Annotated in this window: 103 protein-coding genes and 1 tRNA gene (2 of these 104 only partly in view); 39 read left to right on the forward strand and 65 right to left on the reverse strand. The window is 68.9% G+C overall.

The genetic code is table 11. From position 1 onward, the window contains the following. Together KXS11_RS13800 and KXS11_RS13805 are read left to right on the forward strand one after the other, a co-directional pair. Positions 1-1326, forward strand: partial view of an ATP-binding protein gene (locus tag KXS11_RS13800; protein ID WP_437386180.1) — the 3' portion only. Its footprint begins 414 nt before the window's first position; the window shows 1326 of its 1740 coding nt (coding positions 415-1740); its start codon lies off the left edge, out of view; it ends in the stop codon at positions 1324-1326. Beyond that, complete coding sequence (locus tag KXS11_RS13805; protein ID WP_437386181.1) at positions 1323-2501, forward strand: hypothetical protein; 1179 nt, start codon at positions 1323-1325, stop codon at positions 2499-2501. The genes KXS11_RS13800 and KXS11_RS13805 overlap by 4 nt, the downstream gene beginning before the upstream one ends. Positions 2502-2513: 12 nt before the next feature. Here KXS11_RS13805 and KXS11_RS13810 read toward each other — a convergent pair whose 3' ends face one another. After that, a complete protein-coding gene (locus KXS11_RS13810; RefSeq protein WP_437386182.1) occupies positions 2514-3152 on the reverse strand; it encodes a hypothetical protein in 639 nt (212 codons plus the stop codon). 202 nt (positions 3153-3354) lie between these two features. Here KXS11_RS13810 and KXS11_RS13815 point away from each other — a divergent pair, with 202 nt between their 5' ends. Both KXS11_RS13815 and KXS11_RS13820 read left to right on the forward strand, forming a co-directional pair. Next, positions 3355-4851 carry a glycosyltransferase gene (locus tag KXS11_RS13815; RefSeq protein ID WP_437386183.1) on the forward strand — a complete coding sequence of 499 codons (1497 nt, stop codon included), beginning with the start codon at positions 3355-3357 and terminating at the stop codon, positions 4849-4851. Further along, positions 4851-5228 carry a hypothetical protein gene (locus tag KXS11_RS13820; RefSeq protein WP_437386184.1) on the forward strand — a complete coding sequence of 126 codons (378 nt, stop codon included), beginning with the start codon at positions 4851-4853 and terminating at the stop codon, positions 5226-5228. The genes KXS11_RS13815 and KXS11_RS13820 overlap by 1 nt, the downstream gene beginning before the upstream one ends. 49 nt (positions 5229-5277) lie before the next feature. On the opposite strand, the gene KXS11_RS13825 is transcribed toward KXS11_RS13820, so the two are convergent. Together KXS11_RS13825 and KXS11_RS13830 are read right to left on the reverse strand one after the other, a co-directional pair. Continuing rightward, positions 5278-6189, reverse strand: coding sequence for a response regulator transcription factor (locus tag KXS11_RS13825; protein ID WP_437386185.1), 912 nt, complete (start codon positions 6187-6189; stop codon positions 5278-5280). A 54-nt stretch (positions 6190-6243) separates the two neighbouring features. Continuing rightward, positions 6244-7320 carry a glycoside hydrolase family 6 protein gene (locus KXS11_RS13830; RefSeq protein WP_437386186.1) on the reverse strand — a complete coding sequence of 359 codons (1077 nt, stop codon included), beginning with the start codon at positions 7318-7320 and terminating at the stop codon, positions 6244-6246. 178 nt (positions 7321-7498) lie between these two features. Here KXS11_RS13830 and KXS11_RS13835 point away from each other — a divergent pair, with 178 nt between their 5' ends. Both KXS11_RS13835 and KXS11_RS13840 read left to right on the forward strand, forming a co-directional pair. Continuing rightward, positions 7499-8074: a TspO/MBR family protein gene (locus tag KXS11_RS13835; protein WP_437386187.1), complete on the forward strand. Its 576-nt coding sequence runs from the start codon at positions 7499-7501 to the stop codon at positions 8072-8074. Between the two features lie 118 nt (positions 8075-8192). Beyond that, a complete protein-coding gene (locus KXS11_RS13840) occupies positions 8193-9971 on the forward strand; it encodes a BCCT family transporter (protein WP_437386188.1) in 1779 nt (592 codons plus the stop codon). A 9-nt stretch (positions 9972-9980) separates the two neighbouring features. Here the strand turns inward: KXS11_RS13840 and KXS11_RS13845 are convergent, their stop codons facing one another. Further along, entirely contained in the window at positions 9981-10949 is a 969-nt protein-coding gene (locus tag KXS11_RS13845; protein WP_437386189.1) for an aldo/keto reductase, read from the reverse strand. A gap of 110 nt (positions 10950-11059) precedes the next feature. Here KXS11_RS13845 and KXS11_RS13850 point away from each other — a divergent pair, with 110 nt between their 5' ends. Both KXS11_RS13850 and KXS11_RS13855 read left to right on the forward strand, forming a co-directional pair. Further along, positions 11060-11635 (forward strand): methylated-DNA--[protein]-cysteine S-methyltransferase, encoded by a 576-nt coding sequence (locus KXS11_RS13850; RefSeq protein WP_437386190.1) that lies wholly within the window; start codon positions 11060-11062, stop codon positions 11633-11635. Next, the gene (locus tag KXS11_RS13855; RefSeq protein WP_437386191.1) at positions 11632-12219 is read left to right on the forward strand and encodes a DNA-3-methyladenine glycosylase I; all 588 of its coding nucleotides are present in this window, start codon (positions 11632-11634) and stop codon (positions 12217-12219) included. Before KXS11_RS13850 ends, KXS11_RS13855 begins: the two co-directional genes overlap by 4 nt. A 37-nt stretch (positions 12220-12256) precedes the next feature. On the opposite strand, the gene KXS11_RS13860 is transcribed toward KXS11_RS13855, so the two are convergent. The 16 genes from KXS11_RS13860 to KXS11_RS13935 form a co-directional block, all read right to left on the reverse strand. After that, positions 12257-13018, reverse strand: coding sequence for a YaaA family protein (locus tag KXS11_RS13860; protein ID WP_437386192.1), 762 nt, complete (start codon positions 13016-13018; stop codon positions 12257-12259). Positions 13019-13022: 4 nt separating this feature from the next. Next, positions 13023-13298, reverse strand: coding sequence for a F0F1 ATP synthase subunit epsilon (locus KXS11_RS13865; RefSeq protein WP_064295316.1), 276 nt, complete (start codon positions 13296-13298; stop codon positions 13023-13025). Positions 13299-13300: 2 nt separating this feature from the next. Continuing rightward, the gene (atpD, locus tag KXS11_RS13870) at positions 13301-14767 is read right to left on the reverse strand and encodes a F0F1 ATP synthase subunit beta (protein ID WP_437386193.1); all 1467 of its coding nucleotides are present in this window, start codon (positions 14765-14767) and stop codon (positions 13301-13303) included. Positions 14768-14814: 47 nt separating this feature from the next. Then, positions 14815-15708, reverse strand: a complete 894-nt coding sequence (locus KXS11_RS13875; RefSeq protein ID WP_437386194.1) for a F0F1 ATP synthase subunit gamma — start codon at positions 15706-15708, stop codon at positions 14815-14817. Positions 15709-15711: 3 nt separating this feature from the next. Next, positions 15712-17340, reverse strand: a complete 1629-nt coding sequence (gene atpA / locus KXS11_RS13880) for a F0F1 ATP synthase subunit alpha (RefSeq protein ID WP_437386195.1) — start codon at positions 17338-17340, stop codon at positions 15712-15714. Between the two features lie 110 nt (positions 17341-17450). Further along, positions 17451-18248, reverse strand: coding sequence for a F0F1 ATP synthase subunit delta (locus tag KXS11_RS13885; RefSeq protein WP_437386196.1), 798 nt, complete (start codon positions 18246-18248; stop codon positions 17451-17453). Continuing rightward, positions 18248-18799 carry a F0F1 ATP synthase subunit B gene (locus tag KXS11_RS13890; RefSeq protein ID WP_437386197.1) on the reverse strand — a complete coding sequence of 184 codons (552 nt, stop codon included), beginning with the start codon at positions 18797-18799 and terminating at the stop codon, positions 18248-18250. The genes KXS11_RS13885 and KXS11_RS13890 overlap by 1 nt, the downstream gene beginning before the upstream one ends. Before the next feature lie 30 nt (positions 18800-18829). Further along, positions 18830-19063, reverse strand: coding sequence for an ATP synthase F0 subunit C (gene atpE, locus KXS11_RS13895; RefSeq protein ID WP_347868346.1), 234 nt, complete (start codon positions 19061-19063; stop codon positions 18830-18832). A gap of 46 nt (positions 19064-19109) precedes the next feature. Next, on the reverse strand, positions 19110-19889 hold the full coding sequence (gene atpB, locus KXS11_RS13900) for a F0F1 ATP synthase subunit A (RefSeq protein WP_437386198.1): 780 nt from the start codon (positions 19887-19889) through the stop codon (positions 19110-19112). Between the two features lie 285 nt (positions 19890-20174). Continuing rightward, on the reverse strand, positions 20175-20660 hold the full coding sequence (locus KXS11_RS13905; RefSeq protein WP_437386199.1) for a hypothetical protein: 486 nt from the start codon (positions 20658-20660) through the stop codon (positions 20175-20177). Beyond that, complete coding sequence (locus KXS11_RS13910; RefSeq protein WP_437386200.1) at positions 20657-21922, reverse strand: MraY family glycosyltransferase; 1266 nt, start codon at positions 21920-21922, stop codon at positions 20657-20659. The genes KXS11_RS13905 and KXS11_RS13910 overlap by 4 nt, the downstream gene beginning before the upstream one ends. Further along, the gene (locus tag KXS11_RS13915) at positions 21922-22587 is read right to left on the reverse strand and encodes an L-threonylcarbamoyladenylate synthase (RefSeq protein ID WP_437386201.1); all 666 of its coding nucleotides are present in this window, start codon (positions 22585-22587) and stop codon (positions 21922-21924) included. Before KXS11_RS13915 ends, KXS11_RS13910 begins: the two co-directional genes overlap by 1 nt. Positions 22588-22659: 72 nt before the next feature. Next, entirely contained in the window at positions 22660-23646 is a 987-nt protein-coding gene (locus KXS11_RS13920) for an MraY family glycosyltransferase (protein ID WP_437386202.1), read from the reverse strand. After that, positions 23643-25463: a polysaccharide biosynthesis protein gene (locus KXS11_RS13925; RefSeq protein WP_437386203.1), complete on the reverse strand. Its 1821-nt coding sequence runs from the start codon at positions 25461-25463 to the stop codon at positions 23643-23645. Before KXS11_RS13925 ends, KXS11_RS13920 begins: the two co-directional genes overlap by 4 nt. A 12-nt stretch (positions 25464-25475) precedes the next feature. Further along, positions 25476-26453, reverse strand: coding sequence for an NAD-dependent epimerase/dehydratase family protein (locus KXS11_RS13930; RefSeq protein WP_437386204.1), 978 nt, complete (start codon positions 26451-26453; stop codon positions 25476-25478). Then, entirely contained in the window at positions 26450-27235 is a 786-nt protein-coding gene (locus KXS11_RS13935; protein WP_437386205.1) for a glycosyltransferase, read from the reverse strand. The genes KXS11_RS13930 and KXS11_RS13935 overlap by 4 nt, the downstream gene beginning before the upstream one ends. A 135-nt stretch (positions 27236-27370) precedes the next feature. Here KXS11_RS13935 and KXS11_RS13940 point away from each other — a divergent pair, with 135 nt between their 5' ends. Further along, complete coding sequence (locus tag KXS11_RS13940) at positions 27371-28009, forward strand: HAD-IA family hydrolase (RefSeq protein ID WP_437386206.1); 639 nt, start codon at positions 27371-27373, stop codon at positions 28007-28009. A 51-nt stretch (positions 28010-28060) separates the two neighbouring features. Here the strand turns inward: KXS11_RS13940 and prmC are convergent, their stop codons facing one another. Further along, positions 28061-29002, reverse strand: coding sequence for a peptide chain release factor N(5)-glutamine methyltransferase (gene prmC, locus KXS11_RS13945; protein ID WP_437386207.1), 942 nt, complete (start codon positions 29000-29002; stop codon positions 28061-28063). A 167-nt stretch (positions 29003-29169) separates the two neighbouring features. Here prmC and cysK point away from each other — a divergent pair, with 167 nt between their 5' ends. From cysK to KXS11_RS13960, 3 genes are all read left to right on the forward strand, one after another. Further along, positions 29170-30108, forward strand: coding sequence for a cysteine synthase A (gene cysK / locus KXS11_RS13950; RefSeq protein ID WP_437386208.1), 939 nt, complete (start codon positions 29170-29172; stop codon positions 30106-30108). 9 nt (positions 30109-30117) lie between these two features. Next, positions 30118-30684, forward strand: a complete 567-nt coding sequence (epsC, locus tag KXS11_RS13955; RefSeq protein ID WP_437386209.1) for a serine O-acetyltransferase EpsC — start codon at positions 30118-30120, stop codon at positions 30682-30684. Positions 30685-30771: 87 nt separating this feature from the next. Next, a complete protein-coding gene (locus KXS11_RS13960; RefSeq protein WP_437386210.1) occupies positions 30772-32328 on the forward strand; it encodes an ABC-F family ATP-binding cassette domain-containing protein in 1557 nt (518 codons plus the stop codon). 99 nt (positions 32329-32427) lie between these two features. Here KXS11_RS13960 and prfA read toward each other — a convergent pair whose 3' ends face one another. From prfA to KXS11_RS14005, 9 genes are all read right to left on the reverse strand, one after another. Beyond that, entirely contained in the window at positions 32428-33507 is a 1080-nt protein-coding gene (gene prfA / locus KXS11_RS13965; protein WP_437386211.1) for a peptide chain release factor 1, read from the reverse strand. 122 nt (positions 33508-33629) lie between these two features. Further along, on the reverse strand, positions 33630-35804 hold the full coding sequence (rho, locus tag KXS11_RS13970) for a transcription termination factor Rho (RefSeq protein ID WP_437386212.1): 2175 nt from the start codon (positions 35802-35804) through the stop codon (positions 33630-33632). A gap of 233 nt (positions 35805-36037) precedes the next feature. Beyond that, positions 36038-36976: a homoserine kinase gene (thrB, locus tag KXS11_RS13975; protein WP_437386213.1), complete on the reverse strand. Its 939-nt coding sequence runs from the start codon at positions 36974-36976 to the stop codon at positions 36038-36040. 95 nt (positions 36977-37071) lie between these two features. Beyond that, the gene (locus KXS11_RS13980; protein WP_437386214.1) at positions 37072-38391 is read right to left on the reverse strand and encodes a homoserine dehydrogenase; all 1320 of its coding nucleotides are present in this window, start codon (positions 38389-38391) and stop codon (positions 37072-37074) included. Further along, positions 38388-39794 (reverse strand): diaminopimelate decarboxylase, encoded by a 1407-nt coding sequence (gene lysA, locus KXS11_RS13985; RefSeq protein ID WP_437386215.1) that lies wholly within the window; start codon positions 39792-39794, stop codon positions 38388-38390. The genes KXS11_RS13980 and lysA overlap by 4 nt, the downstream gene beginning before the upstream one ends. A gap of 318 nt (positions 39795-40112) precedes the next feature. After that, the gene (locus KXS11_RS13990; RefSeq protein ID WP_437386216.1) at positions 40113-40889 is read right to left on the reverse strand and encodes an LmeA family phospholipid-binding protein; all 777 of its coding nucleotides are present in this window, start codon (positions 40887-40889) and stop codon (positions 40113-40115) included. A gap of 46 nt (positions 40890-40935) precedes the next feature. After that, complete coding sequence (locus tag KXS11_RS13995; protein ID WP_437386217.1) at positions 40936-41532, reverse strand: hypothetical protein; 597 nt, start codon at positions 41530-41532, stop codon at positions 40936-40938. Between the two features lie 149 nt (positions 41533-41681). After that, positions 41682-43352 (reverse strand): arginine--tRNA ligase, encoded by a 1671-nt coding sequence (argS, locus tag KXS11_RS14000; RefSeq protein WP_437386218.1) that lies wholly within the window; start codon positions 43350-43352, stop codon positions 41682-41684. A 52-nt stretch (positions 43353-43404) separates the two neighbouring features. Beyond that, positions 43405-44238 carry a transglutaminase-like domain-containing protein gene (locus KXS11_RS14005; protein WP_437386219.1) on the reverse strand — a complete coding sequence of 278 codons (834 nt, stop codon included), beginning with the start codon at positions 44236-44238 and terminating at the stop codon, positions 43405-43407. A gap of 91 nt (positions 44239-44329) precedes the next feature. On the opposite strand from KXS11_RS14005, the gene KXS11_RS14010 reads away from it, so the two are divergent. Both KXS11_RS14010 and KXS11_RS14015 read left to right on the forward strand, forming a co-directional pair. Next, a tRNA-Arg gene (locus KXS11_RS14010) sits at positions 44330-44404 on the forward strand. A 121-nt stretch (positions 44405-44525) separates the two neighbouring features. Then, positions 44526-45197: a 4'-phosphopantetheinyl transferase family protein gene (locus KXS11_RS14015; protein WP_437386220.1), complete on the forward strand. Its 672-nt coding sequence runs from the start codon at positions 44526-44528 to the stop codon at positions 45195-45197. A gap of 13 nt (positions 45198-45210) precedes the next feature. Here KXS11_RS14015 and KXS11_RS14020 read toward each other — a convergent pair whose 3' ends face one another. Continuing rightward, complete coding sequence (locus KXS11_RS14020; protein ID WP_437386221.1) at positions 45211-46542, reverse strand: M1 family metallopeptidase; 1332 nt, start codon at positions 46540-46542, stop codon at positions 45211-45213. After that, a complete protein-coding gene (locus KXS11_RS14025; protein ID WP_437386222.1) occupies positions 46542-50540 on the reverse strand; it encodes a Pls/PosA family non-ribosomal peptide synthetase in 3999 nt (1332 codons plus the stop codon). The genes KXS11_RS14020 and KXS11_RS14025 overlap by 1 nt, the downstream gene beginning before the upstream one ends. Positions 50541-50689: 149 nt before the next feature. On the opposite strand from KXS11_RS14025, the gene KXS11_RS14030 reads away from it, so the two are divergent. Next, positions 50690-52033: an aminotransferase class III-fold pyridoxal phosphate-dependent enzyme gene (locus KXS11_RS14030; protein WP_437386223.1), complete on the forward strand. Its 1344-nt coding sequence runs from the start codon at positions 50690-50692 to the stop codon at positions 52031-52033. Between the two features lie 22 nt (positions 52034-52055). Here the strand turns inward: KXS11_RS14030 and KXS11_RS14035 are convergent, their stop codons facing one another. Beyond that, positions 52056-52886 carry a DUF3097 domain-containing protein gene (locus KXS11_RS14035; RefSeq protein ID WP_437386224.1) on the reverse strand — a complete coding sequence of 277 codons (831 nt, stop codon included), beginning with the start codon at positions 52884-52886 and terminating at the stop codon, positions 52056-52058. A 138-nt stretch (positions 52887-53024) separates the two neighbouring features. Further along, on the reverse strand, positions 53025-53786 hold the full coding sequence (locus tag KXS11_RS14040) for a gamma-glutamyl-gamma-aminobutyrate hydrolase family protein (protein WP_437386225.1): 762 nt from the start codon (positions 53784-53786) through the stop codon (positions 53025-53027). A gap of 226 nt (positions 53787-54012) precedes the next feature. On the opposite strand from KXS11_RS14040, the gene KXS11_RS14045 reads away from it, so the two are divergent. From KXS11_RS14045 to KXS11_RS14065, 5 genes are all read left to right on the forward strand, one after another. Then, on the forward strand, positions 54013-56082 hold the full coding sequence (locus tag KXS11_RS14045) for a TPM domain-containing protein (protein ID WP_437386226.1): 2070 nt from the start codon (positions 54013-54015) through the stop codon (positions 56080-56082). An 83-nt stretch (positions 56083-56165) separates the two neighbouring features. Beyond that, complete coding sequence (locus tag KXS11_RS14050; protein WP_437386227.1) at positions 56166-56942, forward strand: PspA/IM30 family protein; 777 nt, start codon at positions 56166-56168, stop codon at positions 56940-56942. 96 nt (positions 56943-57038) lie between these two features. Then, complete coding sequence (locus tag KXS11_RS14055; protein ID WP_437386228.1) at positions 57039-57896, forward strand: arginase family protein; 858 nt, start codon at positions 57039-57041, stop codon at positions 57894-57896. Continuing rightward, a complete protein-coding gene (locus tag KXS11_RS14060; protein WP_437386229.1) occupies positions 57893-59308 on the forward strand; it encodes a dihydrolipoyl dehydrogenase family protein in 1416 nt (471 codons plus the stop codon). Before KXS11_RS14055 ends, KXS11_RS14060 begins: the two co-directional genes overlap by 4 nt. Further along, positions 59305-59715, forward strand: coding sequence for a Fe-S oxidoreductase (locus tag KXS11_RS14065; RefSeq protein ID WP_437386230.1), 411 nt, complete (start codon positions 59305-59307; stop codon positions 59713-59715). Before KXS11_RS14060 ends, KXS11_RS14065 begins: the two co-directional genes overlap by 4 nt. A gap of 19 nt (positions 59716-59734) precedes the next feature. Here KXS11_RS14065 and KXS11_RS14070 read toward each other — a convergent pair whose 3' ends face one another. Further along, on the reverse strand, positions 59735-60196 hold the full coding sequence (locus tag KXS11_RS14070; RefSeq protein ID WP_437386231.1) for an SIP domain-containing protein: 462 nt from the start codon (positions 60194-60196) through the stop codon (positions 59735-59737). A 248-nt stretch (positions 60197-60444) separates the two neighbouring features. Here KXS11_RS14070 and KXS11_RS14075 point away from each other — a divergent pair, with 248 nt between their 5' ends. The 5 genes from KXS11_RS14075 to KXS11_RS14095 are packed head-to-tail and all read left to right on the forward strand — an operon-like array spanning position 60445 to position 65377. Continuing rightward, entirely contained in the window at positions 60445-61953 is a 1509-nt protein-coding gene (locus KXS11_RS14075; RefSeq protein WP_437386232.1) for an ABC transporter substrate-binding protein, read from the forward strand. Continuing rightward, positions 61950-62909, forward strand: a complete 960-nt coding sequence (locus KXS11_RS14080; RefSeq protein ID WP_437386233.1) for an ABC transporter permease — start codon at positions 61950-61952, stop codon at positions 62907-62909. Before KXS11_RS14075 ends, KXS11_RS14080 begins: the two co-directional genes overlap by 4 nt. Next, positions 62906-63814: an ABC transporter permease gene (locus KXS11_RS14085; RefSeq protein WP_437386234.1), complete on the forward strand. Its 909-nt coding sequence runs from the start codon at positions 62906-62908 to the stop codon at positions 63812-63814. Before KXS11_RS14080 ends, KXS11_RS14085 begins: the two co-directional genes overlap by 4 nt. Next, on the forward strand, positions 63811-64599 hold the full coding sequence (locus tag KXS11_RS14090; RefSeq protein ID WP_437386235.1) for an ATP-binding cassette domain-containing protein: 789 nt from the start codon (positions 63811-63813) through the stop codon (positions 64597-64599). Before KXS11_RS14085 ends, KXS11_RS14090 begins: the two co-directional genes overlap by 4 nt. Then, on the forward strand, positions 64592-65377 hold the full coding sequence (locus KXS11_RS14095; RefSeq protein WP_437386236.1) for an ABC transporter ATP-binding protein: 786 nt from the start codon (positions 64592-64594) through the stop codon (positions 65375-65377). The genes KXS11_RS14090 and KXS11_RS14095 overlap by 8 nt, the downstream gene beginning before the upstream one ends. Before the next feature lie 45 nt (positions 65378-65422). On the opposite strand, the gene KXS11_RS14100 is transcribed toward KXS11_RS14095, so the two are convergent. The 12 genes from KXS11_RS14100 to KXS11_RS14155 all read right to left on the reverse strand — a co-directional run bounded on the left by KXS11_RS14100 (position 65423) and on the right by KXS11_RS14155 (position 78644). Next, positions 65423-66208: an SAM-dependent methyltransferase gene (locus KXS11_RS14100; RefSeq protein WP_437386237.1), complete on the reverse strand. Its 786-nt coding sequence runs from the start codon at positions 66206-66208 to the stop codon at positions 65423-65425. After that, the gene (locus KXS11_RS14105; protein ID WP_437386238.1) at positions 66205-67920 is read right to left on the reverse strand and encodes a dipeptide ABC transporter ATP-binding protein; all 1716 of its coding nucleotides are present in this window, start codon (positions 67918-67920) and stop codon (positions 66205-66207) included. Before KXS11_RS14105 ends, KXS11_RS14100 begins: the two co-directional genes overlap by 4 nt. Beyond that, positions 67917-68792: an ABC transporter permease gene (locus KXS11_RS14110; RefSeq protein ID WP_437386239.1), complete on the reverse strand. Its 876-nt coding sequence runs from the start codon at positions 68790-68792 to the stop codon at positions 67917-67919. Before KXS11_RS14110 ends, KXS11_RS14105 begins: the two co-directional genes overlap by 4 nt. Continuing rightward, on the reverse strand, positions 68789-69829 hold the full coding sequence (locus KXS11_RS14115; RefSeq protein ID WP_437386240.1) for an ABC transporter permease: 1041 nt from the start codon (positions 69827-69829) through the stop codon (positions 68789-68791). Before KXS11_RS14115 ends, KXS11_RS14110 begins: the two co-directional genes overlap by 4 nt. Before the next feature lie 70 nt (positions 69830-69899). After that, the gene (locus tag KXS11_RS14120) at positions 69900-71522 is read right to left on the reverse strand and encodes an ABC transporter substrate-binding protein (RefSeq protein ID WP_437386241.1); all 1623 of its coding nucleotides are present in this window, start codon (positions 71520-71522) and stop codon (positions 69900-69902) included. Positions 71523-71614: 92 nt separating this feature from the next. After that, positions 71615-72892, reverse strand: a complete 1278-nt coding sequence (locus KXS11_RS14125) for a monooxygenase (protein WP_437386242.1) — start codon at positions 72890-72892, stop codon at positions 71615-71617. Then, positions 72889-74259 (reverse strand): NtaA/DmoA family FMN-dependent monooxygenase, encoded by a 1371-nt coding sequence (locus tag KXS11_RS14130; protein ID WP_437386243.1) that lies wholly within the window; start codon positions 74257-74259, stop codon positions 72889-72891. Before KXS11_RS14130 ends, KXS11_RS14125 begins: the two co-directional genes overlap by 4 nt. A 186-nt stretch (positions 74260-74445) precedes the next feature. Beyond that, the gene (locus tag KXS11_RS14135; RefSeq protein ID WP_437386244.1) at positions 74446-75876 is read right to left on the reverse strand and encodes an amidase; all 1431 of its coding nucleotides are present in this window, start codon (positions 75874-75876) and stop codon (positions 74446-74448) included. Positions 75877-75959: 83 nt separating this feature from the next. Continuing rightward, entirely contained in the window at positions 75960-76541 is a 582-nt protein-coding gene (locus tag KXS11_RS14140; RefSeq protein WP_437386245.1) for an N-acetyltransferase family protein, read from the reverse strand. 59 nt (positions 76542-76600) lie between these two features. Next, positions 76601-77320 carry a uracil-DNA glycosylase gene (locus KXS11_RS14145; RefSeq protein ID WP_437386246.1) on the reverse strand — a complete coding sequence of 240 codons (720 nt, stop codon included), beginning with the start codon at positions 77318-77320 and terminating at the stop codon, positions 76601-76603. A 3-nt stretch (positions 77321-77323) separates the two neighbouring features. After that, complete coding sequence (locus KXS11_RS14150) at positions 77324-78052, reverse strand: Type 1 glutamine amidotransferase-like domain-containing protein (protein ID WP_437386247.1); 729 nt, start codon at positions 78050-78052, stop codon at positions 77324-77326. A gap of 61 nt (positions 78053-78113) precedes the next feature. After that, positions 78114-78644: a phosphoribosyltransferase gene (locus KXS11_RS14155; RefSeq protein ID WP_437386248.1), complete on the reverse strand. Its 531-nt coding sequence runs from the start codon at positions 78642-78644 to the stop codon at positions 78114-78116. Positions 78645-78690: 46 nt separating this feature from the next. Here KXS11_RS14155 and KXS11_RS14160 point away from each other — a divergent pair, with 46 nt between their 5' ends. Next, a complete protein-coding gene (locus KXS11_RS14160; protein ID WP_437386249.1) occupies positions 78691-80178 on the forward strand; it encodes an MFS transporter in 1488 nt (495 codons plus the stop codon). A 22-nt stretch (positions 80179-80200) separates the two neighbouring features. Here the strand turns inward: KXS11_RS14160 and KXS11_RS14165 are convergent, their stop codons facing one another. Then, positions 80201-80977, reverse strand: a complete 777-nt coding sequence (locus KXS11_RS14165; protein WP_437386250.1) for an SDR family oxidoreductase — start codon at positions 80975-80977, stop codon at positions 80201-80203. A 203-nt stretch (positions 80978-81180) separates the two neighbouring features. Here KXS11_RS14165 and KXS11_RS14170 point away from each other — a divergent pair, with 203 nt between their 5' ends. The 5 genes from KXS11_RS14170 to KXS11_RS14190 all read left to right on the forward strand — a co-directional run bounded on the left by KXS11_RS14170 (position 81181) and on the right by KXS11_RS14190 (position 87061). Further along, a complete protein-coding gene (locus tag KXS11_RS14170; RefSeq protein ID WP_437386251.1) occupies positions 81181-82506 on the forward strand; it encodes a bifunctional o-acetylhomoserine/o-acetylserine sulfhydrylase in 1326 nt (441 codons plus the stop codon). Positions 82507-82732: 226 nt separating this feature from the next. Further along, on the forward strand, positions 82733-83938 hold the full coding sequence (gene metX / locus KXS11_RS14175; protein ID WP_437386252.1) for a homoserine O-acetyltransferase MetX: 1206 nt from the start codon (positions 82733-82735) through the stop codon (positions 83936-83938). Between the two features lie 83 nt (positions 83939-84021). Next, entirely contained in the window at positions 84022-85185 is a 1164-nt protein-coding gene (locus tag KXS11_RS14180) for a sensor histidine kinase (RefSeq protein ID WP_437386253.1), read from the forward strand. Continuing rightward, the gene (locus KXS11_RS14185) at positions 85182-86414 is read left to right on the forward strand and encodes a hypothetical protein (protein ID WP_437386254.1); all 1233 of its coding nucleotides are present in this window, start codon (positions 85182-85184) and stop codon (positions 86412-86414) included. The genes KXS11_RS14180 and KXS11_RS14185 overlap by 4 nt, the downstream gene beginning before the upstream one ends. Then, positions 86411-87061: a LuxR C-terminal-related transcriptional regulator gene (locus KXS11_RS14190; protein ID WP_437386255.1), complete on the forward strand. Its 651-nt coding sequence runs from the start codon at positions 86411-86413 to the stop codon at positions 87059-87061. Before KXS11_RS14185 ends, KXS11_RS14190 begins: the two co-directional genes overlap by 4 nt. A 127-nt stretch (positions 87062-87188) precedes the next feature. On the opposite strand, the gene KXS11_RS14195 is transcribed toward KXS11_RS14190, so the two are convergent. The 7 genes from KXS11_RS14195 to KXS11_RS14225 form a co-directional block, all read right to left on the reverse strand. Continuing rightward, positions 87189-88490 carry an MFS transporter gene (locus tag KXS11_RS14195; protein WP_437386256.1) on the reverse strand — a complete coding sequence of 434 codons (1302 nt, stop codon included), beginning with the start codon at positions 88488-88490 and terminating at the stop codon, positions 87189-87191. A 102-nt stretch (positions 88491-88592) separates the two neighbouring features. Beyond that, positions 88593-88901: a thiamine-binding protein gene (locus tag KXS11_RS14200; RefSeq protein ID WP_437386257.1), complete on the reverse strand. Its 309-nt coding sequence runs from the start codon at positions 88899-88901 to the stop codon at positions 88593-88595. Between the two features lie 4 nt (positions 88902-88905). Next, complete coding sequence (locus tag KXS11_RS14205) at positions 88906-90150, reverse strand: glycosyltransferase 87 family protein (protein ID WP_437386510.1); 1245 nt, start codon at positions 90148-90150, stop codon at positions 88906-88908. Between the two features lie 100 nt (positions 90151-90250). Beyond that, a complete protein-coding gene (locus KXS11_RS14210) occupies positions 90251-91795 on the reverse strand; it encodes an FAD-dependent oxidoreductase (RefSeq protein ID WP_437386258.1) in 1545 nt (514 codons plus the stop codon). Between the two features lie 41 nt (positions 91796-91836). Further along, a complete protein-coding gene (locus tag KXS11_RS14215) occupies positions 91837-92721 on the reverse strand; it encodes an FAD:protein FMN transferase (protein WP_437386259.1) in 885 nt (294 codons plus the stop codon). Between the two features lie 19 nt (positions 92722-92740). Further along, on the reverse strand, positions 92741-93268 hold the full coding sequence (locus KXS11_RS14220; protein ID WP_437386260.1) for a hypothetical protein: 528 nt from the start codon (positions 93266-93268) through the stop codon (positions 92741-92743). 154 nt (positions 93269-93422) lie between these two features. Beyond that, positions 93423-94286, reverse strand: a complete 864-nt coding sequence (locus tag KXS11_RS14225) for an ADP-dependent NAD(P)H-hydrate dehydratase (protein WP_437386261.1) — start codon at positions 94284-94286, stop codon at positions 93423-93425. Positions 94287-94385: 99 nt separating this feature from the next. On the opposite strand from KXS11_RS14225, the gene KXS11_RS14230 reads away from it, so the two are divergent. Then, the gene (locus KXS11_RS14230) at positions 94386-95462 is read left to right on the forward strand and encodes an NADH:flavin oxidoreductase/NADH oxidase (RefSeq protein ID WP_437386262.1); all 1077 of its coding nucleotides are present in this window, start codon (positions 94386-94388) and stop codon (positions 95460-95462) included. A gap of 61 nt (positions 95463-95523) precedes the next feature. On the opposite strand, the gene KXS11_RS14235 is transcribed toward KXS11_RS14230, so the two are convergent. The 3 genes from KXS11_RS14235 to KXS11_RS14245 form a co-directional block, all read right to left on the reverse strand. After that, the gene (locus KXS11_RS14235; protein ID WP_437386263.1) at positions 95524-96573 is read right to left on the reverse strand and encodes a hemolysin family protein; all 1050 of its coding nucleotides are present in this window, start codon (positions 96571-96573) and stop codon (positions 95524-95526) included. After that, entirely contained in the window at positions 96570-97889 is a 1320-nt protein-coding gene (locus tag KXS11_RS14240) for a hemolysin family protein (RefSeq protein ID WP_437386264.1), read from the reverse strand. The genes KXS11_RS14235 and KXS11_RS14240 overlap by 4 nt, the downstream gene beginning before the upstream one ends. A gap of 149 nt (positions 97890-98038) precedes the next feature. Beyond that, positions 98039-99352 carry an MFS transporter gene (locus KXS11_RS14245; RefSeq protein ID WP_437386511.1) on the reverse strand — a complete coding sequence of 438 codons (1314 nt, stop codon included), beginning with the start codon at positions 99350-99352 and terminating at the stop codon, positions 98039-98041. A gap of 207 nt (positions 99353-99559) precedes the next feature. On the opposite strand from KXS11_RS14245, the gene KXS11_RS14250 reads away from it, so the two are divergent. Continuing rightward, positions 99560-100405: a LysR substrate-binding domain-containing protein gene (locus KXS11_RS14250; RefSeq protein WP_437386265.1), complete on the forward strand. Its 846-nt coding sequence runs from the start codon at positions 99560-99562 to the stop codon at positions 100403-100405. Positions 100406-100530: 125 nt separating this feature from the next. On the opposite strand, the gene KXS11_RS14255 is transcribed toward KXS11_RS14250, so the two are convergent. Next, a complete protein-coding gene (locus tag KXS11_RS14255) occupies positions 100531-100836 on the reverse strand; it encodes a hypothetical protein (RefSeq protein ID WP_437386266.1) in 306 nt (101 codons plus the stop codon). Positions 100837-100868: 32 nt separating this feature from the next. Further along, on the reverse strand, positions 100869-102308 hold the full coding sequence (locus tag KXS11_RS14260; RefSeq protein WP_437386267.1) for a GuaB1 family IMP dehydrogenase-related protein: 1440 nt from the start codon (positions 102306-102308) through the stop codon (positions 100869-100871). A 134-nt stretch (positions 102309-102442) separates the two neighbouring features. On the opposite strand from KXS11_RS14260, the gene KXS11_RS14265 reads away from it, so the two are divergent. Both KXS11_RS14265 and KXS11_RS14270 read left to right on the forward strand, forming a co-directional pair. Next, the gene (locus tag KXS11_RS14265) at positions 102443-106177 is read left to right on the forward strand and encodes a multifunctional oxoglutarate decarboxylase/oxoglutarate dehydrogenase thiamine pyrophosphate-binding subunit/dihydrolipoyllysine-residue succinyltransferase subunit (RefSeq protein WP_437386268.1); all 3735 of its coding nucleotides are present in this window, start codon (positions 102443-102445) and stop codon (positions 106175-106177) included. A 116-nt stretch (positions 106178-106293) separates the two neighbouring features. Next, positions 106294-107997, forward strand: coding sequence for a cation:proton antiporter (locus KXS11_RS14270; RefSeq protein ID WP_437386269.1), 1704 nt, complete (start codon positions 106294-106296; stop codon positions 107995-107997). A gap of 26 nt (positions 107998-108023) precedes the next feature. Here KXS11_RS14270 and KXS11_RS14275 read toward each other — a convergent pair whose 3' ends face one another. Next, positions 108024-108275: a zf-HC2 domain-containing protein gene (locus tag KXS11_RS14275; protein WP_437386270.1), complete on the reverse strand. Its 252-nt coding sequence runs from the start codon at positions 108273-108275 to the stop codon at positions 108024-108026. Further along, positions 108272-108961, reverse strand: coding sequence for a sigma-70 family RNA polymerase sigma factor (locus KXS11_RS14280; RefSeq protein WP_437386271.1), 690 nt, complete (start codon positions 108959-108961; stop codon positions 108272-108274). The genes KXS11_RS14275 and KXS11_RS14280 overlap by 4 nt, the downstream gene beginning before the upstream one ends. Before the next feature lie 43 nt (positions 108962-109004). Between KXS11_RS14280 and aroA the strand changes: the two genes are divergently transcribed. Genes aroA through bcp form a run of 3 tightly spaced genes read left to right on the forward strand, consistent with a single transcriptional unit; the run spans position 109005 to position 111962 of the window. Next, complete coding sequence (gene aroA, locus KXS11_RS14285; protein ID WP_437386272.1) at positions 109005-110357, forward strand: 3-phosphoshikimate 1-carboxyvinyltransferase; 1353 nt, start codon at positions 109005-109007, stop codon at positions 110355-110357. A gap of 4 nt (positions 110358-110361) precedes the next feature. Beyond that, entirely contained in the window at positions 110362-111426 is a 1065-nt protein-coding gene (gene rsgA / locus KXS11_RS14290; RefSeq protein WP_437386273.1) for a ribosome small subunit-dependent GTPase A, read from the forward strand. Positions 111427-111482: 56 nt separating this feature from the next. Continuing rightward, a complete protein-coding gene (gene bcp, locus KXS11_RS14295; protein ID WP_437386274.1) occupies positions 111483-111962 on the forward strand; it encodes a thioredoxin-dependent thiol peroxidase in 480 nt (159 codons plus the stop codon). Positions 111963-111978: 16 nt separating this feature from the next. On the opposite strand, the gene KXS11_RS14300 is transcribed toward bcp, so the two are convergent. Continuing rightward, positions 111979-112404 carry a hypothetical protein gene (locus KXS11_RS14300; RefSeq protein ID WP_437386275.1) on the reverse strand — a complete coding sequence of 142 codons (426 nt, stop codon included), beginning with the start codon at positions 112402-112404 and terminating at the stop codon, positions 111979-111981. Positions 112405-112597: 193 nt separating this feature from the next. Between KXS11_RS14300 and KXS11_RS14305 the strand changes: the two genes are divergently transcribed. Continuing rightward, positions 112598-112846, forward strand: coding sequence for a WhiB family transcriptional regulator (locus KXS11_RS14305; RefSeq protein WP_056012627.1), 249 nt, complete (start codon positions 112598-112600; stop codon positions 112844-112846). Between the two features lie 95 nt (positions 112847-112941). Here KXS11_RS14305 and KXS11_RS14310 read toward each other — a convergent pair whose 3' ends face one another. Continuing rightward, on the reverse strand, positions 112942-114441 hold the full coding sequence (locus KXS11_RS14310; RefSeq protein ID WP_437386276.1) for a sensor histidine kinase: 1500 nt from the start codon (positions 114439-114441) through the stop codon (positions 112942-112944). A gap of 122 nt (positions 114442-114563) precedes the next feature. Then, positions 114564-114602, reverse strand: the end of a protein-coding gene (locus tag KXS11_RS14315) for a histone-like nucleoid-structuring protein Lsr2 (RefSeq protein ID WP_437386277.1). The gene runs 297 nt beyond the window's last position; the window shows 39 of its 336 coding nt (coding positions 298-336); the start codon falls outside the window, past its right edge; its stop codon occupies positions 114564-114566.

Raw genomic sequence — 114602 nt, forward strand, 5'->3', positions numbered from 1 at the left:
GTGTTCCCCACCATCTGGATGGCTTCGGCGTTCGGGATCGCCGGAGCGATCACCGCCGTCTCCCTCGTCTGCACGGCGACCTGGACGACCCTCGCTGTCGAGCCGGGCGAGATCACGATCGCGAGCCTTCCGGCACTCGTCATCCTCCCCATGGTGCTCGCCTTCGTGGCGGTGTCCACGAGCCTGACGGCGAAGCGGACCGAGGCCCAGCGCGTGCTGCTGAACAAGCAGGCCGGTCAGCTGGAGACGGCACTGTGGCGAGCCCAGGATCAGGAGAGTCGGCTCGCCGAGATCCTGAACGCCGTCAACTTCGGCGTGGTGCGTTTCGACAAGATCGGTGCGCGCGCCATGGTCAACCGATTCCAGACGAGTCTGCAGGACGAGGTCGGCGAGCTCTCCGACGTCAACCCGGACCTCCCGGTGTGGGCCGAGGACGGTCTGACCCCGCTGGAGCCGGAGGACAAGCCGTACATCCGCTCGAGACGCGGTGAGGAGTTCGAGAACCTGACCGTGTGGCTGGGAGCGCCGGGCTCGGAGCGGATCGCCCTCGCCCTCACCTCACGCCGTCTCTACGACCATGAGGGCGGCTACGACGGCACGGTGCTCGTGTCGCGCAACGTGACGAGCGAGATCAACGCGATCCGAGCCCGAGACGACCTCGTCGCGTCGGTGTCCCACGAGCTGCGAACCCCACTCACCTCGATCCTCGGATACCTCGACCTGGCACTCGACGACCCGGGCCTCCCCGCGACCGTCGCGAAGCAGCTCACCATCGCGCAGACGAACGGCGACCGGCTGCTCGAACTCATCGCCGACATCCTGGCCGCGTCCCGCGACGTCAACCGCACGATGGCGCTCGATCGCACGGGGTGCGAACTCCGCGAGATCGTCGACCGGTCCGTCGAGTCGCTGGCGCACCTCGCGGCCGAGCGCAACATCACGATCATCCGGCACGACGAGGAGACGGTGCGGCTGTTCGCCGACCCCTTCCGACTCCGCCAGGTCGTCGACAACCTCCTGTCGAACGGCATCAAGTACAACCGCGACGACGGCGAGCTGAGCATCGGCGTCACCTCCGAGGGCGACACCGCCTGGATCATCGTCCGCGACACCGGCATCGGCATTTCGGAAGAGGACCAGCCGAAACTGTTCGAACGCTTCTTCCGCTCCGACCTCGTCCGAAACTCGACCGTGCACGGCAGCGGCCTCGGGCTCGCCATCAGCCGCGACATCGTCCGGCTGCACGGTGGCGACCTCACCCTGCACAGCGTGCTCGGCGAGGGCACCACCGCGGTCGTCCGTATCCCGAGAGGCCTCCCCGAATGATCTTCGATGTGCAGACCATCGCCGTCGTCAACGCCCTCGTGATCTTCGTCTGCGGCGCGACCTTCATCGTGAACACCTTCATGCGCAAGGACGACGCGAGCGGACGGGTGTGGTCGGTGTCCTACATGGCCGGCATGTTCACGAGCTTCTCCTACGTCGTCAGCACGCTGAGCGCCGACGCGTGGTGGGCGACCGCCGCAGGGAACGCCGGCTACGTGCTGAGCATGGCAGCACTGTGGTCAGGCTCCCGCCTGTTCAACGGCAAGTCGGGCCTGCTCTGGGTAGCACTCATCGGCTCGGCCGCGACAGCCGTCGCGGCGCTGTCGGCCGGCCCGGACGGCGGACCATGGGCCGGAGCCCCGGTCACGTTCGTCGGGATCTCGGTGTTCACCGGACTCGCCGCCGCTGAGACCCTCCGGGGTGGCATGCGCGAGAATCCGAGCACTCGCGGATTCACGGTCGTCCTCAGCATCGCCTCGGCCTTCTTCGCCGCGCGGTTCGTCACGATCCTCGTGGAGGGCACTGACGGCGCGCTCTTCACGACACTGTTCGGGACCGTCGCGTCGTCTCTGCTCCTCATCGCGCTCCTCATCATCGCGACCGTCGCGCTCTCCATCCTGCGGGCCGAGCGCGCGGCACCGGCGAGCCGACGGCACGGGAGCATCGTCGCGTACACGGGTGACGACGTCCTGCTGCACGAGTCGTTCATCCGCGTCTCCGAGGACTGGTTCGAACGCGCGAACTTCCACGATGAGCAGCTGGCGATCCTGCACGTCCGTCTCGACGACCTCGACGAGATGACGACCGCGTTCGGTGTCGGCTTCAGCAACCAGGTCGCCGAGGGCTTCATCGTCTCCGTCCGCCGCTACGGGCCGACGCTGTCGGACATCGGCGAGGACGGCGCCGGGTGCCTCCTCATCGCGACTCCCGCCGTCGACGCCGACGCAGCGCTGCAGATCGCGAAGAGCATCCAGGACGGCCTGCTCGACCATCCGGTCGAGACGACGCCCCGGCTGCGTCCGACGGCGAGCATCGGGGTCGCCCTGACCGACTACCTCGGCTACGACGTCGGTGTGCTCACGAACGCCGCCCGGGCCGCCAGCCTCCGAGCTTCGAACAGCGGCGGCAACCGCACGGTACTCTCCGCCTCCTCGGCGTCGTCGGGTGAGTACTGACGCGAGAAGCGCTCAGGGCTTCGGGGCGATCGCGATCGTGAGGGTGTCGACCGCAGTCTGCTTGGCGTACTCGGCCGAGGTCGGCGTGGTCTGCACGAGCAGCTCGTAGGTGATCGTGAGCGTGACCCCCGTGGCCGTGCTGTCGACCTCCGGCAGGACGAAGGTCTGACTGTAGCTGTACGGCGCCTTGATGAGGTAGCCGGGCGAGACCGTCGACTGGTCGGTGAAGGGTGCCGGCGAGTCGAGCTGGCCGTCAGGACCGTGCACCGTCGTCGTGAGCGTCACCCGCGACAGGTAGAGGGCCTGGAGGTCGTCGGGGTTCAGCACGCCGCTCAGAGAGAAGCTGACCGGCTTGTTCACGTCGGCCGTCCAGGCATCCATCGAGAGCGTCGACCAGTAGTCGACTGTGAGCGTCGCAGGACCCGCGACCAGCGAATGCTGCGCGCTCCCCGTCGCGAGTTCGTTCGTGATCGCGCTGACGGTCGGCTTCGGGGTCTTCGACGTGCTCGGCGAGCTGCTGGATCCCATACCGGGCTGCTCCCAGGGGGGTGTTCCGCACGCGCTCAGTCCGAGCACGAGCGCGACGGCGGTCGCGGCGTGCACCGCCCGGTGAGACGGACGGTTGCTGGCGGGGCTGAGCTGCTTCGACATGGGGCTCCTGGGCGACGGTCGGTGGCCTGATCTGACGGGATTGGACGTCCGCAGTACCCCACGAACTGGGGCCAGAGCGAATCTTGAGGAAATCCTGAGCCGACGCTATCGCATTCACGGGTCAAAGCCGGGCTCGGCGCGGCAGAGTGGTCATTGCAGCGCGAACACGTTGCGCTCAGCCCACTCAGAACAGGACCACGGTATGTCTGACCTTGAAGCACGACCTGACGACGCCCGTCCTGCCGCCAAGCTGCCCGACCCTCGATACATCCAGACGCAGCCGCTTCTCGCACCCGAACTTGAAGCGTATGCCAATGAATTCATCGACTCGGTCAACTCGCTCCCCGAGTACCGGGCGACGATCGGCTGCATCATCCCGGCCTACAACGAGGAGGAGTCGCTGGCGCAGGTCATCGAGTCCCTCCTCGAGCAGACGCGGATGCCGGACGTCATCCACGTCATCATCAACAACACGACCGATCATTCGGTCGACGTGGCAGCACCCTTCGCCGGCCCGCACTCCAAGGTCGACGAGAACGGATACGAGCAGTTCACCGAGGTCTTCATCCACGACATCGGGAAGAACCCCGACAAGAAGGTGGGTGCGCTCAACTACGGCTTCACCCTGGTCGAAGGCTACGACTACCTGCTGGGTGTGGATGGCGACACCGTCGCCGAGAAGACGGCGATCGAGTCGCTCGAGGCCGAGATCGTGTCGGACACGCGCATCGGCGGGATCTCTGCGATCTTCTCGATCGACGACGAACCGTTCAAGAAGCAGCTGATCCCGGCATTCCTCATCGCCGGACAGCGCACCCAGTTCGCGGCGTTCAACATGCAGAACATGCTGCGAGGCCGCAACATGGCGGTGCTCGGCGGTCAGTACTCGATCTTCTCGGTGCAGGCGCTGCGCGACGCGATGGAGCAGAACCACCAGTCCACCCCCTGGGTCAAGGACTCCGAGGTCGAGGACTCGCTCCTCTCGCTGCAGATCAAGAGCGCGGGCTATCTCACGAAGATCAGCGCTCGCGCGCGTGCCGATGTCGGTGGTATGACGACGGTCCGTTCCCTCGACGCACAACAGGTGAAGTGGAACTACGGCGCCATCGAACTCATGTGGCCGGGTCAGCGAGGCGACACCAAGGGACAGCCCTTCCACCCGAACCTCCGCCTGCGGTGGCTCGAGAACGCGGAGATGCTGCTCAACATCGTCACCCGCATCCTCTTCGTCGTACTGCTCGCCGGGTCGCTGTCGATCCACGCCTTCGTGTTCAGCCCCATCTGGCTGATCCCTCCGGTCGTGGCGATCCTGCTGAACCTGCGCATCGCCATGTCCATGAAGAACCGCAACGTCCGCGACATCCTGTTCGCCGTGCTCATCTTCCCGGCGGAGTTCTACATGTGGATCCGAATGGGCCACTTCATCCGTGCGTGGTCCAAGTTCGCCTCCAACAAGAAGGTCGACAACTGGGCCGAGCAGGCCAAGGCCGAGCGCGGCTCGGGCAACGCGCACCTCGCTCCCCTCCTGTTCGTCCTGGCCGCGATCATCGCGATCGTCGCCGTCTGGACGCAGCTCTCCCCGGTCGTGCAGTCCACGATCCTCTGGGCCGGATGGCCTGTCCTCGGCGTGATCACCGTCCTCCAGACCCTGAGCATGTTCGGCAAGCTCATCCGTCGCCAGCGCGGCTATCGAGTGTGATGGCCACAGACCCGGGTACCGTCGACGCCGGCGAACTGCGCAGGTTGCTCCGAGAACTCTCGGGCGACCTGCGCAGTCGTCGGCGTTTCGTCGAGACGTACGTCGAGATGTGGCCGACCCGGCTCGCTCGGCTCACTGCGGCGATCGAAGACGGCGACCTGGACGAGGCGAAGGTCGTGCTGTTGAGCATCCGATCGTCGAGTGTCATGCTCGGCGTGATCGGTGTCGCTGCGCTCGCGAGCACCGGCGTGCGCGCCCTCGACGATCACCATTTGGCGCGCGTGGTCGACACGAGGGACGCCCTCGAGGAGATCGGCGAACGCAGTTGCGAACGGCTGCTCGAGCTGGAGGCCGCCGAGGCGTTGCAGGGCCGCTAGCCCACCCGGGCAGTCGAGCGGTCTCCGCGATCGATCAGGCGGGGAGGGCCTAGTCGTCCGAGGTCATCCGGTAGCCGACGCCACGGACCGTCTCGATGAACCGCGGAGCGACGGTGCTGTCGGCGAGTTTGCGGCGAAGGTTGGCGAGGTGCACCTCGATGGCGCGCTTGTCGGCTTCGCTCACGTAGTACGCCGTGATGTAGCTTTCGCCGCGGAGCATGAGGGCGAGGTCGGCTTTGCTGCGCACGCGACGACGGGACTCCATGAGCGCCTGCAGGAGCTCGAACTCACTGCGCGTGAGGTCCACTTCGCTGCCGTCGACCTCGACGATACGGGTGGCCGGGCTGAGCTTCAGCCCGCGGTGGATGAGCCAGCCTTCGGTGGCGTCCCCGGAGCCGGAGACGGCCGGCGAGAGGATGATGGGTGCGACTGCCTGTCCGACGGGCCCCGCGTGACGAGCCACGGTCTCGTGCACGATGGTCGGGTCGGCCGGGCGGTGCTGTACCAGCTGTGGTTGCTGTGCGGCGGGCGCAGACTGAACTGGTACTGGAGCCGCCGGGACGCCGACCTCGCCGCCAGCGCGTGGGCGGCGAAGCATGGCTTCGATGCGTGCACGCAGTTCACGCGGACGGAACGGCTTGGTCATGTAGTCGTCGGCACCGGAGTCGAGGCCCTGCAGCGTGTCGATCTCGTCACCTCGGGCGGTGAGCATCACGATGTAGGTCGAGCTGATCGCTCGGATCCGCTTGGCGGCTTCGAAGCCGTCGATACCGGGCATGCTGACGTCGAGCGTGGTGACGAGCGGATTGTGCGTCCGGACCGCTTCGACGCCGTCGAGGCCGTTCGCAGCGGAGACCGTTTCGAAGCCGGCCTGCTCAAGGACGGTCTCGAGGAGTTGACGGATATCCGCGTCATCCTCGATGACGACGGCCGTTCGGCGTTCACCCAGCTGTTCGGTCACGTTGCCCTACCCGTTTCACCCGTCAGCGACATGTCGGATGTGATCATCGCTGGATCACCACGCACTGAATCCCTTGGCCAGTTGCACGGCCTGCTCCGGCCACCATACCCCAGCAAGGGGGCCACCGTTGCACGCCCCGTCGCTCTCTCCGGGAGCTTTTATCCAGAGGTTGGCATCGAGGTGCTCGGCACGGGCGGTGAGCGGCTGGTCGCCGATCGTCCGCCCACTCGGATTGCACCATTCGCCGTTCGATCCACTGCCGTTGCGTGAGGTGTCGACGACGTAGTGTGCGCCGTCCAAGAGTGCGCTCAGCTCCTCCGCGTAGGCGAGTTCGTCGGCGGTCGCGTTGTAGTTGGAGACGTTGGTCGCGAATCCCGTCGCGTCCGCGACGCCGGCCTCCCGGAGGAGGCCCGCCATCTCGGCTGCTGGACGCCAATTCGAGTGTCCACCATCGAGGTAGACCGGCACCGCAGCCTCGGCGAACTGCGCCGTCGCTGCGCGCAGCTGCTGCATCCGCGCGGTGCGGTCGCCGCAGTCGGGAGCAAGCGCGACGGCGTCCGGTTCGAGGACGACCGCGACCCGATGGTCGGCGACGGCCGTGACGATCGCCGTGATCCACGCCTGGTAGTCGGCACTCGACAGGCCGCCGGCCGACTGGTTGCCGCAGTCCCGCTCAGGGATCCCGTAGACGGTGAACACGGGCATCGTCCCTTGGAGCTCAGCGGCGCGGACGATGGCTGCGACCGTCTCCTCCACGCTGGCGAGCGGGTAGCGCTCCGGGACGAGCCAGATCGACGTCGGGACGGCCGACAGCTCCTTCGCCGCCGCCACCTGCTCTGCCCGGTCCGACGGGTCCGCGCTCGATCCACCGCTCGGTCCGCTCGTCGGCGTCGGCGTCGTCGGCGATCCGGTCGGCTCCGTCGTGTCCGAGGCGACCTCGCTCGCTGCGGCGCGGGCCGCGAGCGACGTCGGATCGACGTAGAGCTGCGCGCCGTCGAACGGCCCTGCGGAAGCGCTCGGCACGCGACTCACGATGGACACCGCGAGTGCTCCACCGGCCAGGAGGACTGCGACGAGGCCGAGCACGACGGCCGTGCGGGTGCGACGTCGGTCGCGTCGTGTTCTCGGCACCGGTCCTCCTGGATGGTCATCCGACATTGTGCCCGAGAAACGCGCCGGACGCTGCAGACGCGCTCGAAGTCGTGCCTCGTTCGAGGGTGGTGCGCAAGGGGTGGGGCGCATCAGAGGTGTTTCCTAGGCTGTGGGTACGGGTGGACGAGCCGCCCGTCCGACGAGGAGCACCACACCGATGTCCCAGACGACCGCACCGACGACCCCGGACCTCCGCACGATCGAGCCACGGTTGCACGACCCGGCCTGGCGCTCGACGCTCGCACTCGTGCTCTTCGTGCTGATCTCGTTCGCCGTCGCCGCCTTCGGCTCGCTGTCCACGTTCCAGAACGTCGACGGCTGGTACGCCGATGCCGACAAGGCCGCCTGGAATCCGCCGAACCAGGTGTTCGGGCCCGTCTGGAGCATCCTGTACCCGCTCATGGCCGTCGCAGCGTGGTTGGTCTGGCGCGGCCGGCGGGCAGGGACTCCGGAGGTCTCGGACGATGCCAACCGCGCACTCGTGTTGTATGTGGTCCAGCTCGTCTTGAACGCACTGTGGACCCCGTTCTTCTTCGGCCTGTACCCGTTCATCGGCGCTCCGGCACTCTGGATCGCCCTCGTGATCATCCTCTTGCTCGACGTGGCCGTGCTCGCGACCATGCTGGCCTTCTGGGAGGTGTCGAGACTCGCAGCGGTGCTGCTCATCCCGTACTGGGCATGGGTGCTGTTCGCGACCACGTTGAACTGGGCGTTGGCCGCACAGAACAGTTGACCCCGCCACCAGTGCACATCGGCGGCCTCGGCGCAACGTTGTCCGCCGCGCGAGCCGTCCCTACCCTGGAGGGGTGAGGCGACGTCCGGTCGTCCCGCACGGCCCGAGGAGCGCACCCGTGAGCACGAAGACCAACCCCACCGCCGACGCGGATGCGAGTGCCGCTCCGGCGAAGGTCATCCCCTGGGTCCTCGGACCGGCTCTCGTCGTCATCCTCGGGGTCGCGCTGTTCTCGATCCTGCTCCCCCAGCAGGCCGAAGCAGTGTTCGGCTCGATCCAGTCCGGGATCATCGGCGGCCTCGGCTGGTACTACGTGCTCCTCGTCGCCGGCTTCGTCATCGTCGCGATCGTCTTCGCCGTCTCGAAGTTCGGAGACATCAAGCTCGGCAAGGACGATGACGAGCCGGAGTTCTCCCTGCTCTCCTGGTTCTCGATGCTCTTCGCTGCAGGCATGGGCATCGGTCTGGTCTTCTACGGGGTCGGTGAGCCCCTGACGCACTTCCTCGACCCCAAGCCCGGCGTCGTCGGATCCCAGCAGTCGCTCGCACAGCAGGCGATGAGCCAGACCTACCTGCACTGGGGGCTGCACGCCTGGTCGATCTACGCCGTCGTCGGCGTCGCCCTCGCCTATGCAGTGCACCGCAAGGGCCGCCCGATGTCGATCCGCTGGGCGATCGAGCCGCTGCTCGGCAAGCGCGTTCAAGGCGGATGGGGCAACGCGATCGACGCCATCGCCGTCATCGGCACCGTCTTCGGCGTCGCGACCTCCCTCGGCCTCGGCGTGCTCCAGATCTCCGCAGGTCTCGGCTACACCGGCATCGCAGAACCGAACACGCTCACGCAGGTCGTCCTCATCCTCGTGATCACGGGTGTGACGATCTTCTCCCTGGTCTCGGGTGTCCACAAGGGCATGAAGTGGTTGTCGAACACGAACCTCATCCTCGCGGGTCTCCTGCTGTTCTTCGTGCTGTTCGCCGGGCCGACCCTGTTCCTCCTGCGCGAGTGGGTGCAGTCGATGGGCGCGTACCTCCAGAACGTCGTCGGTCTCACCTTCAACGTGTCGGCATACCAGGGCGAGGCCGGTGAGGCGTGGCAGTCCTCCTGGACCACCTTCTACTGGGGCTGGTGGATGTCCTGGGCGCCGTTCGTCGGCGTGTTCATCGCCCGCATCTCGAAGGGGCGGACCGTCCGTCAGTTCGTGCTGGGCGTCCTGCTCGTACCGACGCTCGTCACGTTCCTGTGGTTCGCGGTCCTCGGTGGGACGGCGATCATGCAATCGCTCGAAGGCCGGGACTTCAGTGGTGCGGACGGGCCGGTGGACCTCAACACCGCGCTGTTCAACATGCTCGCCGGCCTCCCTGGCGGGTCGATCGCGACCTTCGGGGCACTCCTCCTCATCCTCCTGTTCTTCGTGACCTCGGCCGACTCCGGGTCGCTCGTGATGGGCATGCTGACCACGGGCGGCACCGAGCCGCGCAACCGGGTTCGGATCGCCTGGGCACTCGTCACGAGCCTGCTCGCGATCGCGCTGCTCATCGCGGGCGGTCTGAGTTCGATGCAGACGGCTGCGATCATCACCGCCCTGCCGTTCAGCATCGTGATCATCCTGATGTGCATCTCGTCGTTCAAGGCCTTCGGGATCGAGGTCAGGCGCGAGCAGCGTGCGAAACGGCGCCTGTTCCAGGCGGAGTTGACCGAGAGCGTGTCCGCCGGTGTGAGCGAACAGATCTCTGAACAGGTCTCGGAACAGGTGAGCGAGCAGGTGACCGAGCAGGTCACCGAACACTTCGGGACGATGACCGCGCAGCTCGACCTGCAGCACCTCGCTGCATCCGACGCCGCCGAGGCACCATCGGCCGCCGCGGCGACGGACGACCGTCCGGATTCTGGCCGCTGACCGGACGCGTCAGCCTCGAGGGAAGCGCTCCGAGATCCAGGCGACGTCCTCTGGCGACGGCGCCCAGGCTGCACCGGCAGCCGCGTTCGCACGGATCTGTTCTGGCGTCGTGGCTCCCGCGATGACGCTCGTGAGGCCGTCCTGCGCCAGCAACCAGCCGAACGTCGCTTCGAGCATCGAGACGCCCCGCTCCGCGCAGAAGGCACGGTAGGCGTCGATCGCGTCCCAGGGGGCGTCGTCGAGCAGATGCCGTCGCTGTCGCATGATCCGGCTGTCCGCAGGGCCGCCCTCGCGTGAGAACTTCCCCGTGAACAGACCGTTGTAGAGCGGGAAGTACGGCAGGAAACCGACGCCGGCCGCGCGCAGTGCCGGGAACAGCTCCTGCTCCGCTCCGCGCACCAGCAGGCTGTACTCGTTCTGCGCCGAGATGAACGCCGAGTGCGCGTGGAGCCTCGCGGCCCAGTCGGCCTCGGTGAGTTGCCAACCGGCGAAGTTGGAGTGGCCGAAATAGCGGATCTTGCCCTCGGAGACGAGCTCGTCGAGTGCCGCGAGCGTCTCCTCGATCGGGGTGAAGGGATCAGGCGTGTGCAACTGGTACAGGTCGATCCAATCGGTGCCGAGTCGCCGCAGCGAGCCCTCCACCGCGAGCCGCACATAGCGCCGCGACCCGCGCGCACCCCAGTTCGGGATGGGGGTCTCGTAGTCGACGTGTCCGAACTTCGTAGCCAGGACGATCTCGTCGCGTCGACCCGCGAGCGCGGAACCGAGCAGGGACTCACTCAGTCCGAACTCCCGGCCGTAGATGTCGGCGGTGTCGAAGAGGTTCACGCCCGCGTCGATCGCGGCGTGGACCACTGCCGTCGTCCCCTCGAGGGTCTCGGTGACGGTTCCTGAGCGGCCGAAGTTGTTGCAACCGATGCCGACGGCGGACACCATGAGTCCGCTGCGGCCGAGGGCACGATACGACTGTTCAGACATGGCTCCAGGCTAGTCCGAACGTCCTCCACAGGTGCGCCGCTCCCCCGAGGAACGACGCAGATGCTCCCCACGTACGCTCCCGTCCGAACGGCTCGCCTAGCCTGCTGCACATGATCGATCACGACGCCCCGCTCCGCCCCAACCGCCCGTCGTTCCTGCAGCCGTCCCCTGCCGAGGGCCCTCGCGCGCAAGTCCCGCTCGAGACGGGGTTCCTGCGTGTGCCGACACCGATCGGACGGATCGAACTGCGCTCAGCGAGCGGTGCCGTCACAGGCATCACGATCGAGCAGGACGGACGACTCCCCCTCGACGGCCACGACGAGCAGCCCACGAGCGTGCTCCTCGATGCCGCAGAACAACTCGACGAGTACTTCCGCCACGAGCGTCGGGAGTTCGACGTCCCGCTCACGACGACCGGGACGCCGTTCCAGCAGTCGATCTGGGCCGCTCTCGGCGACGTCGCGTTCGGCGAGCACATCGGGTACGGCTCGCTGGCGGTGCAAGCGGGCTCGCCGGGCGGTGGCCGCGCAGCCGGCCAAGCAGTGCGGGCGAACGCGCTCCCGATCCTCATCCCCTGCCACCGCGTCCTTGGCTCCGGAGAACGGGTCACCGGCTATTCTGGCGGGGAGGGGCCGGCCACGAAGCGATGGCTCCTCGACCACGAAGGGATCCCCTACCGCCGATGACCGCACCGACCCCCCTCGTGATCGGCGATGACACCCTCCCTCGCTGTGCCTGGGTTGGCACCGACCCCGAGTATCAGCGGTATCACGACGAGGAATGGGGTGTCGCTCTGCACGGCACGTCGAAGGTCTTCGAGAAGATGAGCCTCGAGGGGTTCCAAGCAGGGCTGTCCTGGATCACCATCCTGCGGAAGCGCCCGGCGTTTCGCGAGCGGTTCCACGCGTTCGACCTCGCCCGAGTCGCCGCCATGACCGAGGACGACGTTCGGAGCCTGCTGCAGGACGCCCGGATCATTCGGCATCGCGGCAAGATCGAGGCGGTCATCGGGAACGCCCGCACGGCGTTGGAACACGGTGACGACCTCGACGAGATCCTGTGGAGCTTCCAGCCGGCGCCGCGAGCGACACGGTTCTCGACCTGGGCCGAGGTCCCAGCGGTCACCGAGGAGTCGACGGCGCTCAGCAAGCACCTGAAACGCCGTGGGTACCGGTTCGTCGGACCGACGACGATGTACGCGCTCATGCAGTCCGCAGGGCTCGTCGACGATCATTTCGTCGGCTGCTGGCGCGCGCAGTCGCAGCGCTGAACACGGCCTCGAGCCCGACCGTCGCCGGATACCGCCGTCAGATGATCAGTGCGAGTTCGGAGAGGCGCCCGGACGCGGTTCGGGCGTGCGGCTCGAGTCGCCAACCGGTGTCGCGTGCCCAGGAGAGCAGGGACTCGAGGTCGGGGTGATCGACACCCGCCTCCAGCACGGCGCGCGTGAACCGGCCTTTGCCCTGCTTGTTGAAGTGGTTCAACGCCCGACGCGTGCCGTCGTCCCCCTCGGTCAACACCCGCAGGTACACGGCACCGTCCCGGTCCGGAAGCGGTCCGAGCGCCGCGTAGCCCTCCGATCGCAGGTCGAGAAGGACACCGGGCACCTGTTCGAGTTCACGCGCGACGGCCTTCGCCCAGTGACGCTTCAACACGAAGCCGGGAACGCGCGAGTCGTGCGACAACCGGTACGCCGGGACAGCGTCGAGCCCGGCAACCGGTCCGAGCAACGCAGAGTGCACGACGAGGTGATCCCCCGCGAACCGGCAAGCTGACGACGACAGGGTGGCTGCGTCGAGTGCGTCGTAGAGTACACCCGTGTAGCGGTCGATGACGGGCATCGTCGGGGAGGTGGCCGCAGCGCGGTTCCGAGCGATCTCGCCGTGCTGTTTCGGGCCGAGCTTCAACGCCGTGATCGTCGCGGACGCATCGGCCGCCAGCGCGACGACGGCGGACAGGAGTTCGTTCCGGGACGACGAGAGCCCTGGAAACCGCAGGTCTGCGGTGTCCAGGGCTCGTCCGTCGCCGCCGTCCCGCTTCGTCTCAGAAGGGGGAAGGAGGATCAGCACTGCGTCAGGAGCTGGTCACGAGCGTGGCGTTGCCTGCCACGACGGTGACGGTGTTGTTCTCGACCGACAGGAAGCCGTCTTCTGCGTTCGCGACGATCTTCGAGCCGTCTTCGAGCGTGACACGGACCTCACCGGCGGCGAGGATGGCCAGCATCGGCTCGTGGCCGGGCAGGATTCCGATCTCGCCGTCGACGGTCTTCGCGATCAGCTGGCGCGCCGGGCCGGACCACACTTCGTGGTCGGCCGCGACGACGCTCACGGTCAGGGGAGCGGATGCCATGACTAGCCGTTGTCCTTCTGGATCTGAGCCCACTTCTCTTCGACGTCGGTGATCGAACCGACGTTGAAGAACGCCTGCTCAGCCACGTGGTCGAACTCGCCCTTCGCGATCGCGTCGAACGACTCGATCGTGTCCTTCAGCGGAACCGTGGAACCCTCGACACCGGTGAACTTCTTCGCCATGTAGGTGTTCTGGGAGAGGAACTGCTGGATGCGGCGTGCGCGCGACACCGTGATCTTGTCTTCCTCGGAGAGCTCGTCGACACCGAGGATCGCGATGATCTCCTGGAGCTCCTTGTTCTTCTGGAGGATCTGCTTGACCGTGGTCGCAACGCGGTAGTGGTCGGCACCCAGGTAGCGGGGGTCGAGGATACGGCTGGTGGAGGTCAGCGGGTCGACGGCCGGGTACAGACCCTTGGAGGCGATCTCACGAGAGAGCTCGGTGGTCGCGTCGAGGTGGGCGAAGGTGGTCGCCGGAGCCGGGTCGGTGTAGTCGTCGGCCGGCACGTAGATCGCCTGGAGCGAGGTGATCGAGTGACCACGGGTCGAGGTGATGCGCTCCTGGAGGAGGCCCATCTCATCGGCGAGGTTCGGCTGGTAACCCACGGCGGAAGGCATGCGACCGAGCAGGGTCGACACCTCGGAACCGGCCTGGGTGAAGCGGAAGATGTTGTCGATGAAGAGCAGCACGTCCTGCTTCTGGACATCGCGGAAGTACTCCGCCATGGTCAGCGCCGAGAGGGCCACGCGCAGACGCGTTCCCGGCGGCTCGTCCATCTGGCCGAACACCAGGGCGGTCTTCTCGAAGACGCCGGCCTCTTCCATCTCGTGGATGAGGTCGTTGCCCTCACGGGTACGCTCACCGACACCGGCGAACACCGACACACCACCGTGGTCCTGCGCGACGCGCTGGATCATCTCCTGGATGAGGACGGTCTTGCCGACACCTGCACCACCGAAGAGACCGATCTTGCCACCGAGGACGTACGGGGTGAGGAGGTCGATGACCTTGATACCGGTCTCGAACAGCTGCGTCTTGGACTCGAGCTGGTCGAAGGGCGGCGGCTGACGGTGGATCGGCCAACGCTCGGTGATCTCGATCTGCTCACCGGGCTCGGCGTTGAGCACCTCGCCGATGACGTTGAAGACCTTGCCCTTGGTGACGTCGCCGACGGGCACCGAGATGGGCGAACCCGTGTCGGTGACCTCCTGGCCGCGGACGAGACCGTCCGTCGGGTTCAGTGCGATCGCGCGGACCAGGTCGTCTCCGAGGTGCTGTGCGACCTCGAGCGTCAGGACCATGGTCTGCTCGCCGATGACGACGCTGGTCTTCAGGGCGTTGTAGATGCCCGGGATCGCGTCGTGCGGGAACTCGATGTCGACGACCGGGCCGGTCACGCGAGAGATGCGACCGACAGCGCCGGCCTTCACCTCTGCAGCGCCCTGCTCGGCAGTTGCGGTGGTAGTCATGTTCTTCTCTTCTCTGTCTCTACAGATACGTGTGCGTGGTGCGATGACTAGGACGAGAGCGCGTCTGCGCCGCCAACGATTTCAGAAATCTGCTGGGTGATCTCGGCCTGCCTCGCGTTGTTGCGGAGGCGGGTGTAGTCGGTGATGAGCTTGTCTGCGTTGTCGCTCGCCGACTTCATCGCCTTCTGCGTCGCGGCGTGCTTCGCAGCGGACGACTGCAGCAGCGCGTTGAAGATCCGGCTCTCGATGTAGTTCGGGAGCAGTGCGTCCAGCACACTCTCCGCATCCGGCTCGAACTCGTACAGCGGCAGGACCGCGGTGTCGGTCGGCTCCTCGACGCCTTCCACGACCTCGAGCGGCAGCAGACGGACGACCTCGGGGGTCTGCGTCATCATGCTCACGAGGCGGTTGTAGACGATGTGGATCTCATCCACGCCACCCTCGGATGCGTCCGTGAGGAACGCCTCCAGGATGGCCTGGCTGATCTCCTGCGCCGTGGCGAAATCGGGGTTCTCGGTGTTCCCGACCCACTCGCCCGCTGCCTGCATGCGACGGAAGGTGAAGTAGGCGACAGCCTTGCGACCCACGAGGTAGTGGGTGACTTCCTTGCCCTGGCTGCGCAGCAGCTCGGTCAGTTCGGCGGCCTCACGGAGCACCTGCGAGTTGAACGCGCCTGCGAGGCCGCGGTCCGATGCGAACACGACGACCGCAGCACGCTCAACCTTTTCCGGCTCGGTCGTGAGCACGTGGTCGACGTTGGAGTACGTCGCGACGGCGGACACGGCCCGAGTGATCGCACGAGAGTACGGTCCGGACGCTGCCACCCGCGCCTGCGCCTTCTGGATGCGCGACGCGGCGATGAGCTCCATCGCCTTCGTGATCTTCTTGGTCGTCTGCGCAGACTTGATCTTCTGCGTGTAGACCCGGAGTTGAGCGCCCATGGACTAGCGGCGACCCTTCACGATCTTCTCCTGGTTGACGTCTTCAACCGGGAGCTCCTCGACCTGCTCGGAGCCGAGGGCAGCGCCTTCGCCCGTCTGGAACTCCAGCTTGAACTGGTCGACGGCGGAGTCGAGCTTCGCGACGGTGTCGTCGTCGAGCACGTTCGTGTCGCGCAGCGTGGTGAGCACCTCGGTGTTGCGGCCCAGGTAGTCGAGGAGTTCGCGCTCGAAACGCAGCACGTCTTCGACCGGGACGTCGTCCAGCTTGCCCTTGGTTCCGGCCCAGATCGAGACGACCTGCTCCTCGACGGGGTACGGCGAGTACTGGGGCTGCTTGAGCAGCTCGGTGAGGCGAGCGCCACGAGCGAGCTGACGGCGGCTTGCGGCGTCGAGGTCGGACGCGAACATCGCGAAGGCCTCGAGCGAGCGGTACTGGGCCAGCTCGAGCTTCAGCGTTCCGGAGACCTTCTTGATGCTCTTGACCTGAGCGTCACCACCGACTCGCGAGACGGAGATACCGACGTCCACTGCGGGACGCTGGTTGGAGTTGAAGAGGTCGGACTGCAGGAAGATCTGGCCGTCGGTGATCGAGATCACGTTGGTCGGGATGTACGCCGAGACGTCGTTCGCCTTGGTCTCGATGATCGGGAGGCCCGTCATCGACCCGGCACCGAGCTCGTCGGACAGCTTCGCGCAACGCTCAAGCAGACGGGAGTGCAGGTAGAAGACGTCACCCGGGTAGGCCTCGCGTCCCGGCGGGCGGCGGAGGAGGAGGGAGACGGCGCGGTAGGCCTCAGCCTGCTTCGACAGGTCGTCGAAGATGATGAGGACGTGCTTGCCCTCGTACATCCAGTGCTGGCCGATCGCCGAACCGGTGTACGGAGCGAGGTACTTGAAGCCGGCCGGGTCGGATGCGGGCGAGGCGACGATCGTCGTGTACTCGAGTGCGCCAGCTTCTTCCAGCGCGCCCTTCACGGAGGCGATGGTCGAACCCTTCTGACCGATGGCGACGTAGATGCAGCGAACCTGCTTGTTGACGTCGCCGGACTCCCAGTTGGCCTTCTGGTTGATGATGGTGTCGATCGCGATCGCGGTCTTGCCGGTCTGGCGGTCGCCGATGATCAGCTGACGCTGTCCGCGGCCGACGGGGATCATGGCGTCGATGGCCTTGATACCGGTCTGGAGCGGCTCGTGCACCGACTTGCGCTGCATGACACCCGGAGCCTGGAGCTCGAGGGCGCGGCGGCCGGTGCTGGCGATCTCGCCGAGACCGTCGATCGGGTTGCCGAGGGTGTCGACGACGCGGCCGAGGTAGCCGTCGCCGACGGGGACCGAGAGGACCTCGCCGGTGCGGGTGACGTCCATGCCCTCGACGATCTCGTCGAACTCACCGAGGACGACGACGCCGATCTCGTGCTCGTCGAGGTTCAGAGCGAGGCCGAGCGTGCCGTTCGCGAAGCGGAGGAGCTCGTTCGCCATGGCGCCCGGGAGACCCTCGACGTGCGCAATGCCGTCAGCGGCATCGGTCACGCGTCCGACCTCGGTCGCCGCGGCCGAGCCGGGCTCGTAGGCCTTGACGAAGTCCTTGAGAGCATCCCGGATCTCGTCTGGGCTGATCGTGAGTTCTGCCATCATGTTCCTTTTGGTTGTGGAACCCGGGGGTTCCGAGAGGTGCGATCCGTCAGGATCAACGTCTTGAGTTGTGGAGACCGTCGGGTCGGTCCCCGCGCTGCGCGGGCCGGCTAACCGGCGAGTTGCAGTCGGAGGTCGTTCAGTCGGGCAGCGAGGCTGCCGTCGATGACGTCGTCCCCGAGCTGCACGCGCAGTCCGCCGACGACGGCGGGGTCGATCACCTGGTTGATCTTCACCTGACGGCCGTAAGCCGTCGCGAGGTACCGCTCGAGGCGCGCGAGCTGCGACGTCTCGATCGGAGCAGCTGCCGTGACCGTTGCGACCGCGAGGCCTTGCTGGTCAGCGACGATGCGTGAGGCGTAACGCAGCAGCTCACCGATGCGGCGGCCGCGAGGCTGCTGCACGAGCTGACCGACGATGCTGACGGTCTGCGCGCTCGCCTTGCCGGCGAGGAGCGAGCCCGCGAGCGCGCCCTTCGCCTGAGACGAACCGAGCTTGCTGCTGAGCGCGAGTTCGAGCTCGTGGTTGCTCGAGACGAGCTTGCCGAACTCGAACAGCTCCGCCTCGATGTCGCCCTGTGCGCCAGCAGAGATCGATGCTGCTCGGAGGCCGAGCTCTTCGATACCCGCGAGCAGGTCGTCTTCACTGGACCATCTGCCGGCCACGACGGCCTGCAGGACGCTGAGCGCCGAGGCGCTCAGCTGGCCGGCGAAGATGCGGTCGACGACAGCGCGCTTGGCGCTGGCGTCTGCAGCCGGGTCGCTGAGCGCGGCGCTCAGGTGGCTCGAGCCGCCGATGGCCCGGCCCGCAGCGAACAGACCGTCCGCGGTGGCCAGATCGGCCCCGGCGCCGAGGGCGGCGAGGGCCTCCTTCGACGAGGCGAGTGCTTCTCTGGTCGCGCTACCCATTACTTGGCTGCCTTCTCCGACGCTTCGAGGTCTGCGAGGAACCGGTCGACGACAGCCGTGGCCTTCGCGTCATCGTTCAGCGTCTCCCCGATCACACCGGACGCGAGGTCCAGAGCGAGCGTGCCGACCTCGGCGCGCAGCGACACCACGGCCGCCTGACGCTCTGCTTCGATCTGGGCCTGCGCGCTCGCGGTGACGCGTGCCGCCTCGACCGTCGCCTGCTCCTTGAGCTCGGCGAGGATGGTCTGGCCGTCGACGCGGGCCTGCTCGCGGATGCGACCGGCCTCCTGGCGGGCTTCGGCGAGCTGAGCGTTGTACTGCTCGAGCGCGGCCTCGGCCTGCTTCTGCGCCTCATCAGCCTTGGCGATGTTGCCTTCGATGGCCGCAGCGCGGTCGTCGAGCAGCTTCTGCACCTTCGGCAGGATCAGCTTCCAGAAGAAGCCGAGGATGATGAGGAAGACGACGAGCGACCACACAATGTCGTAGACCGCTGGGATCAGAGGGTTCGTCGGCGCGCCCTCTTCAGCAGCGATAATCACTGCATCAAACATCTTGCCTCCTTCGGAGATGTGAAAGGGGGCTTAGACGAAGATGAAGTAGGTCGCGATACCGATGAAGGCGAGCGCCTCGGTGAACGCGATACCGATCCACATGAGGACCTGGAGACGGCCGCCCAGCTCGGGCTGGCGCGCGGTGCCTTCGATCGTCTTGCCGACGACGATACCCACGCCGATGGCGGGACCGATGGCTGCGAGACCGTAACCGACCGTCGCGATGTTTCCGTCAAGGGCGGCGAGAACGGTAGTTGCGTCCACGTTTGTTTCCTTCCGTTGGGTGAGACCTGGCGGGTGCCGGGCTCGATTAGTGCTCTTCTGCGACCGCGAGCTGGATGTAGACCGCGGTGAGGAGGGTGAAGACGTACGCCTGGAGGACTGCCACCAGGAGCTCGAAGAGGGTGAACACCAGGCCGAAGGCCAGGGTGCCGACACCCATCAGGGCGAACCAGCCGCCGAGGTTGACGATGAAGAACTGCGTCGCCGCGAAGAACAGGACGAGCAGCAGGTGCCCGACGATCATGTTCATCAGGAGTCGCAGCGTCAGCGTGAGCGGACGGATGACGAAGGTCGAGATGAGCTCGATCGGCGTCACGATGATGTACACCGGCCACGGCACGCCGGAGGGGAAGAGGGAGTTCTTGAAGAACTTGCCGGGACTCTTCTTGATGCCCGCATAGATGAACGTGATGTACGACACGAGCGCGAGGACGAGCGGGACACCGATGACCGACGTGCCGGCCAGGTTCAAGCCCGGGATGATACCCGTCAGGTTCATCGCGAGCACCATGAAGAAGATGGTGGTGAGGATCGGCAGGAACCGCTTGCCGTCCTTCTTGCCGAGGAGGTCTTCAGCGATGTTGACGCGAACGAAGCCGAGCCCCATCTCTGCCAGACTCTGCGCTCGTCCGGGGACCAAGCGCATCTTCCGCGTGGAGAGCCAGAAGAAGAGCAGCAGCGCGATGACGGCGATGAAGCGGATCAGGATGACCCGGTTGATCGCGAAGGGCGTGCCCTCGAAGAGGATGATGTCGGGGAAGAACTCGTCGATCGACGGACCGTGGAACTCGCCATCTTCGGCGGCCATCGGTGCGATCAAGTGCACAGCGTTAGCGAACAGCACGTATCTCCAGTTTCGGGGGCGTGGAGCAGAGCTCTCGCGGCGACGAACAGGGGGGATGTCTCCTCCACGCACGCCGAAGCAGTGCAAGTGGGAGGATTCGTTGATCAGTCTAGCAAGGAAACCAGCTCCAGACGAACCCACGGGCGGTATTCCATGGCTATATTCCGCGTCGGTGCGCCTCAAGCGCCTCGGATACCCCACCGGGCATGCGAACGAGACGAAGACGTTCCGTCACCGGACCGCTCAGGATCAGTCCGGGACGGAGCCGTCGGTCGGAGCCTTCGGCAGGACGTCGTCTGAGACATAGGGCACGCGCACCTTCGCAGCGACCACCGCATCGATCACGAGCGAGCCGATGACACCGACGATGAGGGTGCCGAAGAGCATCGGCGGGTTCACCCACGGCTGGTCCTTCAGGATGAAGCCGAGCACGAGGAACAGGACGAACTTCACGAGCCAACTGCCCATGACGACACCGAACAGGATGCCGACGAAGAAGTCCTGCCCCGACCATCGGTTGGCGAAGAGGATGCTCACCGAGGTGATGCCGAGGAAGACGAGCGCCATCGCCGCACCCAGGAGCGCGCTCGTGAGCCCACGCGTGCCGTCGACGCTCCAGCCGACCACTCCCCCGACGACGGCGAGGACGAGCGCGAGGAGTGCGCTGTACGTGAGGGCCGTGCGGAAGACCGCGTTCGAGCTCATCGTGGAGCCGGACTTGGCGTTGGAGGTCATGGTTGCTGGTCCTTCTTGGCGAGGGAATCGAGGGAGTCGAGGGTGGCACCGCTCACGGGGGCTTCGGGGTCGCGCGCGTCGGACGCCTCGTCGAGCCGATCGTACAGCGCCGAACCGGGAGAACCCGGGGCGTCGCCGCTCACCTGCTGGGCCAGACGGTCGGCCCGTCGCCGCCGCCCCAGCGGCAGCAGGGTGAGGACGGTGCAGGCGAGGACGCCGACGCTCACGAAGAGGACGGCGATCCAGGTGGGCACCGCGAAGAACAACAGGCAGCCCACCGAGATGACGACCGTCCACCCGTAGAAGATCAGGACGGCGTGCACCTGGCTGTGGCCGAGGTCGAGGAGGCGGTGGTGCAGGTGCAGGCGATCCGCGCTGAACGGTGACTTCCCGGCACGCAGACGGCGGAGGACCGCGAGCACGAAGTCCGCGAGCGGCACGATGAGGATCGCGAACGGCAGGAGGATCGGGATGAACGCCGGGAGCAGCTGCGTACGACCGAGCGCCGCCGGATCGACCTGGCCGGTCACGGCCGCCGCCGACGTCGCCATGAGCAGTCCGACGAGCAGCGCACCGGCGTCGCCCATGAACAGGCTCGCCGGGTGCCAGTTGAGCGGCAGGAAGCCGAGGCAGGCACCGATGAGGATGGCCGCGATCAGCGAAGCGAGGTTGAAGTAGTCGCTTGCGCCCGTCGAGGTGACGAGCAACTGCGTGTAGAGGAAGAAGACGGTGTTCGCGATGATGGCGACGCCCGCGACGAGGCCGTCGAGGCCGTCGACGAAGTTGACCGCGTTCATCACGAGCACGATCGCGAAGACCGTCATGATGAAGGACACCCACGAGGAGCCGACGGTGATCCCGCCGATCGGGAGCGAGTAGATCTGTACCCCCAGCCAGGCCACGAGGCCGGCAGCCATGAACTGCGCCGCGAGCTTGATCATCCAGTCGAGGTCCCACAGGTCGTCGGCGACGCCGATCCCGACGATGAACAGGGAGGCGCCGAGGATCGCGAGGACGGGTTCCGGGTCGGCGAAGACCAGGTCGAAGAAGGGCAGCTGCCAGGCGACACCGAAGGCGATCAGGATCCCGATGAACATCGCGACGCCGCCGAGGCGGGGCGTCGGTGTCTGATGGACGTCACGCTCGCGGATCGGGGGGTGGATGCCGTACTTCACGCCCACGCGGCGCGCGAGGTGAGCGAAACCGAAGGTGATGCCCGCGCTCACCACGAGCACGATGAGGTAGCCGGAGAACTGACTCATCAGCCGATCGGGTCGGCGAGCAGCTCGCCCACCACTCCCCTGAGTGCCTCGCGCGACACCGCCCCCTCACGCAGCACCACGATGCGCTCGTCGGCGGTCCCGAGGCTCGTCGCATCGATGATCGTCGAGGACTGCTCGCCGCTCGGGCCACCGTCGAGGTACACCGAGACCGAGTCGCCGAGCATCTCGAGGGCTGCTGCAGCGGTCGTCGCCGCCGGGCGACCCGTCAGGTTCGCCGACGAGACGGCGAGCGGGCCGGTCTCCTGCAGGAGTTCGAGCGCGACGGGGTTCGACGGCATCCGCAGCGCCACCGTACCGGCGGTGTCGCCGAGGTCCCAGGCGAGCGAGGCCTGGGCGTCGAGCACGATCGTGAGACCACCCGGCCAGAACTCCTCGACGAGCTTGTGGACGGCATCGGGCACAGTCGATGCCAGAGCCGCCAGGGTGTTGACCCCGGAGACCAGCACGGGCGGCGGCGATTGGCGCGTCCGCCCCTTGGCGTCGAGCAGTCGCTGGACCGCCGCAGGTGAGAACGCATCGGCCGCGAGGCCGTAGACCGTGTCGGTCGGCAGGACGACGAGCTCCCCACGCGACAGCGCGGTCCGTGCGAGCCGCATGCCTGCGAGCAGCTGCGCGTGGTCCTGGCAATCGAAGGTCTGCGTCATGAGGGGTCCTGGCTGTGGCGGGGCCGCCGATCGATGATCAGACGGCCGGATGATCTGGGTGACGACGCTCAATCATAGTCTCGGCTGGCGGGACAGCAGCCGGGGCGAGACGAGGTACGCGGCCAGCACCACGACGATGCCGAGGCCTGCGAGCACTTGCAGCGGCAGCGTCGCGGACGCGAGGACGATGCCGAGGAGCCCCGTGGCGATCGTCGCCGCGGTGACGACGATGGTGGCGCCGAGGTGCCCGAGTCCGCCGGCCGCGAGCCGCTGATAGGCGTGGCTGCGGTGTGCCTCGTGGAGCGCCTCTCCTCTGCGCCACCGCGCGATGATCGTCGTACCGGTGTCGGCGACGTACACGAGGACGGGGCCGACGAGCGCGATGAAGGAGATGCCGCTGAACGCCGCGTAGATCGCGACGGCGACGAGGGAACCGCCGAGGAGGTAACTGCCGACGTCGCCGAGGAACATCCGCCGCTTCGCGAGGTTCCACGGGAGGAAGCCCAGGAACGCCCCTGCGACGACGAGGCCCGCGGCGGCCACACCTGGCAGCCCGGCTGCGATGCCGAGCGCCGCGTAGAACCCGCCGACGACCGCCCCGTGCATCGAGGAGATCCCGTTGACGCCGTCCATGAAGTTCGCGATGTTCGTGTACGCGACGAGCGCGACGATCCCGAGCGGGATCCACCAGAAGCTCGCCTCCATCGAGACCACGAGCACCCAGGTCGCGACGAGCCCGAGCACGACCTGCAGACCGAAACGCGCGCGAACCGGCAGACCGCGGACGTCCTCGACGCCACCGATCGCGGCATTCACGACGGCGACCGCTGCGACGATCCACAGCGGCAGACTGTGGAACCAGACGGCGGCGGTCCCGAGGCCTGCGGCCACAGCGACCGCCACTCCGATGCCCCCGCCGCGCACCGTGGGCGTGACATGCATCGATCGATGGTTCGGGGTGTCGAGGACGGCTCGTCGCACGAGGATCGGGCGGATCACGAACTGCGACAGCAGGCTCACGGCGAGGGCGATCGCCCCCGCCCAGACGGCGAGCGTCATTGCACCAGGTGGTGCGTGCTCGCGCCGTCCTCGCTGATCGTCTCGCGCCATACGGCGATGTCGAGCGAGGCCGGATCGAGTGGCTGGATACGCGTGTGCGACACCTTCGGATGCTTGGACCGGTCGGCGATCTCGTCGGTGTCGACGAGGACCTCGTGCAGCTTCTCACCGTGGCGGAGGCCCGTGTAGACGATCTCCACGTCCTTGCCGGACGCTGCGATCATCCGCTTCGCGACGTCGAGGATGCGGACAGGCTTGCCCATGTCGAGGATGAGGACCTCTCCGGGATCGCCGATCGCCCCGGCCTGGATGACGAGCTTCGACGCCTCCGGGATCGTCATGAAGAAGCGGGTGACGTCGGGGTGCGTGACGGTGACCGGTCCTCCGGCCTCGATCTGCGCGGTGAACGCGGGGATGGCGGAGCCGCGGCTGCCGATCACGTTGCCGAATCGCACCGACAGGTACCGGGCGTCGGTCTCCTCGATGCTCATCCACGCGGTCAGCTTCTCGGCGACGCGCTTGCTGTAGCCGAGGACGGTGGTCGGGTTCGCGGCCTTGTCGGTCGAGATGTTGACGAAGGTCCCGACGCCCACCGCGCGGGCGGCGTTCAGGACGTTCAGCGTACCCAGCACGTTGTTCTTCCAGGCCTCGTCCGGGTACTGCTCGAGCATCGGCGCGTGCTTGAGTGCCGCGGCGTGGAAGACGACGTCTGGCCGACGGTCTTCGAAGACCTCGAGGAGCGACGGGTAGTCGCGGATGTCGGCGAGCACGACCTCCTTGGTGTCGAGGAGGCCGTGGCCGGAGATCGACAACTGGGTGGTGTGCAGACCCGTCTCGTCGCGATCGAGGAGGACGAGCTCGGCGGGGCCGAACTGGTTCACCTGACGAGCGATCTCGGAGCCGATGGAGCCGCCGGCACCCGTCACGAGCACCCGCTTGCCGGTGAGGTACCCCGCGATGCTCTCGACCTGCAGGTCGACCGTGTTGCGTCCGATGAAGTCCTCGACGTTCAGGTCGCGGAGACTCGGAGCGCTCTCCGCCTTGTCGGGAGCGAGCATCGTGTCGATGGTCGGGACGACGAGCACGCGGAGGTTCGCTTCGTCGGCACGTTCGCTGACCTGACGGATGAAGTCGTTGTCGACGTCCGCGATGCTGATGATGAGGGCCTGCGCACCCGTGCGCTTCACGGCCTCGACGAGGTCTGCGCCAGTACCGACGACCGCGACCGAGGCGATCCGGAAGTTCTTCTTCGACGGGTCGTCGTCGATGACGCCGACGGGCAGGTAGGGCGACTGCGGATCGCGCATGAGTCTCGGGATGATGGACATCCCGAGCGCCCCGGCACCGTAGACGAGCACCCGCTGGGCCTCGACCGGACGACTGCGGCTGTCCACGAACAGGCGCTTCACGTAGCGGATGATGCCCATGAAGACGATCGCGAAGGGGAAGGCGATCACGGTGGTGGAGCGGGGCACACCCCACGCGACGCCGAAGATCGCGTTCACGGCGACGAGGATGGCGGTGACGATGAGCGCCACGATGATCAGCTGTCTCGCCTCGTAGAAGCTGCCGAAGCTGTGCAGGCCGTGGTAGTAGGCCCAGACGTATGCGACGACGACCTGCGCGACCACGGCGATGACGCAGAGCGCGAGCGTGCCGAGGACGGAGACCCGCTCGTACTCCAGTTCGTAACGGACCAGTTGGGCGACGACGAGGGCGAGGACCCAGCACAGTGCGTCGAGGGCGGTCTTGGCCGCGAAGCGGGGACCTGGCGCCTGCGTCCACCTGCGGGGGGCGTCGGGAAGAGTGGGGGTCATAACCTGTCAATCCTACCGATCGTCGGCTTCGGGTTGGCTGCGGACCGGTTGCGTGGCCCCGCTTCGGGCTGAGGATCCCCGTTCGGCGGTGAGTGCGGCGATGGAGGTGCGGAGGCCGTCGTCGGTGCCGACGGGCATGCTCGTCCGGCCGAGAGCGTCGAGGAGCTTCGCGCCGGAGACGCGGTAGTCCTCGGTCAGCTTCGCAAGTCGGCGGGTGTTCAACGGCACCGCTCGGACACGGTCACCGATGCGGGCGATGGCCCGCACGATCACGCGCGGGATCGCGAGTCGACGCACCGGCTTCCCCGTCACCTCCGCGATCAGCGACACCAGGTGGCCGGTCGAGACCGGGTCGTCGTCGGCGACCAGGTAGATCCCGGTGGGGACCGTCGGCGTGTCGAGCACGCGCGCGACCACCCACGAGAGGTTCCCGATCGACACGAAACTGCGCTCGTTGGCGAAGGCGTCGAGGGGGTACGGGATGCCACGCGAGAGCATCCCGAACAGCAGCCGCAGGTTGCCTTTGTCGCCCGGTCCGTGCACCATCGTCGGGCGCAGGACGATGACGCGGCGGCCGACCGGCGGGGACGTCGCGAGCAGCAGGCGCTCGGCCGCGAGTTTCGACTTCCCGTACGGCGTCACCGGATGCGCGTCCGCCTGCTCGTCGAGGACGCCGTCCACGGACTCCTCGTTCACCGCGGCGACGCTGCTCATCTGGATGAACGTCGAGGCGCCTGTGTCGAGGAACGCTGCATAGACACGCTCCGCGAGATCGGTGTTGATCCGGCGGTAGACCTCGGGGCCCGCCGTGCCGTCGAGGTCGTGGGCCTTGCCGGCGAGGTTCACGACGGCGTCGATGCCGTCGGGGAACGGCTCCCCCATCCAACCGCGCAGGGAGAACGGCACGACCTCGTGACCCGCGGCTTCGAGGGCGGGGACGAGGTTCGTCCCGATGAAACCGGTCGCACCGGTGACGAGGACGCGGCTCATCGTCCGAACCACCCCCACGTGCGGAAGTACACGAAGGCCCCCTGGATCGAGTACCACATGAGCTTCCTGCTCTGGTGCGAGCCTTTCGCGAAGTGGTGGTAGATGGTCGCTCCCGGGTAGTACGCGGTCCGCGAGACCTGCAGGAAACGGCGCGTGAGGTCGGCGTCCTCGATGTACATGAAGATGCGTTCGTCGAAGTAGCCGACGCGGTGCAGCGTCGAGGTACGGAGGAACATGAAGCAGCCGGACAGGTACGGGACGTCGAACATCGTCTTGCGGTAGTCGTGGGCGGGGTTCTCCTCGATGTCCCGGTACTCGTACGCCGCCATGCGCTTCGCGAACAACGACTGCAGCGGGCCGGGCAGGAACCGCCGGGCGAAGAGGTCGAACACCGAGGGGTTCCGCTTCACGAGGTATTGGAGCGAGCCGTCCGGGTAGAGCACGCGGGGCATGACGTGGCCCACCTCGGGGTGCTCGAGCATGAACTCGTACAGCTCCTCGACGGCCTCGGCCTCGAAGTACACGTCCGGGTTGATCACCATGTGGAACTTGGAGCGGCCGAGGACCTTCTCGATCGCGATGTTGTGCGCAGCGCCGAAACCCGGGTTCGCAGGGTTGTGGAGGTACTCGATCCGGGCGTCGTCGGCGAGGTCGCGGAGGTCGTCCGTGGGCGAGTTGTCGATCAGGTAGAGCGTCTCGACGAGTGGACTCGAGAGCGTCGAGTCGATGGCCGCACGCAGTTTCGCGCGATCGTTCTGGTACATGACGATGCACCCGGTCACGGGACGATCCACTGCGGCACCTCTCCGGAGGCGGGACGGCACCCCCGAATCGCGGACGACCCGGGCCGCCTGCGCCCGTCAGTCTACGTGCTGCGACCGGGAGGACCCCGGCGGCGACAGGACCATACTGGAGAGGTGCCGAAACGCGTGTTCTTCTTCGATTGCGACAAGACCCTCTACGACTACGACTTCCGGAAGCGCCTGCCCGCGCTCGCTCGGGTGACCGGCGTGAGCCAGTACCGGCTCGCCACGCTCTGGTGGGTCGGTGGGCACGAGGCAGCGGCGAACATCGGCGAGTACCCCACCAGTGACGACTACCTGGCGGTGTTCGCGGAGGTGACCGGCTATCCGCTGACCCTCGACGAGTGGCGTGAGGCCCGAGAAGCTGCGATGACGCCCGTGCCCGGGGCACTCGCTGCGCTGGAACGCGCGGCGACGCTCGGAACCGTGTCGCTCCTGTCGAACAACCCGATCCCGTTCCGCGACTCGTTCGCCCGGCTCGCTCCACGCGCAGCCGACGTCCTCGGGGAGAACGACCTCGTCTCAGCGGTCCTCGGCGCCGAGAAGCCGGAGCCGCGCATCTACACGCGAGCGCTGAGCCGCTACGGCGTCGCACCGTCGGACGCGATCCTCATCGACGACTCGGCGGCGAACTGCGCCGGCGCCGAAGCCATCGGGATGCACGCCTTCCAGTTGACGAAGGACGAGCGGGGCGTGTTCGACATCGCCGGACTCGACGCGGCGATCGACGCCTTCGTCGCCGCCACGGACTGACGCTGCGACACCGACGCCGGTCCGCCGTCTGACGACCGGGGCTGCAGTGGCCTAGCGGATGGCGATCGTCGTGCGATCGCGGGTCGTGAGATCGCGATGCGTGGCCGCCGCGTGCCAGCCGTCGGCTGTCAGGAGGTCACGGATCGCCTGCCCCTGCAGCTCACCGTGCTCGATGATGAGGGTGCCGCCGCGGTGCAGCAGGCGCTGAGCCGTCGCGGAGACGTGGCGGACGACGTCGAGCCCGTCGGGCCCGCCGTACAGCGCGGCCGACGGATCGTACAGCCTGACCTCGGGGTCGCGCGGGATGGCGTCGTCCGGCACGTACGGCGGGTTCGAGATGACGACATCCACCATGCCGTCGAGCTCGTGGAACGCATCGGCGAGGTGCTCGAAGACGACGGTGGCGTTGTCCGCACCCGACTCCGCGAAGTTCTGCTTGGCCCAGATGAACGCGTCGACCGAGTTCTCCGTCGCGTAGATCGCGGCGTTCGGGACCTCGGTGGCCATCGCGAGGGCGATGGCACCGCTCCCTGTGCCGAGGTCGACGCCGATCGGACGCGGGATCGGCACCGCACGGAGTGCGTCGATCGCGAACTGCACGACGGACTCGGTCTCCGGCCGCGGGACGAAGACGCCCGGGCCGACTGCGAGTTCCATCGATCTGAAGGCCGCTCGGCCGGTGATGTGCTGCAGCGGTTCGCGCGAGGCGCGTCGTTCGACGAGCTCGCCGAAGACGGCTCGCTCCTCGGCGTCGAGCACGCGACCGGTGATCGCGGCGGCCTGGACCGCTCCGCGTCCGAGGCCGAGCACGTGTCCGAGGAGGAGCTCCGCGTCGACATCCGGCGAGGGGACCGCGGCGCGCGTGAGGACGTCGAGCGCGTGCTGACGGGCGAGCTCGACCGTCGCGGGATGCCCCGTCGACGGCGCGTCGGATGTCTCACCGGTCCCCTCGGGGGACGGCACTGCGGCGGAGGAGGAGGGCGTTGTGTGCATGAGGGAGGTCATCAAGAGGTGTGGCCTGGTCGGGTGGGCCGCATCGAGCCTAGCGCACGGCGCTTCGGCCGCCCCGGACGAGCGGCCTGCACGCACGTCACACAGGGGCGCCCACCAGGCGCACGTCGTAGGCTGAGCCCCAGAACCCGTTCAAGGAAGAGGAACCCGTGGCAGGCACGATCTACAGCGACATCACCGAGGCCTACGGCCGGACCCCGCTCGTCCGTCTCAACCGCATCGCGGAGGGCGTCGGCGCGACCGTGCTCGCCAAGCTCGAGTTCTACAACCCCGGTTCGAGTGTCAAAGACCGACTGGGCATCGCCCTCGTGGACGCTGCAGAGGCATCGGGGCAGCTCCCGCCCGGCGGCACCATCGTCGAGTCGACCAGCGGGAACACCGGCATCGCCCTCGCCCTCGTCGGTGCGGCGCGGGGCTACAAGGTCATCCTCACGATGCCGGCCTCCATGAGCAAGGAACGCCGAACCCTGCTCCGTGCCTTCGGCGCGGAACTCGTCCTCACCGACCCCACGAAGGGCATGGCCAACGCCGTCGAGGAGGCCCAGCGCATCGTCGCGGAGACGCCCGGCGCCGTGTGGGTGCGACAGTTCGAGAACGAGGCGAACCCCGCGATCCACAAGCGCACCACGGCACCCGAGATCTGGGAGGACACCGACGGCACCGTCGACGCCTTCGTCGCCGGCATCGGCACCGGCGGGACCATCACGGGTGTCGGTCAGTGGCTCCGCGAGAAGAACCCCGACGTCCAGATCATCGCCGTCGAACCGGCCGACTCCCCACTGCTCAGCGAGGGACGCGCCGGCGGCCACAAGATCCAGGGCATCGGCCCCAACTTCGTCCCCGCCATCCTCGACACGGACCTGTTCAGCGAGATCATCCCGGTCGAGACGGACACCGCGTACGCGACCGCACGTCAGCTCGCCACCGATGACGGCATCCTCGGCGGCATGTCCGCCGGAGCCGCCGTGTGGGCTGCACTCGAGGTCGGCCGACGCCCTGAGATGGCCGGCAAGACGATCGTCGTGATCATCCCCGACGCCGGCGAGCGCTACCTGTCGACGACGATGTACGACGACCTCCGCGACTAGGCTCGACCCATGGGAATGCTGTCGCGGGTCCGCGAGGATGTCGGTGCTGCACGCACACACGATCCAGCGGCCCGCGGCACCCTCGAGATCGTCCTCAGCTATGCCGGGCTGCACGCCGTCTGGGCCCACCGGGTGAACCACCGGCTCTGGAAGCGGGGCTTCCGTACCCTCGCCCGCTTCGGGTCGCAGTTCACGCGATTCCTCACCGGCATCGAGATCCACCCCGGCGCGACCATCGGGCGCCGGTTCTTCATCGACCACGGCATGGGGGTCGTGATCGGCGAAACGGCTGAACTCGGCGACGACATCATGATCTACCATGGCGTCACGCTCGGCGGAAAGAGCCTCGGTGCCGGCAAACGACACCCGACCATCGGCGACGGTGTCGCCGTCGGCGCTGGCGCGAAGATCCTCGGTCCGATCACCGTCGGTGCCGGCAGCATCGTCGGCGCGAACGCCGTCGTCACGAAGGACTGCGCCCCGCGCAGCCTCCTGCTCGGTGTGCCCGCCGTCGAACGTCCCCGTGGCACCGGCTCGCACGGTCTCGCGCTGCTCGACCCTGAGTACCACATCTGACCTTCCCGGCGAGAGGCGACCGATCGTCGCCCGCCGACCATCCGGGCGAGCAGTCGCCTCCCCTCACCCCAGCCTCGAGAGGTCCCCATGAGTCTCATCCGCCTGCACGACGTCACCGTCCGCTTCGAAGACCGCCCCGTGCTCCGCGACGTGTTCTTCCGCCTCGAGCCCGGCGACCGCGTCGGACTCATCGGACGCAACGGCTCCGGCAAGTCGACGCTCCTGAAGCTCGCCCTCGACAGGCTGCAGCCGGACGCAGGGACGGTCACCGTCGAAGACGGCACCCGGATCGGCTACTTCTCGCAGTTCTCGGAGCTCGACGGGACTGCCACCATCACGGAGGTCCTCGAAGGACTGTTCTCGCACATCCACGAGATCGAAGCCGAGCTCGCCTCGATCGACGCGGCGATCGCCGCCGACCCGAACGACCTCGACGGCATGACGAAGCTCATCGAGCGCCAGGCGGAACTCTTCGAGGAGATGGAGCGTCAGGACGGCTGGGACTACCAGCGTCACATCGACACCGCGCTCACGACGCTCGGCTTCGACACCGCGCGTCGGGTGCTGCCGATCGACTCGCTGTCCGGCGGCTGGAGGAACCGTGCCGCGCTCGCGAAGATCCTGCTCGAGCGCCCCGACGTGCTCCTGCTCGACGAGCCCACGAACTTCCTCGACGTCGCCGGCGTCGAATGGTTGGAATCGTGGTTCGGCTCGTTCCGCGGCGCTGCGATCATCGTCTCCCACGACCGCACCTTCCTCGACGCGGTCGTCACACGCATCGTGGAGGTCGAGAACTTCCACCTCCACGAGTACCCGGGGAGCTTCGACGAGTACGTCGTGCAGAAGCAGTTCCGGCTGAAGAGCCTCGAGGCGCAGTTCGTCCACGAGTCCGAGCTGCTCGCCTTCGAGGCCGAAGGCATCTCCGACCGACGCGAGGCCGCCAAGGCGGCGGGGAAGAAGGACCTGTCCTCGCAGCTCGCGAAGATCAAGAAGGCCCGTCCCCCGCGCCCCGTCGACGACATCATCACCGACATCTACGGTGGCCTGCACATCAAGGACACGCTCTGCCGGATCCAGGGGCTCACGAAGGCCTACGGTGAGCACGTCCTGTTCGACGGGCTCGACCTGGAGATCGGTCGTCGCGAGCGCATCATCGTGCACGGTCCGAACGGCGCGGGCAAGTCGACCTTCCTCCGTATCCTCGAGGGCGACGAGCGGCCGGACGCCGGCAGCGTGACGTGGACCGGCGGGGTCCGCTACGCCTCGTACAACCAGATGGTGGAGGAGCTCGACCTCACCGACACCGTCGCCCACGCCGTCGGTGCCATGCCCGACAGTCTCGCGTTCGCGGCGACGAAGAAGTCGGTGAACCGCTTCCTCGGGATGTTCCAGTTCTCGGAAGCCGACCTCAAGCAGAAGATCGGCATGCTCTCGGGCGGTCAGCAGGCTCGCGTCGCGATGGCCCAGTGCCTGCTGTCGGGGGCCTCGGTGCTGCTGCTCGACGAACCGACGAACCACCTCGACCTTGCGAGCACGCAGGTGATGGAGCGGGCGCTCGTGCACTTCCCCGGCGCGATCGTCGTCGTGAGCCACGACCGCTTCTTCGCCGACAAGGTCGCGACGAAGCGGCTCCGCATCGGCTGAGCGGACGGTTGCCCCCCGTCGACAGGCTCAGGGACCGGATCGGACCGGGTCCCTGAGATCGGACCGGGTCCCTGAGCTTGTCGAAGGGCGCGGAGGTCGCTAGTTCTGGTCGCCGATGTCGGCCAGACGTGCCTCCTCGTCGGCTGCGATGGCCGAGTCGATGATCGGGCCCAGCGCGCCATTCATGACCGCGTCGAGGTTGTACGCCTTGTACCCCGTGCGGTGGTCCGCGATGCGGTTCTCCGGGAAGTTGTACGTGCGGATGCGCTCGGACCGGTCCATCGTGCGGATCTGCGTCTTTCGGGCTGCGCTGTCGAGGGCCGCCTGCTCCTCCTGCTGGCGTGCGAGGATGCGGGCGCGCAGGACGCGCATGCCTGCCTCGCGGTTCTGCAGCTGGCTCTTCTCGTTCTGCATCGACACGACGATGCCGGTCGGCAGGTGGGTGATGCGCACCGCCGAGTCGGTCGTGTTCACCGACTGCCCGCCGGGGCCGCTCGAACGGTAGACGTCGATCTTCAGGTCGTTCTGGCTGATCTCGACCTCCTCGGGCTCGTCGACCTCGGGGAAGACGAGCACGCCCGTCGTCGAGGTGTGGATGCGGCCCTGCGACTCGGTCGCGGGCACCCGCTGGACGCGGTGCACGCCACCCTCGTACTTGAGGTGGGCCCAGACACCCTGCGAGGGGTCCGAGGCGTTCGACTTGATGGCGACCTGGACGTCCTTGTATCCGCCGAGGTCGCTCTCGGTGCGTTCGAGGAGCTCCGTCTTCCAGCCCTTCGACTCCGCGTAGTGAAGGTACATCCGGAGGAGGTCGGCGGCGAACAGCGCGCTCTCCGCGCCGCCCTCGCCACCCTTGATCTCCATGATGACGTCGCGGCCGTCGTCGGGATCGCGCGGGATGAGGAGGCGGCGCAGCTTCTCCTGATTGGTGACGAGGAGCTCCTCGAGCACCGGCACCTCCTCGGCGAACGCGTCGTCCTCCTTGGCGAGCTCGCGGGCCGCGTCGAGGTCCTCCTGCGTCGACTGCCACGTGTGGTAGGCCGCGATGATCTTCGACAGCTCGGCGTAGCGGCGGTTGATCTTCTTCGACCGAGCAGGGTCGGCGTGCACCGCCGGGTCGGCGAGCTGATCCTGGAGATCCTTGTGCTCGGCGACGAGCGTCTCAACTGATTCGAACATCGTTCACTTCCTTCATGACCATCATGCTGCACCCGCGCGCGAGGACGCCGGGGGAAAACGGAACCGACCCCACCCGCTCCGCTGCCACTGGGGCTCGGAGTTGGTGGGGCCGGTCGGGACCGCTAGCGGTGGTTGTTCTCGTGTCCGTGGCTGTGCGAGGTCGGTGCGGGCATCGACTTCTGCATCTGCACGAGGAACTCCACGTTGGACGTGGTCTCCTTGAGCTTGCCGAGGACGACCTCGAGCGCCTGCTGCTGGTCGAGACCGGCGAGGGCACGACGCAGCTTCCAGGTGACCTTGACCTCGTCGGGGCCGAGCAGCATCTCTTCACGGCGGGTGGACGACGCGTTGACGTCGACGGCCGGGAAGATGCGCTTGTCGGCGAGCTGACGCGAGAGGCGCAGCTCCGAGTTGCCGGTGCCCTTGAACTCCTCGAAGATGACCTCGTCCATCTTGGAACCGGTCTCGACGAGTGCGGTCGCGAGGATGGTGAGCGATCCACCGTTCTCGATGTTGCGAGCCGCACCGAAGAAGCGCTTCGGCGGGTAGAGGGCCGCGGCGTCGACGCCACCGGAGAGGATACGACCGGAGGCCGGAGCCGCCAGGTTGTAGGCCCGGCCGAGGCGGGTGATCGAGTCGAGGAGCACGACGACGTCGTGACCCAGCTCGACGAGGCGCTTCGCGCGCTCGATGGCGAGCTCGGCGACCGTCGTGTGGTCTTCGGCGGGGCGGTCAAAGGTGGAGGCGATGACCTCGCCCTTCACCGTGCGCTGCATGTCCGTGACCTCTTCGGGACGCTCGTCCACGAGCACGACCATGAGGTGGACCTCAGGGTTGTTGATCGAGATGGCGTTCGCGATCTGCTGCAGGACGATCGTCTTGCCGGCCTTCGGCGGCGCGACGATGAGGCCGCGCTGGCCCTTGCCGATCGGAGCGATCAGGTCGATGATGCGCTGCGTGAGCTTCGTCTGCTCCGTCTCGAGGCGCAGACGCTCCTGCGGGTACAGCGGGGTCAGCTTGCCGAACTCGACACGGGCCGCCGCCTCCTCGACCGACAGGCCGTTGATGGAGTCGACCTTGACGATCGCGTTGTACTTCTGACGGCTGCTGCTGTCGTTCTCGCGCGGCTGGCGGATGGCACCGACGACGGCGTCACCCTTGCGCAGGTGGTACTTCTTGACCTGGCCGAGGGAGACGTAGACGTCGTTCGTGCCGGGCAGGTAGCCCGAGGTGCGGACGAACGCGTAGTTGTCGAGCACGTCGAGGATTCCGGCGACCGGGATGAGGACGTCGTCCTCGGCGATCTCCGGCTCGACCTCGTCGTTCTGGACCGATCCACGACGCTTGCGGTCGCGGTACCGGCTCCGGCCGCCACGGCCTTCGGCGTCGTCGCCCTGGTTCTGCTGGCCGCCCTGGTTGCCACGGTTCTGCTGCTGGCCGCCCTGCTCCTGCGCCGGCGCGGCCTTCTGCTGACCGGCGTCGGCGTTCTGGCCGGCCTGACCGTTGTTCTGGTTGCCCTGGTTGTTCTGACCACGGCCACGGCCACGGCCACGACGGCCACCCTGCTGCTGCGCGTCCTGCTGCTCGGAGGAGTCCTGTCCGGACGCATCGTCGACCTCGGTGCCGGACGTCTCTGCAACGGGCGCCTCGGCGGCGGCCGACTGCTCGGAGCCATTCTGCTCAGCGTCGTCGGACGAACGGTCGCGGTCGCGACCACGGCCACGGCGGTTGCCGCGCGAGCGCTTCTGGCCCTGTTCGGGAGCAGCCGACTCCTCGGTGGGGGTCTCGGCAGGGGCGTCGGTCGACGCCGGCTCGCCCTGCTCTGCGGAAGCGGACTCGACGGGAGCCGATTCGACGGGAGGTGCGGCGACCGGCTCGGAGACCGTTGCGGGAGCTTCGACCACCGGCGCGCCGATGATCGGGGCCGCCTGGTCGACCACGGTGGCCGAGGTCGCACGGCGCGATGCGCGCTTGCGCACCGTCGGAGCGGCCTTCTCGGCACCGAAGGCCTGGTCGAGGGCGAGGTCGAGCTCGGGGAGCTTCGACTGCACCGGGGCCTGCGGGGCGACCTCGGCGGCGGCGACGGCCTCGATGACCTCAGCGGTCTCGGTGCCCGCGGCGTCGGCCGAGGTGCTGTTCTGGATGTTCTGGATGGCCTCGACCAGCTCGCCCTTGCGAAGCTTCGAAGCGCCGGCCACCCCGAGGGCGGCAGCGAGACGCTGCAGGTCAGCGACCTTCAGCGTCTTCGGGTCGGCATCCAGCGAGACGCCCGAGGCGCCTTCGTTGACGTCAGTCACGTGTTTTTTCCTTCCCTTGCGTCGAGACAGAGCTGTCTCGCGCAGGCGGCGATCGCACCGGAATCCTGTGCGGCGGGTGGGTGATGTTCACACGACGCAGAGCCTGTGCGGATAGCCCGATGCGACGACCCGGCGACGAGTGAACTCAGCCGAGCGGAAACACGATGGGACCCGAACAGACGCGATCAAATGGTGCGAAAGCGATGATTGTGCGGAATTGCCCCGGAAGCCGGTTACGCCGAAGTGGCGGGGTGGGCCGGGTGCGCTCCCACTGTAGCACCCTTGAAGTCGACCGCGAGCATGAGCGCCTGCCACGGTGTCGCGGCGTGTTCCGCAACCAGCGCGGAGGCCTCGAGACGGCGTCCGGGATCGTCGGCGAGGACGAGGATGGAGGGGCCAGCTCCCGACACGACGGCGGCGAAGCCGTGCTCGCGGAGCAGCGTGATGAGCGTGTTCGTCTCCGGCATCGCCGCAGCACGGTAGCTCTGGTGCAGGCGGTCCTCGGTGGCGGCGAGCAGGAGCTCGGGGCTCTGAGTGAGGGCGGCGACGAGCAGTGCGGACCGCGACACGTTGAACGCGGCGTCGGCGTGTGGCACGTTGGCCGGTTGCAGGCTGCGCGCGAGCTCCGTCGACATGGTGTGCTCCGGCACGAGGACGAGCGGCGACACGCCGCGGTGCACCATGAGCTTCTTGTGTTGCGGACCGGCGTCGGTCGTCCACGCGATGGTGAGTCCGCCGAAGAGCGCCGGCGCGACGTTGTCGGGGTGACCCTCCATCTCCGTCGCGAGACGCAGGAGGTCGTCGGGACCGAGTTCGACCTCGCCCTCCAGCAAGCCCTTCGCCGCCATGATGCCCGAGACGATGGCTGCACCGGAGGATCCGAGACCACGGCCGTGCGGGATCGCGTTCCGCGCGACCACGTCGAGACCGGGCAGCTCAAAGCCGAAGGCACGCAAGGCGTGGGCGATCGCCGTGATGACGAGGTTCGACTCGTCGGTCGGCACCTCACCGGCACCGACACCGATCACCTCGACGAACACACCGGGCTCTTCGCGAACCGTCACGGTCAACTCGTCGTACAGGGCCAGCGCGAGACCGAGGGTGTCGAAGCCGGGGCCGAGGTTGGCGGTGGTCGCCGGCACCTTGACGGTGACGCTGTGTCCGATCTGCATGATTCGGTGGCCTGCAATCTGAGGTGTAGTGGTCGATGACGTGTTCGGTTCGCGGACGGGGCCGCGGATACAGCTGGTGCGAGCGGGAACGAGTGCTACTCGGCACCCTCGACGCGGAGCACCGAGACGACCCGCTCGACGTGGGCGTTCGATGCGAGCTGCTCGACGGTGGCCGCGAGGGCCGATTCGAGCGCACGGTGCGTGCCGATCACCAGGGTAGCGGTCGATCGGGTGCCGTCCGAGGAGGCCACGGACTGCTGGAAGGTCTCGACCGAGACCCCACCGTCGCTCAGGAGGCCCGCGACCGCGGCGAGGACACCGGGCTCGTCGGCGACCTCGAGGGTCACCTGGTAGCGCGTCGTGACCCGGCCGATGTCGAGCACCGGCAGGTCGGCGTGCGTGGACTCGCCGACGCCGGGGCCGCCGGCGACGTGGCGACGAGCGGCCGAGACGAGGTCGCCGAGGACGGCCGACGCCGTCTCCTTGCCCCCGGCACCAGCGCCGTAGAACATGAGGCTGCCGGCGTTCTCGGCCTCGACGAACACCGCGTTGTTGCCGCCGTGCACCGCGGCGAGTGGGTGCTCACGGTGGATGAGCGCCGGGTACACGCGCGCCGACAGGCCCTCTGCGCCCGTCGACTCGTCGACGATGCGTTCGGCGATCGCGAGGAGCTTGATGACGTAGCCCTCGCTGCGCGCGAGGTCGACCTGGGCCTTCGTGATGCCGGTGATGCCCTCGCGGTGCACGGCCTCGACCGGCACCGTGGTGTGGAAGGCGAGGCTCGCGAGGATCGTCGCCTTCTGCGCGGCGTCGAAGCCTTCGACGTCGAGGGTCGGGTCCGCCTCCAGGTAGCCGAGTTCGCTCGCCACCGCGGCGGCGTCCTCCATCGTGTCGCCGAAGCGGTCCATGCGGTCGAGCATGTAGTTCGTGCTGCCGTTGACGATGCCGAGCACCCGGTTGATCCGGTCGCCGGCGAGGCTCTCGCGGAGCGGGCGGATGATCGGGATCGCGGCTGCCACGGCCGCCTCGTAGTAGAGCTGTGCGCCCACCTGTTCGGCGGCGTCGAAGAGTTCTGGGCCGTGCGTGGCCAGGAGCGCCTTGTTGGCCGTGACGACGTCCGCCCCGGCGTTGATCGCCTGGAGGATGTAGCTGCGGGCCGGCTCGATGCCGCCCATGAGCTCGATGACGATGTCCGCGCTCAGGATGAGCTGCTCGGCGTCGGTCGTGTAAAGCGCCTTCGGGAGCGCGACGTCGCGCGGTGCGTCGACGTCGCGCACGGCGATGCCGATGAGTTCGAGGCTCGCGCCGGCACGTGCCGCGAGTTCGTCTGCGTGCTCCAGCAGCAGCCTGGCCACCTGCGAGCCCACCGAGCCGGCGCCGAGGAGGGCGACTTTCAGTCCGCGGTATTCGATCATTCCGTGTCCAATCCCGCATCGCGGCTGAGGAGGTCGTGCTCGGTTTCGCCCCGCACGATGATGCGGGCCTCGCCACCGGTGACGGCGACGACGGCCGGGCGGCCGAGGTAGTTGTAGTTGCTCGCCAGGGACCAGCAGTATGCGCCGGTCGCGGGAACCGCGAGGAGGTCGCCGTCGCGGACGTCGGCCGGGAGGTAGTCGGCGTTCACGACGATGTCGCCGGACTCGCAGTGCTTGCCGGCGATGCGGACGAGCGCCGGCTCGGCGTCGCTCACGCGGTCGGCGATGCGCACCGCGTAGTCAGCGCCGTACAGCGAGGGCCGGGCGTTGTCGCTCATCCCGCCGTCGACACTGACGTAGCGTCGGACGGCAGTCTCGCCCTCATCGTTCCAGGCGACGTCGACGTCCTTGATCGTGCCCACCTCGTACAGGGTGATCCCGGCGCCGCCGATGATCGCCCGGCCCGGTTCGAACGCGAGCTTCGGGATCGCGACGCCGTGGTGCTCGGCCGCCGACTGGACACCCGCGAGGATGTCGGCTGCGAGCTGATCGATGGGCGTCGGGTCGTCGGCGCTCGTGTACGCGATGCCGAAACCGCCACCGAGGTTCAGCTCCGGGACGGGGCCGCCCTCGAGGAGTTGGGCGTGCACCGCGAGCAACCGCTGGGCGGACTCCGCGAAGCCCTCGGAGCCGAAGATCTGCGAACCGATGTGGCAGTGGAGGCCGAGGAACTCCAGCGAGGCGTGCTCACGGATCCGCTCGACCGCGGCGGATGCGCCGTCGAGCGGCAGACCGAACTTCTGGTCCTCGTGGGCGGTCGCCAGGTACTCGTGGGTGTGCGCGTGCACCCCGCTGTTCACTCGGAGTCGGACCGCCTGGACGCGTCCTGCCCGCTCAGCGGCGGCTGCCACGCGCTCGATCTCGACGAGGCTGTCGAGGACGATGGCACCGATGCCGACGTCGACGGCGCGCGCGATCTCCGCGAGCGACTTGTTGTTGCCGTGGAAGCCCAGCTGGGACGGGTCGGTCCCGGCCGCGAGCGCCACGGCGAGCTCTCCCCCGCTGCAGATGTCGATGCGCAGGCCCTCGGCCGTCATCCAGCGGGCGACCTCGGCCGAGAGGAACGCCTTCCCCGCGTAGTACACGGCGACGGAAGTGCCTCGAGCGGCGGCCTCACGTTCGAACGCCTCGCGGAGGGTGCGCGCCCTGGAGCGTGCGTCGTCTTCGTCGACGACGTAGAGCGGCGTGCCGAAGCGAGCCTGCAGCGAGCGGGCGTCGACACCACCGACGTGCAGCACACCGTCGGTGTCGCGCGTCGCAGAGGCCGGCCAGACGGCCGGATCGATGGCGTTCGGATCGACCGGCTCAGCGAGCCAGTCGGGGGCGAGGGGATTTCTGGCCACGGGGTTGTCCTGAGTCCTGGAAAGCGGAAGAGGAGGTTCTCGTTGGGCGAGCGGACCCGGTTTGGCCCCTGAAGCACCGATTTGGAGAGTACCGATGAAGGAGGGTGCGCGCGTTCCGGGGATGTGTTCCGGGCCGTTCGCACCCATCGCCGCTCGGTTGGAACGGCTGAGGTGTAGCTCGGGCCTGTCGGCCCGATGACACACCACACCACTCGGTCGGAGCAGTGGGTGTGCAGAAAGTCTAGCGAGCCGGGAGCACTCGTGCAGAATCATGACGCCGACCCGCCCGACGCACGACGGCGATGGAGCCGGCCGGTCTCAGCCGCAGCTGCCGAGCGTCTGCAGCGAGTCGGCCGAGAGCCGGAGGCTCGTCGAGGAGAGCTCGGCCGTCGCACCCGTGCTCGTCACGGTGACACCGTCCAAGCGCGTCCCCTCCGGGAGATACTGCGCGATGCAGATGCTCGGTGGGTCTCCCTGCAGGATTCCGGTCACGAACGCCTTCAGGTCGATGACCCCGAGGAACCCGCCGTCGACGTTCACCGCGGTCGGTGTGAGGACGACCGAGTCCGGTGTCGTGCTGGGGGCGACGGCGAAGTCGTACGGCACGGTGATGCCGAGGGCACTGACCTCCGAGGCGTACTCGATCTCGTCCTCGCCGAGCGTCAGCGTGCCCGTCAGCCCGGCTGAGGTCGCCAGGGACTGCGCGCCGGCCTGGTCGATCGTGATGGTCGCGACGACGTTCCCGACGGTCTTGCTCGTGTCGACCGGGACGGCGTCGGCCGTGATGTCGATGTCGAGCGGGACACCGTCGACGCTCGCGTCCGGTGCGCTCAGTTCGACCCGGTCGAAGGTGCCCGAGAGGTACTGCGCGATGACGGAGGCACCACCGATCGACACCGCGACATCGGCGTCGACGTTCTCTGGCAGGCTCTGTTCGATCTCGCTCGCCACCCGCTGCTCGGCGATCCCCCGCACGATCGTGTCGGCGAGGAAGAACAGGCCGACGAGGACCACGAGCACACCCACGACGATCGCGACGGGGAGCCAGGGCCGACGGCGCTTCGCGGGGCGTGGGGTCTCGGTCGCAGTGGTCATCCCCCGAGGGTAGCCGGAGCGAGGCGCTGAAGCGTGCGTCGGACGATCAGCACACCTGGTCGTTGAGCGCCGACTGGTCGTCGAGGACGCGGCCGGCGAACCGCTCCCATTCATCGTCCGTCGTGGGGTACAGCGGCAGGAGGGTGAGGCCCTCGAGCTCAGTGAGCCCGGAGTCGGCGAACTGCTCGGGCGTCGTGTCGGGCGCGACGAGCACCTCGCGAGAGGTGAACGCGGCGCGCACCGGGTCTCCGGGGATGATGAAGGCGGGAGCGACCGTCCGGCCGCCGTCTCCCTGCGGAACGACGGCGAGCGCACCCGAGATCTGCACGGTGCTCGCGCCGACCTCCTCCAGCGTGACCGGGAAGGCGGCGCAGCCGACGCCCGGAGCGGTGAAGTTCTGGAGGTACTGCATCGTGCCGACGCTGCCGGGGACGAGTCCGTCCTCGAACGTCAACCGGATGGACGCGCCGGAACCCTCCGTGCCGCGTGGCACGAACGCACGGAGGTCCACGCTGCCATCGACCGGAGTCGTGGACGCCGTCGGGGCATCAGTGGACGGCGACGCGCCCACGCAACCCGATACCGCGAACAGGCATGCCAATGCGATACCGATGAGCAGGGGACGTCGCTGCGCTGATCTCATGCTTCGAAGGTACCGAACGTCGCCCGTCCGTGGGCCTCCGACATCCGCCCTGTGGACGACGTCGGGACAGACGACCGCGCCGCAGCAGGATGCATCTCGGCCTGGGTTCCTGCTGCGGCGCGGTCGTCCTGCTGCGGTGCTGTGGTGGACTACATGCGCTCCGGAGCGGAGACGCCGAGCAGGGCGAGCCCGTTCCGGATGACGGTGCCGGTGGCGTCGTTCAGCCACAGCCGGGTGCGGTGCAGCTCGGTGACGGGCTCCTCACCCATCGGGACGACGCGGCAGTTGTCGTACCACTTGTGGTACAGGCTTGCCGTCTCCTCGAGGTGACGCGCGACGCGGTGCGGCTCCCGCAGCGTGGCCGCCTGCGCGACGATCCGCGGGAACTCCTGCAGCACACCGAGGAGCGCAGACTCGGTCTCGTGGACGAGCAGCTCCGGCGCGAAGGAACTGCGGTCGACACCGGCCGATGCTGCGTTCCGCGCGACCGAGTTGGTGCGGGCGTGGGCGTACTGCACGTAGAAGACGGGGTTGTCGTTCGTCCGGCTGCGCAGCTGCTCGGGGTCGAGCGCGAGCGGCGAGTCCGCAGGGTAGCGTCCCAGCGAGTACCGCAACGCGTCCGTGCCGATCCAGGCCTGCAGGTCGTCGAGCTCGATGATGTTTCCGGCACGCTTCGACAAACGCGCGCCGTTGACGCTCACGAGCTGCCCGATGAGCACCTCGATGTCGCGGTCCGGGTCGTCGCCGGCCGCACCGGCGAGCGCCTTGAGACGGTGCACGTAGCCGTGGTGGTCGGCCCCCAACAGGTAGATCTTGTGCTGGAAGCCGCGGTCGCCCTTGTTGAGGTAGTACGCGGCGTCAGCGGCGAAGTAGGTGTAGACGCCGTTGGAGCGGCGGATGACGCGGTTCTTGTCGTCGCCGAAGTCGGTGGTGCGCACCCAGACGGCACCCTCCTCGTCGAACACGTGTCCCTGCTCGCGCAGCCGGTCGACGGCCTGGTCGATGAGGCTCGTGCCGTCCTCACCCACAGCATGGAGGGTGCGCTCGCTGAACCACACGTCGAAGTGGACGTTGAAGCGCTCGAGCGACGCGCGGATCTCGCCGAGCTGCAGCGCGTAGGCGCGCTCACGGGCGATCTCCCGGGCGTCGGGACGCTCGAGCAGGTCGGGGATCTCGGCGAGGACGGCCTTCGCGAGGTCGCCGATGTAGGCACCGGGGTACCCGCCCTCAGGCGTCGGCTCCCCCTTGGCCGCGGCGATCACCGAGTCGGCGAACGTGTCCATCTGGTTGCCCGCGTCGTTGATGTAGTACTCGCTGACGAGCGTCGCTCCCGACGCCGTGAGCACCCGCGCGAGCGAGTCGCCGAGCGCAGCCCACCGAGTGTGGCCGATGTGCAGTGGTCCGGTCGGGTTCGCCGAGACGAACTCGAGGTTGATCGTCTGGCCGGCGAGCGAGTCGTTGCGACCGAACGCGTCCCCCGCGTCGACGATGACCTTCGCGAGCGCACCCGCAGCCGCCGCGTCGAGACGCACGTTGATGAAGCCGGGACCGGCGACCTCGACCGAGGCGACACCGTCGACCTGGACGAGGGCGTCGGCGAACTCCTGCGCGAGCTCGCGCGGGTTGGCACCGATGCGCTTCGCGAGCTTCATCGCGATGTTGCACGCCCAGTCACCGTGATCGCGGTTCTTGGGCCGCTCGAGCACGACGTCGTCGGGCGACACGACCACGGAGCCCTCGACCCCGGAAGCCTCGCGTCGTCGTTCGACGATGGGAACGACGATGGCGTGCAGGGCGGAGGCGAGGTCTTCAGGAGTCACGAGGAGCGATTCTACCCGGGCCGGACGCCACCGGGCACGCCCGCGGCCCGGTTCAGGCGAGCAGCACCGGCTGCGCCGGATCGTCGACCGGGAGGACGTCGATCACGGCGTCGATCCGCATGTCGTCGACCGACACGTTGCCGTGGTGGTTGCTCAACCAGGCGACGTCAGCGGCATCACGTCCCGTGGCGATACGGACCAAGGACTGACGCGGCGCGAGCCCCGTCGCGTCGACCACATGCCAGGCGCCGTCGACGAAGCCCTCAGCCACCGCGTGGAAGTCCATCGGCACGAGGCCGGGGGCGTACACCGAGGCGTACCTGGCCGGGATGTCGAGCGCACGGAGCATCGCGATCGTCAGGTGCGCGAAGTCGCGGCACACGCCCTGCCCGGAGGCGAGTGTCGACACGGCGCTGTCCGAGACCGTCGTCGAACCCGACACGTACGAGAGGTGGCGCCCGACCCAGGCCGCCACCCAGGCGAGAGCCTCGGTGCCGCCGGAAACCGAGCCGTCGGCCTGCAGACGACGTCCCTCGAGCAGGTAGCCGAGCTCCGCCCGCGCCAGGGAGAAGAGCACGTCCGACTCGCAATACCGGCTGGGCCGGAGGTAGGTCATCGTCTCGAGGACGTCCACCGCCCGCGGCACGGCATGGCCGACCACGACCGCCTCGTACTCGACCCGCAGGAGCCCCGGGGTGGCGATGACCCGGTGCAACCTCGTCTCATCGGGTCCGACGAGTTCCGTGACGGCGCACGGGCCCTCCGAGGAATGCACCTGGAGACGCTCACTCGCGAGCGGCGTACCGCCCGCCGCAGCGATCGAGAAGATGAGGTCGGCCCGGTCGTGCACCCGCAGGTCGAGTGAGGCGGTGAGGGTGCGCTGCATGCCCTCATTCTCACACGCGACATCCGACGGAGAGACCCGACGCCGCTCGGTACCGACGACAGCCCCGACTCTGGTAGTTTGGTCTCGTTCCGCCTTCGTAGCTCAGCGGAAGAGCGCTTCCCTCCGGAGGAAGAAGTCGCTGGTTCGAATCCAGTCGAGGGCACCACAGCACGACCGCCAACCCACGCCGACCAGACGAGCGCACTCCCCCAACTCGCGAGGAAGAAGTCGCTGGTTCGAATCCAGTCGAGGTGACCATCCACCGCGGCATCGGCGATACTGGGGCCATGCCCCGCGGCCGTCGTCTCCCAGAACCGACGGTTCGCGTCCTCGACTGGTCGACGGCAGACAGCCTCGACCTCGAAGCCACCGCCGCGCACCTCGGCACCGGAGGCAGGGCCCGCCTCGAGACAGCCTCGCCCGGAGATGCACGCCGGTTCCTCATCGGCCGCGCACTGCTCACCCGGACGCTCGTCGACGCCTTCGACGTCGACGCCACCTCCGTCCGGATCTCGGCGCGCTGCCCTCAGTGCGGCCTGGAACACGGCCGCCCCTCAGCCGTCGTCGGCGACCGCAGGATCCACACCAGCATCTCGCACACGACCGACGCGACCGCGGTGGCCGTCTCGACCACCATGCCCGTCGGCATCGACCTCGAACGACTCGACCCCGCGCGGTTCACCGGCGTCGAAGGCGTAGCCCTCTCCCCTGCCGAGTTCCAGCGCTGGTCCAGCCTTCCGCGACCGGCACGACTGCGGTCCGTCGCCGCCACCTGGACCGCGAAGGAAGCGGTGCTGAAAGCCGTCGGCACCGGGCTCACCATCGACCCCAGCACGATCGACCTGCCCGAGCAACACGACACGGAGTATCCGGTCCGGCTCCTCGGGCACGGCGTCCTCGTCAGTGATGCGGCGTCGGAGGGCGACCTCGTCGTCGCCGTCGCGCACCTCGTCGACTGACAGGAGACACCGCTCAGCGAGTGGGGAACGCCGGCAAGGCCTCCTGGAACAGCCACGCGTCGAGCACGGCCTCGACCGGCTCCGGCGCGTGACGGTCTGCGGTGCGGATGAAGTCCTCCGTCGACACACTCGCGTGACGGAACGCCGCGACCCAGTCGCGGAGCAGGTCGAAGAACGCCGCATCTCCGAGGAGGACGCGCACGGCGTGCAGGGCGATCGCTCCGCGCTTGTACACCCGGTCGTCGAACATGAGCTCCGGCCCGGGGTCGCCGACGACGATGTCCTGGGGCGACGACAGCAACACCTCGTAGTGCGCGCGGGCGCACGCCTCCGCGGTCGCCGAGCCCGACTCCTCAGACCACAACCACTCGGCGTAGCAGGCGAAGCCCTCATGCAGCCAGATGTCGTGCCATCCCGAGATCGTCAGGCTGTTCCCGAACCACTGGTGCGCCAGCTCGTGCGCGATGAGCCGCTCCGAGCCGCCGACGCCGTCGACATGGTTGCGGCCGAAGATCGACAGACCCTGGGCCTCGAGCGGGATCTCCAGCTCGTCATCGGTCACGACGATGCCGTAGCTCGAGAACGGATACGGTCCGAATGCGCGCTCGAAACAGCTGATCATGTCCACCTGACCGGCGAAGTCGCGTCGGAAGTCCGCGACGAGGTCACCCGGCAGGTACGCGACCACCGGCACCGACGCGTGCGCGCGCTCACGGACGATCAATCGGTGGTAGCGCCCGATCTGCACGGTCGCGAGGTACGCCGCCATCGGCTCACGCTGCTCGTACACCCAGGTGGTCCTGCTGGCTCCCGCGGTTCGCGAGACGAGTTCCCCCGGCGCCACGACGGCGTAGCCCGAAGCCGCGGTGAGGCTGATCCGGTAGGTGGCCTTGTCGGAGGGATGGTCGTTGCACGGGTACCAGCTCGACGCACCGCACGGCTGCGAGGCGACGATGACGCCGTCCTCGAGTTCCTCCCAGCCGATCTCACCCCAGGGGCTGCGCAGAGGCTTCGGGGTGCCGGTGTACCGGACGACGACCGAGAACTCGTCACCGGACTCGATCGCCCGGCGCGGGCTGAGCGTGAGTTTGCCCGCACTCTGGGTGCGCTTCGCCTCCACACCGTCCACCTGCGCCTTGGCCACCCGCAGTCCGGCGAGGTCCAGGGAGAACCGGGTGAGGCGCTCGGTCGCAATCGCCGTGATGCGGGCGGTGCCCGACAGGCCGTTCCGATCGACGTCGTAGTCGAGGGCGAGCTCGTAGTGCACCGTTCGGTAGCCGCGGTTGCCGCTCGTGGGGGTGTAGCGGTCGCCTGCGCTGCGCAGGCGTGCGAGGGTGTCTCCCATCAGGATGCCGAGACCGCGGGCTCGCGGTACTCGGCCGTGGTCACCTCGCGCCACGGACCGATCGGGTTCCCGCTCCAGCGACTGCCGGTCGGGACACGTTCTCCGCGCATCACGAGCGAGGCGGGCCCCACCGTCGCGTCGTCGTCGATGCTCGCCCCCGGGAGGATGACACTGTGCGGCCCGAGCGTGGCACCTGAGGCGAGTTCGACCTGATCCATGCTCATGATTCGATCATGGAACAGATGGGTTTGCACAACGCAGCCCCGATTGACGGTCGCGCCGTCGCCGAGTGCCACGAGGTCCGCCTCGGGCAACCAGTAGCTCTCGCACCACACCCCGCGGCCGATCCGCGCCCCGAGTGAACGCAACCACCAGGTGAGCGCCGGTGTCCCCGTGGCCGGAGCGGCGAACCAGGGGGCGGCGACCATCTCCACGAAGGTGTCGGACACCTCGTTGCGCCAGATGAACGATGACCACAGCGGATGCTCACCCACCCGGATCGGTCCGACGATGACCCACTTCGCCACCGTCGTGACCCCGGCGGCGAGCGCCCCTGCCGCGAGGAGCACCGCTCCGCTGACGGCGATCGCGACACCGAGCCCCCAGGTGTCGGCGAACCAGGCCAGGGACAGGAGGACGAGCAGCGCGATGCCGGTCGTCACCATGACGGGCACCATGCGGCAGAGTTCCCACAGGGACCGAGCGATCCGCAGACACAGCGGCGGGTCGTAGGTGCGGTCGAGGTCGGCGTCCGACACCTGGCGGCGCAGGCGCATCGGCGGGCTGCCGAGCCAGGAGGAGCCGGACTTCGCTTTGCGCGGCGCCGCCGAGAGCACCGCGACGAGGCCGTTCTTCGGAACGTGCATGCCCGGCCCTGCCATGCCGGAGTTCCCGAGGAAGGCACGTTTGCCGACGGAGGCACCCGCGATCCTCATCCAACCGCCTCCGAGTTCGTACGAGGCGACCATCGTGTCGTCGGCGAGGAACGCGCCGTCGCCCACCGTCGTCATCCGCGGGAGCAGCAGCACCGTCGACGCCTCGACGTTCCGTCCGACCTTCGCGCCGAGGAGTCGCAACCAGACGGGTGTGAAGAGGCTCGCGTAGAGCGGGAAGAGCAAGGTCCTGGCGGAGTCGAGGAGGCGTTCCGTCGCCCACACCTGCCAGCCGACGCGGCTGCGCACCGGGAAGTACCCCTCGCGGAGTCCGAGGCCGAGGAGCCGGACGAGGCCGATGGTCGTCAGGGCGAGGACGACGAACCAGACGATCGTCGCGACCGGGACCCAGGCGAGCGCCCGCCAGGAGAACTCGATCAGGGTCGACGCACCAGCGGCACCGGCGGCCACGACGGCGGCCCCCAGCACGAAGGCGAGGAACGGGAGGACCGACAGCACCGCGGAACCCGCACCGTAGGCGAACAACCAGCGGCGACGACGCGGCGGGCGCTCGAGGGGCCAGACCGGTTTCGCCTTGCCGACCCGGACCGCCGGTGAGCCGGACCAGAGGTGACCGGACGGCACGCGCCCGAACACCGAGGAGCCCGGAGCGATCTCAGCACGCTTGCCGATGCGGGTGCCCGCCAGCAGGGTGCTGCGAGCGCCGACAGTGCTCTCTGCGCCGATGTGCACGTGGCCGAGGCGGAGCGTGTCGCCGTCGACCCAGTAGCCGCGGAGGTCGACCTCGGGTTCGATCGACGCCCGGGCGCCGACGGTGAGCAGCCCGGTCACGGGCGGGACACTGTGCAAGTCGACGTCGCGGCCGATCTTCGCCCCGAGGGCTCTGGCGTAATTGGAGATCCAGGGTGCACCGGCGAGGCTGACGGCGCCCACCGAGTCGGCGATGCGCTCGGCGAGCCAGAGGCGCACGTGCACGCCACCACCACGCGGATAGTCGCCCGGCCGGACTCCGGCGAGGAGGAGCCGCGATGCGACGACCGAGATCGCCATGCGCCCGAGCGGAGTGATGAACACCAGGAACCCGGCACCGATCCACCACCACGACACCATCGGGAGGTAGGGGACGTCGGCGACGAGTCCGAGCACTCGGCTGCCCGCGAGGAGGTAGACGAGCCAACGGAGTCCGACGAGGATCAGCAGCGGAACGCCGAGGAGCGTCTGCGCCCACTGGGTGCCGAGCGGAGTCGGCAGGACCGGGTCTGCGACGGCGGCCTGCGAGCGTCGGTCGGGACGCCGACCGTCGAGCTCCGCGGTCATCGCGCCGAGCCGCGGGTGGCTGTAGATGTCGGCGACGGTGAACTCGGCGTCGCGGGTGCGGATGAGGGAGACGAGCTGCGCGGCGGCGAGGCTGCCGCCGCCGAGGTCGAAGAAATTGTCGGACTCCGCGGCGACGCGGACCCCGAGGACAGCGGTCCACTGCTCCGCGAGCCAGGCTGCGGTCCCCGCAAGCGTCGAGGCGTCTTCGCCGTCGGTGCTGCCGAGCGGCCACGGGAGTGCAGCGCGGTCGACCTTGCCGGAGGTCCGAGTCGGCAGTTCCGGGACGACCGCGAGCAATGGCACGAGTGGGGCCGGCAGCTGCTCACGCAGGGTCGCGAGCGCCCCCTCTGTCGTGAACTCCGCGCCCTCGGTGACAGCGAGGTACCCGACGAGCACGGCGTTGCCCGCTGCGGTGCGCTGGACGGCGACCGCCGCCCCGGAGACGCCGGCGAGCGCCTGCAGCGCCGCCTCGATCTCGCCGAGTTCGACCCGTCGTCCGCCGATCTTCACCTGGTCGTCCGCCCGACCCTGGAAGACGAGACCTGCGGCCTCGTAGCGGACGAGGTCGCCGCTGCGGTAGGCGCGCGTCCAGCCGATGCTCGGCATGGGAGCGTACTTGTCGGCGTCCTTCGCCGGATCGAGGTAGCGGGCGAGACCGACGCCTCCGATGATCAGCTCGCCGACGCCGCCCTCCTCCACCGGGACGCCGTCCGCGTCGACGACGGCGAGGTCCCACCCGTCGAGCGGCAGACCGATCCGGACCGGGTCCTCGCCCGTCAGCAGTGCGGCGCAGGCGACCACGGTCGCCTCGGTGGGGCCGTAGGTGTTCCAGACCTCGCGGCCGTCGACGGCGAGGCGGGCTGCGAGCTCCGGCGGGCAGGCTTCGCCACCGAAGATGAGCATGCGGATGTTCTCCAAGGACTCGGCCGGCCACATCGCGGCGAGCGTCGGCACGGTGGAGACGACGGTGATGCCCTTCGCAGTCAGCCACGGTCCGAGGTCCATGCCGCTGCGTACGAGCGAGCGGGGAGCCGGCACGAGGCAGGCACCGTGCCCCCAGGCGAGCCACATCTCCTCGCAGGAGGCGTCGAACGCGACGGAGAGTCCTGCGAGCACGCGATCGCCGGTGCCGAGCGGTTCGGCCTGCAGGAACAGACGCGCTTCGGCGTCGACGAACGCGGCCGCCGAGCGATGCGAGACGGCGACGCCCTTCGGCGTGCCCGTCGACCCCGAGGTGAAGATGATCCACGAGTCGTCCTCGAGCCCCACCTGCTCGAGGACCGCGATCGCGCGGGTGCTCGCATGCGTCGCGGCAGCGGTCGCCAGCTGCACGCGGCGCTCCGTCTGCCCCGACGAGGCTCCGTCAGCCGAGCGCCGTTCGAAGGTGCCGCCATCGGTCAGCACGCCGACCACGTCGGCCTCCCCGAACACGAGGTCGGCTCGCTCTTCGGGGTCGTCGGCGTCGACTGGGACGTAGGCCGCCCCAGCGAACAGGATGCCGAGGATGCCGAGGTACAGCTCGCGACTGCCGGAGGTGATCCGGATTCCGACGCGGTCACCACGGCGGACACCGGCGGCGAACAGTCCCGCGGCGACACGCTCGGCGTGCACGATCAGCTCTCGGTAGCTGAGCGCCCCGTCCGCATCCTCGATCGCGGACGCCTCCGGATGCGCCGCTGCGACGCCACGGACGATGTCGAGCAGCGTGCGTGGAGACGGCGTCCGGGAACCCCCGAGGAGGCCCGGCTGCCGTTCGGCGAGCAGAGCACTGGTCGGTGCAGCGTCCATGCGCGATCCCCTGTCGTCCTGCTGGTGGCGCCGCCAACGGTAGGGAGCGCATGTGGACGGTTGGTGAACACCAGTCAACCGCCGGGTGTCGCAGATGCGACGGCGACCCACCGCGCATCCCCGGTTCTCTCGGAGGAGGCGCGCTTATCATGGGGCGGGTGACCATCGAATACACCGTGCCCCAGGAACGCAAGCTCACGACGGCCATCCCCGGCCCCCGATCGCTCGCCCTCACCGAACGCCGCCGCAAGGCCGTGTCGCGTGGCGCCGGCAACCTCGCTCCGGTGTGGATGGACCACGGGTCCGGAGGCATCCTCGTCGACGTCGACGGCAACCAGATCATCGATCTCGGTACCGGCATCGGCGTGACGACCATCGGCCACGCGAACCCCGACGTCGCGGCGGCCGCTGCCGAGCAGGCGACAAGGCTCACCCACACCCTGTTCACGGTGACCCCCTACGAGAACTACCTCAGGGTCGCCGAGAAGCTTGCGGAGATCACCCCGGGCGATTTCGAGAAGCACTCGATCCTGCTGAACTCCGGCGCCGAGGCCGTCGAGAACGCGGTGAAGATCGCGAAGAAGTTCACTGGCCGTCGGGCGATCGTCGCCCTCGACCACGCCTTCCACGGTCGCACCAACCTCACGATGGCGATGACCTACCGTTCCGCGCCGGAACGTCTCGGTTTCGGACCGTTCCCCGGCGAGATCTACAGTGTGCCGCTCTCCTACCCCTTCCGCGACGGACTGACCGGCCCGGAAGCCGCCGAGGTGACCATCGACTACATCGAGCGTCACATCGGGGCGAGCGAGGTCGCGGCGTTCTTCGCCGAGCCGGTGCTGGGCGACGGCGGCATCGTGATCCCCGCTCCCGGTTACTTCGCGCGGATCAGCGAGTGGTGCACGGAGAACGGCATCGTGTTCGTCGCGGACGAGATCCAGGCCGGTATCGGTCGCACGGGCGCGTGGTACTCGATCGAGCACCACGGCGTCGTGCCGGACCTCGTGACGAGTGCGAAGGGCATCGCTGGCGGTTTCCCGCTGTCGGCCGTCACCGGCCGTGCCGAGATCATGGACGCGGTGCAGCCCGGGGGCATCGGCGGCACCTTCGGTGGCAACCCTGTCTCCACCGCGGCAGCGCTGGCCACCTTCGAGGTCATCGAGCGCGAGGACATCCTCGGTGAGGCCCGTCGTGTGGAGGCCACACTTCGCTCGCTCATCGGCGACTGGGCCGAGCGGTTCGACATCGTCGGCGAGGTCCGCATCATCGGCGCGATGGCGGGCATCGAGCTCGTCGTCCCTGGGACGAAGCAGCCGCACCCGACCGCTCTGCAGACGATCATCGACGCCGCGATCGCGCAGGGTGTGCTGGTGCTCGACGCCGGTTCCTGGGATTCGGTGCTGCGTCTGCTGCCGAGCGCCGTGATGTCCGACGAGCTCCTGCGCGACGCGGCCGCCGTCCTCGAGGACGCCCTGTCACAGGTCGTCTCCTAGCCGCTCACGCCGGCGCCGGCGGTCAGTCGACGGTGACGAAGTCGATGAGGTGCTCGACACGACCGAGCAGTTCCGGCTCGAGGTCGTTGAACGTGCGCACCTGACCGAGGATCTTCTTCCACGCCCGGGCGATGTCGGCCTGCGAGTCGTGCGGCCATCCGAACGCCTGGCAGATGCCCTTCTTCCACTCGATCGAGCGCGGGATCGTCGGCCACTCGGCCAGCCCGACCCGTGCCGGCTTCACCGCCTGCCAGATGTCCACGTAGGGGTGCCCGACGATCAGCACGTGCTTGCCGTTCGGACCGGCCATCACGGCGTCGGCGATCCGCTGTTCTTTGGAACCGCGCACGAGGTGGTCGACGAGCACCCCGACGCGTCGTTCCGGCCCCGGTTGGAACTCGGCGAGCGCCGCGTCCAGGTGGTCGACGCCGGCGAGGTACTCGACGACGACGCCCTCGACCCTGAGGTCGTCTCCCCACACCCGCTCGACGAGTTCGGCGTCGTGCCGCCCCTCGACGAAGATGCGACTGGCCCGAGCGACCCGGGCGGTGGTCTCCACCGCGAACGATCCAGAAGCCGTGCGCGCACGACCGGCCGGCGCCCGCTTCGGCACGACGAGCACGACCGGCTCCCCTTCGAGCAGGAACCCGGCACCCATGGGGAACACCCGACGCTTGCCGCGGTAGTCCTCGAGCTCGACGGTCTTCGCCTCGACGCGCGTGATGGCGCCGCAGAAGCCGCCGAGCTCCTCGATCACGAGGTCGGTGACCGCCTCCACCTCTCGGGCGACCACGCGGTCCTTCTTGCGCCAGTCGCCGGCGAGGACGTCTTGGCCGTACCTGTCTTCGAACACCAGACAACGCTAACCAACGAGGTTCCCGATCTCAGGAACGTCGCGGCGTGGCGTTCGGGAGGCACCCCGACACGCCGCGACACGCCGGGCAGTTCCTGAGAAAGGGCAGTGACCGAGGGACGGCGGCGCAGGCAGGTCTCAGGCGGCAGTGGAGTACGCGGCGGCGCGCTCGGCCTCGCGAGCCAGACCGCCGAGCAGCAGCCCCAGCTGGTCGTCGACCATCCCCGGGTCCTCGGGGTGCCACTGCACGCCCGTGATGGGGAGCGTCTCGTGCTCGATCGCCTCGATCGTGCCGTCGGACGCCCACGCGACAGCACGGAGCCCGGCGCCGAGCGTGTCGACCGACTGGTGATGGGCACTCTGCACCTGCACCCGACGACCGCCCAGACGGAACGCGAGGGCACTCGACGGATCGAGCTCGACCTCGTGCGGCGTCATGATCTGATCGACCGGCACGTCCTCGTTGCGGTGCGAGCTGTGCGAACCGAGGTCCTGGACGAGCGTGCCGCCGAGTGCGACGTTGATGATCTGGTGTCCACGGCAGATGCCGAGCAGCGGCGTCCCTCGCTCAGCGGCGCGACGGGCGAGGGCGAGCTGCGCCCGATCGGCTTCGGCGAAGTGCTGCCCCTCGCCGCGGTAGCCGGTCTCGCCGCCGTAATGGAGCGGGTCGATGTCGGCACCGCCCATGATGACGACCGCCGAGGCGGCGTCGGTCGAAGCGAGCAGCGCGTCGGTGCCGAGGTCCTGGGCGGCGAGCCGGCTCACACGCCAGCCGGCGCGCTCAGCGGCGGCGATCGCGCGACCGATCAGGATCTGGACGTACTCGTGGTACGCCTGGTCGTCCTCGCGGAACCGGGTGACCTCGACGAGCGCCAGCATGGGTGAGACGTGTCCTTGCATGATGCTCCTTCCAGGTGCTCGGATGACGACTTCCCCCAGTCTCCCCGCGAGATGCCGCGGCTGCCACTCGAGGCGTCACGGTGGGTAACACAGCCGGCGACGACTCCTGGGAGTCTGCTGTAGAGATGTCGGACGGCCCGTCCTAGACTCGGAACGAGCTGCAGTCCGGCTCGAACCGGGCCACGGGGTGAGGCTCGGATGGTCCGAACGAGTGACGAGGTGGCCGATGCGGGTTCGCTGGACGATGACGATCTGGGCGTTCTGCCTGACCGTGCTGCTCGGAGCCGGCGCGTCCACAGCCTGGGCGGACAGCCCGGTGCAACTCGGCTCGGGCCGGGTCTCCGACAGTGCCGGTGTCCTGAGCAGCAGCGAGGTCGCGAGCGTCACCGATGCGATCGACTCGCTCGCCTCCGAACAGAACGTCGATCTGTGGGTCGTGTACGTCCCCACCTTCACGAACCCGAGCGATGCCGAGTCGTGGGCGAACCAGACGGCCACGGACAACAACCTCGGGCCGAACCAGTATCTGCTCGCCATCGCGACCGAGGACCGCGCGTACTATCTGTCCGGCGACTCCAGTGGTCCGGTCTCGGGAGACCAGCTCACCGAGATCGAACAACAGCTCATCCTGCCGCAGCTCCGCGACGACGACTGGGCGGGCGCCGGCATCGCCGCCGCCCAGGGTCTCGGCACCGCTGTCGGGGGTGGTTCCATCCCTGCCACCGGTTCCGACTCGAGCGGGTCGGGCGGCTGGGGGTTCCTGTGGGTGCTCCTCATCGGCATCGTCGTCGTCGGTCTCGTCATCTTCTTCATCGCTCGCCGGCGCAAGGGGACGCAGTCCGTCACCCGCGGTCCGGGAGGCGTCGCTGCCGACCCGCTCTCGTCCACCCCCCTCGTGGAACTCGTCCGCCAGGCGGGCAGCGCCCTCGTGCAGACCGACGATGCGATCCGCACGAGCGAGGAGGAGCTCGGCTTCGCCACCGCCTCCTACGGCGAGGCTGCGACCGCAGCCTTCACCGCGGCGCTCGCGGGTGCGAAGGATGAACTCTCGCAGGCCTTCGCCCTCAAACAGCGACTCGACGACGCGGAGCCGGACACCGAGCAGGAGCAGCGCGACTGGAACATCCGGATCATCCGGCTCTGCGAGCACGCGAACCAGGTCCTCGACGAGCAGGCTGCGTCCTTCGACGAACTCCGAGCGCTGGAGAAGAACGCCCCGGCCGCGGTGGAGGAGTTGCGCGCCCGAGCGGCCGCCGCCGAGCCGACCGTCCAAGCGACCCGAGACACGGTGCACGCCCTCCAGTCCCGTTACACTCCTGACGCCCTGATCACGGTCGCCGACAACGCCGATCAGGCGGCGGAGCGACTCGCCTTCGTCGCCACCGCTGTCGCAGACGCCTCGGCCAAGCTCGCAGCAGGCGACTCCGGTGAGGCCGCCGTCGGCATCCGTGCTGCCGAGGAGGCGCTGGATCAGAGCACGCAGCTGACCGGAGCCGTCAAGCGACTCGAGGCCGACCTCCAGAGCGCCGAGCAGAACGTCGCAGCACGCCTCGCCGAGCTCGACGCGGACATCGCCGCCGCCAGCGGACAGCCCGATCCGACGGGCACGCTCGCGCCGGTCGTGGCGAGCACCTCGGCCGCCGTGGCGCAGGTGCGCGGCTCGCTCGGGGCGCCAGGCAATCCCATCGCCCTCCTGGCCCGCCTCGATGCCGCGAACGCGCAGATCGACAGCGCCATGCAGGGCGTCCGCACCGCCGTGGAACAGCAGCAGCGGGCGGCGGCGGCGCTCGGCCAGACCCTCCAGACCGCCCAGGCGCAGGTGTCCGCGGCCGAGGACTTCATCGTCTCGCGGCGCGGCGCGGTCGGCGCGGAGGCACGCACCCGCCTCGCCGAGGCCGGCCGCACCCTCGTCCAGGCCCAGGGCCTCGCGGCCTCGGATCCCACCCAGGCACTCTCGCTGGCGCAGCGTGCGAACGGCCTCGCCGGTCAGGCCGTGCAGCTCGCGCAAGCCGACCTCGGGCAGTTCCAGACGCAGTCGGCCGGTGGCCTCGACAGCATCTTCGGCGGCGCCCAGAACCAGGCCGGCAACGGTGGCAACGGCGTCCTCGGAGCCGTGCTCGGCGGCATCCTCATCAACTCCGTCCTCGGCGGAGGAGGCGGTGGGTCCCGCTCGGGTGGAGGGATGTTCGGCGGCGGCTCCTCCGGCGGCTCCCGCGGCTCCCGCGGCTCGTCCCGTAGCCCCGGCAGTTTCGGTGGAGGCGGCACGCGCTCACGACGCGGCGGCGGGCGGTTCTGACCGCGACGCCTCCGCACCCATCGACTCAACACGACAACACGACGACACGAACACCACGCAGGACACGAGAGAGGAACCACACCATGGCAGAGAAGCAGTCCATCTTCGGACGAATCGCACAGCTGACCAAGGCGAACATCAACGCGCTGCTCGATTCCGCCGAGGACCCGCAGAAGATGCTCGACCAGATGGTCCGTGACTACACGAACTCCATCGCCGACGCCGAGAGCGCGATCGCTGAGACGATCGGCAACCTGCGCCTGCTGGAACAGGACCACAAGGAGGACGTGGAAGCCGCTGCGGAGTGGGGCAACAAGGCCCTCGCGGCGAGCCGCAAGGCCGACGAATACCGTCAGGCCGGCAACGCAGCGGACGCCGACAAGTTCGACAATCTCGCGAAGATCGCGCTGCAGCGCCAGATCGGTTCCGAGAACGAGGCCAAGCAGGCCGAGCCGCAGCTGGCCTCGCAGACGAAGGTCGTCGACCAGCTGAAGAACGGCCTGAACGGCATGAAGGCGAAGCTCGAGCAGCTGAAGACGAAGCGCAGCGAACTCGTCGCCCGCTCGAAGACCGCCGAAGCTCAGAAGAAGGTCGCCGATGCCGTCGGCAGCATCGACATCCTCGACCCCACGAGCGACCTCAGCCGCTACGAGGACAAGATCCGCCGCGAGGAGGCGAAGGTCCTCGGCCAGCAGGAGCTCGCGGCATCGAGCCTCGACGCCCAGTTCAACGACCTCGAGGACCTCGGCGAGCTCACCGAGGTCGAGGCCCGTCTGGCCGCACTCAAGGGCGGCTCCACCGCGCCGTCGGCGGCGATCGAGGCCTCCGGCCCCGAGTACACGCCCGGCTCCGGCCAGTAGCACCTGAGCGAAGGGCCCATCGGCGCGGCGTGCTCGCGCCCGATGCGGCCCTTCGCCGTCGCAGCATCCGTTCCACTCGCGTCAGGAAGGTACAGCATGACGAAGTTCGTCGTCGTCCCCCAGTGGCAGGGCTCCGGTTCGTCCAGGGCAATGCAGTTGATCGATGGAGCGGAGGCGATCCGGGGCGACCTGCCAGCCGGATCGACCACCGTCGTGCACGTGCCGGCCGAGGCGGGCGAAGCCCTGGACACCGACATCCGGCGGGCGAGCTCGCTGGTGACGACGGCGGAGCTGCAGCGCCAGGCCATCGCCGGGATCGAGGAGCCCGTCATCACGATCGGCGGGGACTGCGGTGTGGAGCTCGCCTCCGTCGGCGAGGCGCTCCGCCGCGACCCCGCGATCGCCGTCGTGTGGTTCGACGCGCACGGCGACCTCAACACCCCGCTCACCTCCCCGTCAGGCTCCTTCAGCGGCATGGTCGCGCGGGCACTGACCGGCGAGGGCGCGGCTTCGCTCCTCCCGGTCGCCCCGCTCGATCCCGCCAGACTCGTGCTGGTGGGTGTCCGCGACCTCGATGACGCCGAGCTCGCCCACGTCGAGGAGCGCAGCATCCCGATGGTGTCCTCGGTGATGACGAGCGCCGCCGAGGTGGTTGCTGCCGTCGAGTCCACCGGCGCCGAGCGCGTGTACATCCACGTGGACGTGGACGTGCTCGACCCCTCTGTCATCGCCGGAGTCAGCTCAGCCGTGCCGTTCGGTCTGGAGCTCGCCACACTCCTCGACTGCATCACCGAGCTGCGGTCGCGCTTCGGCTTCGCCGGCGCGGGCGTCACCGGCTTCTCCCCCGGGACGCCGGACGCAGCAGCCGACGACCTCGGCACGATCCTCCGCATCATCGGCGCGATCAGTCGCGAACCGAGACCGGCCACCACGAACTCAGGAGCAGCATCATGACCCGGACCGTCGACCTCATCGTCATCGGCGCAGGACCCGTCGGTGAGAACGTCGCGGACTACGCCCACCAGGGCGGTCTCAGCGTCGTCATCGTCGAGAGCGAACTCGTCGGCGGCGAGTGCTCGTACTGGGCGTGCATGCCGTCGAAGGCGCTCATCCGTTCCGGAGCAGCCCTCGACGCCGCGAAGCGCACGGGTGGTTCCATCCCCGAGGACACCGCACTCGACCCGGTGAAGGTCCTCGCTCGACGTGACTCGTTCACGAGCGACTGGTCGGACGCCGGCCAGGTGTCGTGGCTCGAGGGGGCCGGGATCGACCTCGTCCGCGGACATGGGCGGCTGACCGGCGAGCGCGAGGTCACCGTGACGGCCCCCGACGGTTCGACGACGGTGCTCGTGGCGACGCACGCGGTCGCGGTCTCCACCGGCTCGGCCGCACTCCTCCCCGACATCCCCGGACTCGCCGAGGCGCAGCCGTGGACGAGTCGCGAGGCGACGAGCGTGCAGGAGCTGCCGGAGTCGGCGGCCTTCCTCGGTGGCGGGGTCGTCGCGGTGGAGCTCGCGACGGCGTACCAGCGGCTCGGCGTCCGAGTGACGCTCATCGCCCGGAGCGGCCTGCTGCGGGCGAACGAACCGTTCGCAGGTGAACTGGTCGAGGAGTCGCTCCGCGCACTCGGCGTGACGATCGTCCATGCCTCCCCCACCGCCGTCTCCCGCGCGGAGGACGGCGCCGTCACGATCGAGCTCGACGGCCACGACCCCGTGACGGTCTCGGAACTCGTGGTCGCGACAGGCCGCACACCACGGACGGAGGACCTCGGTCTCGAGACCGTCGGGCTGACGCCGGGCGCCTGGATCGACGTCGACGACCAGATGCGGGTCCCCGGGAGCGGTTGGTTGTACGCGGTCGGCGATGTGAACCACCGCGCGCTCCTCACCCATCAGGGCAAGTACCAGGCGCGTGCGGCCGGTGCCGTGATCGCCGCGAGAGCCTCGGGCGACGACGTCGACACCTCGGCCTGGAGCGACCACTCCGCCACAGCCGACCATGCCGCCGTCCCGCAGGTCGTGTTCTCGGAGCCCGAGGTGGCCGCCGTCGGTCTGACCGCCGCGCAGGCCGAGCAGGCGGGGATCGACCACCGCGTGGTCGACTACGAGCTCGGGAGCATTGCGGGTGCGAGCCTCCACGCCGACGGATACACAGGTCGTGCGCGCATGATCGTCGACGAGACCCGCGGTGTGATCATCGGCATGACCTTCGTGGGCCAGGACGTCGCGGAGCTCGTGCACGCCGCGACGATCGCGGTCGTCGGCGAGGTCCCACTCGACCGGCTGTGGCACGCCGTGCCGTCCTACCCGACCATGAGCGAGATCTGGCTGCGCCTGCTCGAGACCTACCGGAGCGGTGCGTGAGCGAGGCTCGACCTGCCGTCGGAGCGCGCCCGCGTCGCAGCGGCGGTCCCTTCCTCGACTCCCCGATCAGCAGGCTCGGATACTGGTACGCGACGCTCACCGGCCTCGTCTGGGGTGCGATCTGGAGCACCGGGAAGATCGAACGACGCGGCGGGATGATCGTGTTCCGCGGCATGCCGGCGTGGACGTTCGGCCGCGGCGGCTCGTGCGTCGGCGGCGTCTACCTGACGAACCAGAACGTCTCGGACCGGGTGCTCGGGCACGAGGCGGTGCACAAACGGCAATGGCAGCGCTACGGCATGCTCTTCCCACTCATGTACGGGATGGCGGGACGCGATCCGTTGCGGAACCGTTTCGAGATCGAGGCCGGGCTGGAAGCGGGCGGATACCTGCCTCGGCGTCGCTGACGCCTGGTCGCCGTCGGCTTCAGCGGGAGGCGCGTTCCGGTGCCTCGGAGGCCTGTGCCGCGCGGGCGTTCATGCTCGCGAGCGTCATGCGCAGATCGTTGCGGAGCCCCGTCAGGTGGTCGGTGTCGCCACCGATCCACACGTGGTACTCGGCCGAGGCGTGACCCTCGACGTCGAGCATCTCGCTCGCCCAGGCCCGTGTCGCCCGGGAGACCGCTTGGCCGTGAGCGCAGCGTGCTCCGGTGCCGGGCTCTCCGGAACGGGCTGCTCGCGTCAACCAGGTGACGACGACCCGACCGGGCGCCTGCAGCGGAGTGATGGCTGCAGCGTCCTCGACCTCGACGAAGACCTGCCCGCGGGAGCAGATGGGGAGCATGGCGAGCACCGCGGCCAACTCGCCGATGGATGACTCGTCACCGGCGAGGAGCACGTGTCGTGCGTCGGCGAGTGCGAACTCGGCCGGGTCCTCGAAATAGCTCACGGGATAAGTATAGGCATGCCTAAGCTTCGCTCTCCCCCTGACATCACGATCCGATCACTCTGTGACGGCGTCTGACGACGGAACTGGCACCGTGCAGCCTGCCCCGATACGCTCGCTGGAGCCGCAGCGAAGCGGTTTTCCGGACGCGGTCCACTTTTCCGTGGAACGACGCGGGAATCCCCGCTGTCCGGAACCGGTTGAGTGTCAACAAGACGCCCGCCACTCCTGCATCCTTCGAAAGGACCTCCATGCGTCATCGTCAGCTGCGTCGCAAGCTCCTCACCGCACTCGTCGCGGTCACCGGGGCCGCTCTCGTGCTCACCGGATGCTCTGGCCCCTCCGGCACCCCGACGCCCGACGCGGACGCGAGCCTGCGGGTCGGTCTGGTCCTCGAGCCCTCGGATCTCAACATTCGGAGCACCTCCGGCGCCGCACTCGATCAGATCCTCATCGACAACGTCTACCAGGGCCTCGTCTCACGCACGGAGGACGGCGAGATCGTCGACACCCTCGCGAAGAGCCACGAGATCAGCGAGGACGGGCTGACCTACACCTTCGTCCTGCGCGACGGCGTCACCTTCCACGACGGCGCGAAGCTCAGCGCGGCCGACGTCGTCGACTCGATCACGCAGGTGCAGCAGAACCCCACCTTCGTCGACAATGTGGCCCTGCAGAAGGTCGCCACGGTGACGGCGGTCGACGACTCGACCGTGCAGCTCACCCTCACCTCTCCGGACTCCAACCTGCTGTGGACCCTCACCGGTCGCGCGGGTCTCGTGCTCGAGTCCGGCGCCGACAACGACCTGTCGACGACGGCGAACGGCACCGGTCCCTTCACACTGCAGAAGTGGAAGCAGGGCGACAGCATCACCTTCGAGCGCAACGAGACGTACTGGGGTGACGCCCCGGCGGTGAAGGAGGTCGTCTTCAGCTACATCCCGGACGCAGCCTCCGCGGTGAACGCCACGCTCGCCGGCGAACTCGACGTGCAGACAGCACTCGACGCCAACCTCAAGGACCAGATCACCCGCGCCGACGGCTACACGATCACCGAGGGCAAGACCACCGACAAGTACACGCTCGCCTTCAACAACCAGCGCGCACCGCTCACCGACCCGCTCGTCCGCAAGGCGCTCCGCACGGCGATCGACCACGCGGCCATCGTGGAGGCGGTCGGCGGCGCGGCGGTCGAGCAGTTCGGACCGATCCCCGAGCTCGACCCCGGCTACGAGAACCTCAGCGAGCTCGTCACCTACGACCCGGCAGCCGCGAAGGCTTTGCTCGCCCAGGCCGGCCAGGAGAACCTGTCCCTCACCCTCACCATCCCGAGCTTCTACGGGACCTCGGTCGCGAACGTCCTCGTGTCGGAGTTCAAGGCGATCGGCGTGACCCTGACGGTCGACAGCGTCGAGTTCCCGACGTGGCTGAACGACGTGTACACGAACAAGGACTACGACCTCAGCTACGTGAACCACGTCGAGTCACGCGACTTCCAGAACTGGGCGAACCCGAACTACTACTTCGGCTACGACAACGCGCAGGTGCAGTCGCTCTATGCTGAGTCGGTAGCGGCGACCGACCCGGCCGTCGCAGCCCAGAAGCTCAAGGAGGCGGCGTACCTCGTGTCGAAGGACAACGCAGCCGACTGGCTCTACACCGCGATCACCCTCACGGTGGTGCGCGACGGCGTGACCGGATTCCCGGTGAACTCGGTCAACGCGCGCATCAACCTGGGACAGGTCGCCGTGACCGGGTGACCCGGTTCCTCCTGACGAGGCTCGTCCTCCTCCTCGTCGGACTCGTCGCGGCCAGCGCCCTGATCTTCTTCACGATCAGGGTGCTGCCGGGTGACGTCGCGCAGGTCATCGCCGGCACCGACGCCACGCCGGAGGCGGTCGCGGCGATCCGTGAGCAGCTGAACCTCGGTCAGCCGGTGCTCGTGCAGTACCTGGACTGGCTCGGTGGCCTACTCCGCGGCGACCTCGGTGACTCACTCATCACGGGGACGCCGGTGGCCGGCGAACTCGTCGAGAAGGCACAGGTCACAGTGCCGCTCGGCGTCATGGCGCTCATCATCGCCCTCGCCTTCAGCATCCCGCTCGGTGTGCTCGCCGCGCTCCGGCGCAAGCGGGCGACGGGTACGGTCATCTCCTTCGCATCGCAGGGTCTCGCCGCCGTCCCCGTCGTCTGGGCCGGCATGATGCTCGTCCTCCTGTTCGCGGTCGTGCTCGGCTGGCTGCCGGCGCAGGGGTTCCCTCGCACGGGATGGAACGACCCTGTCGCGGCGATCAGGGCGCTGCTCCTGCCCGCACTCACGATCGGCATCGTCGAGGGCGCGGTCCTGCTGCGGTTCGTGCGTTCGGCAGCACTCGACGCCATCGGGCAGGACTACGTGCGCACTGCAGCGTCGAAAGGCCTCACCCGGTCGCAGGCGCTCATCCGGCACGGGCTGCCGAACGTCGCACTCTCGGTCGTCACCGTGCTCGGTCTGCAGATCGCCGGCCTCATCGTGGGGAGTGTCATCATCGAGCAGCTGTTCACGCTGCCTGGCATCGGTCGGATGCTCGTCGCCGACGTCGGCAACCGAGACCTCGTGAAGGTGCAGGGCGAACTCCTCGTGCTCACGGGCGTCGTCCTCATCATCGGCGCGATCGTCGACGTCGTCCACCGACTCGTCGACCCGCGCCTCCGCGAACGGGAGCGCACCTCGTGAGCACCGCGCAGCGCCGGGCCCGACCCCGTCCCGTGTCGGCTGGCTTCCGAGCCCTCGTGACGAGCCCGGCCGGCGGTTTCGGAGTCGCCGTCGTCGTCCTGCTCGTCCTCTCGGCAGGCCTCTCGTTCCTCTGGACGCCCTTCGACCCGCAACTCACCGACCCGTTCGCGAAGTGGCTCCCGCCCTCGCCCCAGCATCTGCTCGGCACCGACGAGGTCGGCCGCGACATCTTCAGCCTCCTGCTGGTGGGCGCACGGGTCACGGTCGCGGTCGCCGCGGGCTCCGCCGTCGTGTCCACGGTCATCGGCGTCGCGCTCGCAGCGCTCGGCTCCCTCACGAGGCGCTGGGTCCGCGAGACGGTCGCGGTGCTCATCGACATCCTCATCGCCTTCCCGACGCTCCTGATCGCGATGATGATCGCATCCGTCTTCGGCGGTTCGCTCTGGGTCGTCATCTGGGCGGTCGGCATCAGCTTCGGCGTCAACATCGCCCGTGTGACCCGGCCGGAGATCCGCAGGGTCTCGCACAGCGAGTACGTGCTCGCCGGCAAGGCGGCGGGTCTTGGGCCGGTGCGGAACCTGACGCGACACCTCCTGCCGAACATCGCCCCGGTGTTCATCGTGCAGCTGTCCTGGTCGATGGCCGTCGCGGTCCTCGCCGAGGCTGGACTGTCCTACCTCGGCTACGGTGCGCCGTCGAGCGTACCGTCGTGGGGCCGCATGCTCAGCGAGCTGCAGACCTATCTGGCCGTCCACCCGCTGTCCGTGCTCTGGCCGGGACTCGCCATCACCATCACGGTCCTCGCCCTCAACCTGCTCGGCGACGCGCTGCGCGATGCGACGGATCCGACGCTCGGCCGAGGGGCGGCGTCGACGCCGACCTCCCCGCAGGGGGTGACGGCATGAGCCTCGAGGTGGAGGACCTCGTCATCACCCTCGGTGGTCGGCGCGTCGTCGACGGCGTGGGCTTCGAGGTCGCCGAGGGCGCACGCTTCGGCATCATCGGTGAGTCCGGTTCCGGCAAGTCGCTCACGGCACTCGCGGTGCTCGGGCTCCTGCCGGACGGCGCCGAGGTCAGTGGCAGCATCCGCTGGCAGGGCACCGAGCTCGTCGGACGCGACGACCGCGAGCTGGCGGCGATCCGCGGGCGCGAGATCGGCATCGTCTTCCAGGAGCCCCGCACCGCGCTGAACCCCATCCGGACGATCGGGCGGCAGATCGGCGAGCCCCTGCGGATCCACGAGGGCGCGTCGAAGCGGGCGGCGACGGCTCGCGCGATCGACCTCGCCGCGCGGGTCCGACTGCCGGAGCCCGATCGCATCGTGCGCCGCTATCCGCACCAGCTCTCCGGTGGCCAGCGCCAACGCGTCGCTGCGGCCATCGCCCTCGCCTGCCGGCCGGCGCTCCTCATCGCCGACGAACCGACGACGGCCCTCGACGTCACCATCCAATCCGAGATCCTCGGACTCTTCGAGCGACTCGTCACCGAGACCGGCTCCTCGCTCATGTTCATCACGCACGACCTCGCCGTCCTCTCCCGGATCGCGACCGACGCCGTCGTGCTCGCGCAGGGCAAGGTGGTCGAGGCCGGCCCGGTGCCGCAGCTCCTGTCCGCACCGGTGTCTCCCGTCACGCAGCGGCTCCTGGCGGCGGCGAAGACCATGAGCTGGAAGGGCGAGGACGATGACTGAGCCGCTCCTGCGCGCCACCGGCGTCAGCCGCGTGTACACGAACCCCCGCGAATCACTGTTCCAACGACCGACCAGGACGGTCGCCCTCGAACCGAGCGACCTCACCGTCGCACCCGGCGAGGCCGTCGGCGTCATCGGGGAGTCGGGTTCGGGGAAGTCCACGTTGGTCCGGCTCCTGCTCGCGCTCGACACCCCGTCGTCCGGGACGGTGGAGTTCGAGGGCCGACCGGTGAGCGCGGCCGCGAGCGCGAAGAGCCTGCACTGGTTCCGTCGTCAGACCGGCATCGTGTTCCAGGACCCGTACGCGTCCCTCGACCCGCGCATGACCGTCGGACGCATCGTCGCCGAACCCCTCGAGGCGCTCGGGATCGAGGGCGACCGCCGCGCACGGGTCCGAGCCGTCCTCCGCCTGGTAGGGCTCGACGCCGACGCCGCCGACCGGTTCCCGCACGAGTTCTCGGGCGGACAGCGGCAGCGCATCGCCCTGTCCCGCGCGATCGTGCACCGTCCGCGGCTCCTCGTGGGCGACGAACCGTTGAGTGCGCTCGACGTGACGGTCCGAGCGCAGATCCTCGAGCTCCTGGGCAGTCTCCGAACGGAGCTGGGTCTCGCCGTCGTGCTCGTGTCCCACGACATCGGTGTGGTGCAGCACCTGTGCGACCGGGTCGTGGTGATGCGCGACGGCGCGATCGTGGAGGAGGGACCGGTGTCCCGTGTGCTCAGCCGGCCGTCGCACCCCTACACGACGCAACTGCTCGCCTCCGTCCCTCGGCTGTAGCCGCCGGTCGACAGGCGCCGGGACGGGAAGCACTGTCGACGGGTATCAGACGGGCTTCCGGGCCTCGATCAGCGTCCTCGTGGAGTGCGCGACGAACGGACTATCCGTCTCGAGCGAGGCGTGGATCTCCCGCAGGCGCTCCTCGTAGGCCGCCGAGGTGAACCCGGGAACCATCCAGATCACCTTGCGCAGGAACCACACGACAGCGCCGATGTCGTGGAACTCGATCCGCAGCCGCTCGGTGTGCAGCTGGACGATCTCGAGTCCCGCAGCACGAGCACCCGCAGCCTCGTCGTCGGGGTGGCGTCCTCGTCGCACGGACTCGGGCTGCGGGCCGAGGAAGGCTTCGACGAGCTCGAACACGCTCCCCGGTCCGACGTGCTGGGCCAGGTAGCTGCCGCCCGGCGCGATCACCCGGGCGACGTCCACCCAGTCGACCGAGACGGGGTGACGGCTGGACACCAGCTCGAACGCGTTGTCAGCGAAGGGCAACGGTGCGCCCTCCTCGGTCCGGACGACGACGACACCGCGGTGGTGCAGTCGCGCTGCGGCGCGCGCCAGGTTCGGCGGCCAGGACTCCGTCGCCACCGCGAGGGGCGGGATCACCGATGCCGTGTCGAGCACCTCTCCCCCGCCCGTCTCGAGGTCGAGGGATGAGGCGACCTGGGCGAGCCGGCGACCGAGCAGCTCGGAGAACCGCCAGGAAGGACGTTCCTCACTGGCGCGGCCGTCGAGCCAGGAGAAGTCCCAGCCGTCGACGGACGCCGCGTCGGCCTCGCTCACGAGCGCTTCGAACGATCGGGTCACGGTGGTCTCCTCGATGCTGGTCATCCGACGGCCTCGAATCGTGTGGGGTCGAGCCGGTCGACGTCGAACCGCGGCACGGCGTCGAGCAGCTCCCGAGTGTACTCGTGGTGCGGGTGGTCGAGCACGGTCGAGGCGGGCCCGGACTCGACCACCCGGCCGCTCGAGAGCACCGTCACCTCATCGGCGATCTGTCGGATGAGGCCGAGATCGTGCGAGATGAAGAGGTAGCTGAGGGCGTGCTCGTCGCGCAGGTCGAGGAGCAGTTCGATGATCTGCGCCTGCACCGACACGTCGAGCGCGGAGGTCGGTTCGTCGAGCACGAGCACAGAAGGAGCCAGCACGAGCGTCCGCGCGAGCGCCACCCGCTGACGTTGGCCGCCGGACACCTCGCGGGCGCGCCGCCCGAGCGCGCTCGTCGGCAGGGCGACCTGATCGAGGATCGCCGTGACCCGCCGCTGTCGTTCGGCGGCGCTCCGGACGCCGTGGATGCGCAAGGGCTCCTCGATGATCTGGCGGATCGTGAACCTCGGGTCCACCGCGGAGAGCGGGTTCTGGTAGACGAGTTGGAGCTCCCGCGCGAAGGGGTTCGCGGTCGCGTGGTCCCGCGGCAGCTCACGACCAGCGACGGTCACCGAGCCGTCGTCGAAGGAGGTCAGCCCCGCGACGATGCGCGCCAGGGTCGTCTTCCCGGAGCCGGACTCACCGACGAGCGCGTGGATCGACCGCGGGCGCAGCGCGAGGGATGCCGCGTCGAGCGCGGGAGGCGCCTCCGGATCCCGTCCGAACCGCTTCGAGACCCGCTCGACGGCGACCACGGGCGCGGCGGCACCCGCGCCGTGCTGCTCGGTCGCGACCTGCACCGCGGCGGCCCGGATCCGGTCCTGGTAGCGCAGTGGCGAGGAGGCCGGAGAGTCCGACAGCAGGCGGATCGTGTACGGGTGCTGCGGCGAGAGCAGGACGTCCTCGGCCGGCCCGGACTCCCTCACGTCGCCATCCTGCAAAACGACGATGCCGTCGCTGCGTTCCTGGGCGAGGGCGAGGTCGTGGGTGATGAAGAGGATTCCGAGCCCGAGTTCCTCACGCAGGCCGTCGAGCAGGTCCAGGATGCGTCGTTGGACCGTGACGTCGAGCGCCGATGTCGGCTCGTCGGCGATGAGCAGCGTCGGGCGTGCGGCGATCGCGATCGCGATGAGCACGCGTTGCAGCTGACCGCCGGAGAGCTCGTGCGGATAGGAGCGGAGTCGGGACGCGGCGTTCCGGATGCCGACGTGCTCGAGCAGTTCGACGACGCGGCCGGGGATCTCGCCCCGAGGCGTCCCTCCGGCCACCTGCACGGCCCGCGCGATCTGCACGCCGATCCGCTGTAGCGGGTCCAGGGAGCTCAGTGGATCCTGCGGGACGAAGCCGAGCGTCGACCCCCGGAGCGGTCGCCACTGCTTGCGAGAGAAGTCCTGCACCTCATGCCCGGCGACGCGGACCCGACCGGCCGAGACGACGCCGTTCGCGGGCAGCAGCCCGGCGACCGCCCTGGCGATCGTGCTCTTACCGGAGCCCGACTGTCCGACGAGGGAGACCGTCTCCCCCCGCCCGACCTGGAACGAGACGTCGCGGACGGTGTCGACGGGCGGCGCCGAGCGGCGCGTGCGGTACCCGACCGCAAGCCTGTCCACGACGAGTGGGAGCGGCTCACCCCCGACGGCGTGGAGCAGTGGGTGGGTCTCGGACGACCTGGTCATGCTGCGGTCCTCTCTCGGGTGAGTTGGCTGAGTCTGCTGATGGAGAGCACCGTGACGGCGATCACGAGCCCGGGGACGACGACGAGCCACGGTGACGAGACGACGTACTGACGCCCCTCCGATACGAGCAGCCCCCACTCGGGATCGGGCGGCGGTGCGCCGTAACCGAGGAAGCTCAGGGAGGAGATCCAGATGATGGCGAGCCCGAACTGCAGGGCCGTCAAGGACAGGACCGCCGAGTACGAGTTCGGGAAGATGTGTTTGGCGAGCACGTACGCCCGGGACCCGCCGAGGTGGTGGCTCGCCTCGACGAACGGCAGGTCCTTCACCGTGAGCACCTCGGAGCGCATGATCCGGGTGAACGCCGCGATCGAGGAGATCCCGACGGCGACGGCCGCGTTGAGGGTGCCGAAGCCGAGCGCCACGACGACGACCATCGCGAGCAGCAGCCCGGGGATGGAGAGCAGCACGTCGACGATCCGGCTGATGACGGCGTCGACGACCCCGCCGAGGGATGCCGCGACCAGTCCGAGGACCGTCCCGACACCGAGACCGATGAACACTGCGACGGCGGAGCCGAGGAGGGTGCGCCCGGTGCCGTGGATCACTCGCGAGAGCAGGTCGCGCCCGAGGTAGTCGGTACCGAACCAGTGGGCGGGCGACGGGGCGGCGAGGGCGTTGGCGTCGTCCGGTTCCAGCGGGTCGAACGGCGCGAGGAGTCCTGGTGCGACGACCGCCAGGAGGACGAGCCCGACGACGACGACGGCGAGCACGTCGGCGACGCCGAGTCGGGACAGGAACCGTCCGAGCGCACGCGGCTCGGCCGTCGCCCCGTCGACGTCGTGATGCTCGGTGCGGAGGTCGACACTCATGCGTCCACGCTCACCTTCGGGTTGGTGGCGGCGGTCGCCGGAGCCGTCGTCGCGGTCGCGACGGTGGGTCGCCCGGGACGACGGAGCCGCTTGCTGCCGGATCCCGGCCGCACGATGCGCGGGTCCAGGACGGGATAGAGGAGGTCGGTCAGGAGGTTGATGCCGACGTAGATCGAGGAGATGAGGATCACGACCGCGAGGATCACCGGGGTGTCCTGGTCGCGGACGCTCTCGAAGGTGATGAAGCCGAGGCCGGTCCTGGTGAACACGGCCTCGACGACGACGGCGCCGGCGAGCAGCTCACCGACGATGAGGGCGAGCATCGTGATCGACGGGATCGCACCGTTCTTCAACACATGACCGAGGGCGATCCGTCGCTCACTCGTCCCCTTCGCCCGGAGCACCGTGACGAACGGCTCGTCGGCGGCACCGCGCAAGCCCTGGATGAGGACCTGCGTGAGCGGCCCGTTGACGGCCAGTGCCAGGGTCAGCGCCGGGAGTAGGTAGGACACGAAGCCCTGGTCGCGGACCGAGGAGACCCAGCCGAGCTGGAACGAGAAGATCGCGAGCAGGACGAAGCCGATGAGGAAGCTCGGTGCGGAGATGGAGGCGATGGGGGTCGCAGCCGCGAAGCTCCTGAGCGCCTTGACCGGCGCGTACACGGCGGTGAGGGCGATCCCGAGCGCGAGCGCGATGGTGAGGACGAACGCGACGGCGGCGAGCACGATGGTGTCGGAGAACCCCTGGGCGACGAGTTCCGACACGGCGCGACCGCTCACGAGGGAGTAGCCGAGGTCGCCCTGGAAGAGCCTGCCCACCGTGAGCGTGAACTGCTCGAGTGGCGAGAGGTCGAAGTGGTAGTAGGCCAGCAGCGCTTCGGCGGCCGACGGCGGCAGCGGGTTGATGGGACTCGTGAGCTTGTTCTCGATCGGATCGCCCGGCAGCACGAAGAGGATGAAGAACACGAGCGTGTAGACGAGGACGATCACGAGCAGCGCCTGGGCGACGCGCCTGATGACGTAGTTGCGGTAGTGCACGGGGCCTCCTGTCGGCGGACCGGGGATGACGCGGGCGAGGCGGCCGGATCGGGCCGCCCCACCCGGCGCCTCAGCCCTCGATCGAGGTGTTGTAGAACTCCGGAAGGGCGCCGTCGGTGAGCGAGAAGCCCTTGACCCGCTGCTGGGTGACGAACACCTGGCTGTCGTTCAGGATCGGCACGACGTACGCCTGGTCGATCAGGTAGTCCTGGATCTGACCGAGGATCGCAGCGCGGGCGTCGTCGTCGGTCGCCGCGTACTGCGAGTCGAGCAGCCCCTGCAGCGTCGTGTCCGAGCCGGCGAGACCGAGCAGGTCCGAGCCGTCCTTGCTGTAGTACTCGCTGAGACCCTTCGACGGGTCGGGGTGCGGCCAGCCGACGCGCAGCGCGCCCACCTCGGGGTCGGCGAACGCCGTCGCCCAGTAGGTGGAGTAGTCGAGCTCGTTCAACGAGAGGTCGATGCCGACGTCCTTGAACTGGTTCTGGATCTGCTGGAAGAGGCTCTTCGCGGTGTTGTCGTACACGTCGAGGTAGGTCTTCACGGTGAGGCGCTCGCCGTCCTTCGTGCGGTAGCCGTCCGCGTCACGCTCGGTCCAGCCGGCGGTGTCGAGCAGAGCGTTCGCCGCGTCGGGGTCGTAGGCGAGCTTCTGCGACTCGTCGACGTAGCCGAAGGTGCCGGGCGAGAGCACCGACGTCGCGGGCGTCCAGCTGTCGGTGTACTGCGTTGCGATGATCTGGTCGCGGTCGATGACGTGGAGGAGCGCCTTGCGGACGTTGATGTCGTCGAGGTACGGCGCCTGGCTGCGGAGGAACCACTGGTTGGTGAGCCCGACGCCCGTCTTCGAGACGATGTCGTAGCCGGCGTCCTTCAGCCCCTGCTCCTCACTCGGCTGCACGTAGCGGATGACGTCCGCCTCCCCCGACTTCAGGGTGCCGAGCCGGACGCTGTCCTCCTGCACCGGGATGACGGTCACCTTGGCCAGGTGCGCCTCGCCCTGGTTCGGTGAGGACGGCGGGGCCCATGCGTAGCCTTCACGGCGCTCGAGGACGATCTCCTTGCCGTAGGTCTCGGACGCGACGACGAAGGGCCCGGAACCGATGAGGTTCACGAACTTCGACTGCTCCTCCTTGCTCGCGTCGATGGTGGCGTCGGCGACGAGACCGGCACCCCATCCGGTGAGCACGTTGAGGAACGGCGCGTAGGGCGCGGCGAGGACGACCGTGACCGTGCGCGCGGCGTCGTCGGCGGTCGCGACGAGACCGGACGGGAACTGCGCGTTCGGCGTCGTCCCCTTCGCGTCGTCACCCGTCGACTGCCAGGTGAGGTTCTTCGCGACGCTCGTGGCGTCCACATCGGTTCCGTCGCTGTAGGTGACGCCATCGCGGATCACGAAGGTGTAGGTGAGGCCGTCGGGGCTGACCGTCCACGACTCGGCGATCCACGGCTCGAGCTCGTTGGTCTCGGCGTTGCGGTAGATGAGCCGGTCGGTGATGTTCTGCTGGAGCGCCCTCGTCTGCCAGGTGCCGGACTCCTGCACCTGGGCGGACGTCGGGATCTCGGCGTCGAGGTAGGTGAGGCTGCCACCGTCGGCGTCCGAGGACGCCGTCGCCGCCGAGCAGCCGGTGAGCGCGATGCTCAACGCGACGAAGGCTGCGGCGGCGAGTCGTGCTCGCCGTCTGGAGGTTCGGGTCATGGCGGATACTCCTGGGGGATCGTGGGTGGGCACCGATGCTGTCCGGTGTGGTTGCCCATCCTGCGTCCGGAAGGCGCCGCGCACCCGCACTGTTACGACAGGTTTCCGACGTGCTCCGCGGGTGACGTTTTGTGACCCTCCGAGTCGTCCACGACCGACTCCGACGGCACCGGGAGCGGGTCGTGGCGCCGCGCCCACGGCTCGGGCGCCGTCCCGCTCAGGTACCAATCGCCGAGGAGGCGGGCCTTGTACCCGCGCGGGTTGTGGGAGCTGATCGTCCGCGCGTTCCGCCAGTGCCGGTCGAGCCCGGAACCGCGCTCCACCGCGGACGACCCGAGGGCGTCGTACAGCTCGGTCGCCGCTCGGAGGGCCTCCTCACCGGCGACGAGCTGCGCCTCGGAGGTGGCGACTGACGCCGGATGAAGCAGTTCGGGCGCCCCATCCGGCGATGCGGCCGCCCGGAGCGCTTCCAGACCGTCGTCGAGGGTCTCGGCAGCCACGCGGACGACGGCCCGCGCGGCTGCCGCGGCAGCAGCGACCCGGCCGATCACCTCCTGCAGGATCGCGTCGTCCCGCGGCGCGGCGGCCAGGCCCTGCGGGTAGTTCCTGACCCGCGCACGCACGGCAGCGGCGGCGTCGTCCCTCGCGGCCGTCGCGACCCCGGCGAGCGCCGCGACGAGGACGAGCTGGTAGACGACCTCCTGGTGCGGCGAGCGGCCGCCGTCGGCGAAGACCGCGTTCGGGTCGACCGGCACCTCGTGCAGCTCGGTGGTGCCGCTGGCGGTGAGCCGCTGCCCGATACCGGCCCAGTCGTCGTGCAGGACGACACCGCTGTGGTGGGCGTCGACGACCACGAGCACGTCGGAGTCGTCGGGCGTCTTCGCCGTGACCGTGATCCAGTCCGCGTAGAGACTGCCCGTGCTGTAGTACTTCGTGCCCGTCACGGTGGCCGGCCGGCGGCGGTCGTCGAACCGGGTGCCGTTCACCGCTCCAGGGACGGTCGCCCGCTCCGACCAGGCACCGCCGACGACGGCCCCCGCCGCGATGCGGTCGATCCACACCCCGTCGGCCTCCCGATCGCGGTTCCACAGGCGGTCCTCGACGAAGGCGACGTGGTTGCGCCACAGCTGCGGCAGGTTCGCGTCGGCGGTGCCGAGGTCGACGAGCAGTTCGACGAGTTCGCCGGCGCTCAGCCCGCGTCCGCCGTCGACGACCGGAAGGCGGACGGCTCCGAACCCGGCCGCAGCGAGTCGGCGGACCTCCTCGGTCGGGAGACGGCGTTCGGCCTCCCGGGCGACCGCTGTCGCCGCCAGGTCGGAGAGGATGGGCGCGAAGTGGGCACGGGCGGCGGCGAGGGCCTCCCTCGTCATGCCGAGGTCCCGGTGAGCGCCTCGGCCGGGGCGCCGCGGAGCCCTCGACCGCCGCGGTAGCGGGCGGCGGGGTGGTCGTCCGGAAGACGCGGCCCGCCACCAGTGAGCCGCTCACGCAGCGTCTCACCGGGCCGGTAGGCCTCGCGGAGACGTCCGCGCCGCCGCAGCTCGGGGACGACGAGTTCGACGAAATCGGTGAGGGTGTCGAAGGAGTGGTACTGGCGCAGGTTGATGCCGTCGATGCCGACCTCGTCGAGCCACCGTTCGATCTCGTCCGCGACGCGCGACGGGGTGCCGACGGCGAAGAAGTCCTGTTCCAGGTCGCTGCCCACGCGCGCGATGAAGTCTCCGACCGTTCCGGCCGTCACCTGCGGCGGGAGTGCGTCGGCCCGCGCGCCCTCGACCTCGAGAGCCTCAGCGACGGTCCGTTCGGCGGGGTGCGCCGTCGGGTCGAACGGCAGGCTCGCGTGCACGAAGCGCCCGACGATGCTCGCGTACTCGCGGTACTGCTGTGCCTTCGCCTCGGCCTCCTCCTGGGTCGCAGCGACGATGACGGCGGCCTGCACCACGATCTTCAAACTCTCGCCGTCGCGTCCGTTGTCCGCGGCCGACGCCCGGAACCGTTCGAGCAGCGGGCCTGCGCCTCCCGCACCTCGGACGCCGGTGAACACCGCCTCCGCGTGGCGACCGGCGAAGGCGATGCCCGCCGGCGACGCCGTCGCGGTGAACAGCACCGGCGTGCGCTGGGCGCTCGGCTCCGACAGGTGCGGGCCCGCGACCTGGAAGTAGGTCCCGATGTGGTCGATGTAGCGCACCTTGTCCGGATCGGAGTAGACGCCGGCCTGGCGGTCGCGGATGACCGCGTCGTCGTCCCACGAGCCCTCCCAGAGCTTGTAGAGGACGTCGAGGTACTCCTCGGCGATGGCGAACCGTTCGTCGTGCGGAATCTCCTCGGCCAGGCCGAAGTTCCGCGCGGCGTTCGGGAGGTAGGAGGTGACGATGTTCCACGCCACTCGGCCGTTCGTGAGGTGGTCGAGTGTGCTCATGCGCCTCGCGAACGCGAAGGGCGGCTCGTAACTCGTCGAGAAGGTGATGCCGAAACCCAGATGCTCCGTGACGGCCGCCATCGCGGGCACCACGAGCATGGGGTCGTTGTTCGGGATCTGAAGCCCCTCCCGCAGGGCGTCGGCCGGACCGCCACGGAACACGTCGTAGGCCCCGACCACGTCGGCGATGAAGACGGCGTCGAAGCCGCCTTCCTCCGCGGTCCGGGCCAGACGCGTCCAGTACCTGATGTCGGTGTACTGCTCACGGTGGTTGTCGGGCAGTCGCCACAGACCGTGGGTGATGTGACTGACGCAGTTCATCTCGAAGAGGTTGAGGATGAGCTGCTTGGGGTGGCGCTGTGCGGTGATGATGGGCTCCTCTGCTGGAGCGGCCGCAGGAGACGGATGCCCGGGGCCGCTTCAGCACCCTAGGCGCGGGTACACGACCGTCGCCTGCCGCGATCGTCACATCCCGTCACATGCCGCACGACGGCGACGCCCAGCCGTTCACCGCGCGATCGGCGGCACCCGGTCCTGCCAGCGGAGGCGGCGCTCGAGCTGCGCTCCGAGGGCGAGGAGCGTCGCCTCACCACCCGGCCGGCCGATGAGCTGCACCCCCATCGGGAGCCCGTCGACGGTCTGATGCACGGGCAGGGTGATCGCGGGGAGCCCGGTCGCGTTGAGGAAGGAGGTGTGCGGGGCGTACCGGACCTGCTGCTCGAAATTGCGTTCGGGCGAGGTTGCGTCGTACCAGCCCACGGGGCGGGGCGTCTCGGCGAGCGCCGGGGTGATGACCGCGTCGAACGGCGCGAACTGGGCAAGCACACTGCGTTCGAAGCGGTGGAGGCTCGCGAGGGTCTCGAGGAGGGTCGTCGCGCGGAGCGAGCGGCCACGTTCGACGAGCGCGCGTGTGATGGGCTCGAGGAGGGCGAGTTCGCCCTCCGTCGATGCCGGGACGCCAGCGGCCGAGGCATGCCAGATCGTCGTGAAATCGGCCGGGTACCGGTCCGCATCGCGAAGGGTGAGCTCGTCGACGCCGTGCCCCATCGCGGACAGGGTCTGCACGGCGAGGTCGACGGCCGCGAGCGCGTCCGGGTCGTAGCGGAGGTCGAACGCGCTGTCCCAGGGGGAACCGTCGAGCACGGCGAGCTGGAACCGTCCCTCGCCGCGGATCGCATGTCCGAGCAGCGGGCCGTCATCGAGGTCCGGGGCGCGGAGGGTGAAGTGGTGGTCGATGCGCCCGTGCACCCGCTCGATCATGGCGTCGAGCAGGAGCGCGGCGTCCGCGACCGTTCGCGCGATCGGACCGGACACGACGAGGCCGGCGAGCTTGTCCACGCCGGAGGCGACCGGGACGAGACCACGGCTCGGCTTGAGGCCGACGAGGCCGCACGCGGCCGCGGGGATCCGGATGGATCCGCCGCCGTCCGACCCCGGCGCGAACGGGAGCAACCGCGCCGCCACCGCAGCGGCCGCACCACCACTGGAGCCGGCGGCCCCGCGATCGAGCGCCCACGGGTTCCGCGTCGGTGGGCCGCCGAGCGGCTCGGTGTAGCCGTAGAGCCCGAACTCGGGCGTCGCCGTCTTGCCGAGGCTCACGGCGCCGGCACGATCGAGGACCGTGACCAGCTCGTCGTCCGTGCTTGCGACGAGGTCCGCTGTCAGGCGCGAACCGTACCGGGTGGGGAGCCCGGCGCGCGCGACGAGGTCCTTGTCGCCCACCGGCAGGCCCCAGAGTGCTGCGGTGCGAGGCATCGCTTCGACTGCCGCGATCCGCCCCGGCAGCGAGCCGGCCGCCACGGTCGTGAACGCGCCGATCTCGCCGTCCAGCCGTTCGATGCGATCGAGGTAGTGACGCGCGAGCTCCGTCGGCGACACCTCGTCGCGTTGCAGCATCTGCCACTGTTCGAGAGCCGTCAGCTCGTGGAGGTCCGCCATGTTCCCAGCCTAGGGCGCGCGCCCCTCCGTCTCGGGACCGTGATCGCTCGCCCTCCGGACCGGTCACCGAGCCGGTCGAGCCGCTACCGCTTCAACGACTTCTGCATCAGCACGGTGCCGATCCAGCGGTCGAACTTGAAGCCGACCCGGCCCATCCGCCCCACCTCGGTGAAGCCGAACTTCTCGTGCAGCTTGATCGACGACTCGGCGCCCTTGTCGGCGATGACGGCGAGCATCTCCTTCAATCCGGCCGCCTTCGACCGCTCGATGAGTTCCGCGAGGAGGTCGGTGCCGAGGCCCTTGCCCGTCGCTGCGGCACCCAGGTAGATCGAGCTCTCCACGGTGAACCGGTAGGCGCGCTTCTGCTTCCAGGGGGCGCAGAGGGCGTAGCCGAGGATCTGGCCGGTGGGGTTCACCGCGACGATGAACGGCAGCTTCAAGCGTTGGAGGTAGGCGAACTTCGACTTCCACTCGGCGAGTGTCATCGCGTCCTCGTCGAAGGTGACCATGCTGTTGGCGACGTAGTAGTTGTAGATCTCCCGGATGTGGGGGAGGTCGGTCGCGACGGCGTCGCGCATCTCGAAGCTGAACGGGGTCTCAGGCGTCGGCGGCTTGCGCAGGTGCGGCGGCAGCTTGCGCCTCGGCTCGTACTCCTCTTCCAGCATGGTTCAAGCCTAACGAGGGCGTGCTCGACCGGACAGCCCCTGGGCCCGAGGATCGGACGTCAGTCCAGCGACCAGTCGATCGGTTCTGCCCCGTGCGCGGTGAGGAAGGCGTTCGTCCGGCTGAACGGCTTCGAGCCGAAGAACCCTCGGCGCGCGGACAGTGGGCTCGGGTGAGCCGAGACGAGCACCTCCCGGTCGTCACGACCGTCGCCGCGCAGCAGCGGCGCGAGGCGTTCGGCGTCCTTGCCCCACAGGATCGACACGAGTGGACCGTCGCGCTCGGCGAGCGCTCGGATCGCCTGCTCGGTGACGAGCTCCCACCCGTGCCCACGGTGGGAACCGGCTTCGCCCGCACCGACGGTGAGCACGCGGTTGAGGAGGAGCACCCCCTGGTCCGTCCACGCGCTCAGGTCGCCGTGCACGGGCGGGACGATCCCGAGGTCGTCGTGCAGCTCGCGGTGGATGTTCACGAGGCTGCGTGGGAGCGGACGCACCGCGCGGTCGGCGGCGAAGGACAGGCCGACGGGGTGGCCCGGCGTCGGATAGGGGTCCTGCCCGACGATGAGCACCCTGACCTCGGCGAACGGCTGACGGAACGCGCGGAGCACCAGTTCGGGAGCCGGAAGCCAGCTCTCGCCGGCAGCGGTCCGGCCCGCGAGCCACGCTTCGACCTCGGTGAGCTGACCGGCCACCGGCGTGAGTGCCACCGCCCAGCCGGGATCCATCAGCCCAGCTGCGGCTAGGACCGCCGGGCTCCCACCGAAGACGTCGTCGGACATCGGTTACTGCTGCTCGGCGCCGATCGTGCGGACCACGACGCCGTGCTCGGCGGTGAAGACCTGCCAGACGCTGCCGCCGCCGATCACGGACAGTGCGCCCTGTCCGACGACGAGCGCCGTGTTCTCGTCGATCGCGACACCGCCGTCGACGACCCCGGCCTCGGTCGCCGCCACGAGGCGCCCGAGCGTGCCCCACTGCGCTGCGTGCGCTTCGACCGCGATGTCGACGAGCCCGAGCGCGTCTCCGACCGTGACCTCGTCGAGCTCCTCCGACGCCGCCTCGGGGCTCACCGGCACCTCGCCGACACGCCACCCGCCGAGGATGGCGTGCTCTGCAGCGATCATCGCGCCTGCGGAGATGCCGAGGTAGGGCAGTCCCGAGGCGACGAGGCGGCGGATCTCGGTGGCGACCGGCGCGACCGCTTCGGCGTAGGCCGTCGGGAGTCCGCCGCCGACGACGAGGCCGTCGATCTCTGCGAGCTGCGCCTGGGCCACGACCCCGCCCTCACGGACGACGACGCGAACGGCCTCGATCTCAGCAGAGCGCTCGATGGCACGCTCGAGCGCCGAGGACTGCTCGAGCCCGTCGCCGTCGTGCACCACGACGATGGCGATCCTCGGCGCGAGTCGACCGGCGACGACCGCGAGCGCGGCCGCCTCGGCGATGAACGCTGCGTAGACGGACGACTCGGTCTCTGGGGTGGCGGGGCCACCGAGGAGGAAAACACTCACCCTGAGACCCTACCCGCCCAGCCTCTCGACGAGGGTGCGTCGCGGGATGCCGTCGGCCCGGTCAGGCGTCGTTCTCCGCGCTGGCGACCGAGTCGGCCGCGGTGATGGTCGGCAAGGTGGACCAGGGGAAGGAGATCCAGCGGTCGACCTGTTTCCAGACGTAGTCGGGCCGCAACACGGTCTGAGGCTTCTCGTACAGGGTCACGGTCCGGACCTCGGCTCCGCTGGCACGCATGAGCTCGAGTACGAGCGCGAGGGTGCGACCCGAGTCCGAGACGTCGTCGACGAGCAGCACTCGGCTCCCCGGGAGCCCCTGCACGTCGAGCAGCGGCGGGAGGACGACCGGTTCCGGCAGTCGGGCGTCGACGCCCGTGTAGAACTCGACGTTGAGCGCGCCGCACGCCTTGACGTCGAGTGCATAGGCGATCGCGCCGGCGAGGAGGAGGCCGCCGCGGGCGATCGCCACGATCGAGTCCGGCTGGAAGCCGCTCTCGACGATCTCGCGGCTGAGTGCGCGGGACGCGGTCCCGAAGGTCTCCCAGTCGAGTACCTCTCGCTCGGGGGCGGGCGATGACGGGGACTCGGTCGACATACTGCAACGCTATCCTGCGCGGCGGATGTGGCAGTACCATCCCTCCATGACGCGTGAGCGCAGTGATACGGACAGGCAGGGTGGCCGCAGCGCCGGCGGGCTGCGCAGCGCGGCGGGCGTCACGGCGGCCCTCATCGGGTGGTTGTTCCTCGTCGAGATCACGAGTGGCATCCTGCAGGGCTACTATCTGCCGCTCATCCCCGACCTCGTCAGACACCTCGGCATCAAGGATGCCGACTTCAACTGGTTCGAGGCCGCCCAACTCCTCGTGTCGGCGCTCGTCGTCCCGATCCTCGCGAAGCTCGGTGACCTCCACGGCCACAAACGCATCCTGCTGATCTCCACCGTCCTCACCGCCGCCGCCAGCTGGTGGCTCGTCCTCGCCGGCGACTTCTGGTCGTTCCTCGCGGCCTGGGCGCTGCAGGGGTTCTACGTCGTGTGGCTGCCACTGGAGATCGCCCTCATCTTCGAGCGCGGCCGGCGCACCGGCCACGGGGCCGCGCAGACGAGACGTGCGGCCGGTCTGCTCGTGGTCGGCCTCCAGGCGGGCGCCATCATCGGCGCCCTGTCGAGCGGCCGCCTGTTCAGCCTCCTGGGTGGCGACGTCTCGCTCACACTCATCCTGCCGGCGGCGGCCGTCACCCTCGTGTTCTTCGCCATCCTGTTCGGTGTCCCGGAGTCGGAACCGCTCCCGGGGCGAACGCTCGACCTCGGTGGCTTCGTGCTCTTGAGCCTCGCGCTGCTCCTGACCACCTCGGGCCTGACGTTCCTCCGGCTGAACGGCCCCGAGACCTGGTGGGTGTGGGCGATCGTCGCAGCCGGCGTGCTCGCGTTCGTCCCGTTCGCCCGGTACGAACTCCGGCAGGCGGACCCGGGTATCGACATCAGAGTCCTCAAGAGACGGGAGCTCTGGCCGGTGCAGCTGACCGCCGGGCTCATCGGCATCGGGCTGCTGGGCGGGCAGGTGCCGCTCAGCACGTACGCGGGCACGCCGCGCGAGAACGGGTACGGGCTGGGCCTCGATGCGAGCTCGATCTCCTCGATCATCGGCGCCTACCTCGTCTGCATGATTCTCGGTGCGCTCCTGTTCCCACTCGTCTCCCGGTGGACGTCGCCGCGGACCACGCTCATCGGAGCCGCCTGCCTCGTCGCGATCGGCTACCTGCTCTTCCTGCCGTTCCATCTGGAGGTCTGGCAGGTGTTCGTCAACATGTGGATCGCGGGGATGGGCTGTGGCGCCCTGATCGGTGCGATGCCGGCTGCGGCGGCGGCCGCAGCCCCACGGGGCCAGACAGGTGTGGCGACCGCCCTCACGAACACGACCAAGACGGTCGGCGGCACCTTCGCCTCAGCGGTGTTCGGTGTCGTCCTGTTCGCCGGAGCCAGCCAGGCGGTGACCGGCGCGGCGTCGAGTCTCAGCGGGTACATGACCGTGTGGGCGATCTGCGGCTTCGCAGCCGTCGCCGCGGCGATCGTCCTGTGCTTCGTCCCGAAGGACGCGTTCTCCGACCTGCCGGCCGTCGCGCCGCACTGAGTCTGGTCGGGATGGGATGGCCTCAGCCCTTCGGCCGCAACGGTCCCTTCGCGAGCTTGTACGGGGCGGCCTGTGCGACCGGTTTGATCGTGATGAGGTCGAGGTTCACGTGCGGCGGGAGCGAGGTCGCGTGCACGATGGCCTCGGCGACGTCATCGGCACTGAGTGGATCCGGCACCTCTTCGTACACGGCATCCGCGCGCTCCTGGTCTCCGCCGAAGCGCACGAGCGAGAACTCCTCGGTGTGCACCATCCCCGGTGCGACCTCGATGACACGGATCGGTTCGCCGTTGAGCTCCAGACGAAGCACCTCGAACAGGGCCCGCTCGGCGAACTTGGCGGCGTTGTACCCGCCGCCACCGACGTAGGCGACGTGGCCCGCGATCGAGGTGACGCCGACGATGGTGGCCGCGCCGCCCTCGGGGATGCTGCGGCGGAGGATCGGCAGGAGCGCCTGCACCACACGCTTCGTGCCGAGCACGTTGATGTCGAACATGCGTTGCCAGTCACTGACGTCGCCGTCCTCCACCGAGGCGAGGCCGAACGCCCCGCCGGCATTGTTGACGAGGGCGTGTGCGCCGCCCAGCTCCGCGACGCGGGCTGCGAGGGCGTCGACGTCGGCTTGGACGGTCAGATCGGCGACGACCGCGGTACCGCCGATGTCGGCGACGAGCGCCTCCAGCCGGTCGGCACGGCGCGCGACGGCGACGACCGTCCACCCCTCGGCGGCGAACCGACGCGCGGTGGCCTCCCCGATCCCAGAACTCGCACCGGTCACCACAACACGTCTCGTCGTCATGCTTCCAGGGTAGCGAGGCCGACCAGTCGTTACGTCGTGTTTCCGCGCGCTTGGCGCGCTCAGGTGCGGCCGGTAGCCTCGGGTCACGACGGAGCACCACCGGAGCCGAACCCCGGCGACATCGACGTCCCACCGGCAGCGGCCGACCAGGCAGCATCCGCCACCCGAAGAGCAGACCACCCGAACAGAGGGGACCACCAATCATGAGCGATGCCACGAACGACTGGAAGTTCGAGACGAAGCAGATCCACTCGGGCGCAGCGCCCGACCCGGTGACGAAGGCGCGAGCGACGCCGATCTACCAGACCACCAGCTACGTCTTCGACAGCGCGGACCACGCGAAGAACCTCTTCGCGCTCGCTGAGTTCGGCAACATCTACACGCGCATCCAGAACCCGACGCAGGCCGTCGTCGAGGAGCGTCTCGCGGCGCTGGAAGGCGGCAGTGGCGCGCTCCTCCTCGCCTCCGGTCAGGCTGCCGAGGCCTCGGCTGTGCTGAACATCGCGCAGGCCGGCGACCACATCGTCTCCTCGTCCTCCATCTACGGCGGCACGTACAACCTCTTCAAGTACACGCTCGCGAAGCTCGGCATCGAGACGACCTTCGTCGAGAACCAGGATGACGCCGAGGAGTGGCGTCGCGCGGTCCGCCCGAACACGAAGCTGTTCTTCGCCGAGACCATCGGCAACCCGAAGATCAACATCCTCGACATCCGTCTCGTGGCGGACGTCGCGCACGAGGCCGGTGTGCCGCTCATCGTCGACAACACGATCGCGACCCCGTACCTGATCCGTCCGTTCGAGCACGGAGCCGACATCATCGTCCACTCGGCCACGAAGTTCCTGGGTGGCCACGGTACGGTCATCGGCGGCGTCATCGTCGACGGCGGCACCTTCTCCTGGACGCAGCACGCGGCGAAGTTCCCGGGTCTCACGACGCCGGACCCGTCGTACCACGGCGCGGTCTACACCGATGCGGTCGGCGACTCGCTCGCGTACATCATCAAGGCGCGCGTGCAGCTGCTCCGCGACCTCGGTGCGGCGATCGCTCCGGCGAGCGCCTGGCAGCTCATCCAGGGCATCGAGACCCTGAGCCTGCGCATCGAACGTCACGTGCAGAACGCCCAGCACGTCGCCGAGTGGCTCGACGCCCACCCGGACATCGCGAGCGTCAACTACTCGGGTCTGCCGTCGAGCCCCTGGTACAGCGCGGCGAACCAGTACGCGCCGAAGGGTGTCGGCGCGGTCCTGTCGTTCGAGCTCAAGGGAGGCGTCGACGCGGGTCGCGCCTTCGTCAACTCGCTGGAGCTGTTCTCGCACCTCGCGAACATCGGTGATGTGCGTTCGCTCGTCATCCACCCGGCGTCCACGACGCACTCGCAGCTGACGCCGGAGCAGCAGCTCACCGCGGGCGTCACCCCGGGCCTCGTGCGCCTGTCCGTCGGTCTCGAGAACATCGACGACATCACGGCGGACCTGCAGGCCGGCCTCACCGCGGCGAAGCAGGTCGTCGAGGCCGCCCGAGTCTGATCAGTCCCTCGGCCAGCGCGATGCGCTGGACCGAGCGCACCCCACCACCGCGAGCGCGGGCCTCTGGAGGCCCGCGCTCGCGTCGTTGAGCCGCGGCCACGCCGATCACTCAGCGCTCACGCCGATGACCCGCGCGAGCGCCAGCGCACCGCGCCGGCCAGGAGCCGCGTCCGACGGGGCGTAACAATGTCCGGCCCCATGCTCCAGCAGGCCACAATGGAGGTCTATGGACTGGCAGACCCCGGAAGACAGCGTGCCCTCCCGCTTCGTGACCGAGGCCGAGGTCGGCGCGCTGCTCGCGAACCCGCCGTCGAGCGGAGCCTGGCGCGACGGCGACCGCCCGGGTGACCGGTTGTTCGCCCCGCTCGGGCGCCTCGACTTCGAGCACGGCGGTACCGTCCCGCACGCGAGACTCGCATACGAGACGTGGGGCACCCTCGACGAGGACGGCGGCAACGCCGTGCTCGTCCTGCACGCGCTCACCGGCGACAGCCACGTCATCGGCGCGGCCGGCAACGGGCACGCGACCGCGGGCTGGTGGTCGGGGATCGTCGGCCCCGGGCTCGCCATCGACACCGACCGGTGGTTCGTCGTCGCCCCCAACATGATCGGCGGCTGCCAGGGCAGCACCGGTCCGTCCTCGTTCGCCCCCGACGGCGTCGAATGGGGCTCCCGTTTCCCCTACACCTCCGTCCGGGATCAGGTCGAGGCGCAGTTCCGTCTCCTCGGGCACCTCGGTCTCGACCGGTGGGCCGCGGTGATCGGTGGTTCCATGGGCGGCATGCACGCGCTCGAATGGGCTGTGACCCATCCGGAGCTCGTCGGCCGGCTCGCCGTGATCGCAGCTCCCCCGGTCACGACCGCCGACCAGATCTCGCTCAACTTCGTGCAGCTCGAAGCCGTCCGCACAGACCAGCACTTCCACGGCGGCGACTACTACGACGCGGCGGACGGCGAAGGACCACACCGTGGTCTCGCACTCGCCCGTCGTATGGCCCTGCTGAACTACCGAAGCCCCGGTGAGCTCAACGCCCGGTTCGAACGGAGCTGGCAGTCGAGTGTCAGTCCGCTCGGGCACGGTGGACGTTTCGCCGTGGAGTCCTATCTCGACTTCCACGGCAACAAGTTCACCCGACGTTTCGACGCGGGGAGCTACGTGACGCTCGTCGAGGCGATGAACTCGCATGATGTCGGGCGCGACCGCGGCGGCATCGGGGCGGCCCTCCGTCGGTACGCCGGCCCGTCCCTCGTGCTCGGGATCGACAGCGACCGACTCTTCCCGGTGAGCGGCCAGGAGGAGATCGCCCTGCATCTCCCCGGCAACCTCGACGGCACGGTTCCGGCGGTCATCCACTCCGACTTCGGACACGACGGTTTCCTCATCGAGAACGACCTCGTCGCACCCCAGCTGCGTCGACTGCTCGAGGCCTGACCCGACCGAACAACAGCTGTCGGCTACACGCTCCCGTTCTGAGTGTGTCACCCGATAGGGTGACTGCACAGAGGAGCGTGAGCATGGAACGCGTGGTCAAGACGCAGCGTCGGCTGCTGCTGCGCACGACACGGTTGTTCGGCCTCGCCGGCTGTGTCACCGCAGCCGTGATCCTCAGCGTGCCCGGCCTCGTGGTCGGTGGTCGCTATGCCGTCCTCCTCATCCTCGTCGGTGCCCTCGCGCTCGCCCACGTCGCGGCCGAGCAGTACGTGAACCCCGTCTGGTTGGCCCTCGTGTTCGCCGTCGGGCTCGCCGTCATCATCGTCATCGGCGCGTCCGACGGGTCCGGCAACGTGGGTGCGTCGAGCGCCGTCGCGGCCGTGTCCTCGTTCGGCATGGGGGCGATCGCGGCCAGACTCGTGCCGCTCCGTCGGTCCTGGCCGCTGCTCGCCGCGATGTTCCTCGTCACCCTGGTCGCCACGGGGATCGTGACGTCGCCGTCCGGTTTCGCGCTGCAGGCCGTCGGGCTCACCGTCGTCATGTGGATCACGATCGGTGCCTTCGGCAGCTGGCTGTCGACGAGCATCCCGCGCCTCATCCGTCGGGTCGACAACATCGGCAGCGCCTACAACGCCGAGCGACTCGCGAGCCAGGCGGAGTCGCAACGTCGGCAGGACGCACGGCTGCTGCACGACACGGCTCTCGCGACGCTCACGCTCCTCGCCCACTCGGGCCGCGGTGTCGACGCCGCAGCGCTGCAAGCCCAGGCCCGCAACGACGCCCACCTCCTCCGCAGCCTCCGGCTCGGTGAAGAACTGAGCCCGATCTCCTCGGGGAACTACGTCCTGCAGCGCGGCGCCGACTTCACCCTCGACGAGGGCATCGGGGCGGTCACCGGGCGGTTCGCGGGGCTCGGACTCACCGTCAACGTCTACGGGGGTGGTACGGCGAACCTCGAACCGGCCGTGCGAGAGGCGTTCCTGCTCGCCCTCGGCGAATGCCTGGAGAACGTCCGACGCCATTCGGGCGTCGACTCGGCCGACGTCACGGTGTCGATCGACGAGCAGACCGCGCGCCTCCTCATCACCGACACCGGTCATGGGTTCGACCCGACAGCCGTGCCCGACGGCCACCTCGGCGTGAAGGAGTCCGTCGTCGCGCGCATCCACGACGTCGGCGGCCAGGCACGGGTGTTCTCCGCGCCGGGTGCTGGCACCACCGTCATCCTGGAGGTGCCGCAGTCATGAGCAGCGACACCCTCGCCGGCGCGGTCGGTCCCACACGTCGCTACCGGCACCGCCGAGCGCTCGACCGCCAGCGCTCCACGCTCGGCACCCGACAACTCGGGATCGGGCTCTCCGTCTCCGGCGGCGTGCTCGTGGTCTCCGCGGCCGTGCGGTTCGTCGAGGACGTCGCCCGGTACCCCGATCCCGTCGTGCCGGTCCTCGCCTGGGCCGTCCTCCTCGGCGCGATCGGCTCGACCTTCGTCCTGCTGCGCCGAGCCGGGTTCCATCTCACCGACCGCGTGTTCATCGCGCTCCTCATCGAGCTCGGCATCGTCGCCACGCTCGATCTGGCCGGCGTCTGGGGACTCGACGCCTCATCGGTGTACCCGACGGCGTCGGCAGCCGTCGGCGGGGTCCTCCTGGCGGTGGTCACACTGCGCCCGGCTCGCGACATCGCCGCCTCGACCCTCGTCCTCGCGGTGCTGCTCGTGCTGTCGATCCTCACGGCGAACCGTGCCGAGAGCACGAGCCTCGGTGTCGAGCTGCTCATCACCGCCACAGCCGTCGCCCCACCGCTCATCGCCTGCGCCATCGTGTCGCAGTACCGCCGGATGGTGCGCCTCGAGCTCGACCGGGTGATGGTCGCCTCCACCGTCGACGGCGTGCGCGACGCTCTCGGCTTCTTCGATTCGGAGGAGCTCGTCACCCTCGACCTCGAGGCGGAGGAACTGTTCGACGGCGTCGCCGACGGCTCCGTCGACCTCCCGCTCAGCCCGGAACTCGCCGCCCGCGCATCACGTCTCGCCACGGAGCTGCGCCGCCACCTCACTGCCGAGGGCAAGGAGACCTGGCTCGAGCACGCCTTCCAGGAGTCGTCGGTGCTCTCGGACGGCGCGAAACTGCGCGACCCGGACCGACTCGCGGCATATCTCGCAACGGATCAGCGGGATGGTCTGCTCTCTGCAGTATGGTTGCTCCTCGGGGAAGCGAATGCGCAGAGTGCAACAGCTGTGCTGACGCTTGGGCCGCTTGATCGCACCGAACATCAAGGCCGACCTGGGCCGCTCACCATCCCGATCGCTCTCGAGGCGTCCGGGGTGCAGCGTGCGAAGGTCGATCCTGCGGTATGGGAAGCGCTCGGCCGTGTGGGCACCTACACGGACACGTACCAGAAATCCCGGATCAGGATCACGATCGACAGCTCCGTCGACAATCCTGCTGCGGGCCAGCGGAAAGGGGAACGTTCATGACGTCACTGCAGTCTCGGATCAGGGTGGGCATCGTCGATGACCACCGGATGCTGCTCGGTGCGCTCACCGAGTGGATCAGGAGCGTCGCCGACGACATCGAACTCGTCGTCGTCACGCCCTCCTGGCCAGAGCTCCTGACGCATCCGGCGTTCCCCGTCGACGTCCTCCTCCTCGACGTCGACCTGAAGGACAACGTCCCGGTCGCGGTGAAGCTCGCGACGCTGAAGACCACCGGTGTCACCACCGTCCTCATGAGCACGTACAGCGACCCTGCCGTCGTGCGAGAGGCCCTCGCGGCCGGTGCCCTGGGATACCTGGCGAAGAGCGAGGACGCCGAGACGATCGTGCATGCGTTGCGGGCGGCGTCTCGCGGCGAGTCGTACATCTCTCCCGAGCTCGACCTCGCGCTCGCGAGCGGCGCGTCCGGTACCGGCCCCCGCCTGAGCGCCCAGGAACGTCGCGTGATGGCCCTGTACGCGGCGGGCGAGCCCGTGAAGATGGTCGCGGAGAGCCTCGGCATCTCCGACGAGACCGCGAAGAGCTACCTGAAGCGGATCCGCGAGAAGTACCGCAATGCGGGTATCGACGTCGGGACGAAGGTCGCGCTCCGCAAGCGCGCGATCCTCGACGGCATCATCGTCGACTGACCCCGCCCCGAGGTCGGGTCCAGCGCGGTGCGCTGGACCCGCCGCAGGCTCCTGACGCGAGCGCAGGTCTCCAGAGACCCGCGCGCGCGTCGTCGCATCACCCGCGAGTCAGCGGACCGCGCGCGGACTACACCGGGATCGGAGCGGTCGGAGGGTTGTGATCGGCGATGCGCCGTTCCTCCGCTGCGTTCGCCCGTGCGAGTGAAGCGCGCAGCTGCGCACGGTCGGCCGCGAAACTCACGATCACGATCACGAGACCGAGGGCGGTGAGGACCGCTCCCGCCCAGACCGGGGCGACGTAGCCGAAGCCCGCGGCGATCACCACGCCACCCACGAACGCGCCGAGCGCGTTGCCGATGTTGAGCGCGGAGTGATTGAGGGCAGCAGCGAGCGACTGGCTGTCCCCTGCGACATCCATGAGTCGCGTCTGGATCGACGGGCCGAGTCCCTGCGAGGCGAATCCGACCGCGAACACGAAGGCGAACATCGTCGGCGTCCAAGCGGCCGTGAGCGCCAGGGCGACCAGCACGACGATCATCATGGCGTAGAACACGAGCAGCGCACGCTTGACGCCGCGGTCGGCGAGGTAGCCGCCGAAGAGGTTTCCGATGGTCATGCCGAGGCCCATCGTCGCGAGCGCCCACGGAACGAGCGACGCGGACTCACCGGCGACCTCGGTGACGAGCGGTGCGAGGTAGCTGTACACGGCGAAGAGGCCGCCGAACCCGATGGATCCGAACCCGAGCACGAACCACACCTGGCTGCGACGGAACACCCGCAGCTCACGACGCATGGTCTGCGCGGGGTTGCCAGGCTGGACGGGCACGGCGAACCAGATGGTGACGGTTGCGATGGCGAAGATACCGGCGACGAGCAGATAGGCGGAGCGCCAGCCGGCGAGCTGTCCGAGCCAGGTCGCGATCGGGACTCCGACGACGTTCGCGATGGTGAGGCCGGTCATCACGAGGGCGACGCCACGCCCGCGCTTCCCCGGACCCATCAGGCTCGCTGCAACGAGCGCCGCGATCCCGAAGTAGGCGCCGTGCGGGAGGCCCGCGACGAAGCGCGCGGCGAGCACCAGGCCGAAGCTCGGCAGCACTGCAGAGGCCGCCGTGCCGACGGTGAACGCGACGCCCAACCAGAGCAGCACCGTTCTGCGGCGGTACCGGGCGACGAGTGCCGCGATCGTCGGAGCGCCGACGACGACGCCCAGAGCGTACGCGGTGATGAGCCATGCGGCCTGCGCGTTCGCCTGTTCCTGGCTACGCGCGGCCAGTTCCGGCAGCAGGTCGGAGGCGATGTTCGGCAGCAGTCCCATGGCCACGAACTCCGTGGTGCCGATGCCGAACGCCCCGACGGCGAGCGCGAGGATGGCAAGACGAACACGGGTCGGCGACAGCTGCGTCGACCCGTCCAAGATGGTGGGCATGCCTCGATTGTACGACAGACCTCGAATCGATTCGAGTCCCCATCGGAATGTTTCACGAGGGCCCGGATCGATCCAGGTGGCTGGCCTCGAAAGCGTCGCGGATCAGCCGTCGTTGTCGAGCGCGGCGTCGAGGCGGTCCAGCTTGGCGGTGAGCTCGCCCGTGTAGCCGGGGCGGATGTCCGCCTTCAGCACGAGCGAGACCCGGCTGCCGTACTCGCCGACCACCTCGGTTGCCTCCTTGATGACGGCGAACACCTCGTCCCACTCCCCCTCGATCGTGGTGAACATGGAATCGGTCCGGTTCGCGAGGCCGGATGCACGGACGACGCGCACGGCTGCGGCGACCGCGTCGTGCACGGAACCGTCGGTGTTGCCGGTGCCGCTCGGGGCGACGGAGAAGGCGACGAGCATGGGATCACTCCTTGATGTGGGTGCGGACGGGGACGGCAGTGGTCACGGCGTGCGGTGCGGGGACCGATTCGGCCTCCGCGGTGCGGGGCACGAACAGTGCTTGGACGGCCCACCCCGCGAGCACGAGATAGGCGAGGTTCCGGATCGTCAGCACGGACACCAGCACCGGGTCGACGTTGAGCAACCACAGGTACAGGTACGGGTACACGAGCTGGGTGAGTGCGGCGATGACGAGCGCGAGGACGGCCGGCGTGATGAACCGACCGCGCTGGAGCACGATCCCGAGGATGACCGGGGCTGCGAGCCACATCGCGAACTGCGGCGAACCCACCTTGTTGAAGATGATGAGGGTGAGCACGAAGAGCAGCGCCAGGGGCGGCAGGAGGCTCACGATCCGACGTCCGGCGCGCATCGCGAGCACGCCGAGGAGCACCGCCCCGGCGACCGCGAGCATGAGCAGCGGCGTCATGAGGGCGATCGCGGTGTCCACCCCGGGGCCCGTCACCTGGTAGGTGAGGATGTCCTGGTCGTAGTACACGAAGCTCTGCGGCACGCGGAGGGCGGCGAGCCAGAGGTAGGCGTTGCCGATGAGCGACTCGATCTGTAGGCCGCGGCCGGTCTGCTGCGTGACGAAGCTCAGCACGTTCATGCCGCCGAGGAGGAAGCCGACACCGAGGACGACCGCGGTGGTCACGAGTGCCGCGACGAGCACCAGGCCACGACGTCGGTGCGCGATGACGATGGCGCCGACGAGCGCTGCCGGCCAGATCTTCATCCACGCGGCGATCGTCAGGATGACGGCCGCGACGCGAGGGCGACCTGCCGCCCACAGCAGTCCGACGATGGCGAGCGGCACGGTGATCGAGTCGATCCGGGCGAGGGCGATCGGCCCGAGCAGGATGAGGAAGGCGAGCCACCACCATGCGGCGAGCAGTCTCGGGCGGGAGTGCCCGTTGCCGAGCAGGATCGCGAAGGCTCCGGCGTTCAGGACCGTGACGAGGAGGATCCACCCGAGTCCGTACCAGCTGCTTCCGAGCAGCAACGGCAGGAGCATGGGTACGAGAGCCAGGATCGGGTAGACCCAGGCTTCGTCGAGGCCCGGGATCGGCCCGCCGCCCGTCGCCTGCTCGACCCACGGACGGTACACGAGGACGACGTCGCCGAGCGGGAGTCCCTGGGCGACGAGGCACAGCCAGCCCACGAGGAGGTGCACGGCGACGAAGCCGCACCAGAGGAGCCATCGCCGCATCACGTGCTCCATCCTAGGCTCGTCTGCGACGGTCGTTCCGGACCGCCGCCCCGCCGACTGCCCCGACGCGATCGCCGGAGGCCACACGCGACCCGATCCCCTAGTACCCGCTGAACGCGTCAGTGCGGACCCGTCCCACGCCGATGCCCCGAAGGGCCGGCTTCAGGGCGTCCACCATGGCGGGCGGGCCGGAGATGAAGACCTCGCGGTCGGTCAGGTCGGGCACGGCTGCTGCCAGCCGAGCGTGGTCGATCCGTCCGGGGCCGAGCGCGCTCCAACCGGCGGGCAGATCCGTCTGCTCGGTCGGTCCTGCGACGAGCACGCGGGTCCCCCACGTCTCGAGTTCCGCCGCGTAGGCGAGCTCGGCGGGCTCCGAGACGACGTACACGAGGACGACGTCGCGCTGCTCACCGCGCAGGTGCAGACGGGACAGCTGGCTCGCGAAGGGGGTGATGCCGATGCCCGCGGCGATGAGGAGCAGCGGCTTCGACCCGTTCTTCGGCAGGACGAAGTCACCCCAGACGCCGGTCGCCGCGATGCCGCCTCCCACCGGGAGCTGACCGAGTGCGCGCTTGAAGCTGCTTGCATGCTCGGGCACCCGCATCGCGACACGGATCGAGCCGTCGTCCTCGGGCGGCGAAGCGATGCTGAACACACGCCGTGTGCCTCGGACGTCGGCGCCACGATGGGGCAGCGTCAGCTCGATGTACTGGCCCGCGGCGAACGGGATCGGCCGCTTCGAGCTGAAGCGGTACTCGACCGCGGTCGGGGTCAGCGCTCTGCTGCCCTCGAGCCGCAACCGCAACCCGCGACGCACGGCCACGACGGCAGCGAGGAGGTTGCCGACGAGCAGTGCCAGCTCGGGCGTGGACGCGACCTGGTCGATCATGAACGGGACGGAGAACAGGACGGCGACGACCGCCGCTTCCAGGAGCTGCTGCCAGCGGCGCGGAGGCAGGGTGAGCGGTTCGGTGAGCATGAACGCGGCGAGGAACAGGATGGGGTAGGAGGCGAGCGGGGAGAGGAGTGCCGCCCCGACGTCTTGACCACCGGTCACCACGAGCCGCACGGTGACGAGCAGCCACGACACCACGACGAACACCAGCGCCATCGTGAGGCGCTTCGTCCGGATGAGCACGAGACCACCGAGGATGACGACGCCCGGCAGGAGGAACGGGTTCGCGACCCACCACACCGACGGCGAGATCCCCGGCACCGCGAGGTAGCTCGCGAGGATGCTCATGACCAGGGCGGCGAGCGCGGCGGGGTTGAAGAGGTGTCGACCGCGGACGGCGAGGACGTACTTGCTCGCGGAGGCGACGAACGCCGCGAGCGCGATCCAGGCGAGTTCGGCCGGTTCCAATCCTGGCCACAGGATGAAGAACAGCAGGAGCGCGGTGATGATCGAGGACTCGCTGTGCGGCCTCACGCGGAAGAGCGCGCCGAACAGCCGGTTCGACAGGTATCCGACGGCCAGCAGCGTCGCGAGGGTCGCCAGCAGCTCGAGCGGCGTGTAGAACACGGCGCCGAACAGCGACAGGATGAAGGCGTAGATCGCGAGGGTGCCGAGCGACAGCGTCACGAGCCGGTACATGGTGACGCGCCCGAGCACGGTGTCGAGGAGGTAGCCGAGACGGCCGGTCATGGGTTCTGCTTTCTGCGGGATGACGCGAAGCGCGCTGACGTTCAGGTGAAGAGTTCGCCCGGGAATCCGGAGGAGCGGTCGGCGAGACCGGACGTGAGCATCCGGACGCTCTCGAACGCGAACGAGCGGGCGAGTGTCGTGTGGTCGGCGAAGAACAGCCCGGTCGCGAGGGCGTCGGCCGTCATCGCGTCCGGCGCGGTGACCCACGTCGCGGCGACCACGCGGGTGGGTTCGCCGGTCCGACCGTCGATCACGTGGTGGAGCCCGTCGCCCCAGGCACGACGGTTGGTGGCCGAAGCGCAGAGCGCCCCTTCCGTGATCGTCGCGACCCCGACGGCTTTGCGCGGGTCGTACGGGTGTTCGAGCGCGATCCTGATCGGCGAGGGCGCGTCCGCGCCGTGCTCGTGACGGAGGTCTCCGGAGGCGTCGATCGTGAACGACTCATGACCGTGCGCTCGCAGGATGTCCGCGACCAGGTCGACGAGGCGCCCTTTGCCGGCCGCCCCGATGTCGATGACGACCGGCCTGCTCGTGGAGAGCACCTCGCCGTCCCACGTCGCGACCTCGTCCCAGGCAGGAGCCGCGAGCGCCGGCCCTCGCGCGGCCAGGGTGTAGGAGGCGTCATAGCCGAGACGCTCCAGGGATGCACCGACGAACGGGGTCACCGCTCCGGCCGTCGCGTCGTACAGCGTCCGGTAGCAGGCGAGGAGCGCTCGGGCGTCCGCCGCGGCGTCCGCTGGGAACGCGAGGCTCACGCCGCTTTCGGCGAACCGCGAGACGAACGAGTCGGGACGGAACCGCGACCAGGTGGCGTCGTACGACTCGATCCGACGCGCGACGGCTTCCCCGGTCGCCGCGTCGAGCGGCAACGCGGTGTCGAGCTCCCAGTGCGTCCCGATCGCCTCGAAGCGCGCCGTGGTCGTCATCGTCGGGGCCGTTCCGGGCTCAGCCGGCGGCTTCGGACTTGATCGTCTCGATGGCGGCGTTGAACCCACCGCTCGTCAGCGAGGATCCGGCAACCTTCGTCACCGAGAGGCTGTCGATGTCCTTGCCGACGACCTCGGCCGCGATGCCCGAGATGAACTCGGCCTGGTAGCGCTTGCTGTTCGCGCTCTCGGCGTTCGAGACGACCTTGACGTCGGTGACGACGTCGTCGGCGAGGGTCACGGTGACCGTGACGGACTCGGTCCCGTTGGGCGACTGGTAGCTGCCGTCGGCAGTGTATGAACCGTCGGTGTAGCTCGACGCCGCTGCGCTCGTGTCCGTGGAATCCGTCGAGGCGGTGGGCTCGGAACTCGAGGTCGCCTCGGTGCTCGGCGTGGTCGTCGCGGCGTTCTCGGCCTCCGCTGCGGCACAGCCGGAGAGCGTGCCGACGAGGGTGAGGCCGGTGAGAGCGGCGAACGTGGTCTTCTTCGCCGCAGCGGACAGCCGCGGTCTGCGGGCGGAACCGGGGGTCGTGGTGTCGATGTGCATCGTGCGTTCTCCTCGGAGTGTGGATGATGCCGCGCGGAGACGGCCGGTGCGGCCGAGTGGCTGCCGCTACGACCAGTGTCCAGGCGCTGTCTATGGGAATGCTATGAGCGTTCTGGGAGTTGCCCATCGGCTCCCGATGCGATCCCTCCGGGCCTCACCCGAGCAGGCGCCCGACGACGCCACGGACGGCTTCGGACACGTCGAGCGCCGCGACCGGGCCGTCGGCAGCCGCTGCGTCGCCGGCCGCAGCATGGATGAACACCCCGCTCGCCGCGATCTCCGGCAGACACGACGGATCGGCGAGCACCCGCTCGGCGTTCGTCGCGATCAGGGCGCCGATCACCCCGGCGAGTGCGTCGCCGCTGCCGGCGGTCGCCAGCCAGGGCGAGCCACCCGAAACCGTGATCGCCACACCGTCCGGTGAGACGACATGGGTCGTCGACCCCTTGAGCACGACGACCACGCCGAGCCGGGAGGCGACGTCGGCCGCATGCCGGACCGGTTCCGCACGGATCGCGTCGAGGTCCGCCGCGCTGCCCAGGCCACTCAGCATCGTTCCGAGCTCGCCCGCATGCGGTGTGGCGACGATCCGCAACGACTCCGCCACACCGAAGCTCCGCTGGTGTGCACCGGCCGTGACCCGGCGCAGCGCCCCGGCGTCCGCCACCACGGGCTCCGCACCACGGAGGGCTCCGTCGAGCAGAGCGCTCTCGTCCCGGGTCAGCTTGCCCGGATCCATCCCGGACCCGATGAGCCACGCCTGCACGCGTCCGGGAACCGTCACGATCTCCGGCCGGCGCTGCAGCACGAGCTGCGCCGGACGCTCGGAGCCGAGATAGCGCACCATCCCGAGGCCCGTCCGCACCGCGGCTTCCACCCCGACGACCGCCGCTCCGGGATAGTGCTCGGAGCCCGTCACGACGCCGAGGACGCCGCGGCTGTACTTGTCGGAGTCAGGTCCCGGTTCGACGATCCACGCTCGGGTGTCGTCGGCGGTCCAGTGCTGTGCGTCGGCCATGCCATCACCATAGGCGCACCCGGCATGGAATCCTGGAGCCTCCGAGTGCGTTGCGCTCAGCGACGACCGAAATGCGGTCGACATCCGTCGAGGAGCCACGTGCCTGCACTGTTCGATCCGATCACCATCCGACAGAGAGAGATCCGGAACCGCCTCTGGATCGCCCCGATGTGCCAGTACGCGGTCAGCGCCGAGGACGGCGTGCCGACCGACTGGCACCTCGTGCACCTCGGCCAGTTCGCCGCCGGCGGCTTCGGCCTCATCGTCACCGAGGCCACCGCGGTCAGTCCAGAAGGCCGCATCTCGCCGCAGGACACCGGCATCTGGACCGACGCGCAGCGCGACGCGTGGAAGCCCGTCACGGCGTTCATCGCCGGGCAGGGCGCGGTTCCCGGGATCCAGCTCGCGCACGCGGGCCGGAAGGCGTCGACCTGGGCGCCGTGGGGCAACGACCAGCACGGCAGCGTCCCCGTCGAGCTCGGTGGGTGGCAGACCCTCGCCCCGAGCGCCGAGGCGTTCCCCGGGTATGCCGTCCCCGAGGCACTCGACGAAGCGGGAATCGACCGCGTCGTCGAGGACTTCCGCGCTGCAGCAGTGCGCTCGATCGAGGCCGGCTTCGAACTCATCGAGCTGCACGCCGCCCACGGCTACCTGCTCCACCAGTTCCTGTCGCCGCTCGTGAACCACCGGGAGGACGCCTACGGCGGCACGCTGGAGAACCGCGCGCGACTCCTGCTGCGGGTGGTCGACGCCGTACGCACCGCCGTCCCCGACGGGTTCCCGCTCATGGTCCGGTTCTCGGCGACGGACTGGGCCGAGGGCGGCTGGGACGAGCACCAGACCTCGACCGTCGCCGCCTGGTGCGCCGAACGCGGCGTGGACTTCTTCGACATCTCGACGGGTGGAGCGGTCGGCGGCGTCCGCATCCCGCTCGCCCCCGGCTACCAGGTGCCCTTCGCCGCCCACATCGCTTCCACCGGCGCCCGGACGAGTGCCGTCGGACTCATCACGGAGGCCCAGCAGGCAGCGGCGGTCGTCGCCGAGGGCAAGGCTGAGGCCGTCATGGTCGCGCGCGAGGCCTTGCGCGACCCGCACTTCGCCCTCCGCGCAGCGGAGGAGCTCGGTGTCGACATCGCCTGGCCCGGCCAGTACGAGCGGGCGAAGCCGCGGCACTGAACGCCGCGCGACTGACGATGACGGCCCGCACGCATTCGCGTGCGGGCCGTCGTCGTCAGGGTCAACGGCGCCTGGTGGCGTCCTGGACCTCGCCGACGAGTTCCTCGATGATGTCCTCGAGGAACAGGACACCGGTCGTGGCGCCCTCCTCATCGAACACCCGTGCCACGTGGGCGCCGGAGCGGCGCATCGTGGTGAGGGCGTCCTCGACGTCTGAATCCTGGAACACCGAGACGAGCTGGCGGATGTGCTTGGACGGCACCGGCCGCTCCTCGTCCCCGCTGCCGTCGAGGTCGTCGTACCGCAGCACGTCCTTGAGGTGCAGGTATCCGATCGGCACGGATTCGCCGTCGACGATCACGTAGCGCGAATAGCCGTACTTCGCGACCGCGCGCTCGACATCGCTCGGCGTCGCATCCTCGGTGAGCGTGATCAGGCTCTCGAGCGGCAGCGCGACGTCGTGCACCTTCTTCTCCGTGAACTCGAACGCCGCCACGAGCGCACCGGTCGAGTCCGTCAGGACGCCCTCTCGCGTCGACTGGTCGACGATCGTCGCGACCTCGTCGAGCGTGAACGCACTCGCCGCCTCGTTCTTCGGCTCCACCTTGAACAGGCGCAGCACACCGTTCGCGATCGCGTTGAGCGAGGCGATGATGGGCTTGAACACCCGCGAGATGAAGACGAGCGGTGGCGCGAGCAGCAGCACGGCACGATCGGGGATCGAGAAGGAGAGGTTCTTCGGGACCATCTCGCCGAACACCACGTGCAGGTACGAGACGAGCAGGAGGGCGATGATGAAGGCCACCGTGCCGATCGTCTCCTCCGACCAACCGGTGAGCGCCAACGGCACCTCGAGCAGATGGTGGATCGCCGGCTCCGAGACGTTCAGGATGAGCAGCGAGCAGACCGTGATGCCGAGCTGGCTGGTCGCCAACATGAGCGTCGCGTGTTCCATCGCCCACAGCGCGGTCTTCGCGCGTCGGCTGCCCTGTTCGGCGAGCGGCTCGATCTGCGAGCGTCGCGCGGAGATGACGGCGAACTCGGCGCCCACGAAGAAGGCGTTCGCGAGCAGCAGCACCACGAGCCAGGCGATTCCTGCCCAGTCACTCATGCGTCACCACCTTCCTCCGTCGTGAGGGGTCTCGGGGTGAAACGGATCCGATCGATGCGACGGCCGTCGAGGCGTTCGACCCGCAACGTGCCGTCCTCGAGTTCGAGCTCGTCGCCCGACACCGCGAGCCTGCCGAGTTCGCTCATCACGTACCCGGCGACGGTCTCGTACGGACCGTCCTCCGGCACCCGGACCCCGGCGCGCTCGAGGAGCTCGTCTGGGCGGAGACTGCCGGGGAAGGTCGTGGAGTTGCGACCCCGCACCACACCGGCGCGAGAGCGGTCGTGTTCGTCGGCGACCTCGCCGACGAGTTCCTCGACGAGGTCCTCGAGAGTGGTCACGCCGGCCGTTCCACCGTACTCGTCGACGACCACGGCCATCTGGTACCCGCGGCCGCGCAACTGCGACAGCAGCACGTCGAGCTTCATCGTCTCCGGCACACGGAGCGCCGGGGACTGCAGCGCGGAGACGGGTACGACGCCGCGGCGGTCGCGCGGGACGGCGATCGCCTGCTTGACGTGCACGACGCCCGTGATGTCGTCGACGTCGGCATCGGTCACCGGGAACCGAGAGTGCCCGGTCGTCCTCGCGAGGGCGAGGACCGCCTGCGCCGGTTCGTTCCGCTGGACCGAGGCGATCCTCGGCCGAGGCGTCATGACGTCGGAGGCGTCGTGGTTCGAGAAACGGAGCGTGCGGTTGAGCAGTGTCGCCGTGTCCGCCTCGAGGGTGCCCTCGAGCGCGGAGCGTCGGACGAGGGAGGAGAGTTCCTCGGCGGTGCGGGCTCCGGACAGCTCCTCCTTCGGCTCGATGCCGACGCCTCGCAGGATCCCGTTGGCGCTGCCGTTCAGCACGACGATGGCGGGCTTGAACACCCAGGTGAACGCGGTCTGGAAGGGCACGACGAACTTCGCCGTCTGGCGAGGCAGGGCGAGCGCGAAGTTCTTCGGCACGAGTTCGCCGATGATCATGCTGAGCAGCGTCGCGACCGTGATCGCCACGATCGACGCCACGACGGTCACGACGGCGTCCGGGACCCCGACCGCTCCGAGCGGGCCGGCGAGCATCGACGAGAGCGCCGGCTCCATCGTGTAACCGGTGAGGAGGGTCGTGAGGGTGATGCCGAGCTGCGCACTCGAGAGGTGTGTCGAGGTGATCTTGAGCGCCGCGATCGTCATCGTGAGGCGACTCTCACCCCGTTCGCGGCGGGATTCGAGCTCCGCGCGGTCGAGGTTGACGAGAGCGAACTCCGAGGCGACGAAGAAGCCGGTGCCGATGGTGAGGACGAGACCGATGCCGAGCATGATCCACTCAGACATTCCGATCCCTTCCCGTGATGCCGAATTGCTTCGGTCGGTGGGATCCGGTGTCCACGATGCAGTGGCTCAGCACGAGATGCCTCAGCATCGGGCTGGGATGGTGGCCGGGCGATCTATCTGAAGGGGGGTCGTCCATTGTGCGGACGAGTCTACCGGACATCCTCCCCTGTGGACCCCGGAATCCTGGGGTTCTTCTCAGCTTTCACCGCGGCGGCCCGGCGGACGATCGCGCGTTCGCGACGATGCCGGACGATCGCGAAGCGCACACCGATCACGGTGGCTGCGAGCGCCGGGACGCCGCCGGAGACGATCATCCCGACGTGCGGGCCCGCGGTCTCCACCAACCAGCCCATCATCGGGCCGCCGATCGCCTGCCCGCCGAGCAGGACGAGGATGTACAGCGACATCACCCGGCCGCGGATCGCCACGTTCGAGGAGAGTTGGACGAGCGAGTTCGCGGCAGTGATGAAGAGGAGGTTGGCGACGCCACCCGCGACGAGCAGGAGCGCGAACGGGATGAGCACCGGCATGGCCCCGGCGAGCGCCTGGAGCACGCCGACCACCGCCGCCGTCGCGATGACGATGCGCAGGTCGACCCCGCCGCGACGGGTCGAGGCGAGGGCACCGGTCAGTGCTCCCACCGCGACGAGGGCGTTCAGGAAGCCGTATCCGCTCGCACCGATGTCGAAGACGTCGGACGCGTACGCGGCGAGGAGGACGGGCAGGTTGAAGGCGAACACCGACATGAACGCCATCATGACGACCGTCCATCGGATCGCCGGCTTCCGCATGGCGTAGCCGAGGCCCTCCTTCAGCTGCCCCTTCGCCTTGGCGACCACGGGTGTCGGCACGAGTTCCGAGACGCGCATGAGGGCGAGGGTCAGTACGACGCCGCAGCAGGCGACGGCGTTGATCGCGAACGACCATCCGGAACCGACGGCGGTGATGAGGATGCCACCGACCGCCGGTCCGACGAGTTGACCGAGCTGGAACACCGCCGAGTTCAGGCTGATGGCGTTCCGCAACCGTGCCGGTCCGACGAGTTCGTTGACGAACACCTGGCGTGCCGGGTTGTCGACCACCGTGACGAGTCCCAGCATGAAGGCGATGACGTAGATGTGCCAGACCTCGACCGCACCGGTCAACGTCAGGATCGAGAGCACGACGGCGAGGACGGCGGCGAGCGACTGCGTGATCATGAGCAGGACGCGCTTGGAGTACCGGTCTGCGATCACGCCGCCGAGGAGGCCGAACAGGAGCATCGGGGCGAACTGCATGGCGACGGTGATGCCGACGGCGGCGACGCTGCCGGACAGCTCGAGCACGAGCCAGTCCTGCGCGATGCGCTGCATGCCGATCGCGGTCGTCGCGACGATGTGGCCGACGGTGAACAGTCGGAAGTTCGGGACGCGGAGCGAGGAGAACGTGTCCCGCCAGGCGGGTCGCTCACCCACGATGGGCATCGGAGCGGTGGGCGGCGGCGGAGCGACGACGGTGTCGGAAGGAGGGGTCACGGAGAGGCCAGCGTTTCGTATGTCGAGTGCGTGTCGTATGCGGAGGGAGCCGGCCGTTGCCGACGGCTCCCGTCCACGCTATTGCCGCCGCGATCATTTCCCAGCAGGATGATCCCTATCAGTCCTATTCGATTCATGAATGACCGAGGGGAAACGATGTTCGATCCGGCGCTCCTGCGCACCTTCCTGGCGGTGGCGGAGACGAAGAGCTTCACCCGGGCGGGCGCGCAGCTCGGGCTCAGCCAGCCCACCGTCAGCCAGCACATCCGCCGGCTCGAGGAGGTGGCCGGGCGATGGCTCGTCGTCCGCGACACCAGGGCCGTGCGGCTCACCGACAACGGCGATGCGATGGCGGGCTTCGCGCGCACGATCCTCGCCGCGCATGCTGCGGCGGAGAGCTACTTCACCGGCTCGGCCATGCGAGGCAAGCTGCGCTTCGGGGCGGCGGACGACCTTGCCATGACCCAGCTCCCCCGGATCCTCCGACACTTCCGACAGGGTCACCCGCAGGTGAACCTCGAGCTCACCGTCAACCAGAGCGGTCCGCTGTACCGACGTCTGAAGGCGGGCGCGTTGGACCTCATCTTCATCAAGATGCACCCCGGCCAGAGCGAGGGCAAGCTGGTGCGCACCGACTCGATGGTCTGGGTCGGGCTCGAGAAGACGACGATCGAACCGGGGCAGCCGGTGCCACTCATCGCGTACCAGGATCCGAGCCTGTCCCGTCAGCTGTCGATCGACGCGCTCGAGGCGGCCGGCCGGACCTGGCGGATCACCTGCAGCACCCGCGAGGTGAACGGTGTGCTCGCGGCCGTGCGCGCGGGTCTCGGCGTGGCGGTGTTCCCGCGCAGTCTCATCCCGAGCGACCTCGTGATGCTGAGCAACCGGTTGGAACTCCCCGACCTCGGCGGCGTCGACTTCACCCTCCTGGCGAACCCGCTCGCGCCCTCAGAGCCCGTCGAGGCGCTCTCGTCGGCGATCATGGACCGCTCGCTCGCCTGATCTCCGTGTTCGGAATTCAGGGAATCTGCGTGGGCGAGGTGCCGATCCGCCCGAATCCAAGCGGAAATCGGACAGCGCGACTCGCGGCGCGCGACATTCCCTGAATTCTGAACAGTCCCCGGGGGTCAGACGGGGAGGTCTGCTTTCTCGTCGGTGAACGGCGCGGCGACGAGGTAGGTCTCGCGCACCTCGGCGGACTCGTGCGGGCCGCTGCCGTCCGGCGCGGTGAACGGTTCGTCGAACTCGACGATCCAGGTGGTCAACTGCTCGGTCCACACGGAGATGAACGCCGCGGCACGCTGCCGCCCGGGCGCGACGATCACGCCGGAGACCCGCTCACCCGTCGACGGGTCGGACGCGGGGTCCACGAGCACGAGCACCTGCATCCCGACGCCGAGCCCGAGTGACGAGCCGTCCTTGTTCACTGCCATGGCACCATCATCCCACCGCGACGCGGGACGACTCACCAGGAGACGGGGAGCGCCTTGCCCTCTTCGTAACCGGCGGCGGACTGCACCCCGACGATCGCGCGCTCGTGGAAGCCTGGCACGGTGTCGGCTCCCGCGTAGGTGAAGGAGGACCTGACGCCCGAGGTGATCATGTCGAGCAGGTCCTCGACCGAGGGACGCAGCGGATCGATCGTGATCCGTGAGGAGGAGATCCCCTCCGCGAAGAGGGTCTTGCGGGCGAGCTCGAACGGGTCGAGCCTGCCGAAGCGTTCGTGCACCGCCTTCGTCGAGGCCATCCCCCAGCTCTCCTTGTAGATCGAGCCGTCGGCAGCACGCTGGAGTTCGCCCGGCGCCTCGATGGTCCCGGCGAACCAGGACCCGATCATGACCGACGACGCCCCGGCGGCGAGGGCGAGCGCGACGTCACGCGGGTACCGCACACCGCCGTCCGCCCAGACGCGGGCACCGAGTGCCCGCGCCGCCTCCGCCGTCTCCAGCACGGCGGAGAACTGCGGTCGCCCGACGGCCGTCATCATGCGGGTCGTGCACATGGCGCCGGGGCCGACACCGACCTTCAGGATGTCCGCTCCGGCGTCGACGAGGTCCTGCACGGCGACGGCCGAGACGACGTTTCCCGCCACGATCGGGAGGCCGAGGCCGGCGGCGCGGACAGCGGCGATGGCTCGGAGCATGCCCTCCTGATGGCCGTGTGCGGTGTCGATCACGAGCACGTCGACGCCCGCGGCGGCGAGCGCCTTGGCCTTCACGGCGACGTCCCCGTTGATGCCGACGGCGGCCGCGACGCGGAGTCTGCCGGAAGCGTCGAGCGCCGGCGAGTAGATGGTGGAGCGGAGCGCGCTCGTGCGGCTGAGGGTGCCGACGACCGCACCGTGGTGCAGGACGGGGGCGAACTCGAGCTCGGCGGCGACCATCAGGTCGAACGCGGCGCGGCCGCCCGTGACGTCGTCGGCATCGATCGAGGCGAGCGGACCGCGCACCAGGTCGCCCAGACGGGCGTCGGGCAGCGCCGTGGCGAGTCGCGCGGCTGGAATGCAGCCCGCGAAGCCGTCGTGCTCGTCGTGGAGGACGATCCCGTGACCGGCGACCGCCGGGATGAGTCGCAACGCCTCCCCCGCCGTCTGGTCGGCGCGCATGATGAGCGGGGTGTCGAAGGCGACGGGCTGCTCCTTGACCCAGCGGATCGCCGCATCGAGATCCTGCAGCGGCATGTCCTGCGGCAACACGCCGAGGCCACCGCGACGGGCGAGGGCTGCGGCGAGCCGCGGGCCGGTGACCGAGTTCATGTTCGCGGAGACGATGGGGATCGTGGCACCCGTCCCGTCGTCGGGCGCGAGGTCGACGTCCAGCCGGCTGGTGATGCCCGATCGGCTCGGGACGAGGAAGACGTCGGAGTAGGTCAGGTCGTGACTGGGAATCTCACCGATGAACCGCATGAGAACACCGTATCCCGCCTGGTCGGGCAGGCGCAGCGACGCCCGGATGGGGTTAGGCTTGATCTCTGGATCGAGTGGGCATGTTCCCTGCCTGCACACAGCAAGAATTCAACGGAGAGAGTGGGCGATCGACGGTGTCGAGCCAGATGACCGGAGTGGGCGCAGAAGACGGCGCAACGAACGAATTCGGAGCCAATGAATGGCTCGTCGACGAGATGTACGAGCAGTACCTCGTCGACAAGGATTCCGTGGACCGCTCCTGGTGGCCGATCCTCGAGCACTACCGACCGATGAACGGCGCCGCCGAGGGAACCACGGGCGGCGGAGCGAGCGGCACGGCGGCAGCTCCGACGGAGGCCGGCACCCTGGTGAACCCGCCGACGGCCCCCATCCAGATCATCGGCGCGCAGCCGGTGGCCCGCACCACCTCGGTGCAGGCGAAGCCCGCCCCGATCCCGGCGGACGCCCCCGTCACGAGCCCGAACCAGGTCCAGCAGCCGAGCACCGCGGCAGACGCACCGGCGCCCGAAGACGTCGACAAGGTCACCGTGTTGAAGGGCATGGCGAAGTCGCTCGCCACCAACATGGACGCGAGCCTCACCGTCCCGACCGCGACGAGCGTGCGGACCATCCCGGCGAAGCTGATGATCGACAACCGCATCGTCATCAACAACCACCTCAAGCGGGCCCGGGGCGGGAAGGTCAGCTTCACGCACCTCATCGGTTGGGCCCTGATCCAGGCGCTGAAGGACTTCCCGAGCCAGAACGTCTACTACGAGGAAGCCGACGGCAAGCCGACGGTCGTCGCCCCGGCACACATCAACCTCGGTATCGCGATCGACCTGCCGAAGCCCGACGGCTCCCGCGCCCTCATGGTGCCGGGCATCAAGCGTGCGGACACGCTCACCTTCAACGAGTACCTCTCGGCCTACGAGGACCTCGTCACGCGCGCCCGGAAGAACAAGCTCACCGGTGCCGACTTCCAGGGCGTCACCGTCTCGCTGACGAACCCCGGCGGCATCGGCACCGTGCACTCGGTGCCGCGCCTCATGAAGGGCCAGGGCTGCATCATCGGCGCCGGCGCCCTCGAGTACCCGGCCGAGTTCCAGGGCGCCTCCGAGCGCACGCTCAACGAGCTCGCCATCGGCAAGACGATCACGCTCACGAGCACCTACGACCACCGCGTCATCCAGGGCGCGGGTTCGGGCGAGTTCCTCAAGGTCGTGCACGAGCTGCTCATCGGCAGCCGCAGCTTCTACCAGGACATCTTCGCCGCCCTGCGGATCCCGTACGACCCGATCCACTGGGCTCCCGACATCAGCGTCGACCTCGCGGACGCCGTCGACAAGACGGCCCGTGTCCAGGAACTCATCAACGCGTTCCGCGTCCGCGGCCACCTGATGGCAGACATCGACCCGCTCGAGTACGTGCAGCGGTCGCACCCCGACCTCGACATCGCGAGCCACGGCCTCACCTTCTGGGACCTCGACCGCGAGTTCGTGACCGGTGCGTTCGGCACGGCACGCACTGCCAAGCTCCGCGACATCCTCGGCGTGCTCCGTGACTCGTACTGCCGCACCACGGGCATCGAGTACATGCACATCCAGGACCCCGCGCAGCGCAAGTGGATCCAGAGCAAGGTCGAGCGCAAGTACGAGAAGCCCTCGCACGACGAGCAGATGCGCATCCTCGGAAAGCTCAACGAAGCGGAGGCGTTCGAGACCTTCCTGCAGACGAAGTACGTCGGTCAGAAGCGGTTCAGCCTCGAGGGCGGTGAGTCGACGATCGCCCTCCTCGACACCATCCTGCAGGGTGCCTCGGAGGCGCAGCTCGACGAGGTCGCGATCGGCATGGCCCACCGTGGCCGTCTGAACGTGCTGACCAACATCGCCGGCAAGACCTACGGCCAGATCTTCCGCGAGTTCGAGGGCACCCAGGACCCGGCCAGCCACGGCTCCGGCGACGTCAAGTACCACCTCGGCACCGAGGGCACCTTCAAGGCGGAGAACGGCCAGGAGATCCCGGTCTACCTCGCGGCGAACCCCTCCCACCTCGAGGCCGTCAACGGCGTGCTCGAAGGCATCGTCCGCGCCAAGCAGGACCGCGGTCCGATCGGCGCGTTCGGCACCCTCCCCATCCTCATCCACGGCGACGCCGCGATGGCGGGCCAGGGCGTCGTGCTCGAGACCATGCAGCTCTCCCAGCTGCGCGGCTACCGCACCGGCGGAACCGTGCACGTCGTCATCAACAACCAGGTCGGCTTCACCACCCCTCCGGGCGAGGGCCGCTCCTCCATCTACAACACCGACGTCGCCAAGACGATCCAGGCGCCGATCTTCCACGTGAACGGTGACGACCCGGAGGCCGTCGTGCGCGTCGCGGAGCTCGCCTTCGCGTATCGCCAGGAGTTCAAGCGCGACGTCGTCATCGATCTCGTCTGCTACCGCCGTCGCGGTCACAACGAGGGTGACGACCCGTCGATGACGCAGCCGCTCATGTACAGCCTCATCGAGGCGAAGCGCTCGGTCCGCAAGCTCTACACCGAGGCACTGGTCGGCCGCGGCGACATCACCGAGGAGGAGTACGAGGCCGCCCACCGCGACTTCCAGGACCGCCTCGAGCGCGCCTTCCTGGAGACGCACGCCGAGCAGACGTCCCCGACGCCCATCGTCACCGAGACGGTCGACGAGGACGGCTACTCCGGCGAACTCGAGACCACCGGGGTCTCCGACGCCGTCGTCCAGCTCATCGGCGACGCCTTCAACAACAAGCCGGCCGGGTTCACCGTGCACCCGAAGGTCCAGCAGCTCCTCGAGAAGCGTCTGGACATGAGCCGCAACGGCAACATCGACTGGGGCTTCGGCGAACTGCTGGCGCTCGGCTCGCTCCTCATCGAGGGCACCCCCGTGCGCATGTCCGGCCAGGACTCGCGCCGAGGCACCTTCGTGCAGCGACACGCGGTGCTCCACGACCGCGTGAACGGCCAGGAGTGGCTGCCCCTCGCGAACCTCAGCGACAACCAGGCGCGCTTCTGGATCTACGACTCGCTCCTCAGCGAGTACGCGGTCATGGGCTTCGAGTACGGCTACTCGGTCGAACGCGCCGACGCCCTCGTGCTCTGGGAGGCGCAGTTCGGCGACTTCACCAACGGCGCCCAGACGATCATCGACGAGTTCATCTCCTCCGCCGAGCAGAAGTGGTCGCAGCGCTCGAGCGTCACGCTGCTCCTCCCGCACGGGTACGAGGGACAGGGCCCCGACCACTCCTCGGCTCGCATCGAACGCTTCCTGCAACTGTGCGCCGAGGACAACATGACGGTCGCCCGTCCGTCGACGCCTGCCTCGTACTTCCACCTGCTGCGTCGCCAGGCGTACGCGCGTCCGCGTCGTCCGCTCGTGGTCTTCACGCCGAAGGCGATGCTCCGACTGCGCGGCGCGACGAGCCCGGTCGCCGACTTCACCTCCGGTCGGTTCGAGCCCGTCATCGACGACGCCCGGATCACCGACAAGAACGCCGTGAAGCGCGTGCTCCTGCACTCGGGGAAGATCCACTACGACCTCCTGAGCGAGCTCGGCAAGCAGCCGAACGAGGAGATCGCCCTCGTGCGGGTCGAGCAGTTCTACCCGGTTCCGACGGTCGATCTGAACGCCGTCGTCGACCAGTACCCGAACGCCGAACTGGTGTGGGTGCAGGACGAGCCGGAGAACCAGGGTGCCTGGCCGTTCATCTGCCTCGAGGCGGCGAAGCACCTGCACGGTCGCACGATCCGCAACGTGTCGCGCACCGCCTCCGCGTCGCCGGCCACCGGTTCGGCGAAGCGGCATGCCGCTGAGCAGGCGGAGCTCCTGCGGACGGCTCTCACGCTGTAGTCGTCCCCCGTGTCACGTCGGCCGCCCGGTGCCCCGGGCGGCCGTCGTCGTTCCGGGGCACAGCCTGTCAGCGACGCGTCAGCGGCCTGGGAGCGCACCGCTCTAGGCTGAACCCCATGGACTTCACCTTCCTCGTCGTCGTCGCGGTGGTCACCATCGTCGGCGTGGCCCGCTTCGCCAGCAAGTTGCGGGTCGCCGCACCGCTGATCCTGGTGCTCGTCGGGCTCGCGCTCAGCTATCTGCCGTTCGTGCCCGACTTCGAGGTGCAACCGGAGTGGATCCTCGCCGGTGTCCTGCCGCCGCTGCTGTACTCGGCGGCGGTCAACGTCCCGCTCGTCGACTTCCGTCGGAACCTCAAGGCCATCTCGGGGCTGTCCGTGGTCCTCGTCGTGGTCTCGTCGGTCCTCATCGGCCTCATCCTGTCCACGATCCTCCCGGACCTGAGTCTCGCCGCCGGTATCGCTCTCGGCGCCGTCGTCAGCCCGACAGACGCTGTGGCCGCCACGTCGATCGGGAAGCGCCTGGGCATGCCGTCACGGCTCGTCAGCGTCCTCGAAGGCGAGAGCCTGGTGAACGACGCCTCGGCTCTCGTCCTGCTGCGCTCCGCGATCGCGGCGACAGCGGGTTCGGTGTCCCTCTGGGGCGTCCTCGGGGACTTCGCCTACGCGGTCACGCTCGCGATCGCGATCGGCATCGTCATCGGCTTCATCACCGTCCGGGTCCGTGCGCGGCTCGGCGACCCCGTGCTCACCACCGTCATCTCCTTCGCGGTGCCTTTCATCGCCTATCTGCCGGCCGAGCACTTCAACGCCTCCGGGGTGCTGTCGGTGGTCGTCGCCGGGCTCTACACCGGGCACCAGAGCGCGAAGTACTTCACTGCTCAAGACCGCATCTCGGAACGCATCAACTGGCGGACCGCGCAGTTCCTCCTGGAGAACGGCGTCTTCCTCCTCATGGGCCTGGAGCTCGAGGCGATCGTGTCGCAGGTGGGACAGGACGATCTCGGCATCTGGTCGTCAGTCGGGCTCGGCCTGTTGACGGCGGTGACGCTCATCGTCGTCCGGATCGTGTTCGTCGGCGTGCTCGTCTGGTCGCTCCGACGGGACGAGCGCGAGGCACTCTCGCACCGTCCGCAGCTCGACGAGTTCTCCGCGCGGCTCGAGGAGGGCGAGTTCGAGAGTCCGCGGTTCGCCCGACGCAAGGCGGCGGTGACGAAGTCCCTCGCCCGCCGCACCGCAGACCTCGACTTCCTGGAGCGCGAAGGACTCGGATGGCGAGGCGGATCGGTGCTGGCCTGGGCGGGGATGCGGGGCGTCGTCACGATCGCGGCCGCCCAGTCGTTGCCGTTGGACACGCCATACCGCGCGGAACTCGTCCTCATCGCCTTCACGGTCGCCATCGTCACCCTGCTCCTGCAGGGTGGCTCGCTCCCGCTCATCATCCGGCTTAGCCGGGTCGGCGGCACCGACGAGCAGGCTGCTCAGACGGAACTCGCCAATCTGCTCTCAGAGGTCTCGTCGACCGGTGTCGCCGCCCTCGACGACCCGGAGCTGCGCACCGAGGACGGCGAGCCGTTCGACGCTGCGGTGATCGACCGGGTGCGCGCAGGAAGTCTCATCCGCGCCGAGTCCGCTGCCGAGCGCACCGCCGCAGGCGTCGGCCCGCACGAGCAGTACCGCCAACTCCGCCGACGTGTCCTCGACGCGGAGCGGGACGCCCTGCTGGACGCGCGAGCAGCCGGAAGCTACTCGTCAGAGGCCCTCGCCAAGGCGCAGCGCATGCTCGATCTCGAGGAGTCCCGCCTCGACAACGCCGCGTGATTCCGGGCGTCAGCCGTGCCTGCGGCTCAGGCGGTCTCGTGCGATGCCTGCGTCGCACGCAGCGACGCCAGGACCTGGTTCCTGAGGTCTTCCGGTGCCGTCTCCTTGCACGCGCGCTGCACGGCGTCCGTCAGCGTTCGTGAGACGAGCGCCTCGTTCTGGCAGTCCGGGCAGTTCGCGAGGTGCTCGCGGATGTCGGCGGCCTCGGTCTTGCAGACCTCGTGTCGCAGGTATTCCTCGAGGTCCTTCTTGGCTTTCTCGCAGCCGCAGTCACTCATTTCTTGCTCCCCTGCTTCGTCACGTTGAACCCACGTGACTCCGCGTAGTCGGCCAGCAGGTCGCGCAGGAGTCGTCTGCCGCGATGCAGACGGCTCATCACGGTCCCGATGGGGGTTTTCATGATGTCGGCGATCTCCTGGTAGGCGAAGCCCTCCACGTCGGCGAGGTAGACCGCCAGGCGGAAATCCTCCGGGATGGCCTGCAGTGCGTTCTTCACGTCACTGTCCGGCAGGTGGTCGATCGCTTCGGCTTCGGCGGACCGGCTCGAGGTGGCACTGATCGACTCAGCACCGCCCAGCTGCCAGTCCTCGAGGTCGTCGATGGTGCCCTGGTACGGCTCGCGCTGCTTCTTCCGATACGTGTTGATGTACGTGTTCGTGAGGATGCGGTAGAGCCATGCCTTGAGGTTGGTGCCCTGTTCGAACTGCCCGAACGCCGCGAACGCCTTGACGAAGGTCTCCTGGACGAGGTCCTGAGCGTCTGAGGGGTTCTTGGTCATGCGCATGGCAGCGCCGTACAACTGGTCGATGAACGGCAGTGCCTGTGCTTCGAACAGTGATCGGGGGTCCGGCTCGGCCGGAAGGGCTTCTGGGTCGACGGAGGTCATCACCGGCCAGTCTACGGCCAGCGCCCGTCGGCCGTGATCGGCCTCCGTCACCGGTCGTTCCAGTACCGCTGTGGACATCCGTTCCTCCTTCTGCGCTCGACCCCGACTACTGTTGGAACCAATGTTGACCAATCCGTATTCCGCACCAGATTTCGACGTGTACGGCGATGCCGAACCCGAGCACGGCGATGCCGCGTGGCCGGCGCCCACAGCGACCGGCCCGATCGATGCCACCGTCTCGCTCCCGGGCTCGAAGTCGCTGACGAACCGCGAGCTGATCCTCGCCGCTCTGGCCGACGGCCCATCGCTCCTGCGCGCCCCGCTCCACTCGATGGACAGCGGCAACATGGTCGAGGCACTCCGCGCCCTCGGGACGACGGTCGAGGAGCGTCCGGGGACGGGCGCGTTCGGCAAGGACTGGTTGGTCACCCCGGCCGAAGAGCTCCTCGGCAGCACGACCGTCGAGTGCGGGCTCGCGGGCACCGTCATGCGGTTCATGCCGCCGGTCGCCGCACTGGCACTCGGCCCGACGGTGTTCGACGCCGACCCCTCGGCGCGCAACCGCCCCATGTCCACGATGATCGCCTCGCTCGAGGCTCTCGGGGTCGACATCAGCGACGATGGACGCAAGGCCCTGCCGTTCACGGTGCACGGCACCGGGCGGGTGGTCGGCGGCAAGCTCACGATCGACGCCTCCTCGTCGAGCCAGTTCGTCTCAGGACTCCTCCTCGCCGCGGCACGCTTCGAGGAAGGTCTCCACCTCGTCCACGAGGGAGAGCGCCTCCCGAGCCTGCCGCACATCGAGATGACGATCGCCGCCTTGGCGGAGCGCGGGGTCACCGTGGAGCAGCCCGCGGTCGGCGAGTGGCTCGTCGCCCCCGGCACCATCGGCGCGCGCGACGTCGACCTCGAACCGGACCTCTCGAACGCAGCCCCCTTCCTCGCAGCGGCCCTCGTCACCGGTGGCTCGGTCACGCTCCGCGGCTGGCCGTCGTCGACCACGCAGGTCGGCGCCGACCTCGCCGAACTGTTGCCGCGTTTCGGTGCGACGGTGACGCTCGACGGCGACCGCCTCACCGTCACCGGTGGCGACCGTATCACCGCGGTCGACCTCGACCTCACCACGGGTGGCGAACTCGCCCCGGCACTGACCGCACTCGCCGCCCTCGCCGACGGACCGTCGACGATCACCGGGATCGGACACATCCGGCACCACGAGACCGACAGACTGGCGGCGCTCGCGACGGAGATCAACAAGCTCGGCGGTGCTGTCACGGAGCTCCCGGACGGCCTGCGCATCGAACCCCGTCCACTGCACGGCGGCGAGTGGCTCAGCTATCACGACCATCGCATGGCGACGACGGGGGCGATCCTCGGACTGGTGGTCCCCGGCATCGCCATCGAGAACGTCGCGACGACCGCGAAGACGCTGCCGCAGTTCACCGAGCTGTGGCACGCGATGCTCGGGGCCTGACGCGATGAGCTGGTGGACCGACGGCGACGACGATGACGACGACCTGGAGATCGACGAGTCGAGCATCCGCGTGCGTCCGAACCCGAAGGCGAACCGTCCGCGGACGAAGACGCGACCGGAGCACCTCGACGCGTTGACCGCCCGCGTCCTCGCCGTCGACCGCGGGCGCTACACCGTGCTCCTCGACGAGGGCACGCCGGAGGAACGCGCACTGACCGCCACGCGGGCACGCGAACTGCGGAAGCAGCCGATCGTGACGGGAGACCGCGTGGACGTCGTCGGCGACACGACGGGCGCCGAGGGCACGCTGTCGCGCATCGTGCGGATCGTGCCGCGCACGACCCTGCTGCGGCGCAGCGGTGACGACACCGACGCGATGGAGCGCGTGGTCGTCGCGAACGCCGACCAGATGCTCATCGTGGTGGCTGCGGCGAACCCCGAACCGCGGGCCAGGCTCGTCGACCGATACCTCGTCGCGGCGTACGACGCCGGAATCACGCCGATCCTCTGCATCACGAAGACCGACCTCCAGGACCCGGACGAGTTCCTCGCGAACTTCGCCGGGCTCGGATTGCGCGTGTTCCGCAGCCGGCAGGACGACGTCCCCCTCGCCGAGATCACCGAGGCCCTCGTCGATCACGACACCGTCTTCGTCGGGCACTCCGGTGTCGGCAAGTCGACCCTCGTGAACGCCCTCGTCCCCACGGCGGAGCGGGCGACCGGCCATGTGAACGTCGTCACCGGGCGCGGACGCCACACCTCGTCGTCCACGGTGTCGCTGCGGATCGAGTCACCGACGGGCACCGGCTGGGTCATCGACACGCCCGGCGTCCGGTCCTTCGGCCTCGGCCACGTCGACACCGCGAACATCCTGAAGTCCTTCACCGATCTCGCGGAGATCGCGCTCGAATGCCCTCGGGGCTGCACCCACCTGCCCGACGCGCCCGACTGCGCCATCATCGAGGCGGTCGCGGAGGGACGACTCGGCGAGAACGGCGCAGCCCGCCTGGACTCCCTGCAGAGGCTCCTGTCCACCTTCGCGACCATCAAGGCGGACCAGTACTCCTGAGCCGCCCACGAGCCGCCTGGGGGCGCCTGCGGTGCCGCGCTCGCTAGGGTGGAGGGATGACCGAAGACATCCGCCTCTCCCCCGGCGACGCAGCACCGACGTTCACCCTCCCCGACCAGGACGGGGCGCCGGTCTCGCTCGGCGACTACGCCGGTGAGCGCGTGGTCCTGTACTTCTACCCGGCCGCGATGACCCCAGGGTGCACGACCGAGGCCTGCGACTTCCGCGACAACCTCGGCTCGCTCGCCTCCGCCGGCTATCGGGTGCTCGGCATCTCGAAGGACGAGCCCGCGAAGCTCGCACAGTTCGCCGAGCAGGAGGGTCTGAACTTCCCCCTCCTGAGCGACACCGACCTCGCCGTCCACCGCGCGTACGGCGCTTACGGCGAGAAGAACAGCTACGGACGCATCGTGACGGGTGTCCTGCGATCCACGTTCGCGGTCGACGAGCAGGGCACGCTGACCCTCGCCCGCTACAACGTCAAGGCCACCGGGCACGTGAAGATGCTCCGCAAGGCGCTCGGTATCGACGCCTGACGACCCAGCTGCGGGGTCACACCTCGCGTCGGGTGACGGCGGCGACCGCCGGCGTGAAGAGGAGGCCGAGCACCGCGATCGACGGGATCAGCAGACACCAGCCGATCGCGGGCTGCGCGAACACACCCTGGAAGGCGCCCACGGCCACGGCGATCTGGACGAGCTGCCAGGTGACGGCGCCCCCGCGGATCCAGGTCCGTCCGCGGACGGCGCCGATCGCGAGCGCCGTGACGAAGGCGGTCGCGATGAGCAGGATCACGAAGATCGCCAGGGCGCTCGTGAACGAGGTCGGCGTCGCCGAGACGAGCTCGAAGAGGAACCAGGCCGAGAGCCCGATCATGAAGACCGCTTCAGCCACCAGCAGCACGACGAACGCCCGCACGGCGGGGTGACGGCGCTCCTGCGGGTTCGGAGCGGCAGGCGGAAGACGATCGGTACTCACAGGGTTCACCCAAACTTGACTATTGATTTGCTCTTACCGATATGAAACCATGTTTGAGGCCGACATGAGGTCCACGAGGGTGTGGGCAGATCCCGACTCCCGGACGATCATCCCCCTCGCATTTCGGCTTTCGCTTCCCGAACCCCCTCACTCGGTTGAAGAAATCTCACCCTGCAATAAAAGGAGCTCCCCTATGGATTGGCGCGACAAAGCTGCCTGCCTGACCGTCGACCCGGAACTGTTCTTCCCGGTCGGGAACACCGGTCCCGCAGTCGACCAGATCGACAAGGCGAAGGCTGTGTGCGCCACCTGCAGCGTCACCGAGCTCTGCCTCCAGTACGCCCTCGAGACCGGTCAGGACTCGGGCGTCTGGGGCGGCCTCAGCGAGGACGAGCGCCGCGCTCTGAAGCGCCGCGCAGCCCGCGCCCGCCGCGCTTCCTAACGCTCGACGAACTCCGCAGAACCCCGGGCGCCCGACGGCCCCGGGGTTCTCGCATTCCCGCCGCTCTCGACCGCAGGCACCGCGTCAGGAGCGGCTCAGCTCTTCGCGACCCAGCGCATCGGAATCGCGATGGTCACCTCGGTGCCACTGCCCATGAGCGTGTGCCAGTCGATCGTGCCGCCGAGCTCGCCCTGGATCAGCGTCCGGACGATCTGCGTGCCGAGCCCGGAGCCGACCTTGCCCTCCGGCAGGCCCACCCCGTTGTCGCGTACCTGCACACTCAGCAGTTCATCGTTCCGCTCCGCAGTGATCTCCACGTCGCCGTCCCGACCGTCCAAGCCGTGCTCGACGGCGTTCGTGACGAGTTCCGTGAGCGCGAGCGCGAGCGGTGTCGCGTATTCACTCGGGAGCACGCCGAACGACCCCGAGGACTTCGGCCGCACCGTCGTGTTGTGCGACGACGCCACCTCGGCCACGAGGAGCAGTACTCGCTCGAACACCTCGTCGAAGTCGACGTTCTGGTTGAGTCCCTCGGAGAGCGTGTCGTGGACCACCGCGATCGCCGCGACGCGGCGCATCGCCTGCGTCAACGCGTCGTGCGCCTCTTCCGACCGCGTCCGCCTGGCCTGGATACGGAGGAGCGACGCGACGGTCTGGAGGTTGTTCTTCACCCGGTGATGGATCTCACGGATCGTCGCGTCCTTGGTGATGAGTTCCTGCTCCTGGTGCCGCAGCTCGCTGACATCGCGGCAGAGGACGATGGCACCGACCCGCTCACCGCGACTCCGCAGCGGGATCGCCCGCAGCGACACGGTGACGCCCTTGTCCTCGATGTCGGTGCGCCACGGGGCGCGGCCGGTGACGACGAGCGGCAACGATTCGTCGACCGTGACGGTGCCGGTGCCCGAGAGCAGGTGCGTCGTCACGTCGGCGAGCGACTCACCCTCGAGTTCCTCGGCGAAGCCGATTCGGTTGAACGCGGAGAGCGCGTTGGGGCTCGCGAAGGTCACCGTGCCGTCGACGTCGAGGCGGATGAGTCCGTCGCTCGCGCGTGGAGCACCACGGCGCGGTCCGGTGGGAGCTCCGAGGTCGGGGAAGTCGCCGACGGCGATCATCTCGAACAGGTCGCTCGCACAGTCGTTGAAGGTGAGTTCCTGACGGCTCGGCGTCCGCGCCTCACCGAGGTTCGTATGCCTCGTGATGACCGCGATCGGACCCTCCGCATTCACCTTCTCCGTCGGGGAGATCCGACGTGCGACGGGGACGGCACGGACCCGGGTGGGCGTCTCCTCGTACCAATCCGGCGCGGAGGATTCGATGATCCGCCCGCTCTCGAAGCAGTCGGTGACCTGCTTGCGCCATTCCTGCTTGATGGATTGTCCGACGAAGTCGCGATAGAAGAGTGTTGCCGCGCTCGACGGGCGCGAGTGCGCGACCGCGATGAAACTCCCGGAATCGGTCGGGACCCAGATGACGATATCCGCGAACGCGAGGTCCGCGAGGAGCTGGCTGTCAGCGAGCAGCATGTGCAGCCACTCGACGTCTGCCGCACTGGAGCGGCCCTGGGCGAGAACGAGATCACTGAGCGTCGACACGAGTCCCAGTCTAGGGTCGCGGTCGCGCAGCCGGGCACCGCGCGTCCGGCTCTTGAGACGCCGCAGGCGGCGTCCAGCGGGCCGTGGAGACTCGCCGAACGCCGCCTGGCGCGGGCTTTGGATCAGTTGGCGGCGCGGTACGCGTCCTGGACCGCCTGCGG

This window comes from Plantibacter flavus (genome assembly GCF_051487245.1).
In the GTDB taxonomy this organism is placed as follows: Bacteria; Actinomycetota; Actinomycetes; order Actinomycetales; family Microbacteriaceae; genus Plantibacter; species Plantibacter flavus_B.

Excerpts from the sequence above, each read along its gene's own strand:
- KXS11_RS13805 (WP_437386181.1), top strand. The coding sequence starts at position 1,323 with ATGATCTTCGATGTGCAGACCATCGCCGTCGTCAACGCCCTCGTGATC.
- KXS11_RS13810 (WP_437386182.1), bottom strand. The coding sequence starts at position 3,152 with ATGTCGAAGCAGCTCAGCCCCGCCAGCAACCGTCCGTCTCACCGGGCG.
- KXS11_RS13815 (WP_437386183.1), top strand. The coding sequence starts at position 3,355 with ATGTCTGACCTTGAAGCACGACCTGACGACGCCCGTCCTGCCGCCAAG.
- KXS11_RS13820 (WP_437386184.1), top strand. The coding sequence starts at position 4,851 with ATGGCCACAGACCCGGGTACCGTCGACGCCGGCGAACTGCGCAGGTTG.
- KXS11_RS13835 (WP_437386187.1), top strand. The coding sequence starts at position 7,499 with ATGTCCCAGACGACCGCACCGACGACCCCGGACCTCCGCACGATCGAG.
- KXS11_RS13845 (WP_437386189.1), bottom strand. The coding sequence starts at position 10,949 with ATGTCTGAACAGTCGTATCGTGCCCTCGGCCGCAGCGGACTCATGGTG.
- KXS11_RS13850 (WP_437386190.1), top strand. The coding sequence starts at position 11,060 with ATGATCGATCACGACGCCCCGCTCCGCCCCAACCGCCCGTCGTTCCTG.
- KXS11_RS13855 (WP_437386191.1), top strand. The coding sequence starts at position 11,632 with ATGACCGCACCGACCCCCCTCGTGATCGGCGATGACACCCTCCCTCGC.
- KXS11_RS13865 (WP_064295316.1), bottom strand. The coding sequence starts at position 13,298 with ATGGCATCCGCTCCCCTGACCGTGAGCGTCGTCGCGGCCGACCACGAA.
- atpD (WP_437386193.1), bottom strand. The coding sequence starts at position 14,767 with ATGACTACCACCGCAACTGCCGAGCAGGGCGCTGCAGAGGTGAAGGCC.
- KXS11_RS13875 (WP_437386194.1), bottom strand. The coding sequence starts at position 15,708 with ATGGGCGCTCAACTCCGGGTCTACACGCAGAAGATCAAGTCTGCGCAG.
- atpA (WP_437386195.1), bottom strand. The coding sequence starts at position 17,340 with ATGGCAGAACTCACGATCAGCCCAGACGAGATCCGGGATGCTCTCAAG.
- KXS11_RS13885 (WP_437386196.1), bottom strand. The coding sequence starts at position 18,248 with ATGGGTAGCGCGACCAGAGAAGCACTCGCCTCGTCGAAGGAGGCCCTC.
- KXS11_RS13890 (WP_437386197.1), bottom strand. The coding sequence starts at position 18,799 with ATGTTTGATGCAGTGATTATCGCTGCTGAAGAGGGCGCGCCGACGAAC.
- atpB (WP_437386198.1), bottom strand. The coding sequence starts at position 19,889 with ATGGCCGCCGAAGATGGCGAGTTCCACGGTCCGTCGATCGACGAGTTC.
- KXS11_RS13905 (WP_437386199.1), bottom strand. The coding sequence starts at position 20,660 with ATGACCTCCAACGCCAAGTCCGGCTCCACGATGAGCTCGAACGCGGTC.
- KXS11_RS13910 (WP_437386200.1), bottom strand. The coding sequence starts at position 21,922 with ATGAGTCAGTTCTCCGGCTACCTCATCGTGCTCGTGGTGAGCGCGGGC.
- KXS11_RS13915 (WP_437386201.1), bottom strand. The coding sequence starts at position 22,587 with ATGACGCAGACCTTCGATTGCCAGGACCACGCGCAGCTGCTCGCAGGC.
- KXS11_RS13920 (WP_437386202.1), bottom strand. The coding sequence starts at position 23,646 with ATGACGCTCGCCGTCTGGGCGGGGGCGATCGCCCTCGCCGTGAGCCTG.
- KXS11_RS13925 (WP_437386203.1), bottom strand. The coding sequence starts at position 25,463 with ATGACCCCCACTCTTCCCGACGCCCCCCGCAGGTGGACGCAGGCGCCA.
- KXS11_RS13930 (WP_437386204.1), bottom strand. The coding sequence starts at position 26,453 with ATGAGCCGCGTCCTCGTCACCGGTGCGACCGGTTTCATCGGGACGAAC.
- prmC (WP_437386207.1), bottom strand. The coding sequence starts at position 29,002 with ATGCACACAACGCCCTCCTCCTCCGCCGCAGTGCCGTCCCCCGAGGGG.
- epsC (WP_437386209.1), top strand. The coding sequence starts at position 30,118 with ATGGGAATGCTGTCGCGGGTCCGCGAGGATGTCGGTGCTGCACGCACA.
- KXS11_RS13960 (WP_437386210.1), top strand. The coding sequence starts at position 30,772 with ATGAGTCTCATCCGCCTGCACGACGTCACCGTCCGCTTCGAAGACCGC.
- prfA (WP_437386211.1), bottom strand. The coding sequence starts at position 33,507 with ATGTTCGAATCAGTTGAGACGCTCGTCGCCGAGCACAAGGATCTCCAG.
- thrB (WP_437386213.1), bottom strand. The coding sequence starts at position 36,976 with ATGCAGATCGGACACAGCGTCACCGTCAAGGTGCCGGCGACCACCGCC.
- KXS11_RS13980 (WP_437386214.1), bottom strand. The coding sequence starts at position 38,391 with ATGATCGAATACCGCGGACTGAAAGTCGCCCTCCTCGGCGCCGGCTCG.
- KXS11_RS13990 (WP_437386216.1), bottom strand. The coding sequence starts at position 40,889 with ATGACCACTGCGACCGAGACCCCACGCCCCGCGAAGCGCCGTCGGCCC.
- KXS11_RS13995 (WP_437386217.1), bottom strand. The coding sequence starts at position 41,532 with ATGAGATCAGCGCAGCGACGTCCCCTGCTCATCGGTATCGCATTGGCA.
- KXS11_RS14005 (WP_437386219.1), bottom strand. The coding sequence starts at position 44,238 with ATGCAGCGCACCCTCACCGCCTCACTCGACCTGCGGGTGCACGACCGG.
- KXS11_RS14015 (WP_437386220.1), top strand. The coding sequence starts at position 44,526 with ATGCCCCGCGGCCGTCGTCTCCCAGAACCGACGGTTCGCGTCCTCGAC.
- KXS11_RS14020 (WP_437386221.1), bottom strand. The coding sequence starts at position 46,542 with ATGGGAGACACCCTCGCACGCCTGCGCAGCGCAGGCGACCGCTACACC.
- KXS11_RS14025 (WP_437386222.1), bottom strand. The coding sequence starts at position 50,540 with ATGGACGCTGCACCGACCAGTGCTCTGCTCGCCGAACGGCAGCCGGGC.
- KXS11_RS14030 (WP_437386223.1), top strand. The coding sequence starts at position 50,690 with ATGGGGCGGGTGACCATCGAATACACCGTGCCCCAGGAACGCAAGCTC.
- KXS11_RS14040 (WP_437386225.1), bottom strand. The coding sequence starts at position 53,786 with ATGCAAGGACACGTCTCACCCATGCTGGCGCTCGTCGAGGTCACCCGG.
- KXS11_RS14045 (WP_437386226.1), top strand. The coding sequence starts at position 54,013 with ATGCGGGTTCGCTGGACGATGACGATCTGGGCGTTCTGCCTGACCGTG.
- KXS11_RS14050 (WP_437386227.1), top strand. The coding sequence starts at position 56,166 with ATGGCAGAGAAGCAGTCCATCTTCGGACGAATCGCACAGCTGACCAAG.
- KXS11_RS14055 (WP_437386228.1), top strand. The coding sequence starts at position 57,039 with ATGACGAAGTTCGTCGTCGTCCCCCAGTGGCAGGGCTCCGGTTCGTCC.
- KXS11_RS14060 (WP_437386229.1), top strand. The coding sequence starts at position 57,893 with ATGACCCGGACCGTCGACCTCATCGTCATCGGCGCAGGACCCGTCGGT.
- KXS11_RS14075 (WP_437386232.1), top strand. The coding sequence starts at position 60,445 with ATGCGTCATCGTCAGCTGCGTCGCAAGCTCCTCACCGCACTCGTCGCG.
- KXS11_RS14090 (WP_437386235.1), top strand. The coding sequence starts at position 63,811 with ATGAGCCTCGAGGTGGAGGACCTCGTCATCACCCTCGGTGGTCGGCGC.
- KXS11_RS14095 (WP_437386236.1), top strand. The coding sequence starts at position 64,592 with ATGACTGAGCCGCTCCTGCGCGCCACCGGCGTCAGCCGCGTGTACACG.
- KXS11_RS14100 (WP_437386237.1), bottom strand. The coding sequence starts at position 66,208 with ATGACCAGCATCGAGGAGACCACCGTGACCCGATCGTTCGAAGCGCTC.
- KXS11_RS14105 (WP_437386238.1), bottom strand. The coding sequence starts at position 67,920 with ATGACCAGGTCGTCCGAGACCCACCCACTGCTCCACGCCGTCGGGGGT.
- KXS11_RS14110 (WP_437386239.1), bottom strand. The coding sequence starts at position 68,792 with ATGAGTGTCGACCTCCGCACCGAGCATCACGACGTCGACGGGGCGACG.
- KXS11_RS14120 (WP_437386241.1), bottom strand. The coding sequence starts at position 71,522 with ATGACCCGAACCTCCAGACGGCGAGCACGACTCGCCGCCGCAGCCTTC.
- KXS11_RS14125 (WP_437386242.1), bottom strand. The coding sequence starts at position 72,892 with ATGACGAGGGAGGCCCTCGCCGCCGCCCGTGCCCACTTCGCGCCCATC.
- KXS11_RS14130 (WP_437386243.1), bottom strand. The coding sequence starts at position 74,259 with ATGAACTGCGTCAGTCACATCACCCACGGTCTGTGGCGACTGCCCGAC.
- KXS11_RS14135 (WP_437386244.1), bottom strand. The coding sequence starts at position 75,876 with ATGGCGGACCTCCACGAGCTGACGGCTCTCGAACAGTGGCAGATGCTG.
- KXS11_RS14140 (WP_437386245.1), bottom strand. The coding sequence starts at position 76,541 with ATGCTGGAAGAGGAGTACGAGCCGAGGCGCAAGCTGCCGCCGCACCTG.
- KXS11_RS14145 (WP_437386246.1), bottom strand. The coding sequence starts at position 77,320 with ATGTCCGACGACGTCTTCGGTGGGAGCCCGGCGGTCCTAGCCGCAGCT.
- KXS11_RS14155 (WP_437386248.1), bottom strand. The coding sequence starts at position 78,644 with ATGTCGACCGAGTCCCCGTCATCGCCCGCCCCCGAGCGAGAGGTACTC.
- KXS11_RS14160 (WP_437386249.1), top strand. The coding sequence starts at position 78,691 with ATGACGCGTGAGCGCAGTGATACGGACAGGCAGGGTGGCCGCAGCGCC.
- KXS11_RS14165 (WP_437386250.1), bottom strand. The coding sequence starts at position 80,977 with ATGACGACGAGACGTGTTGTGGTGACCGGTGCGAGTTCTGGGATCGGG.
- KXS11_RS14170 (WP_437386251.1), top strand. The coding sequence starts at position 81,181 with ATGAGCGATGCCACGAACGACTGGAAGTTCGAGACGAAGCAGATCCAC.
- metX (WP_437386252.1), top strand. The coding sequence starts at position 82,733 with ATGGACTGGCAGACCCCGGAAGACAGCGTGCCCTCCCGCTTCGTGACC.
- KXS11_RS14180 (WP_437386253.1), top strand. The coding sequence starts at position 84,022 with ATGGAACGCGTGGTCAAGACGCAGCGTCGGCTGCTGCTGCGCACGACA.
- KXS11_RS14185 (WP_437386254.1), top strand. The coding sequence starts at position 85,182 with ATGAGCAGCGACACCCTCGCCGGCGCGGTCGGTCCCACACGTCGCTAC.
- KXS11_RS14190 (WP_437386255.1), top strand. The coding sequence starts at position 86,411 with ATGACGTCACTGCAGTCTCGGATCAGGGTGGGCATCGTCGATGACCAC.
- KXS11_RS14195 (WP_437386256.1), bottom strand. The coding sequence starts at position 88,490 with ATGCCCACCATCTTGGACGGGTCGACGCAGCTGTCGCCGACCCGTGTT.
- KXS11_RS14200 (WP_437386257.1), bottom strand. The coding sequence starts at position 88,901 with ATGCTCGTCGCCTTCTCCGTCGCCCCGAGCGGCACCGGCAACACCGAC.
- KXS11_RS14205 (WP_437386510.1), bottom strand. The coding sequence starts at position 90,150 with ATGCGGCGATGGCTCCTCTGGTGCGGCTTCGTCGCCGTGCACCTCCTC.
- KXS11_RS14210 (WP_437386258.1), bottom strand. The coding sequence starts at position 91,795 with ATGACCGGCCGTCTCGGCTACCTCCTCGACACCGTGCTCGGGCGCGTC.
- KXS11_RS14215 (WP_437386259.1), bottom strand. The coding sequence starts at position 92,721 with ATGACGACCACGGCGCGCTTCGAGGCGATCGGGACGCACTGGGAGCTC.
- KXS11_RS14220 (WP_437386260.1), bottom strand. The coding sequence starts at position 93,268 with ATGCACATCGACACCACGACCCCCGGTTCCGCCCGCAGACCGCGGCTG.
- KXS11_RS14225 (WP_437386261.1), bottom strand. The coding sequence starts at position 94,286 with ATGGCCGACGCACAGCACTGGACCGCCGACGACACCCGAGCGTGGATC.
- KXS11_RS14235 (WP_437386263.1), bottom strand. The coding sequence starts at position 96,573 with ATGAGTGACTGGGCAGGAATCGCCTGGCTCGTGGTGCTGCTGCTCGCG.
- KXS11_RS14240 (WP_437386264.1), bottom strand. The coding sequence starts at position 97,889 with ATGTCTGAGTGGATCATGCTCGGCATCGGTCTCGTCCTCACCATCGGC.
- KXS11_RS14245 (WP_437386511.1), bottom strand. The coding sequence starts at position 99,352 with ATGCCCATCGTGGGTGAGCGACCCGCCTGGCGGGACACGTTCTCCTCG.
- KXS11_RS14250 (WP_437386265.1), top strand. The coding sequence starts at position 99,560 with ATGTTCGATCCGGCGCTCCTGCGCACCTTCCTGGCGGTGGCGGAGACG.
- KXS11_RS14255 (WP_437386266.1), bottom strand. The coding sequence starts at position 100,836 with ATGGCAGTGAACAAGGACGGCTCGTCACTCGGGCTCGGCGTCGGGATG.
- KXS11_RS14260 (WP_437386267.1), bottom strand. The coding sequence starts at position 102,308 with ATGCGGTTCATCGGTGAGATTCCCAGTCACGACCTGACCTACTCCGAC.
- KXS11_RS14270 (WP_437386269.1), top strand. The coding sequence starts at position 106,294 with ATGGACTTCACCTTCCTCGTCGTCGTCGCGGTGGTCACCATCGTCGGC.
- KXS11_RS14275 (WP_437386270.1), bottom strand. The coding sequence starts at position 108,275 with ATGAGTGACTGCGGCTGCGAGAAAGCCAAGAAGGACCTCGAGGAATAC.
- KXS11_RS14280 (WP_437386271.1), bottom strand. The coding sequence starts at position 108,961 with ATGTCCACAGCGGTACTGGAACGACCGGTGACGGAGGCCGATCACGGC.
- aroA (WP_437386272.1), top strand. The coding sequence starts at position 109,005 with ATGTTGACCAATCCGTATTCCGCACCAGATTTCGACGTGTACGGCGAT.
- rsgA (WP_437386273.1), top strand. The coding sequence starts at position 110,362 with ATGAGCTGGTGGACCGACGGCGACGACGATGACGACGACCTGGAGATC.
- bcp (WP_437386274.1), top strand. The coding sequence starts at position 111,483 with ATGACCGAAGACATCCGCCTCTCCCCCGGCGACGCAGCACCGACGTTC.
- KXS11_RS14305 (WP_056012627.1), top strand. The coding sequence starts at position 112,598 with ATGGATTGGCGCGACAAAGCTGCCTGCCTGACCGTCGACCCGGAACTG.